Source organism: Enterococcus sp. DIV0086, from assembly GCF_050498705.1.
GTDB lineage: Bacteria > Bacillota > Bacilli > Lactobacillales > Enterococcaceae > Enterococcus > Enterococcus faecalis.
Window position 1 is genome coordinate 634,384 of the sequence record NZ_JBNIDN010000001.1, and the last position, 115,343, is coordinate 749,726.

At 37.0% G+C, this 115,343-nt stretch carries 103 protein-coding genes and 4 pseudogenes (2 of these 107 only partly in view); 21 read left to right on the forward strand and 86 right to left on the reverse strand.

All coding sequences use genetic code 11. The annotated features are described in order from the left end of the window. Nucleotides 1–1,046 carry the 3' portion of a transglycosylase domain-containing protein gene (locus IGI63_RS03030; RefSeq protein WP_429975292.1) on the forward strand. The gene continues 1,366 nt to the left of window position 1, outside the view, so only the last 1,046 of its 2,412 coding nucleotides appear in the window; its start codon lies beyond the left edge, outside the window; it ends in the stop codon at nucleotides 1,044–1,046. A 185-nt stretch (nucleotides 1,047–1,231) separates the two neighbouring features. Here the strand turns inward: IGI63_RS03030 and IGI63_RS03035 are convergent. The 3 genes and pseudogenes from IGI63_RS03035 to ccpA all read right to left on the reverse strand — a co-directional run bounded on the left by IGI63_RS03035 (nucleotide 1,232) and on the right by ccpA (nucleotide 4,206). Beyond that, nucleotides 1,232–2,330: pseudogene (locus IGI63_RS03035) on the reverse strand (ABC transporter permease). Further along, a complete protein-coding gene (locus tag IGI63_RS03040) occupies nucleotides 2,323–3,015 on the reverse strand; it encodes an ATP-binding cassette domain-containing protein (protein ID WP_033917921.1) in 693 nt (230 codons plus the stop codon). The pseudogene IGI63_RS03035 and the gene IGI63_RS03040 overlap by 8 nt, the downstream one beginning before the upstream one ends. A gap of 189 nt (nucleotides 3,016–3,204) precedes the next feature. Beyond that, nucleotides 3,205–4,206 (reverse strand): catabolite control protein A, encoded by a 1,002-nt coding sequence (gene ccpA, locus IGI63_RS03045; protein ID WP_002357319.1) that lies wholly within the window; start codon nucleotides 4,204–4,206, stop codon nucleotides 3,205–3,207. Between the two features lie 214 nt (nucleotides 4,207–4,420). Between ccpA and IGI63_RS03050 the strand changes: the two genes are divergently transcribed. Then, complete coding sequence (locus tag IGI63_RS03050) at nucleotides 4,421–5,524, forward strand: aminopeptidase P family protein (RefSeq protein WP_002366790.1); 1,104 nt, start codon at nucleotides 4,421–4,423, stop codon at nucleotides 5,522–5,524. Between the two features lie 120 nt (nucleotides 5,525–5,644). On the opposite strand, the gene IGI63_RS03055 is transcribed toward IGI63_RS03050, so the two are convergent. The 6 genes from IGI63_RS03055 to hprK form a co-directional block, all read right to left on the reverse strand. Continuing rightward, the gene (locus tag IGI63_RS03055) at nucleotides 5,645–6,232 is read right to left on the reverse strand and encodes a YtxH domain-containing protein (protein ID WP_025187047.1); all 588 of its coding nucleotides are present in this window, start codon (nucleotides 6,230–6,232) and stop codon (nucleotides 5,645–5,647) included. A 15-nt stretch (nucleotides 6,233–6,247) separates the two neighbouring features. After that, on the reverse strand, nucleotides 6,248–6,679 hold the full coding sequence (locus tag IGI63_RS03060) for a DUF948 domain-containing protein (protein WP_002357316.1): 432 nt from the start codon (nucleotides 6,677–6,679) through the stop codon (nucleotides 6,248–6,250). Nucleotides 6,680–6,856: 177 nt separating this feature from the next. Further along, on the reverse strand, nucleotides 6,857–7,753 hold the full coding sequence (galU, locus tag IGI63_RS03065; RefSeq protein WP_002357314.1) for a UTP--glucose-1-phosphate uridylyltransferase GalU: 897 nt from the start codon (nucleotides 7,751–7,753) through the stop codon (nucleotides 6,857–6,859). An 11-nt stretch (nucleotides 7,754–7,764) separates the two neighbouring features. Next, nucleotides 7,765–8,787 (reverse strand): NAD(P)H-dependent glycerol-3-phosphate dehydrogenase, encoded by a 1,023-nt coding sequence (locus IGI63_RS03070; protein ID WP_429975293.1) that lies wholly within the window; start codon nucleotides 8,785–8,787, stop codon nucleotides 7,765–7,767. Between the two features lie 68 nt (nucleotides 8,788–8,855). Next, nucleotides 8,856–9,689, reverse strand: a complete 834-nt coding sequence (gene lgt / locus IGI63_RS03075; protein WP_002381830.1) for a prolipoprotein diacylglyceryl transferase — start codon at nucleotides 9,687–9,689, stop codon at nucleotides 8,856–8,858. 17 nt (nucleotides 9,690–9,706) lie between these two features. Continuing rightward, nucleotides 9,707–10,642: an HPr(Ser) kinase/phosphatase gene (gene hprK / locus IGI63_RS03080; RefSeq protein WP_002357309.1), complete on the reverse strand. Its 936-nt coding sequence runs from the start codon at nucleotides 10,640–10,642 to the stop codon at nucleotides 9,707–9,709. 208 nt (nucleotides 10,643–10,850) lie between these two features. Here hprK and IGI63_RS03085 point away from each other — a divergent pair, with 208 nt between their 5' ends. Next, nucleotides 10,851–11,813, forward strand: a complete 963-nt coding sequence (locus IGI63_RS03085; RefSeq protein ID WP_002364069.1) for a GIY-YIG nuclease family protein — start codon at nucleotides 10,851–10,853, stop codon at nucleotides 11,811–11,813. Nucleotides 11,814–11,848: 35 nt separating this feature from the next. Here the strand turns inward: IGI63_RS03085 and IGI63_RS03090 are convergent, their stop codons facing one another. From IGI63_RS03090 to IGI63_RS03165, 16 genes are all read right to left on the reverse strand, one after another. After that, complete coding sequence (locus IGI63_RS03090) at nucleotides 11,849–12,205, reverse strand: phage holin family protein (protein WP_002357307.1); 357 nt, start codon at nucleotides 12,203–12,205, stop codon at nucleotides 11,849–11,851. Continuing rightward, the gene (locus IGI63_RS03095; RefSeq protein WP_002357306.1) at nucleotides 12,205–12,528 is read right to left on the reverse strand and encodes a PspC domain-containing protein; all 324 of its coding nucleotides are present in this window, start codon (nucleotides 12,526–12,528) and stop codon (nucleotides 12,205–12,207) included. Before IGI63_RS03095 ends, IGI63_RS03090 begins: the two co-directional genes overlap by 1 nt. Before the next feature lie 74 nt (nucleotides 12,529–12,602). Continuing rightward, nucleotides 12,603–14,204 carry a daptomycin-sensing surface protein LiaX gene (gene liaX / locus IGI63_RS03100; protein WP_078131206.1) on the reverse strand — a complete coding sequence of 534 codons (1,602 nt, stop codon included), beginning with the start codon at nucleotides 14,202–14,204 and terminating at the stop codon, nucleotides 12,603–12,605. Between the two features lie 209 nt (nucleotides 14,205–14,413). Next, nucleotides 14,414–15,091, reverse strand: a complete 678-nt coding sequence (phoU, locus tag IGI63_RS03105; RefSeq protein ID WP_002357304.1) for a phosphate signaling complex protein PhoU — start codon at nucleotides 15,089–15,091, stop codon at nucleotides 14,414–14,416. Between the two features lie 14 nt (nucleotides 15,092–15,105). Next, complete coding sequence (gene pstB / locus IGI63_RS03110; RefSeq protein ID WP_002357303.1) at nucleotides 15,106–15,864, reverse strand: phosphate ABC transporter ATP-binding protein PstB; 759 nt, start codon at nucleotides 15,862–15,864, stop codon at nucleotides 15,106–15,108. Nucleotides 15,865–15,874: 10 nt separating this feature from the next. Next, nucleotides 15,875–16,684 carry a phosphate ABC transporter ATP-binding protein PstB gene (gene pstB / locus IGI63_RS03115; protein ID WP_002357302.1) on the reverse strand — a complete coding sequence of 270 codons (810 nt, stop codon included), beginning with the start codon at nucleotides 16,682–16,684 and terminating at the stop codon, nucleotides 15,875–15,877. A gap of 16 nt (nucleotides 16,685–16,700) precedes the next feature. Next, nucleotides 16,701–17,585, reverse strand: coding sequence for a phosphate ABC transporter permease PstA (gene pstA, locus IGI63_RS03120; RefSeq protein WP_002357300.1), 885 nt, complete (start codon nucleotides 17,583–17,585; stop codon nucleotides 16,701–16,703). Continuing rightward, entirely contained in the window at nucleotides 17,585–18,505 is a 921-nt protein-coding gene (gene pstC, locus IGI63_RS03125) for a phosphate ABC transporter permease subunit PstC (RefSeq protein WP_429975294.1), read from the reverse strand. Before pstC ends, pstA begins: the two co-directional genes overlap by 1 nt. A 122-nt stretch (nucleotides 18,506–18,627) precedes the next feature. Beyond that, nucleotides 18,628–19,482 (reverse strand): phosphate ABC transporter substrate-binding protein PstS, encoded by an 855-nt coding sequence (locus tag IGI63_RS03130; protein ID WP_002357298.1) that lies wholly within the window; start codon nucleotides 19,480–19,482, stop codon nucleotides 18,628–18,630. A 175-nt stretch (nucleotides 19,483–19,657) separates the two neighbouring features. Next, entirely contained in the window at nucleotides 19,658–20,542 is an 885-nt protein-coding gene (gene ftsX / locus IGI63_RS03135) for a permease-like cell division protein FtsX (protein ID WP_002360154.1), read from the reverse strand. After that, entirely contained in the window at nucleotides 20,535–21,221 is a 687-nt protein-coding gene (ftsE, locus tag IGI63_RS03140; protein ID WP_002361935.1) for a cell division ATP-binding protein FtsE, read from the reverse strand. Before ftsE ends, ftsX begins: the two co-directional genes overlap by 8 nt. A gap of 105 nt (nucleotides 21,222–21,326) precedes the next feature. Next, a protein-coding gene (gene prfB / locus IGI63_RS03145; RefSeq protein WP_100068981.1) for a peptide chain release factor 2 occupies nucleotides 21,327–22,428 on the reverse strand; the annotation gives its coding sequence in 2 pieces (ribosomal slippage) (nucleotides 21,327–22,355 and nucleotides 22,357–22,428; 1,101 coding nt in all). 76 nt (nucleotides 22,429–22,504) lie between these two features. Further along, nucleotides 22,505–25,042 (reverse strand): preprotein translocase subunit SecA, encoded by a 2,538-nt coding sequence (gene secA / locus IGI63_RS03150; RefSeq protein WP_002381826.1) that lies wholly within the window; start codon nucleotides 25,040–25,042, stop codon nucleotides 22,505–22,507. 255 nt (nucleotides 25,043–25,297) lie between these two features. After that, nucleotides 25,298–25,849: a ribosome hibernation-promoting factor, HPF/YfiA family gene (gene hpf, locus IGI63_RS03155; RefSeq protein ID WP_002357293.1), complete on the reverse strand. Its 552-nt coding sequence runs from the start codon at nucleotides 25,847–25,849 to the stop codon at nucleotides 25,298–25,300. A gap of 138 nt (nucleotides 25,850–25,987) precedes the next feature. Continuing rightward, nucleotides 25,988–26,674 (reverse strand): ComF family protein, encoded by a 687-nt coding sequence (locus tag IGI63_RS03160; RefSeq protein ID WP_115240479.1) that lies wholly within the window; start codon nucleotides 26,672–26,674, stop codon nucleotides 25,988–25,990. Then, nucleotides 26,664–27,980, reverse strand: a complete 1,317-nt coding sequence (locus IGI63_RS03165; protein ID WP_113803277.1) for a DEAD/DEAH box helicase — start codon at nucleotides 27,978–27,980, stop codon at nucleotides 26,664–26,666. The genes IGI63_RS03160 and IGI63_RS03165 overlap by 11 nt, the downstream gene beginning before the upstream one ends. 271 nt (nucleotides 27,981–28,251) lie before the next feature. On the opposite strand from IGI63_RS03165, the gene IGI63_RS03170 reads away from it, so the two are divergent. Further along, on the forward strand, nucleotides 28,252–28,968 hold the full coding sequence (locus IGI63_RS03170) for an AAA family ATPase (protein ID WP_429975295.1): 717 nt from the start codon (nucleotides 28,252–28,254) through the stop codon (nucleotides 28,966–28,968). A gap of 324 nt (nucleotides 28,969–29,292) precedes the next feature. Here the strand turns inward: IGI63_RS03170 and IGI63_RS03175 are convergent, their stop codons facing one another. After that, nucleotides 29,293–29,628, reverse strand: coding sequence for a PTS sugar transporter subunit IIB (locus IGI63_RS03175; RefSeq protein ID WP_002360150.1), 336 nt, complete (start codon nucleotides 29,626–29,628; stop codon nucleotides 29,293–29,295). A 120-nt stretch (nucleotides 29,629–29,748) separates the two neighbouring features. After that, complete coding sequence (locus IGI63_RS03180; RefSeq protein WP_002357286.1) at nucleotides 29,749–30,036, reverse strand: DUF7662 domain-containing protein; 288 nt, start codon at nucleotides 30,034–30,036, stop codon at nucleotides 29,749–29,751. A 141-nt stretch (nucleotides 30,037–30,177) separates the two neighbouring features. Between IGI63_RS03180 and IGI63_RS03185 the strand changes: the two genes are divergently transcribed. The 4 genes from IGI63_RS03185 (at nucleotide 30,178) to IGI63_RS03200 (ending at nucleotide 32,578) form a co-directional block, all read left to right on the forward strand. Next, on the forward strand, nucleotides 30,178–30,840 hold the full coding sequence (locus IGI63_RS03185) for a YigZ family protein (protein ID WP_002357285.1): 663 nt from the start codon (nucleotides 30,178–30,180) through the stop codon (nucleotides 30,838–30,840). Next, nucleotides 30,830–31,063 carry a DUF2829 domain-containing protein gene (locus tag IGI63_RS03190; protein WP_002357284.1) on the forward strand — a complete coding sequence of 78 codons (234 nt, stop codon included), beginning with the start codon at nucleotides 30,830–30,832 and terminating at the stop codon, nucleotides 31,061–31,063. The genes IGI63_RS03185 and IGI63_RS03190 overlap by 11 nt, the downstream gene beginning before the upstream one ends. Nucleotides 31,064–31,125: 62 nt before the next feature. Further along, nucleotides 31,126–31,911, forward strand: coding sequence for a 3-oxoacyl-ACP reductase (locus tag IGI63_RS03195; protein WP_002410597.1), 786 nt, complete (start codon nucleotides 31,126–31,128; stop codon nucleotides 31,909–31,911). Between the two features lie 145 nt (nucleotides 31,912–32,056). Continuing rightward, on the forward strand, nucleotides 32,057–32,578 hold the full coding sequence (locus IGI63_RS03200) for a QueT transporter family protein (protein ID WP_202563282.1): 522 nt from the start codon (nucleotides 32,057–32,059) through the stop codon (nucleotides 32,576–32,578). A 39-nt stretch (nucleotides 32,579–32,617) separates the two neighbouring features. Here IGI63_RS03200 and IGI63_RS03205 read toward each other — a convergent pair. From IGI63_RS03205 to IGI63_RS03270, 14 genes and pseudogenes are all read right to left on the reverse strand, one after another. After that, nucleotides 32,618–33,352 (reverse strand): annotated as a pseudogene (locus IGI63_RS03205) (TIM44-like domain-containing protein). Nucleotides 33,353–33,372: 20 nt separating this feature from the next. Further along, nucleotides 33,373–33,702 carry a DUF1648 domain-containing protein gene (locus tag IGI63_RS03210; RefSeq protein ID WP_429975297.1) on the reverse strand — a complete coding sequence of 110 codons (330 nt, stop codon included), beginning with the start codon at nucleotides 33,700–33,702 and terminating at the stop codon, nucleotides 33,373–33,375. A gap of 128 nt (nucleotides 33,703–33,830) precedes the next feature. After that, on the reverse strand, nucleotides 33,831–35,078 hold the full coding sequence (gene purD, locus IGI63_RS03215; protein WP_429975299.1) for a phosphoribosylamine--glycine ligase: 1,248 nt from the start codon (nucleotides 35,076–35,078) through the stop codon (nucleotides 33,831–33,833). Nucleotides 35,079–35,096: 18 nt separating this feature from the next. After that, on the reverse strand, nucleotides 35,097–36,683 hold the full coding sequence (gene purH / locus IGI63_RS03220) for a bifunctional phosphoribosylaminoimidazolecarboxamide formyltransferase/IMP cyclohydrolase (RefSeq protein WP_429975300.1): 1,587 nt from the start codon (nucleotides 36,681–36,683) through the stop codon (nucleotides 35,097–35,099). Further along, nucleotides 36,635–37,207: a phosphoribosylglycinamide formyltransferase gene (purN, locus tag IGI63_RS03225; RefSeq protein WP_002357276.1), complete on the reverse strand. Its 573-nt coding sequence runs from the start codon at nucleotides 37,205–37,207 to the stop codon at nucleotides 36,635–36,637. The genes purH and purN overlap by 49 nt, the downstream gene beginning before the upstream one ends. Beyond that, nucleotides 37,204–38,235, reverse strand: a complete 1,032-nt coding sequence (gene purM, locus IGI63_RS03230; protein WP_429975301.1) for a phosphoribosylformylglycinamidine cyclo-ligase — start codon at nucleotides 38,233–38,235, stop codon at nucleotides 37,204–37,206. Before purM ends, purN begins: the two co-directional genes overlap by 4 nt. Nucleotide 38,236: 1 nt before the next feature. After that, nucleotides 38,237–39,676, reverse strand: coding sequence for an amidophosphoribosyltransferase (gene purF / locus IGI63_RS03235; RefSeq protein WP_429975303.1), 1,440 nt, complete (start codon nucleotides 39,674–39,676; stop codon nucleotides 38,237–38,239). Next, on the reverse strand, nucleotides 39,652–41,871 hold the full coding sequence (gene purL / locus IGI63_RS03240; protein ID WP_429975304.1) for a phosphoribosylformylglycinamidine synthase subunit PurL: 2,220 nt from the start codon (nucleotides 41,869–41,871) through the stop codon (nucleotides 39,652–39,654). Before purL ends, purF begins: the two co-directional genes overlap by 25 nt. Beyond that, nucleotides 41,868–42,542: a phosphoribosylformylglycinamidine synthase subunit PurQ gene (purQ, locus tag IGI63_RS03245; protein ID WP_002374675.1), complete on the reverse strand. Its 675-nt coding sequence runs from the start codon at nucleotides 42,540–42,542 to the stop codon at nucleotides 41,868–41,870. The genes purL and purQ overlap by 4 nt, the downstream gene beginning before the upstream one ends. Further along, entirely contained in the window at nucleotides 42,543–42,794 is a 252-nt protein-coding gene (gene purS, locus IGI63_RS03250) for a phosphoribosylformylglycinamidine synthase subunit PurS (RefSeq protein ID WP_002357271.1), read from the reverse strand. Between the two features lie 13 nt (nucleotides 42,795–42,807). Beyond that, nucleotides 42,808–43,521, reverse strand: coding sequence for a phosphoribosylaminoimidazolesuccinocarboxamide synthase (gene purC / locus IGI63_RS03255; protein WP_137208151.1), 714 nt, complete (start codon nucleotides 43,519–43,521; stop codon nucleotides 42,808–42,810). 151 nt (nucleotides 43,522–43,672) lie between these two features. Continuing rightward, nucleotides 43,673–44,797 carry a 5-(carboxyamino)imidazole ribonucleotide synthase gene (gene purK, locus IGI63_RS03260; RefSeq protein ID WP_429975305.1) on the reverse strand — a complete coding sequence of 375 codons (1,125 nt, stop codon included), beginning with the start codon at nucleotides 44,795–44,797 and terminating at the stop codon, nucleotides 43,673–43,675. Beyond that, a complete protein-coding gene (gene purE, locus IGI63_RS03265) occupies nucleotides 44,790–45,278 on the reverse strand; it encodes a 5-(carboxyamino)imidazole ribonucleotide mutase (RefSeq protein ID WP_002366817.1) in 489 nt (162 codons plus the stop codon). The genes purK and purE overlap by 8 nt, the downstream gene beginning before the upstream one ends. A 172-nt stretch (nucleotides 45,279–45,450) precedes the next feature. After that, nucleotides 45,451–46,317: an SPFH domain-containing protein gene (locus tag IGI63_RS03270; RefSeq protein WP_002357267.1), complete on the reverse strand. Its 867-nt coding sequence runs from the start codon at nucleotides 46,315–46,317 to the stop codon at nucleotides 45,451–45,453. A 149-nt stretch (nucleotides 46,318–46,466) separates the two neighbouring features. Between IGI63_RS03270 and IGI63_RS03275 the strand changes: the two genes are divergently transcribed. Next, on the forward strand, nucleotides 46,467–47,342 hold the full coding sequence (locus IGI63_RS03275) for an NAD(P)H-hydrate dehydratase (RefSeq protein ID WP_429975306.1): 876 nt from the start codon (nucleotides 46,467–46,469) through the stop codon (nucleotides 47,340–47,342). A 97-nt stretch (nucleotides 47,343–47,439) separates the two neighbouring features. Here the strand turns inward: IGI63_RS03275 and IGI63_RS03280 are convergent, their stop codons facing one another. The 4 genes from IGI63_RS03280 to IGI63_RS03295 form a co-directional block, all read right to left on the reverse strand. Continuing rightward, on the reverse strand, nucleotides 47,440–49,080 hold the full coding sequence (locus tag IGI63_RS03280) for a peptide ABC transporter substrate-binding protein (RefSeq protein ID WP_429975307.1): 1,641 nt from the start codon (nucleotides 49,078–49,080) through the stop codon (nucleotides 47,440–47,442). Between the two features lie 62 nt (nucleotides 49,081–49,142). Further along, nucleotides 49,143–49,463 (reverse strand): cupin domain-containing protein, encoded by a 321-nt coding sequence (locus IGI63_RS03285; RefSeq protein WP_429975308.1) that lies wholly within the window; start codon nucleotides 49,461–49,463, stop codon nucleotides 49,143–49,145. A gap of 134 nt (nucleotides 49,464–49,597) precedes the next feature. Continuing rightward, complete coding sequence (locus IGI63_RS03290) at nucleotides 49,598–50,617, reverse strand: branched-chain amino acid aminotransferase (protein ID WP_002366823.1); 1,020 nt, start codon at nucleotides 50,615–50,617, stop codon at nucleotides 49,598–49,600. 190 nt (nucleotides 50,618–50,807) lie between these two features. Beyond that, the gene (locus tag IGI63_RS03295; protein WP_016616305.1) at nucleotides 50,808–51,260 is read right to left on the reverse strand and encodes a DUF2188 domain-containing protein; all 453 of its coding nucleotides are present in this window, start codon (nucleotides 51,258–51,260) and stop codon (nucleotides 50,808–50,810) included. Nucleotides 51,261–51,438: 178 nt separating this feature from the next. Between IGI63_RS03295 and IGI63_RS03300 the strand changes: the two genes are divergently transcribed. Beyond that, complete coding sequence (locus tag IGI63_RS03300; RefSeq protein ID WP_002381806.1) at nucleotides 51,439–52,050, forward strand: hypothetical protein; 612 nt, start codon at nucleotides 51,439–51,441, stop codon at nucleotides 52,048–52,050. A gap of 46 nt (nucleotides 52,051–52,096) precedes the next feature. Here the strand turns inward: IGI63_RS03300 and IGI63_RS03305 are convergent, their stop codons facing one another. The 17 genes from IGI63_RS03305 to IGI63_RS03385 all read right to left on the reverse strand — a co-directional run bounded on the left by IGI63_RS03305 (nucleotide 52,097) and on the right by IGI63_RS03385 (nucleotide 74,418). Next, entirely contained in the window at nucleotides 52,097–52,741 is a 645-nt protein-coding gene (locus IGI63_RS03305) for a DUF998 domain-containing protein (protein ID WP_002369262.1), read from the reverse strand. Between the two features lie 120 nt (nucleotides 52,742–52,861). Further along, nucleotides 52,862–54,016 (reverse strand): AI-2E family transporter, encoded by a 1,155-nt coding sequence (locus tag IGI63_RS03310; RefSeq protein WP_429975309.1) that lies wholly within the window; start codon nucleotides 54,014–54,016, stop codon nucleotides 52,862–52,864. A 579-nt stretch (nucleotides 54,017–54,595) separates the two neighbouring features. Continuing rightward, nucleotides 54,596–58,570, reverse strand: coding sequence for an endo-alpha-N-acetylgalactosaminidase family protein (locus tag IGI63_RS03315; RefSeq protein WP_429975310.1), 3,975 nt, complete (start codon nucleotides 58,568–58,570; stop codon nucleotides 54,596–54,598). A gap of 149 nt (nucleotides 58,571–58,719) precedes the next feature. After that, nucleotides 58,720–59,127, reverse strand: coding sequence for a PTS sugar transporter subunit IIA (locus IGI63_RS03320; protein ID WP_131750571.1), 408 nt, complete (start codon nucleotides 59,125–59,127; stop codon nucleotides 58,720–58,722). A gap of 19 nt (nucleotides 59,128–59,146) precedes the next feature. Then, nucleotides 59,147–59,956 carry a PTS system mannose/fructose/sorbose family transporter subunit IID gene (locus tag IGI63_RS03325; protein WP_002357254.1) on the reverse strand — a complete coding sequence of 270 codons (810 nt, stop codon included), beginning with the start codon at nucleotides 59,954–59,956 and terminating at the stop codon, nucleotides 59,147–59,149. Then, complete coding sequence (locus tag IGI63_RS03330) at nucleotides 59,943–60,842, reverse strand: PTS mannose/fructose/sorbose/N-acetylgalactosamine transporter subunit IIC (protein ID WP_002357253.1); 900 nt, start codon at nucleotides 60,840–60,842, stop codon at nucleotides 59,943–59,945. The genes IGI63_RS03325 and IGI63_RS03330 overlap by 14 nt, the downstream gene beginning before the upstream one ends. Nucleotides 60,843–60,855: 13 nt before the next feature. Further along, nucleotides 60,856–61,335 (reverse strand): PTS system mannose/fructose/N-acetylgalactosamine-transporter subunit IIB, encoded by a 480-nt coding sequence (locus IGI63_RS03335; protein WP_002361968.1) that lies wholly within the window; start codon nucleotides 61,333–61,335, stop codon nucleotides 60,856–60,858. Then, on the reverse strand, nucleotides 61,332–63,146 hold the full coding sequence (locus tag IGI63_RS03340; RefSeq protein WP_429975311.1) for a glycoside hydrolase family 35 protein: 1,815 nt from the start codon (nucleotides 63,144–63,146) through the stop codon (nucleotides 61,332–61,334). Before IGI63_RS03340 ends, IGI63_RS03335 begins: the two co-directional genes overlap by 4 nt. 32 nt (nucleotides 63,147–63,178) lie before the next feature. Then, nucleotides 63,179–64,120: a hexose kinase gene (locus IGI63_RS03345; protein WP_429975312.1), complete on the reverse strand. Its 942-nt coding sequence runs from the start codon at nucleotides 64,118–64,120 to the stop codon at nucleotides 63,179–63,181. A gap of 15 nt (nucleotides 64,121–64,135) precedes the next feature. Further along, nucleotides 64,136–65,131 carry a tagatose-bisphosphate aldolase gene (gene lacD / locus IGI63_RS03350; RefSeq protein WP_002357245.1) on the reverse strand — a complete coding sequence of 332 codons (996 nt, stop codon included), beginning with the start codon at nucleotides 65,129–65,131 and terminating at the stop codon, nucleotides 64,136–64,138. 22 nt (nucleotides 65,132–65,153) lie between these two features. Continuing rightward, complete coding sequence (gene agaS / locus IGI63_RS03355; RefSeq protein WP_429975313.1) at nucleotides 65,154–66,326, reverse strand: SIS domain-containing protein; 1,173 nt, start codon at nucleotides 66,324–66,326, stop codon at nucleotides 65,154–65,156. Between the two features lie 11 nt (nucleotides 66,327–66,337). Next, nucleotides 66,338–67,069, reverse strand: a complete 732-nt coding sequence (locus tag IGI63_RS03360) for a GntR family transcriptional regulator (RefSeq protein WP_002360115.1) — start codon at nucleotides 67,067–67,069, stop codon at nucleotides 66,338–66,340. Between the two features lie 384 nt (nucleotides 67,070–67,453). Beyond that, nucleotides 67,454–68,356: a glycosyltransferase family 8 protein gene (locus tag IGI63_RS03365; RefSeq protein WP_002382420.1), complete on the reverse strand. Its 903-nt coding sequence runs from the start codon at nucleotides 68,354–68,356 to the stop codon at nucleotides 67,454–67,456. After that, entirely contained in the window at nucleotides 68,346–69,191 is an 846-nt protein-coding gene (locus tag IGI63_RS03370; protein WP_429975314.1) for a glycosyltransferase family 8 protein, read from the reverse strand. The genes IGI63_RS03365 and IGI63_RS03370 overlap by 11 nt, the downstream gene beginning before the upstream one ends. Before the next feature lie 500 nt (nucleotides 69,192–69,691). Beyond that, nucleotides 69,692–71,752, reverse strand: coding sequence for an LTA synthase family protein (locus IGI63_RS03375; RefSeq protein ID WP_010818414.1), 2,061 nt, complete (start codon nucleotides 71,750–71,752; stop codon nucleotides 69,692–69,694). Nucleotides 71,753–71,793: 41 nt separating this feature from the next. Then, on the reverse strand, nucleotides 71,794–73,182 hold the full coding sequence (locus tag IGI63_RS03380; RefSeq protein WP_010712556.1) for an MFS transporter: 1,389 nt from the start codon (nucleotides 73,180–73,182) through the stop codon (nucleotides 71,794–71,796). Nucleotides 73,183–73,563: 381 nt separating this feature from the next. Beyond that, a complete protein-coding gene (locus IGI63_RS03385; RefSeq protein ID WP_002361978.1) occupies nucleotides 73,564–74,418 on the reverse strand; it encodes a LysR family transcriptional regulator in 855 nt (284 codons plus the stop codon). A gap of 391 nt (nucleotides 74,419–74,809) precedes the next feature. Between IGI63_RS03385 and IGI63_RS03390 the strand changes: the two genes are divergently transcribed. Next, nucleotides 74,810–75,640 carry an MBL fold metallo-hydrolase gene (locus IGI63_RS03390; protein ID WP_429975315.1) on the forward strand — a complete coding sequence of 277 codons (831 nt, stop codon included), beginning with the start codon at nucleotides 74,810–74,812 and terminating at the stop codon, nucleotides 75,638–75,640. Nucleotides 75,641–75,787: 147 nt separating this feature from the next. On the opposite strand, the gene sprE is transcribed toward IGI63_RS03390, so the two are convergent. The 13 genes and pseudogenes from sprE to IGI63_RS03455 all read right to left on the reverse strand — a co-directional run bounded on the left by sprE (nucleotide 75,788) and on the right by IGI63_RS03455 (nucleotide 96,233). Beyond that, nucleotides 75,788–76,642 (reverse strand): serine proteinase SprE, encoded by an 855-nt coding sequence (gene sprE, locus IGI63_RS03395; protein ID WP_429975316.1) that lies wholly within the window; start codon nucleotides 76,640–76,642, stop codon nucleotides 75,788–75,790. Between the two features lie 48 nt (nucleotides 76,643–76,690). Further along, nucleotides 76,691–78,223 (reverse strand): M4 family metallopeptidase coccolysin, encoded by a 1,533-nt coding sequence (gelE, locus tag IGI63_RS03400; RefSeq protein WP_429975317.1) that lies wholly within the window; start codon nucleotides 78,221–78,223, stop codon nucleotides 76,691–76,693. Nucleotides 78,224–78,457: 234 nt separating this feature from the next. Continuing rightward, nucleotides 78,458–79,799, reverse strand: a pseudogene (gene fsrC, locus IGI63_RS03405) (sensor histidine kinase FsrC). Continuing rightward, nucleotides 79,796–80,524: an accessory gene regulator AgrB gene (locus IGI63_RS03410; RefSeq protein WP_002377181.1), complete on the reverse strand. Its 729-nt coding sequence runs from the start codon at nucleotides 80,522–80,524 to the stop codon at nucleotides 79,796–79,798. Before IGI63_RS03410 ends, fsrC begins: the two are co-directional and overlap by 4 nt. Before the next feature lie 88 nt (nucleotides 80,525–80,612). Further along, the gene (gene fsrA / locus IGI63_RS03415; RefSeq protein ID WP_080280341.1) at nucleotides 80,613–81,344 is read right to left on the reverse strand and encodes a response regulator FsrA; all 732 of its coding nucleotides are present in this window, start codon (nucleotides 81,342–81,344) and stop codon (nucleotides 80,613–80,615) included. A gap of 418 nt (nucleotides 81,345–81,762) precedes the next feature. Continuing rightward, complete coding sequence (locus IGI63_RS03420; protein WP_429975318.1) at nucleotides 81,763–83,721, reverse strand: amidase domain-containing protein; 1,959 nt, start codon at nucleotides 83,719–83,721, stop codon at nucleotides 81,763–81,765. An 81-nt stretch (nucleotides 83,722–83,802) separates the two neighbouring features. Then, a complete protein-coding gene (locus IGI63_RS03425; protein WP_429975319.1) occupies nucleotides 83,803–89,430 on the reverse strand; it encodes a TIM-barrel domain-containing protein in 5,628 nt (1,875 codons plus the stop codon). Nucleotides 89,431–89,934: 504 nt separating this feature from the next. After that, nucleotides 89,935–90,330, reverse strand: coding sequence for a hypothetical protein (locus IGI63_RS03430; RefSeq protein WP_429975320.1), 396 nt, complete (start codon nucleotides 90,328–90,330; stop codon nucleotides 89,935–89,937). Between the two features lie 47 nt (nucleotides 90,331–90,377). Beyond that, nucleotides 90,378–91,394, reverse strand: coding sequence for an alcohol dehydrogenase AdhP (adhP, locus tag IGI63_RS03435; protein ID WP_429975321.1), 1,017 nt, complete (start codon nucleotides 91,392–91,394; stop codon nucleotides 90,378–90,380). A gap of 208 nt (nucleotides 91,395–91,602) precedes the next feature. Further along, a complete protein-coding gene (locus tag IGI63_RS03440) occupies nucleotides 91,603–92,583 on the reverse strand; it encodes a DUF916 and DUF3324 domain-containing protein (protein ID WP_002379535.1) in 981 nt (326 codons plus the stop codon). A 98-nt stretch (nucleotides 92,584–92,681) separates the two neighbouring features. Next, the gene (locus tag IGI63_RS03445) at nucleotides 92,682–93,233 is read right to left on the reverse strand and encodes a hypothetical protein (protein WP_002357217.1); all 552 of its coding nucleotides are present in this window, start codon (nucleotides 93,231–93,233) and stop codon (nucleotides 92,682–92,684) included. Beyond that, nucleotides 93,226–93,585, reverse strand: a complete 360-nt coding sequence (locus IGI63_RS03450) for a peptidase (RefSeq protein ID WP_429975322.1) — start codon at nucleotides 93,583–93,585, stop codon at nucleotides 93,226–93,228. Before IGI63_RS03450 ends, IGI63_RS03445 begins: the two co-directional genes overlap by 8 nt. After that, nucleotides 93,561–96,233: a bacterial Ig-like domain-containing protein gene (locus IGI63_RS03455; RefSeq protein WP_429975323.1), complete on the reverse strand. Its 2,673-nt coding sequence runs from the start codon at nucleotides 96,231–96,233 to the stop codon at nucleotides 93,561–93,563. The genes IGI63_RS03450 and IGI63_RS03455 overlap by 25 nt, the downstream gene beginning before the upstream one ends. A gap of 227 nt (nucleotides 96,234–96,460) precedes the next feature. Between IGI63_RS03455 and IGI63_RS03460 the strand changes: the two genes are divergently transcribed. Both IGI63_RS03460 and IGI63_RS03465 read left to right on the forward strand, forming a co-directional pair. Further along, nucleotides 96,461–97,918, forward strand: a complete 1,458-nt coding sequence (locus IGI63_RS03460) for a helix-turn-helix domain-containing protein (protein ID WP_429975324.1) — start codon at nucleotides 96,461–96,463, stop codon at nucleotides 97,916–97,918. A gap of 108 nt (nucleotides 97,919–98,026) precedes the next feature. Beyond that, nucleotides 98,027–99,949: an FUSC family protein gene (locus IGI63_RS03465; RefSeq protein WP_429975326.1), complete on the forward strand. Its 1,923-nt coding sequence runs from the start codon at nucleotides 98,027–98,029 to the stop codon at nucleotides 99,947–99,949. Nucleotides 99,950–100,133: 184 nt separating this feature from the next. On the opposite strand, the gene larE is transcribed toward IGI63_RS03465, so the two are convergent. From larE to IGI63_RS03490, 5 genes and pseudogenes are all read right to left on the reverse strand, one after another. Further along, the gene (gene larE / locus IGI63_RS03470) at nucleotides 100,134–100,970 is read right to left on the reverse strand and encodes an ATP-dependent sacrificial sulfur transferase LarE (RefSeq protein ID WP_429975327.1); all 837 of its coding nucleotides are present in this window, start codon (nucleotides 100,968–100,970) and stop codon (nucleotides 100,134–100,136) included. 105 nt (nucleotides 100,971–101,075) lie between these two features. Beyond that, entirely contained in the window at nucleotides 101,076–101,789 is a 714-nt protein-coding gene (locus IGI63_RS03475) for an ABC transporter ATP-binding protein (RefSeq protein WP_002361995.1), read from the reverse strand. Nucleotide 101,790: 1 nt separating this feature from the next. Further along, nucleotides 101,791–102,576, reverse strand: a complete 786-nt coding sequence (locus IGI63_RS03480; RefSeq protein WP_002397408.1) for an energy-coupling factor transporter transmembrane component T family protein — start codon at nucleotides 102,574–102,576, stop codon at nucleotides 101,791–101,793. Beyond that, nucleotides 102,576–103,562 carry a cobalt transporter CbiM gene (cbiM, locus tag IGI63_RS03485; RefSeq protein ID WP_010717638.1) on the reverse strand — a complete coding sequence of 329 codons (987 nt, stop codon included), beginning with the start codon at nucleotides 103,560–103,562 and terminating at the stop codon, nucleotides 102,576–102,578. Before cbiM ends, IGI63_RS03480 begins: the two co-directional genes overlap by 1 nt. A gap of 18 nt (nucleotides 103,563–103,580) precedes the next feature. Then, nucleotides 103,581–104,236 (reverse strand): annotated as a pseudogene (locus IGI63_RS03490) (Crp/Fnr family transcriptional regulator). A 159-nt stretch (nucleotides 104,237–104,395) separates the two neighbouring features. On the opposite strand from IGI63_RS03490, the gene larA reads away from it, so the two are divergent. Genes larA through larD form a run of 4 tightly spaced genes read left to right on the forward strand, consistent with a single transcriptional unit; the run spans nucleotide 104,396 to nucleotide 108,447 of the window. Further along, nucleotides 104,396–105,670, forward strand: a complete 1,275-nt coding sequence (gene larA, locus IGI63_RS03495) for a nickel-dependent lactate racemase (RefSeq protein ID WP_002361999.1) — start codon at nucleotides 104,396–104,398, stop codon at nucleotides 105,668–105,670. 37 nt (nucleotides 105,671–105,707) lie between these two features. Beyond that, nucleotides 105,708–106,451 (forward strand): nickel pincer cofactor biosynthesis protein LarB, encoded by a 744-nt coding sequence (gene larB, locus IGI63_RS03500; protein WP_002362000.1) that lies wholly within the window; start codon nucleotides 105,708–105,710, stop codon nucleotides 106,449–106,451. Beyond that, entirely contained in the window at nucleotides 106,448–107,722 is a 1,275-nt protein-coding gene (larC, locus tag IGI63_RS03505) for a nickel pincer cofactor biosynthesis protein LarC (protein WP_429975328.1), read from the forward strand. The genes larB and larC overlap by 4 nt, the downstream gene beginning before the upstream one ends. Before the next feature lie 14 nt (nucleotides 107,723–107,736). After that, a complete protein-coding gene (gene larD, locus IGI63_RS03510; protein WP_002357197.1) occupies nucleotides 107,737–108,447 on the forward strand; it encodes a D/L-lactic acid transporter LarD in 711 nt (236 codons plus the stop codon). 203 nt (nucleotides 108,448–108,650) lie between these two features. Here larD and IGI63_RS03515 read toward each other — a convergent pair whose 3' ends face one another. Genes IGI63_RS03515 through IGI63_RS03530 form a run of 4 tightly spaced genes read right to left on the reverse strand, consistent with a single transcriptional unit; the run spans nucleotide 108,651 to nucleotide 111,323 of the window. Then, a complete protein-coding gene (locus IGI63_RS03515; protein WP_002394543.1) occupies nucleotides 108,651–109,520 on the reverse strand; it encodes a PTS system mannose/fructose/sorbose family transporter subunit IID in 870 nt (289 codons plus the stop codon). Next, nucleotides 109,495–110,346: a PTS mannose/fructose/sorbose/N-acetylgalactosamine transporter subunit IIC gene (locus IGI63_RS03520; RefSeq protein WP_002357194.1), complete on the reverse strand. Its 852-nt coding sequence runs from the start codon at nucleotides 110,344–110,346 to the stop codon at nucleotides 109,495–109,497. The genes IGI63_RS03515 and IGI63_RS03520 overlap by 26 nt, the downstream gene beginning before the upstream one ends. A gap of 33 nt (nucleotides 110,347–110,379) precedes the next feature. Then, nucleotides 110,380–110,877, reverse strand: a complete 498-nt coding sequence (locus IGI63_RS03525; protein ID WP_002357192.1) for a PTS system mannose/fructose/N-acetylgalactosamine-transporter subunit IIB — start codon at nucleotides 110,875–110,877, stop codon at nucleotides 110,380–110,382. 14 nt (nucleotides 110,878–110,891) lie between these two features. Next, nucleotides 110,892–111,323: a PTS sugar transporter subunit IIA gene (locus IGI63_RS03530; protein WP_429975329.1), complete on the reverse strand. Its 432-nt coding sequence runs from the start codon at nucleotides 111,321–111,323 to the stop codon at nucleotides 110,892–110,894. Nucleotides 111,324–111,902: 579 nt separating this feature from the next. Between IGI63_RS03530 and IGI63_RS03535 the strand changes: the two genes are divergently transcribed. Next, entirely contained in the window at nucleotides 111,903–112,190 is a 288-nt protein-coding gene (locus IGI63_RS03535) for a hypothetical protein (RefSeq protein ID WP_002357190.1), read from the forward strand. A gap of 245 nt (nucleotides 112,191–112,435) precedes the next feature. Here IGI63_RS03535 and lacB read toward each other — a convergent pair whose 3' ends face one another. Continuing rightward, a complete protein-coding gene (gene lacB, locus IGI63_RS03540; RefSeq protein WP_002410563.1) occupies nucleotides 112,436–112,951 on the reverse strand; it encodes a galactose-6-phosphate isomerase subunit LacB in 516 nt (171 codons plus the stop codon). Nucleotides 112,952–112,976: 25 nt separating this feature from the next. Further along, nucleotides 112,977–113,405 carry a galactose-6-phosphate isomerase subunit LacA gene (lacA, locus tag IGI63_RS03545; RefSeq protein ID WP_002357188.1) on the reverse strand — a complete coding sequence of 143 codons (429 nt, stop codon included), beginning with the start codon at nucleotides 113,403–113,405 and terminating at the stop codon, nucleotides 112,977–112,979. 222 nt (nucleotides 113,406–113,627) lie between these two features. On the opposite strand from lacA, the gene IGI63_RS03550 reads away from it, so the two are divergent. The 3 genes from IGI63_RS03550 to IGI63_RS03560 form a co-directional block, all read left to right on the forward strand. Then, on the forward strand, nucleotides 113,628–114,122 hold the full coding sequence (locus IGI63_RS03550) for a PTS sugar transporter subunit IIA (RefSeq protein ID WP_002397416.1): 495 nt from the start codon (nucleotides 113,628–113,630) through the stop codon (nucleotides 114,120–114,122). A gap of 1 nt (nucleotide 114,123) precedes the next feature. Then, a complete protein-coding gene (locus tag IGI63_RS03555) occupies nucleotides 114,124–114,426 on the forward strand; it encodes a PTS fructose transporter subunit IIB (protein WP_002357185.1) in 303 nt (100 codons plus the stop codon). Between the two features lie 94 nt (nucleotides 114,427–114,520). Continuing rightward, on the forward strand, nucleotides 114,521–115,343 hold the 5' portion of the coding sequence (locus IGI63_RS03560; protein WP_002357183.1) for a PTS galactitol transporter subunit IIC. It continues 581 nt past the right edge of the window; 823 of the gene's 1,404 nt are visible here — the first part of the coding sequence; its start codon is at nucleotides 114,521–114,523; the stop codon falls past the right edge of the window.

The following is a 115,343-nucleotide window of genomic DNA, read 5'->3' on the forward strand; positions in this document are numbered from 1 at the left end:
CTGTCTATGGCCCTGCGATTGATCAAGGACTCATTGGTTCTGAAAGTCGTCTGGCCAACTACACGACTACTTATTCAGATGGCACTCCTTTTGCTAACTCAACAACTGTGGATTTAAATCAATTTGTAACCGTTCGAAATGCGTTAAATTGGTCTTTTAACATCCCTGTGTATCATGTAAATGAAGAATTGAAAAAGAAAAAAGGTGATGATAATTTTTCTTACAATCACTACTTAAGTAAAATGAACTATCCAGCTTCAGATGCTTGGGCTTACGAATCTGCGCCATTGGGTCCAGTAGAAACAAATGTTGTAACTCAAACAAACGGTTTCCAAGCACTTGCTAACAAAGGTAAATATCAAAAAGCCTACATGATTGAAAAAATTACAGACAATAGCGGACATGTAGTCTACGAACACAAAGATGAAGGAACGCAAGTTTATTCACCGGCGACCGCTTCTATTATGAATGACTTGTTGCGCTCAGTGGTGGATTCTGCGAATACAACAAAATTCAAACCAACGTTAGCTGGCTTGAATCCTCATTTAGCTAGTGCTGATTGGGTCGGAAAAACTGGGACAACTGATGACTATAAAGATTCATGGCTGATTGTCTCTACCCCAACTGTGACACTAAGTTCTTGGGCAGGACATGATCTACCAGCACCAATGACGATGACCAGCGGCGACAATAATGGGAATTATATGGCGAACTTAGCCAACGCGCTGTACTATGCGAATCCAGAATTGTTTGGCATTGGTCAAAAATTTGAATTAGACCCAAGTGTTATTAAATCAAAAGTTTCTGAATTTACTGGTGAAAAACCTGGCTCAATTACCTATAATGGTGCCAAGTTCAACACACCTGGCAAAACAACGACTTCATACTATGCCAAAGATGGTGCACCACAAAGTACCTATAAATTTGGGATCGGTGGAACAGACAGCAATTACGCTTCTTACTGGGGAAATCTTGCTCCACGAGCCACTACAAATAATAACAACAACAATAACAATAAAAACAACGATAATAAAAAGAACAACTAAAGAATTTGGTAAGTTAAGCTTGTAACCAAAATTATGTAAAAAAGTAGAGACGTAATTCATCAATTGGTGGATTACGTCTCTACTTTTATTGTTTCTCTTATTCTTTACCATCGATACTAGCTCGAGCTATTCTAAAATAGCTCCTACATTTAATGAAATAATATGCATCAATCAACCTATTTTAACTAAAATAATCCCTTTCTGTTTCTCAAAACAATAGCAGATACTATTAAACTTATTAATACATAGACAACTATCATCTTTAAAGAAAAATCAAATGTGAGACCTATCTCATCCATCGGCTCATACCCATTTCCTCCATTAATAATTTTAGGAAAATTCATATAAGCTGTAAAGAAAAATTTATTGGAAAGCAGGCTAACTCCTGAAGATAATACCACACCAACAATTAGCAAGCTATGAACAATCAAATTTCCAGTAAACAGCGAAAGCAAGAAACTGAATACTGTCAATGCTAATAACAGCATACCAAACATAATTAGGCTTCTCGACAAATAGTTAGAAAGAGAAATGATTGTAACACTTTGTCCCTTATCAATAATCGCGACTGGATAATCAGGGTTTCCCAGACCATTTTTGAAAAATGCACTGATTACAGAAAGAAAGATTGACAGATAAGAAACCAATCCGACTGTAAACAAAATACTACTTATTTTAATAGAATATTTTTCCCATAATTTTAAGGGAAGTCCATTCCATAAAGAAACAGTATTTTTCTTTTTCTAAAGTTGCGAGCGCTATAATCATTAAACTAGGGATAATTAATAATAATGTATATGGAAAATCCATCGATAAAAGAAAACCTAGGTAATTCAAAGCAGGCATTTTAGCAACTTCAGAAGAATCAACTTGTTTGATCCTGTTTTCAGATAAATATTGCAATTCTTTGACTCTTTTTTGTTGCTCAATAATTGGTATACTGTACAACGTTCCTTTTAACATTGCGTTTAAATTACTTTCTTCCAATTTTTTCTCAGCTTCTAATAAAGCCCATTTATCACCAATTTTGATGGCATTAATTGCTTTCCTTAATTGCTCACTTTCATCTTCTATCTCATTTAAAGTTTCTTTTGCTGCAGGTTCATTTTTCATTTTTTCTTTCGCTTGTTCGTTATTTTTGATTCGGTTTTCATATTGCATTTCTTTAAAAGAAAGTTGTTGGGGTTGAGCTAGCAGCGGATAAATTAACATTAAAATAAAGGCTACAAACACAAACCACAGACTCTTCTCTTTCAATATTTTTATCGTTTCTATCTTAAGCATTTCTTTCTTCTCCTCTTAAATATAAGTTATCATATTGTTCACGTAAAGAAAGGTTACGTTGATCATTCTCAACCAGCTTTTTATTTTTCATAAATAAAATACGTGTACATGTGTGTTCAACATTATACAAATCATGAGAAGATAAAATAACTATTTTATCTTTGGAAACTATTTCTTTTAAGCACATTATGAATAAACTAACACTAGTAGGATCCAAGCCATTAAAAGGTTCGTCTAACAAAAGTATTGTTGCATCACTTGCTAGGTACATCGCTAATAATACATGTTGTTTCATTCCGAGAGATAATTTTTTTATTATTCTATTTTGATATTCTTTCATCTTTAATTGTTCAAAAATATGCTCTATATCGCTATTACTTTTCCAAGCGGCTTTAATATATTCAAGATGTTCTTTCGGCGTCAAATAATCATATAAATTTTTACTACTTTCAAGAAAAAATAGTTCTTTTAAATACGTTGCACTTCTACTATTGTAATCAATCTTATTTAAACTAATATTTCCATTTTTTCTAGGGATTAAACCAGATATAGCATTAAAGAACGTGGTTTTTCCAGTTCCATTAGGAGCAACTAAGCCAATTATTTCACCAAATTCAGCTTGCATAGATAAATTTTTTATAATTGTTCTATTACCATACTCGACAGTTAATTCTTTTACCTTCATAGAAACACCTCTTTTTTTAATCTAAAGATACCATAAGCAATGCTTTACCGACCGATTTTCTAATCAACTTAATCTTATTTTAATTTTCAATCTTACTGTGTATTAATCGCAGAATGCAAAAAAGTACAAGAAGAAATCATTTTCATGATTTCTCCTTGTACTTTTTTGCATTTCTAGTAGAATTTTCTCTTATTTTGTTGAACCTTTTTGATCAATTCCATAAGGTAAAACAACTGTTTTTTCTTCAATTTCTTCTTTGTTCATTAGTTTTGTTAATAAGCGCATTGACACGGCACCGATATCATATAAAGGTTGTGTAATACTTGATAGACGTGGACGAGAGACTTCTGTAAGCAATGAGTTATTGCTTGTAATGATTTCAAATTCTTCTGGAACTTTCACACCAGCATCTAGCATCCCATCTAATAAACCAATCGCTAGCTCATCGTCTGTAACAAAGGCAGCTGTTGCTCCACTGTTACGGACACGCTCAGCCAAATTAATACCTGCTTTAAATTTATATTCAGATTCAAAAACTAAGCCTTCATTATAAGACAAGCCATTTTCCGCTAAAGCTTCTTTGTAGCCTTTCATCCGGTTTTGACCATTAATTGGATCGATTAATGCACCACTAACAAAAGCAATTTTTTTGTTCCCATTTTTCGCTAAAGTCGCTGTTGCGTCTTTCGTTGCTTCTGTGTAATCAATATTAACGCTACCGACTTGTTCATCTGGATCAATTGAACCTGCTAAGACAACAGGCGTTTTTGAACGTGAAAATTCACCACGAATATCATCTGTAATGCGATGACCCATAAAGATAATCCCATCTACTTGCTTGGCAAGTAAATTGTTTAATACAGTAACTTCTTTTTGATCGTCTCCATCTGAATTAGCTAAAATGATATTGTATTTATACATTGTAGCCACGTCGTCAATGCCACGTGCTAATGAAGCAAAAAATGCATTACTAACATCTGGAATAATGACACCCACTGTTGTCGTTTTTTTACTTGCTAAACCACGTGCGACTGCGTTAGGACGGTAATCTAAGCGATCAATCACTTCTAAGACTTTTTTACGCGTTGCTGGTTTTACATTGGGATTACCATTGACAACACGAGAAACAGTAGCCATAGATACATTTGCCTCTCTAGCAACATCATAAATTGTAATTGTTTGTTTTTCCATGTTTCTTCTCCTATAAATATGAATTTGTTCTCATTTTCTGAAAACACTGTTTACATTTCTTTCCTAGCCTAGAATATCAAAATTCTTCTATTTTTGCAACCGTTTTATCGTTTTTTCATGAAAATTTACTTTCCATTTCAAAAGGAACTTTTTGTCATTTCATGTTATGATAGTACTGTGATTCACTTCAGAATAAAAGAAAGAAGGATGTTTTATGAATCAAGAAAAAATTGCCGATTTAAAAAATTGGATGCACCAAGAAAAGATTGACTTCACTTATATTAGTGATCCTGGTCATATCGCTTACTTTTCCGGTTACGAAAGCGAACCTCATGAACGCGTGTTAGCTTTGTTTATCGCTGCGGACGACCAATCATTTTTATTTACACCTGCATTGGAAGTCGAAGATGCCGAAAATAGTAGTTGGACTTATCCCGTTTATGGTTATTTAGATAGCGAAAATCCTTGGGAAAAAATTGCGGCTTTATTAAATAAACGAACACAAGGCACGCCACGCTTTGCTTTAGAAAAACAAGCTCTTTCTTTAGCTCGTTTTGATCAATTGAAAACCTATTTTCCAGCTAGCGATTTTTCGCATGATGTTACGCCTTTAATTGAAAAACTTCAATTAATTAAAACAGAACCTGAAATTCAACGTTTACTAGAAGCTGGTAGTTGGGCGGATGTCGCTTTTGAGATTGGCTTCAAAGCAATTCAAGCAGGCGTTGCGGAACAAGAAATTGTTGCAGAAATCGAGTATCAATTAAAACGTCAAGGTATTCGCTCAATGAGTTTTGATACGTTAGTCTTAACAGGAAAAAACGGAGCTAGTCCTCACGGGGTACCTGGCGAAACAAAAATTGAGCCCCATGACTTAGTGTTATTTGATTTAGGTGTCGTTCATAATGGCTATTGTAGTGATGCCACACGAACAGTCAGCTACTTGGAACCTTCTGATTTCCAAAAAGAAATTTATGGAATTGTTTTAGAAGCACAATTAGCAGCAACTGAAGCGGTGAAACCTGGTGTTACAGCAGGCGAATTAGATGATATTGCTCGAGGTGTAATCACAAAAGCTGGTTATGGTGAATACTTTAACCATCGCTTAGGCCATGGCATTGGAACTACTGTCCATGAATACCCATCGCTGGTTCATGGCAATGATTTAGTCATTGAAGAAGGTATGTGTTTCTCTATTGAGCCCGGTATTTACATTCCTGGAAAAGTAGGCGTTCGTATTGAAGATTGTTTACACGTAACAAAAACAGGCTCCGAACCATTCACTAAGACAACCAAAGAATTGCAAATTATTGAATAGCATAAAAATAAAATGAGGCCATCAGTCAACCGGACTGATGGCCTCATTTCTAAATTTTAAGGTAAGCCGCTGAACAAAAGCAACACGATCCGTTGCTAACTTTCATAAGCTAAACACTTGTTACCCTTTAAATTCTTTTTTTACGTCTTTCGCTGCATCTTTAACATCTTCTTTTGCTTCTGCAGCTTTTTCAGGAACATCTTTGGTGGTTTCTTTTGCTTCACCGACACCAGCAGAAACAGTTTCTTTGGCCGCTGCCGCAGAATCTTTAACGTCAATATAGATATCTTCTGCTGCATCTTCGGCAATTTCACCTAAATCTTCCGCGTGATCTTGAGCATCGTCAGCTGCTTTTTTAAATTGATCAGATAAATCACCTGTTTGTTTTTTAAAGTTATCAAGCATGTCGCCAGAAACACCTTGTGCTTTATCCAATGAATCTTTTGTTTTTTCTTTGACAGAACCTGCCAAATCAGAGGCTTGATCTGATAAAACGCCGGCTTTTTGTTTTGCGATTTCTGTTAATTCTGTTCCTTTTTGAACAGCATAATCTGTGTAATCTTGCGCTTTGTTTTTTAAATCATCTGTTTGATTTGATAAATCATCACGTAATTCTTTACCTGATTTTGGTGCAAGTAATAATGCGGCAACGGCTGCTGCTGTTCCACCAATTACTGCTCCTAAGAAAAATCCGCCTTTTTTAGCCATAAAAATCTCCTCCAATTAGTTATTTGTTTTTTTATTTTTTGAACGCATTGCTCTAAAAGCAGAACCGCCTACTTTACTCACTAAACCAGCTTTCGCTGTGCCTTTCCCTACGGTTCCTACCTTCGTAATCAAATGTTTACTTGAGGTGTTCAATTCAGAGACACTTTCGCTTAAATCAGCAACGGCCGTAAACAACGGATCAATCGTTGCCACTTTTTGATTCACATCTGTCAATAGTTCATTACTTTTAACAAGCAAGCCTTCCACTTGGCGACTCAATACATTCACATCGCTAGTCACGACTTTGATTGTTGTATTTGTTTCATCAATTGTATCTTCAATTTTTGAAACAACTTGAGAAACTTTATATAACACAAGTACTAAAAAGATGACTAAAACAACAAATGCTACCGCTGCAATTAAGGCAGCAATTTCCCCACCTGACATATCATTACTCCCCTCTGCAATTTTATTTATAATCTTAGGATAACACCAACTTATATTTTTCACAACTCATAAAGCTAAGAATGACAATTTATTTTATAAAATTCTCATGCCCTTTTCTTTAAGAAAATAAGCGTAAAATTTCCTTCTAACGAATTGAAATTTTACGCTTATTTTTATTTATTTTTCTTTTGGTTGCTCTTTTTTCGCTAATTGAGCACCTAAATTAATAATGTATTCTCGTAAATTATCTTTTACTTCTGGATGAGTCAAACCATATTCAATGCTTGTTTTCATAAACCCAAATTTATCGCCAACGTCGTAACGTTCTCCTTTAAACTCACGAGCAAAAACGCGTTGTGTTTTATTTAAAGTGTCAATCGCATCTGTTAACTGAATTTCGTTACCAGCGCCTGGTTTTTGATTTTCAAGTACATCAAAAATTTCAGGGGTTAATAAATAACGGCCGATAATCGCTAAATCACTTGGTGCTTCCTCGGGTTTTGGTTTTTCAACAAAATTCTCGACATTGTATAGTCCTTTTTCGATTTCTTTTTCTGGGTTGATAATACCATATTTTGAAGTATCTTCATGGGGTACTTTCATTACCGCAATTGTCGAAGCATGTGTTTGTTCGTAATCATCCATTAATTGTTTCGTTAATGGCACTTTATCTTCCATTAAATCGTCGCCTAACATCACGACAAAAGGTTCATTGCCAACAAATGCTTTCGCTTGTAAAACAGCGTGTCCTAAGCCTTTCGGATGGGATTGACGAATAAAATGTAAATTAACATCCGTTGTTTCTTCGACTAATTTCAATAAATCGGTTTTATTTTTTTCTTTTAAGTTATTTTCTAATTCAACATTTGAATCAAAATGATCTTCAATCGGACGTTTGGCTTTGCCTGTCACAATTAAAATATCTTCGATTCCTGAAGCTAGTGCTTCTTCTACAATAAATTGAATCGTTGGTTTATCAACAATCGGTAACATTTCTTTTGCCATCGCTTTGGTAGCCGGCAAGAAACGTGTTCCTAACCCAGCTGCTGGAATAACTGCCTTTTTAACTTTCATCTTTTTTCCTCCTAAAAATCAAGTGTAAATTCGTTTTCGGTTTTGCCATCGCGCAACATGATTTCTTTTGCTGCTTGTTGTACATCTTCGTCATTGTACAAGACATTGTAGATTGTTTCTGTGATTGGCATTTCAACTTCTAGTTGTTGTGCCAATTCATAGGCTGCTTTAGTTGTTGAAACACCTTCCACAATCATGCCCATGTTTTCTAAGACTTCATCTAACTTATGGCCTTTTCCTAATAAATTACCCGCACGCCAATTTCGAGAATGGACACTTGTACAAGTAACAATTAAATCCCCAACACCACTTAAACCAATAAATGTTAATGGGTTTGCTCCCATCGCAACCCCTAAACGACTAATTTCTGCTAAACCACGAGTCATAATTGCCGCTTTGGCATTATCACCAAAGCCTAAGCCATGAATCGCTCCGGCGCCCAAAGCAATAATATTTTTTAAGGCCGCCCCTGTTTCTACACCAATCACATCATCATTCGTATAAATTCTAAAGTAATCATTCATAAACAACTCTTGCACATACACAGCGTCTGCTAAATTTTCGCTTGCTGCTGTAATGGTTGTAATGTCATGAACAGCGACTTCTTCTGCATGGCTTGGACCAGATAAAACCACAATTCCTTGCCGTTTTTCTGCTGGAATCTCTTCCGCTACCACTTCTGAAATCCGCTTATGTGTACCTTGTTCGAGCCCTTTACTTGCATGAATAATAATTGGTTTTGTTTTTAAATGTTGGGCCACTTCTTGTGCTACTGAACGAATGGCTTTAGTTGGTACCACAAACAGTACCGCATCCACATCTACTAAAGCAGTGGCTAAATCAGTGGTTGCCTGAATTGAAGTAGGTAAGATTAATTCTGGTAAATAATGTTTGTTGGTATGTTTTGTATTTATTTCATCGATTTGCTCTGGTTTATTTCCCCAAATACACACCTCGTGTCCATTTTCGGCTAATACTTGAGCTAAAGCTGTCCCCCAGGAACCTGGACCTAAAACAGCGACTTTTTGTTTCATCGGTGAAACTCTCCTTTCGCTAAACAACGTTACTTCTTTAGTTTACCATATTCTTCGATCAAGTTGGATTAAGAAGTTGTTATTTTTTTCTTTTGTTTCTCCCGATTGTAAAATTTCAAATTGGGATTTCTTCTACGAACGATCACAATAACAATTGCTGCCACGAACATCACTAAAGACAACAATTGTGAGACACGAATGTTACTAAACGCATACAAACTGTCCATCCGTAAGCCTTCGATGAAGAAACGGCCGAAAGAATACCATATTATATAACCTAAAAAGACTTCGCCTTCTTTTAAAAAGTGTGGCTTTTTGCGTAATAACACTAAAACGATAAAGCCTAAAACATTCCAGACAGATTCATATAAAAATGTTGGTTGATGATACGTTCCGTTGATATTCATGTTATCAATGATAAACGTTGGTAAATGGAGATTTTCTAAAAATTGTCTGGTGGTCGCTGGCCCATAGGCTTCATGATTCATAAAGTTGCCCCAGCGACCAATTGCTTGCGCTAAAATCACACTTGGTGCGGCAATATCTAAAAAAGTCCATGTAGAAATGAAACGATGACGCGTAAAGAAAAACAGCGCCAGTCCCCCACCAATAAGACCACCATAAATCGCTAAGCCACCATTTCGAGTAAAGAAAATTTCAATCGGATTGTCTACATAATCTTGCCATTGAAAAGCGACGTAATACAAGCGCGCGCCAACAATTGCTGCAGGTAATCCCCAGAGCATAAAGTCAAAGACATCATCTTCTTTTAAACCAACACGAACGGCTTCACGACTACTTAGCCAAACAGCTAAAGCAATCCCTGAAACAATAATAATTGCATACCAATAGACGGGAATACCGAAAAGGCGAAATGCAATTGAATTTACTTGAGCTAACATCATCACATCTTCTCCTTCTATTCTCCTGAATTTTCTTCAATCAAACGGGTTAAGCGCTCTTCAAACGTTTTTGTTGCATCATAGCCCATTGTTTTCGCGCGGAAGTTCATTGCTGCTACTTCAATGATAATGGCCACATTTCGGCCGGTCTTAACAGGAATACGAATCTGAGGGACATCAACGTTAGCTATTTCAACCATTGCATCATCACTACCAAGACGATCATATTTCTTGTCTTTTTCCCATGCCTCTAAATAAACGACCAATTGAACTTGCATAAAGCCACGGACCGCACTAGCTCCAAACAGGTTCATGACGTCAATAATTCCGATACCACGAATTTCAATTAAATGTTGCAAAATTTTTGGTGGCTCTCCCACCACGGTTAATTCATCTTGCTGATAAACATCGACACGATCGTCTGCGATTAGCCGATGTCCACGTTTAATAAGCTCTAAAGCTGTTTCACTTTTACCAATACCGCTATCTCCTTGAATCAAAACACCAAGTCCATAAACATCAACTAAAACCCCATGGACACTTGTCCGAACAGCTAAACGGCCATCTAAATAACTGGATAGTTCCCCTAGTAAACGGGAAGTTGAAATCGGTGAACGCAATACAGAAACGCCATTTTCTTTTGCTGCTGTAATTAATTCTTCGGGGATTTCTAGTCCTCTGGATACTATAAAGGCTGGAGTATCTTTCGCACATAAACGGCGCATCACTAATAAACGCTCTTCAGGCATCATTCGTTCCGCAAAGGTAATTTCTTTGCTCCCAAATAATTGTAAACGGTCATGGGAATAATAATTAAAATACCCAGTTAATTCTAAACCTGGCCGGGAAATTTCACCAGTTTTAATTGTTCTATTTAAGCTTTCTTCATCTCCATATACTACTTCTAAAGAAAGATTTTCTACCAGTTGATAAATCTTTACCACTTCTGTCATATCGAATGTCAGTCCTTTCTGCTACTTGTTATATTTTATCATTTAAAAATACAAGTTTCTAGCTATTCACTAGATAATTCCTAGAATTATCATATTTCAAAAAATGAAACTATTTTTCAGTGAAATTACCTATGCTATTTCTGTTACTTGACTATTTCAGAAAACTTTGTATACTTGAAGCCGATCCTTTTAAGAAAAGAGGAAACTTATGAAAGAATATTTAAAGGAAAAAGCCCATCAATTACCGTTAACACCGGGTGTTTATTTAATGAAAGACGCAACCGACACAATTATTTATGTGGGTAAAGCCAAAAAATTAAAAAATCGCGTGTCGAGCTATTTTATTAATAGTAATCAACATTCTCGAAAGACGATGCGTTTAGTCAAACAAATTATAGACTTCGATGTTCTCCATACTGACACAGAATTGGATGCGCTCCTTCTAGAATGTCAACTGATTCAACAGTATCGGCCGCGCTACAATCGCCAAATGAATGCTTATGAACAATATTCTTATGTATCGGTAGCCGTTAATGAGCGGCAATTAGAGATTAAACTCTTAAATATTCCCACTAAAGAGAACTGTTTTGGTCCTTATTCGATTCGTCGAAAATTAAACCGTTTAAAAATAATTTTGGATAGTATCTACGATCTCGTCCCAACCAACTATTGGCATCAAACCTTTCAAAAAGAGAGTGCCATTCCGACCGAACTATTTCAACAAGAATTGTTCGACTTTTTCCATAATCAAGGACGAGAACCAATCAAACGAATTGCTCAACAAATGCAAGAAGCTGCTGAAAAACAAGCCTTCGAAAAAGCGGCAAAACTCAAAGAAGATTGGCTCTTTTTGACGCGCTTTGCAAACCAAAATCAACGAATTAGTCAAGCTAACCAACGAGATTGGCAACTGATGTGGTTACCTTGTCAGAAAAAAATCAAATACTATTTAATTTACCAAGGCTTGGTGGTAGCAACACGTGTTGTAACTAAACAAACGTTTCAAAAATATTCACCGCTTGAACTAGCAAAAAAAATCATGCCCAAAAAATCACCGAAAACAATTGAGCATTACTCGAAGCAACAAGTTGATTTTTTAAACATTTTATATGGCTATATCAGCCGCCATCCAGAATGTCACCTAGAAAATTTAACCATCGAAAAAGCCTGAAGAACGCATTTTATGCTACGTTCTTCAGGCTTTTTTTATTCATATTTAGATAAATTGTGATCCGTAACGATCGTATTGACAATTGACATAATTACAGCCATTAGCACCGCTGCCCAAAAACTTGAGAAGCCAAAGTTCATTTCCCCCACAAAAAACGAGGTCATTTGTAAAATCGCTGCATTGACAACAAAGCTAAATAGACCAAACGTTAATAAAGTAAATGGGAGCGACAAGATTGTTAAGACTGGTTTCACCAACATATTTAGGATTGAGAGAACAAAGGCGGCAATAATTGCAGGCATTATGCCTCTCACATGAATCATGCCAGGAAAAACAACTGATAAAGAAATGAATGTCAGTGTATTAACAACCAATCGCTGAAAATATGTCATTAAAAGTCACTCCATTCGTCATCATCAATTTTTTCCGCTTCTTTACGTTGCTTTTTATTGGCAGCATAAGGATTTTCATTGCGAACATTTCTATTATAAGGATTTTGATGGCCGTAGCCGCGATCGCTTCCTGTTCTTCCAGAAGGGATCAAGACTGCTAAGGCAATGTATAAGAGAATGCCTGGAAATCCTGCTGAGAAAAAGCTGAGCAAGACATAAACGACACGAATAATTGTTGGGTCAATTCCTAGCCAATCAGCAATCCCAGCTAAGCTTCCTGTTAAAACCACGTTATTCGGAGATTTTGTTAGTTTTCTTTTCATATGTTTTCACCTCGTCTACTAAATTTTACACTAGAAAGACTGATTCGTCAGCCCATCTAGCTTAAAATTATTAATTATTTATCCGTATCTTTTAGGAAAATACTTCCCGTTGTTGTAGAAGCATTAATTTGAGCCATTGATTCTTCCAGTACACGTCTAAAATGTAATTGTTGATTGCCGCGATCTTTCTTTTCACGAACAACTTCAATATCTGTTAAACGGCTGTTAATACTACCTAAATTAGTTTTCACTTGCCCTTCAACGCCTAAGTCATTTGGCAAGGCCAACTTGATATTCCCATTTGCAGAGCTTGCTTCAACACGGCGAAGCGTTTTTTCTTTAGCTGTAATGCGGATATCTCCATTAATCAGAGAGACACTTAGACTTTCTGGTGCCGCGGAAATAGACACATCGCCATTGACTGTTTCAATAATGTTATCTAAAATTGTTCCTTCTAGGACTTTAATTTCACCATTCACGCCTTCAATTTCTAACATAGTTGCATCAATTTTTTTAAACGTAATCGTCCCATTCGTTGATTTTGTGTAAACATCTTTCGCTGTTAACTCTTCTACTAAGACATTTCCGTTTAATAATTTAACAGATACATGATCGTAAGTGCGTTTTGGTAAATAGAACGTTAAATCTGCTTTCACTCGTTTGTTTGGCACTTGGAAAGAAATTGTTTCATCATCCACATCAATGTCACTTCGTTCTAAGAAAGCTTCCATTGGTGAATCTCCTGCCATTTTACCATATAATTTGATTTTTGCTTCGACTTTCACATCTTCTTGATCCCAAGTTTTGAAAACCACGGTACCATTTGCTACCTTGACATCAATTAAACTTGCTTGTGGATTTGGATAGTTAAATTCATGTTCAAACTTAGTTGTTGCCACACCAGGAACTTTCATTTTAATGTCTTTCCATTCCACATTATCATTCATGGTATCACTGAAAGAATTAAATGTTTTTTTCAAGAATTCTCCCACTTGACCGCCAACTTCGGCAACTTTGCCGCCGACTTGGTTAAAGGTGTCTGTGGCTTGATCTTTCCACTCTTCAGAGAATTGAGAAGAAACTTTTTCTTTTGTATCATTCCATTGACCTTTCCATTGTTCTTTGCGAATGTTTTTTAGTTCTTCTTCCAGTGCTGTTTTTTCAGTACTTTGAGTCGCTAATTTTTCTTCTAATTGTGCAAGTAAAACGTGCAAGTCTTTTCGTTGAACTTGTTCATCTTCTGTTAATGCATCTAACTCTTCTTTTGTATCTAATGTTCCAATTTCTTCTGCGACTTCTTTAATTTCTTCTTTGATGCCGGCAATTTCTGCGTTGACTTCGTCCAATTCAGCCGAAGCACGATTGGCTTTTGTTGCTAACTCATCAAGAATTCTTTCTAAGTTTTCACGATCTTTTTCTGCACTGTCCTGTGTATTTTCTTCAAACGGATCAACAGTAGGTCCTTCTGATTCGCCTTTTTCTAATGCATCCATTAAATCTGCGACTTGATCTTCTTTATTTGTTGTTCCAATATTTTGTGTATCGACTTTTTCAGCAGCTTTTTCGATTTGTTTTTCATCTTTTTCAGTTGCCATATTTTCTAATAAAATTAACGCTTCTTCTGACGTTAGAATACCTTTTTTCACTAATTCTAATACGCGTTCTCTTTCTTTCATGGATATTGCCTCCTTAGCAAATTTTTCACTCAATAGTGTTTTCCTTACATGCATTATTATGCCTTGTTTTTGATCATTTGTCATAGGACTTAAGAACGATTTCTTCTCATTAGTAAGGACTAGTTTTATAAAATCAGTTCATTTTACGCTAAAAAAACTAGGAATTGGTCTAAAAAAGGCCGTCTCCTAGTTTTTTTTATTTGTTTTTCTTAAAATTGTTCGTCACGATTACTATTCAATTCGGTAATTTTACCAGTTGCCAAGTAAACAATCCACTCACAAATATTTGTGACATAGTCGCCAATTCTTTCCAAGTATTGTGCCACATGTAGATAATCAGTTCCGCTAATGACCGTTTCTGGATTAGCTTTCATTGCTTCTACGGCATGTTTGTAAATACTATCGAAATATTCATTAGTACGATCATCCATTTGTGCAATCATTCGTGCATCTTTTTGATCCGTTTTAACATAGGCGATTAAAACATTATCCACCATTTTTTTCACATAATCAGACATATCTGAAATTTCTTTTTCAATTTCAGGAATACGTGTTTCTCCTTTTAAGCGAATCGTTGATTTAGCAATTGAAACGGCATGGTCCGCCATTCTTTCTAAATCCGAACTAGCTTTCATAACAGTAATAATCATACGTAAGTCTGTTGTCACTGGTTGTTGTAACGCAATCATTTCAAAACTCTTTTTCTCAAGTTTGACTTCCATATCATTAATTTCAATATCGCGATCAATCACTTCTTGAGCCAATTTTTTATCATGATTAATATATGCCTTAACAGATTTATGGACGGCACTACTAACCATCATACCCATTTCATAAAATTGATTGTGCAGATTCAATAGTTCTTCTTCAAATTGTGTCCGTAACATTCTTTTTCCCCCTTTTAACCAAATTTACCAGAAATGTAATCTTCTGTTTGTTTTTCTTTTGGATTTAAAAATACTTTTTTCGTGTCATTAAATTCAATTAAATCACCTTGTAAAAAGAAGGCCGTTTTATCAGAGATCCGTGATGCTTGTGACATATTATGTGTCACCATAATCATGGTATATTTCTCTTTTAATGTTAACAGCATGTTTTCAATTTTACCACTAGAAACTGGGTCCAAGGCGCTAGTTGGTTCATCTAATAAAATAATATCCGGTTCCACAGCTAAAACACGAGCGATACAAACCCGCTGTTGTTGTCCACCAGAAAGTGAAAGTGCACTTTTGTGAAGTTTATCTTTGACATCCTCCCAAACGGCAGCAGCTTTCAAACTGGTTTCAACTGCTTCATCTAAGACTTGCTTGTCTTTGACTCCTTTTAGGCGCAAGCCATAAATCACATTTTCATAAACTGAAAACGGAAATGGATTAGGTTGTTGGAAAACCATGCCAATTTCTTTACGTAATTCAACGTTATCTGTTTTCGGTCCATAAATATCTTTTCCTTTATAGACGACACTTCCAGTAATAGTTACGTCTGGGATTAAATCATTCATACGATTCAAGCAACGTAAATACGTTGACTTCCCGCAACCAGAAGGACCAATCATGGCAGTTAATTCTCCTTGATTAAAAGTTAAATCAATGCCTTTCAATGCTTCTTTTTTCCCGTAATATAAATGTAAATCTTTTGATGAAATAATTTCTTTGCCCATCTTGCTCCTCCTAACCAAAATGTCCTGAAACGTAGTCTTCCGTTGCTTGAATTTTTGGTCGTGTAAAGATTTTTCTTGTATGGTCGTATTCAATGACTTTACCCATATAGAAGAAAGCTGTATAGTCACTAATCCGCGCCGCTTGTTGCATGTTATGTGTCACAATGATGATCGTGTAATCATCTTTTAAATTCACTAACGTTTCTTCAACCGTTCCTGTTGAAATCGGATCTAACGCGCTTGCCGGTTCATCTAACAATAAAATATCTGGTTTCATCGCAATTGCCCGAGCGATACACAAACGTTGTTGTTGCCCACCAGACAGAGCTAAGGCGCTTTTGTTTAAGTTATCTTTCACTTGATCCCAAAGTGCGGCTTGCTTCAAACTTGTTTCAACGATTTCATCTAATTTTTTCTTATCCTTTTCACCATGCTGTTTCAATGCGAATGTGATATTTTCATAGATAGATTTACTAAATGGATTGGGCCGCTGAAAAACCATGCCAATGCGTTTTCTCATTTCGTAGACGTCAACTTCTTTCGTATTGACATCGACATCTTTATACATGATTTTTCCAGTAACACGTGAATTGGCAATGCCATCGTTCATACGATTTAGCGAACGTAAATACGTGGATTTACCGCAACCAGAAGGTCCAATTAAGGCGGTTATTTTGTTCTTTTCAAATTGCAAATCAACACCTTTGATAGCCTCATTGTCCCCGTAAAAGACATGTAAGTCTTCCGTGTGTAACGCAATCGGGTCTTTTTGGCTATCTAGTTGAAGTAAATGGGTATCATTTAAATTGTATTCTTTCATGCTAATTCCCCTAACATTAAGCTGATGTCATTCTCTTATAAAGACGGTTGCCGATAAAACGAGCGCCGAAATTGAAAAGTAAAACTACTAAAATTAACACAGCGGAGGCACCTGCTGAGACCGCAGCGCCATCTGGCATCGTTCCTTCGGTATTAATTTTCCAAATATGCACAGCCAACGTTTCCGCTTGACGGAAAATGCTAATTGGACTTGAAACGCTCAATGGATTCCAATTACTGAAATCTAAGGCAGGTGCGCTTTGTCCTGCTGTATAAATTAACGCAGCGGCTTCACCGAAAATCCGACCAGAACTCAAAATAACACCTGTCAAAATTCCTGGTAATGCTTCTGGCAAAATAACTTTTTTAACTGTTTCCCAACGTGAAAGACCTAAGGCTAACCCCGCTTCACGCTGTGTATAATGAATGGCTTTCAAAGATTCCTCAACATTTCTAGTCAATAATGGTAAGTTAAAAAATGTTAATGCTAACGCACCTGATAAGATTGAAAAGCCATATCCGATTTGTACAACGAAAATCAAGAAGCCGAACAGCCCGACAACAACGGAAGGCAATGAACTTAAAATTTCAATCGAGGTACGAATTAAATCAGTTAACCAATTCTTTTTCGCATATTCCGATAAGTAAATTCCAGCACCCAATGAAATTGGAATACTAATAATCATTGTAATCAATAGTAAATATAGTGAGTTAAACAGCTGAATACCAATCCCACCACCAACTTGATAGGCTCTGGATGGTTGTGTTAAAAATTCCCACGAAATATGTGGAATTCCTCTAGCTAAAATGTAAATCAGTAAGGCCGCCAAAATTAAAACAATGACGCCAGATACGGCATATAAGATACCTGTTGCGATTTTATCTGCTTTTTTTGCATTCATTATTTTAAGGCTCCTCTCTTACCGATAATTCGGATAACAATGTTGAATAGTAAAGACATCAACAATAGAATCAAGGCTAAAGACCAAAGAACGTTGTTTTCAACTGTTCCCATAATTGTATTCCCAATTCCCATTGTCAAAATACTTGTTAGTGTCGAAGCTGGTGTTGTCAAACTAGTTGGCATCACAGCTGCATTTCCGATTACCATTTGGATTGCTAAGGCTTCACCAAACGCACGAGCCATACCAAAGACAACCGCAGTTAAAATACCAGGCACAGCTGCCCGCAAGACAACTTTATAAATCGTTTGCCAACGCGTAGCACCAAGCGCCAACGACGCTTCACGATAATGTCGAGGCACAGCTTTTAATGCATCTACGGTCATCGTAGTAACCGTTGGTAAAATCATGACAAATAGCACAAACGTACCAGCTAAAATACCGAAGCCAGTTCCGCCAAAGATTGAACGGACAAAAGGAACAATGACAGATAAACCAATAAATCCATAAACAACAGAGGGAATCCCTACAAGTAATTCAATAACTGGTTGTAAAAATTTCGCTCCTTTTTTTGGTGAAATTTCTGTCATAAAAACAGCCGCTCCAATCGCAAATGGCGTCGCAACAATCGCTGACAAAAACGTTACAATAAAGGAACCCGCAATCATCGGTAAAGCCCCAACCATGGGTTTACCGTCTGCGCCGATATCACTTGGGTTCCAGTTTGTTCCAAATAAGAAATCAAACACATTAACCTTATCTTTAAAGAATGTAGCAAGTCCTTTACTTGCAACAAAATAGAAAATTGAAACAACCACTGCTACAATTAAGGCAATACATAGGAAACTAATAAATTTCCCTCGTTGCTCCATCTTGGCTCTTTTCGATTTTGTTAATAATTTTTTCTGTACATCTTCCAAGAATATTTCCTCCTCAAACAATCCAACTTTTACAGATAAAAATAGTGTACCTTTTTTACATCAATTTGTTTTTAATAACATGTAAATTTTATGTTAAGTTTGTAAATTTTGTGTTAAGAGAATTATTTAATGACATTTCCTTGCCAATCCCGTTCAATTTCCATTTTCGAAACAGGAATATACCCTAATTGACCAATCACACGTTCTTGGATATCATCTGACAACATAAAGTCTAAAAACTCTTTGGTTAAATCACTTGGATTTTTACGAGTATACATGTGTTCATAAGACCAAATAATCCATTTATTGTTCATTACATTTTCATCTGTTGGCTGAACACCATCAATACTTAACGTAGCTACTTCATCAGTAACATATGAAAATGCGGTATAACTAATCGCTCCTGGTGTATCAGAAACAATGGAACGAACCATGCCGCTGGAATCTTGTTCTTGCGCACGAATGGCTGTTTTATCTCCCAAGACCCATTTTTCAAAAGTAGCGCGCGTACCACTACCGGCCGCTCTGTTCAAAATAACAATTTTTTGGTCTTTCCCGCCAAGTTCTTTCCAGTTTGTTACTTCACCTAAAAAGATTTTCTTTAAATTTTCCATTGAGATATCTTTGACACCGACATTTTTGTTAACGATTGGTGTAATCCCAACGACAGCAACTTTATGATCAATTAAGTCTTCCGCTTTGATGCCCTTTTTCTCTTCTGCAAATAAATCAGAATTACCAATGTCTACCGCGCCAGATTGGACTTGACTCAGACCTGTTCCGCTTCCGCCACCTTGGACATTAATAAATCTTCCCGGATTTTGGCTTTGATATTCCTCACTCGCTGTCTCTACTAATGGTTGTAAAGCTGATGAGCCTACCGCTGTGATGGATTCACCACGATCAATCCATTTTGCACATCCTGTCAAAGTAAGTATACTTGCCAAACCAATAAATAATAGCAATCTTTTTTTCATCGATTCATTATTCCTCCAATTAATTTCAATCTATTCTATTTTACCATTATATGTAGGACTTGAAAATTATAAGTTATCAATTTGTTGGTACAACTGAGAAAACTCTTAAATTAAATAACAAGTATTTTAAAACTAAAACAAAAAAAGCTCTCCAAAATGGAGAGCTTTTTTTCGTTTAAATTTTCAAGAAACGACGCATTGAAATAACTGAACCTAGTGATCCAATAATCATTCCTGTTGCAATCATTAATAGATTGACTTTCCAGATAAAATCTTCTGGACGAATTAATGAATAATTCGAACGCAATAACTGCGGGTTGAACATGTTATAAACTTGATGGTAGCCTAACGTCATAATAATGACTGGCACGATTGCGCCAATCAACCCAATCCAAGCACCTTCTAAGAAGAACGGCCAACGAATGAAACTGTTTTTCGCTCCTACAAGACGCATAATTTGGATTTCTTTTTGACGAGATAAAATCGTAATCCGAATGGTATTGGAAATTAAGAACACTGCAACGAATAAAAGTAATGCAGCAGCTGCTAAGCCCCAAGTTCGAACGGTTTGAGCGATTTTAAAGATTTTGTCTGAGTTTACACCACCGTAATCGGCTTTAAAAACACTTGGGAATTTAGCTGCTTGTTTCGCAATATCTTTCGTGTCTTCTGGTGTTTTCGCACGGACATAATACACATCGTATAATGGGTTACTGTCGCCTTCGAAAAGATTCCAGGCATCCCCCATTTGTTCTTGGATTTTTTTCAATTGTTGATCTTTGTTTGAATAAGAAATATCTTCAACATTGTCTAATCCTTTAAGTTGTTTTTCTAATGTTTTCATTTCATTTTGTTTTGTACCAATATCGACAAAAACTGACACTGTCACGTTTTTTTCGACATCATCAGCAAGTTTCGTTGCATTAAAAATAACGCCCATAAAAATACCAACTAAAACTAATGTAATTGTAACCGCACTTGCTGAGGCAACAGTCATCCAACCGTTCCGTTTTAAACTTTTGATACTTTCAAATAAATGAGAAAAGAATGTTCTAATCATCGTAGCCGTATTCTCCTTCCACTTGGTCACGGATAATGCGACCATTTTCAATGGCAATAACACGGTGACGAATCGTATTTACAATTGTACTATTATGCGTTGCCATCACGACTGTTGTTCCTTGTGCGTTAATCCGGTCCAACAATTTCATGATTTCCCATGAATTCTCTGGATCTAAGTTCCCAGTTGGTTCATCGGCAATTAAAACTTTCGGTGTATTTACGATTGCTCGTGCAATGGATACCCGTTGCTGTTCCCCACCAGAAAGTTCGCTTGGAAAAACACGTACCTTATGTTTTAGACCGACTAAATCTAAAACTTCCATCACGCGTTTTTTGATTTCGCGAGGACGTCGTCCGATAACTTGCATCGCATAGGCCACGTTCTCATACACAGTTTTCTTTGGTAATAGTTTATAGTCTTGGAAAACGATGCCGATTTCACGACGTAAATAAGGAACTTCTTTATTTTTTATTTTCATTAAATCATGACCTGCAACTGTCAAATTACCTTTTGTTGCTTTTTCTTCACGATACATTAATCTAATAAAGGTTGATTTCCCTGCACCTGAGGGACCAACCACATAGACGAACTCGCCTTGGTCAATCTCTACTGAAATATTCCGAATCGCTGTTGTACCATTCGAATATTTCTTCATTACATCTTTCATTTCAATCATGGCGTTCTCTCCATCTCTTTTTTCTTCAATCCTACTCATTATAACATGTCAATATTGCAAACTTCTTGCATTAAGTTACATTTTTATTTCAATTTAATGAAGAGCTTAACTTAAGCGCTGTTTTAAGTAGGCATCAATGAAACCATCAAGGTCTCCATCCATCACAGCTTGTACATTGCCGGTTTCGTAATTTGTCCGATGGTCTTTGACCATTGAATACGGATGGAACACGTAAGAACGGATTTGTGAGCCCCAACCAATTTCCATTTGTTCACCACGTAAACTTGCTGCTTCTTGGGCTTTCTTTTCCATTTCCAATTGATATAATTTGGCTTTTAACATACTCATTGCTTGCTCACGGTTTTTTAATTGAGAACGCTGTGCTTGGCTTGCGACAACGGTGCCTGTTGGAATATGTGTGATTCGAACAGCCGATTCTGTTTTATTAATATGTTGACCACCGGCACCACTTGCTCGATAGGTATCAATTTTTAAGTCATCTGGATTGATCGCAATCTCTATTGTATCGTCTAATTCAGGCATTACATCAACTGAACAAAACGAAGTATGACGGCGTTTGGCGGAATCAAAGGGCGAAATCCGCACAAGACGATGGACACCTTTTTCAGATTTTAGGTAACCATAAGCATTGTAACCTTTGATTAATAAGGTGACACTTTTAATCCCTGCTTCATCTCCAGCTTGGTAATCCAACGTTTCAACTTGGAAACCGTGACTTTCTGCCCAACGTGTATACATTCGTAAAAGCATACTTCCCCAGTCTTGTGACTCAGTACCACCGGCACCAGGGTGTAATTCAATTAGGGCATTATTATGATCATATGGCTCATTTAGTAGTAAGGATAGCTCATACGTTGTTAAACGTTCTTGCAAGAGATGAATTCTTTCTTCCAATTCTTCTTGAATCTCTGTATCATATTCTTCTTGTTGTAATTCAAACATCACCGTTAATTCGTCAAGTTCCTCAGAGAGCTGATGAAATTGTTGATATTTTTCTTTCAAACTATTGGTTTCGTTAATTAGCTTTTGAGCCGTTTCTGTGTTGTCCCAAAAACCAGGTTCTCCCATCCGATTTTCCGCCTCGGCAATGTCTTCTTCTAACTGGTCTAAGTCAAAGAGACCTCCTGAAGCTAGTAATTTTTTGTGTCATTTCGTCTAATAATGTACGAATTTCTGGGTTTTCCAAAATGATTCCTTCTTTCTCTTTATTGTAAAAAGAGCAAAGGCGGGACAAATTGCCCCACCCTGCGTTTTTTCTTTAATTAAGCGTTTCTTCCATGACAATTTTTGAATTTTTTGCCACTTCCGCATGGGCATAAATCATTACGGCCCACTTTTTTATCTACACGCACAGGTTGACGCTTCGCACTTGTGTTGCTTTGTGCAGCTGCATCTTGTTCTGTTTCTGGATGTTCCGCTTGTCCTTGAGCTACTTGCTCACGTTGGACATTTTGGCGAATTTCCGATTTCATGAATAAACGTGTTACTTCATATTCGATTGAACCCACCATATTGTTATACATAGAATAACCTTCTGTTTGATATTCTACTAATGGGTTGTTTTGACCGTACGCACGTAACCCGACAGATTGGCGTAATTGATCCATTGCATCAATGTGATCTGTCCATTTAGTATCGACAACACGCAAGATGACTACTTTTTCAAATTCTAGCAATTGTTCTTGGCCATTCAATTGTTGAGATTTTTCTTCAAATACTTCTTGCGCACGTGCCACTAAGTAGTCTTTGATTTCTTCAGCTGATTTATTTTCTAAATCTTTTTTAGAAATCGTATCTTCATGGACAAGTGTTGAGGCTGCAAAATCGACAATCCCATCTAAATTCCATTCTTCTTTTTCTAATTGTGTATGGCTATCCACCACTCGGCCAATCGTCCGTTTTACCATGCCCATCAATACATCAGACAAGTCATTTTCTTCCATAATTACTTCTTGTCGTTGCGCATAAATAACTTCACGTTGCTCGCGCATCACGTCATCGTATTGTAAGACATTTTTACGTGTGTCATAGTTATTTCCTTCCACACGTTTTTGAGCAGACTCTACTTGGCGAGTAAACATTTTACTTTGAATAACTGCATCTTCTTCTTGCACATTCATTCGTTCTAAGAATGTTTTAATTCGTTCTGAACCAAAGCGTTTCATTAAGTCATCTTCTAAAGATAAATAAAATTGTGAAACCCCTGGATCCCCTTGACGTCCTGCACGTCCACGCAACTGATTATCAATACGACGTGACTCATGACGTTCTGTCCCGATAACCGCTAGACCACCTAGTTCAAGTACACCTAAACCAAGTTTAATATCCGTTCCACGACCAGCCATATTTGTTGCAATTGTAACTGCGCCTTTTTGACCGGCGTTCATAATGATTTCGGCTTCTTTAAAGTGATTTTTCGCATTCAATACTTCATGAGGAATTTTAGCTGCGTTTAATTTATCAGAAAGTAATTCTGACGTTTCTACCGCAACAGTCCCCACCAACACTGGTTGTCCTTTGTGGTAACGTTCTTTAATATCTTCCACCACTGCATTAAATTTACTTTCTAAGGTTGGATAAAGTAAATCTGGACGATCGTCACGGATAATTGGACGATTGGTTGGAATTTGAATGACTTGAATATTGTAAATTTCACGGAATTCTTCTTCTTCTGTTTTAGCAGTACCAGTCATCCCGGCTAGTTTTTTGTACATCCGGAAGTAGTTTTGGAACGTAATCGTCGCCATTGTTTTTGTTTCATCTTCAATTTCGACGCCTTCTTTTGCTTCAATCGCTTGATGCAAGCCATCAGAATAACGACGACCATCCATGATACGACCAGTAAATTGGTCAACAATTAAGACTTTATTGTCTTGAACCACGTAATCAATGTCTAATAACATGATATAGTTTGCCCGTAACGCTTGATCTAAATGGTGCGTTAATGCTGTATTTTCAATATCGTAAAGGTTATCCAATCCAAAAGTTTGTTCAGCTTTTTCAATACCTGCTTCTGTTAAACCAATTGTTTTAGACTGAATATCAATTTTGTAATCTTCGTCTTCTTTTAAGCGTTTGACAAAATTATCGGCACGCGTATAGAGTGCTGTCGATTTTTCAGCTTGTCCAGAAATAATTAATGGGGTTCTTGCTTCATCAATTAAGATTGAATCCACTTCATCGACAATTGCATAGTTTAATGGACGTTGAACCATTTGGCTGCGATAAACAACCATGTTATCACGCAAATAGTCAAATCCTAATTCGTTATTTGTACTATAAGTGATATCACAGTTATACGCTTCACGTTTTTCATCAGAAGATTTAGAGTTAATGTTTAAGCCAACGCTTAAGCCTAAGAAATTATATAATTCTCCCATTTCGTTAGAGTCACGGGTTGCTAAGTATTCATTAACTGTAACAACGTGTACTCCTTCGCCAGATAGTGCATTCAAGTATACAGGCATTGTGGCAGTCAAGGTTTTCCCTTCACCTGTTCTCATTTCAGGAATGTTCCCGTCATGAAGCACAATCCCACCCATTAATTGGACACGGTATGGGAATAAACCTAGTACACGTTTAGCAGCTTCACGGACAACCGCAAACGCTTCTGGTAATAGTTCGTCTAAGGTTTCCCCTTTTTGATAACGGGCTTTAAATTCATCTGTTTTTTCACGTAATTGTTCATCGCTTAGTTGTTCCATTGCACTTGCATGTGCATCAATTTTATCGGCGATTTTTTCTAATCGTCTTAATTCTTTTTTATCGTTTTCAATCATTTTTTTCAAAAAATTTGCCATTGGTATCTGTGTTCCTTTCAATTACCTCTTTTTATTTTTGTATCCTTTTTGTACAAGAAGCACAATCTATCCGTTTTATTTTATCATTACTTGACGAGAAAGAAAACCATTTCTCTCTATTTTACAGACATTTTCCTTTAAAAGAGGAACTTTTAAAGTTATTTTATGTATTTCTTTATTTTTTCTTTACTCCGTGCTTTAAAGATGTTTAAAGAGCTGAAATGCACGAAGGCATTTCAGCTCTTATTTTAAGCTTTAGTCTGTTTCAATCAAGCCATATTTGCCATCTTTACGACGGTAAACAATGCTTGTTCCATTTGTTTCAGCATCTTCAAAAATAAAGAAGTTGTGTCCTAACATGTTCATTTGTAAAACAGCTTCTTCACTGTCCATCGGTTTTAATGATAGACGTTTTGTACGAACGATGTCTAATTCTGAAGGTGTTTCTTCTGTTTCTTCACCAACTAAGAAGACAGCGGCTTTTGTATTGTTACGTCCTGTTTCACGAGATTTTCTGTTGATTTTTGTTTTAAATTTACGAATTTGTCGTTCTAATTTATCGACAACCAAATCAATACTTGCGTATAAATCAGGTGACGTTTCTTCAGCTCGTAAAACTAGATAAGGAAGAGGAATAGTAACCTCGACTTTGGCTGTTTTTTCAGTGTACACTTTCAAATTCACGTGAACCGTTGCTTCAGGTGAATCGCTGAAATATCTTTCTAATTTACCGACTTTTTTCTCAACATAGTCTCGAATCGCTTCGGTTACCTCGATATTTTCTCCACGTACATTATATCTAAACATAACAATTACCCCTTTCATCTACCAGTAAAGAAAAGATTAAAGGACCACTCTTTAATTCCCTTCTTCTTAATTTCATTATATCGAATAATCTGGGTTTTGCCAACAAAATAGTCATCAAATTTATGAATTCTTTTCTTTTTACCGCGCGAGAGTAAACGTATTCAAACTTTTAGGATAACAGTCATTGATAACAGCAGCTGCGTGGAAAAGAGTTCGTCCAGTGGTATAGATGTCATCCACCAAAATAACAGAACAATTTTTTAATTTTTTTTGGTTTTCTTTTTGGATGTCAAATGGTTGTTGCAACTGCATCCTTTCCTTTCTAGTTTTCTTAGATTGCGGAACATTTTCCTCTTTTCTAATTAAAAAAGGGCTGTACGGAACATCAGCCGCTTCTAGTAAGCCAATTACTTGGTTGAAGCCTCGTTCTTGCATTCGTTTTTCGGATAAGGGCACCGGAATAATATAGTCCGCAGATTGTTGCTGAAAGTAAAAGTTGATTTCCTCGTTAAAACACATTCTTAAGCGATAGTCTCCTTGAAATTTATAGCGTTCCATCCACTCTTGCATTCCTTCATCATAATGAAACAACGCTGCATTATGAAAAGAATACTCTGGATAAAGCAGCTGCCACCTTTGACAATCAAAACAATAGCGCTCTTGGCTGACGCGACTACAGCCAAAACAAGTGCCTGTCATTGGCAGTTTCTGGAACTTTGCTTGGCAGTGCTGGCAAAGTGAAGGCCTCGCCCATTTTTTAAAACGTAAGAGCATTTTTAATGTTATCTCCAAACGAATGGGGCTTGCGCAATTTTTACAATCCATCTAACATCCCTCGTTTGTTAGCCAAGCGATTCATTTGCTTTATTTGCCGAATTGCCTCTTTCATGTCTCTTGTTTCCCCATCATGTAAAAATAAAACTTCGCCGTAATTGAATTCTTGTCTTCGATCGACTCGGCCCGCAATTTGGACAAGTGTTGAAGAAGTGAAGACTCGATGATTGGCACCATAAACAATAACTGAGACTGCATCAAAAGTCACACCACGTTCTAAAATGGTTGTAGTGATCAAAATATCCGTTTTCTGCTGACGCATTGCTTGAACTTTTTCCAGGCGAAGCTCATCACTACCATAAACGGCGACAACTTCTTTGTCGGAAAATCGCTCAGCTATTAATGCATGCAATTGGTGAATTAATGAAATGCTTGGGCAAAATAGTAAAACTGAATTACGCACCAATAAACGTTTCAAATGATGTGCAATGATTTTAATATTTTTGCTAGAAAGACGTTGCCACGACTGAACCCAAAATCGGCGTGGCACAGGTAATGGCCTACGATGATATCTTGCTGGCAAAATACTGGCTGCTAACTTCTTTTGCTGTAAAAGCTTCCGTAATTCTTTCGTAGGGGTTGCTGTTAAGTACACCAAACTACTTCTTTTTTTTCGTGCGTTACGCACTCCATAATAAAGATGCTCGTTATTAACAAAAGGAAAAGAGTCTACTTCATCAACGATAAGTAAATCAAACGCTTGATGGAATTTCAATAATTGATGGGTGGTGCAAATCACTAGTTTCGTATAACGATACGCTTCTTGACTGTTTCCATGAAGTAAAGCAATTGCTTCGTGAGGAAAAACCGCTTGGATTCTGGGAAACAGTTCTAAGCAAACATCGACACGCGGCGAAGCCAGCGCAATTCGTCCCCCTTCTTGTAAGGTTTGGTGCAAAACAGCAAATAACATTTCTGTTTTGCCTGCACCTGTAACTGCCCACACTAAGCGATTCTCCCTTATTTTTACCGTCTCACAAAGTTCAACTGAGATCGCTTGCTGTCCCTTTGTTAATTGTCCAGACCACTCAAAAAAGACAGTTCTTGGGCTATTGGGCCTTTCTGGTAAATGACAAAATTTTTGACAAGAAGTCACACGGCCTAATTGAATGCACGCATGACAGTAGTATACATTTGTCGCCAGTCTGTTTTCTTTTTTGGATACGACTTCCCCGCACCGCTGACATTGAATTGTTAGGGGGGAACGCTCTAACATTGTTGGTAAATAAACCAGTTTTGTCTGTATTGAACGTTCTGTTTCTTCAATAATTATTTTACGTCCATGCAAGTCTTCCATGTTAACCACCTCAATTATAAAATACGCATTTCTCTAGCTTTTTTGCGAAAAAGGAAATCTCCCACCGTTATCTTTCTATTCTTATCTAGTCGTTACCTACTAAACAAACTCTTGATACGCTTTATTGTTTACACGAATCTTCCACTTTCGACTTACCTATATGCAGATTTTTTATAACAAATTTATCTACCTTTAAAGAAAAATTAATGTTAAAGTATATCTAGTAATTCAAGCTTTAATTTGAAAAGACTAGAGAGGAGCAAGCTTTATCATGGAAAATATTTTTTTAAAAAGACTAGAACTCAAAGCTTTTGAAGAAGATTCTGTTTTTTCAAAAATTGAAGGGCTGAATAAATTTAATTCACTAAATTTTAAAAAACCTATTACTTTTTTTTCAGGTGAAAATGGAACTGGAAAATCCACTTTATTAGAAGCAATCGCAGTCAATTGGGGATTTAATCCTGAAGGCGGTAGTATTAATTTTAATTTCTCTACAAACGATACTCACTTGGATTTACATAATTATTTAACTGTTGGAAAAAGTGTAAAGCGTGCTACGGATGGCTTCTTTTTAAGAGCTGAAAGTTTCTACAATGTTGCTACATATGCAGAAAATATAGACTTAGATTTTTCTGAATATGGCGATAAATCCCTACATCATCAATCACACGGCGAAAGTTTTTTGAATCTGGTGAACCATCGGTTTAGAGGAAATGGTCTGTACCTGTTAGATGAACCTGAAGCGGCTCTCTCACCTCAACGCCAACTAGCCTTAATGATACCTATAAAAAAACTAATTGATGAGGGGTCTCAGTTTATTATTGTCTCTCATTCACCTATATTACTTGCAATGCCTGACTCACAAATTATTTCTTTTGATAAAGATAGTCCTTTAGAAATCACGTATGAAGAAAGTATGCCTTATGAAATAACCTCATTATTTTTAAACAACAAAAACAGAATTCTCTCTCATTTATTTGCTGAATAAGTCTGTTATTCGAATTGCTTATGCCATACTGTAATGACTTGTATATAATAATATTGTTAATCATTCTTTGAATTACTACTTTCAGACTACGGAAAAAGGCGTTCATTATTCAGAAAATAGATTGTTAAGTATGTTTTTTTAGTATCTAGATTAAAGTAAAAAATTAAAGACAGTTGTCTTTCTCTAGCTCACAGGACTAATTTCGGCTCTATAATTTATGGAACTGATAAACCAGAATGACTGCTTCAGCTCAATTCCAATTAACTAAAGTCATAAAAAAAGACAAGTTGCTTTTTCGAAGATTCTCGAAAAAACAACTTGTTTTTACTCTTTTTTATCTGCTTGTGCTAACAAACCCAAGGCTTGTTCCAACACTTTTTCCCCGTTCATTAAGCCGTAATCAGACATGCTAATGACATCTGTTGGGATACCTTTTGGTGATAGACGCTTTTCAAAATCACTCTTCATATAACGAACTTGTGGACCTAACAATAACACATCGACTGGATTATTTTCTAAATTTGTTTCTGCTTCCGATGCAGAAGCCGCAAATATATGGGCATCTAAGCCTTGATTAAATGCTGCTTTTTGCATTTTTGTAACAAGTAAACTAGTACTCATTCCTGCGGAGCAAACTAACATAATTGTTTTTTTTGACATTTTAACAGCCCCTTTTACCTTTGCCTTTTTCAATTTTCAACATTATCTATTAAAAATATTATAGTGTAAAGTTAATTTTTGTCAATCATTCTTGTTTTTTAAAGCGGATACAATCCTAGTTTAAACGTACCATGCTGACTTCAGCAATTTATTAAATACCACATATTCTTTTTCCAAATTCACTTGAACTACTTGGTAACTCGCATTCAACCAACCATAAGCGCCCTTTTCTGGATGCTTATAATCGTTCGCCCACCAATCGACATCTGTCTTAGCAGTTTTTGGTAAACCAGAATGAGGGAATAACAATTCATCAAACTGAGTAAAGGTCAAAGTAACTTGGGAACCGCCATTCGTTTTCAAATAATGAGTAATTGTATCATATTTTTTCTGTCGTGTATGTACCATTTTCCAGCGCCTCCCTTTTCTCTATCATACCTTATTATAACGTTTTTTTCCAAAAATCTCACAAAAAAGATGAGAGAAAAAGTTGCTATTCAGTTGATTCTTTTTTATACTGACTTTATTACGAGAGAAAAGGATGCCCATATGTTAGAAAGCTATATTACAGTCAAACAAGATGGTTTCAGCGAGATTGAAATCAAGAAATCGCGGTTTATCTGTTCTGTAAAGCGCGTAACATCAGAAGAAGAAGCAAAAGCCTTTATCGCCGCAATAAAAAAAGAACATTGGAAAGCCAATCATAATTGTAGTGCTTTTGTGATCGGCGAAAAAAATGACATTCAGCGGAGCAGCGATGACGGCGAACCTAGTGGCACTGCTGGTGTTCCAATGCTAGAAGTCTTAAAGAAAAAAGAGTTAATCAACGTAGTCGCTGTTGTCACTCGTTATTTTGGCGGAATAAAATTAGGCACTGGTGGTTTAATCCGAGCATATAGTCATGCTCTTTCCCACACTTTAGATGAAATTGGTTTAGTCATTGGCAAATTGCAACAAGAGCTATTGATTACGATCGCCTATCCTTTATTAGGAAAAGCCCAAGCCTTTTTGGAACATAGTCCCTACACGCTTAAAGAAACTATTTACACAGAGTCTATTCAGTTAATTTGTTTAGTAGATGAACAAGCAACAGAAACATTTATAGCTGAAATGACGGATCTACTTAACGGTCAGTTGACAATTGAAAAAGGCGCAACGAGCTATCACGAACTACCATTTAACGAAAAAGGAGCACAAGCAAATGACATTTGAAGAAGTATTGCCACAGATTAAAGCAGGAAAAAAAGCCGTACGTAAAGGCTGGAGCGGTTTTGAACTTTTTATTGAATTACGTGATGAAATTGGCACCTCCGAAGGTGAATTTTTACAAGTTACCCCGTATTTTTTAATCAAAACTTCTGATGAGGGCTACAGCATGTTTTCACCAACACCTTGTGATGTCTTAGCAGAAGATTGGGTGATTGTTGAAGCATAATTACACATATAAGGTCTGGCAGATTACGGCGATTGCTCGTTCTTCCAGACCTTAATTTTTAAATGTTTAAAGGAGTTTTTCTTATGCCAAAAGAATTTGAAACAAAACGGGTGCTTGTAACCGGTGCAGCTTCAGGGATTGGCCAAGCACAAGCAATTGCCTTTGCTGAGCAAGGTGCTGAAGTTATTGGCATCGACCTAGACGAAACGGGGTTAAAGCAGACAGCCGCACTGGTTAACCCAGATTCTGCTAAGCCATTTACTTATTTTGTCGGTGATGTGTCTTCTCCCGCATTTGTGCAAGCCACGATGAAACAAATTTTGAAAGACAACGGCCAAATTGATATTTTATTAAATACGGCAGGTATTTTAGATGATTATCGTCCTTCTCTAGAAACTTCGGAAGCTTTATGGGATCAAATTTTAGCAACCAATTTAAAAAGTGTCTTTTTAGTGACCAATGCTCTATTACCTTATTTCCTCCAACAAAAAAAAGGAGTAATCGTTAATATGGCATCTATCGCTGGCTTAGTAGCTGGGGGAGGCGGCGCAGCATACACTGCCTCCAAACACGCAATCATCGGGTATACAAAACAACTTTCCTACGATTATGCCAAATTAGGCATTCGAGCAAATGCGATTGCGCCAGGTGCCATCCAAACACCCATGAACGCAGCTGATTTTGCAGGAGAAGGTGAAATGGCTACTTGGGTAGCACGTGAAACACCCGCGGGCCGTTGGGCACAGCCACAAGAGGTAGCAAAACTTTCATTATTTCTAGCTAGTGATGACGCTGATTATATCCATGGCACAGTTATGACCATTGATGGTGGTTGGACCATGAAATAAAAAGACTTTACAGAGTGTCTGTTCTTCAGTAACATGTAACACAGTGAGGCAACTCACACCATAACACTTCAGTTGGCTTTACTGCCCTTCCTTTGGTTATGGTTATCACTAAAACACGTCGTTGTTTTATAAAGGAGAATCTTAAATGAATCATTCATCAAATCCACAAACCAGTACGTGGTCAGCTACGGCTTTGGCTAAAATGGCGCTGGTTACCGCTTTGTATGTCGTTGTCACTTTACTTCTCGCTCCGCTTAGTTTTGGTCCGATACAGCTTCGTCTTGCCGAATTATTTAATTATTTAGGCGTTTTTAACAAGCGATATATCTGGTCCATTACGTTAGGGGTTGCGATTGCCAACACCGCTTCACCTCTTGGTATCATCGATATAGTTATCGGTAGCGCTGGAACGTGCGCAGTCTTATGGATTGCCTATTTTGCGACAAAAAATCAGCAAAATTTATTGATTAAACTAATGCTAACGGCCATTCTTTTTGCTTTGTCCATGTTCACTGTCGCCGGACCCTTAACGTTCTTTTATCAGTTACCTTTTTGGTACACATGGTTGACCGTTGGACTTGGTGAACTTCTTTCAATGACCGTCGGCGGTATTCTGATTTACGTATTAAATAAAAAAATACAGCTTGTAAAACGCATCGAAGAATAAAAAAGCGCTTGGGGTTTAAACCCCAAGCGCTTTTTAGCACTATCCTTTAGGTTGAATGAAGTCTGCTTGCCATTTTCCAAGAGATGGATTGTAATCAAAATACCAAAGTTGTGAAAAATATTGTTTTTGATGCTTGTATCCCGATAAAACACGACCGCTTTGAATATCTTCCTAGTAGTCAATACAAGAAAAATGAAGCATCAGTGAAAAACTGGTTTCACTAATAGGATGATAATTCGAAGCTGGCGCTACTTTCACTTTTTTTACATGATTTCTGATGCCCGCTTGTTGATTTGCTTGTAATACTGCAAGATGTTTTTGATAAAGTTTTTCTGTATAGTTATCTTTGACTACAGACAAGTTTTCTTGATCCCACGCTTGTTGTATTTCTAAAAACGTTTGTTGTATTTCTTTTAAGAGTGCCTTTTTTTCTTTTGATGTTCCAGGTAATGCTGCCCACATTTCTTGAAAAGCGCCTTCATCGACTGGTTGATTTCTACGGCGTCTTTGCCAAATCATCGCGCCCCCAAAAAGAACAAAAAACACTGTTGAAATTAAGCCTTCCAGTGGCGTTGTGTTGCTGGTCCCGGTCTCGTTATGATGAACATAACTTCTTGATCCATCACCGCTTGGCGAAAAACCATTCGAGGGATTACCTCCGCTAGGACTTTCTACACGTCCATCGCCATAGCCACCAGCTACAGCCGCCGCTTGATTAGGCCATAAACAAAAGGCCATGGCACAACCCACAAAAACCAAAATTAGCTTTCTCATTTTCTCACCTTTCGCCCCCTTCAAACCAACAAATGAATAAATAGACGCAGAATACTAAACAAAGCGCCAAGATTAACAATGATTAATAATACCTTCAGCCATCTGCCATATGGTTGTACTGATTGATAACTTAGTTGATAAATACTCAAGCCAAACAGGACCGCTGGCCACATAAATATACTAGATCTTGGGCCAAATGAATTACCCTCGCACCAAAAATTCACATGAATGGGCACACGAGCTGGTAAATCAGGATAGACCACCGCACTTAATAATAGTAAACTGACTGCTAAAATACTTGTAACAATAAATAACCGCTGACTAACTTTTTCAATCTGCTTCTCTCTCATTATTTTAGCTTTCTCCTCTAGTTTAATGATGGATATACTTTCAGTTTATGCCTCCCTATCTGAATTTGCAATAAAAAAAAGACAAGGAAACATTTGATTAAATGTCCTTGCCTCTGTTTTTGAAAATCCTAAATCAAGCCTTTCACGCCTATATCTTTTCGATAGTACATTCCAGGAAATGAGTAATTATCCAATGTTTGATAAACTTTTTTGCAGGCTTCTTCAAGAGTCGAAGCAGTTGCTTCTGCTAAAAAGATTCGTCCGCCAGCCGAAACCAGAGCCTGTTTTGAACGAGTTACCCCTGCATAATAGATGGTTTCACCAGACATTTCGGGCAATGGTAGATTTGTCTTGTATTGATTAGGATAGCCTTCTGCTGCTACAACAACACCAACACTCGCTAACTCATTCCATGCAATCGTTGGTTGCTCTTTCACCAGCAATGAAGAAATTATTTCTGAAAGGGGACTCTCTAAACGTGCCAACACAACTTGTGTTTCTGGATCCCCAAATCGAGCATTAAATTCAATAACCTTGGGGCCAGTTGCTGTTTGGATTAAACCAGCATATAAAATCCCTTGAAACGGACGTTTTTCAGCCACCATTCCTTTAGCAGTCGGTTTCAGGACTTGGCTAATGGCTTTCTGAACCGCTTCTTCTGGGATCTGAGGCACTGGTGTGTAAGCACCCATCCCCCCTGTATTCGGACCAGCATCCCCATCGAAAATCCGCTTATGATCTTGAGCAATCACCATCGGATATACCTTCTCATTAGAAACAAAAGCCATTAAGGAAAATTCTTCTCCTTGCAAAAATTCTTCGATTACAACCGTTTGACCGCTTACTCCAAATTGTTGGTCCTCCATCATCGCAACTAGCGCCCGTTTTGCGGCTTCTTTTGTTTCGGCAACTACTACTCCTTTTCCAGCTGCCAAACCATCCGCCTTAATAACAATTGGTACTCCTTGCTGTTCAATATATTCTAAGGCAGGTGCCAAACGTCGAAAGACCCGATATTCTGCCGTTGGAATCTGGTATTTTTGCATAAAATCTTTCGCAAAACTTTTTGAACCTTCAATTATTGCAGCTGCTTTTGTCGGGCCAAAAATCAGTAATCCCGCTGCTTGAAAGGCATCTACAATTCCTTCAATTAATGGCGTTTCCGGTCCGATGAATGTCCAATCAATCTGATTATCCTTCACAAATTGAATTAGTTCCGTTTGCTGCTCTTCACCGATAGGTACAGTCCGAATATTATCACCACTCATACCAGGATTACCTGGTGCACAATAAACAGTCTTGACTTTGTCTTCTTGCTGTAATTTTTTGGCGATTGCATGTTCACGACCACCACGCCCAATCACTAATATATTCATCGGTTTCTCCTTTAAAAATTAATGTTTGAAATGACGAGTCCCAGTAAAAATCATCGCAATACCATAATGATTCGCTAGATCGATTGATGCTTGGTCTTTAATGCTCCCGCCTGGTTGAATAATTGCTTGAATGCCATGTTGTGCAGCATATTCCACGCTATCTGCCATAGGGAAAAAGGCATCACTTGCTAAGACGGCCCCTTGTAATTTTCCAGCTGCTTGGGCTTGATCAACTGCAATTTTTACTGAACCAATTCGATTCATTTGACCAGCGCCAATCCCCACCGTTTGGCTTTCATTGGCTAAAACAATAGCGTTTGATTTTACATGCTTGACTGCTTTCCAAGCAAAGTTCAAGGCGTCTCTTTCAGCTGGTGTGGGTTGGCGCTCTGTAACAACTTGCCATGCTTGGTCATTTTCAACAACTGTATCTTGTTCTTGAATTAATAACCCACCCATAACAGAAACTAATTCCACCGCTTTTTTTTCTTGAGCATGAAAATCTAACGTTAACAAACGAAGATTCTTTTTCTGAGATAACAGTACCAGAGCTTCTTCCTCAAAACTAGTCGCAATAATTATCTCTAAAAAGATTTGATGCATTTCAGCCGCAGTCGCTTGGTCCACTGGACGATTCAAAACAACAATGCCACCAAAAATTGAAACTGGATCTGCTTCAAATGCCTGACGATAGGCTGCCAAAATCGTTTTTCCTGTTCCAATTCCACATGGGTTCATATGTTTAACAGCGACGACCGTTGGTTCTGTAAACTCGCTAGCAATCCGGAGTGCTGCATCAGCATCTCGAATATTGTTATATGAAAGTTCTTTGCCATGAAGTTGTCGAGCGGAAGCAATGGATAATGATACAGGTACAACGGATTGATAAAAGGTGGCCTGTTGATGGCTATTTTCACCATAGCGCAATGTTTGCTTACGTTCATAAGTAAGCGTTTGTTTCTCTGGCTCAGTTTCACCCACTTGCGTCGTTAAATAGTCAGCGATAAGCGCGTCATAAGCAGCGGTATGACGAAAGACTTTTGCTGCTAATCTTTTTCTGGTGGCTAACTGGCTAGTTCCAGTGCTGCTAATTTCACTTAATACCTGTTCATAATCACTAGGATCAACCACTGCTGTTACGTCTTGATAATTTTTTGCCGCTGAACGTAACATGCTAGGACCGCCAATATCAATCATTTCAATTGCTTCTGCTTCAGAGATTGCTGGTTTTAAAATTGTTTCTTTAAATGGATAAAGATTAACTACTACAAGGTCAATAAAGTGAATGCCTTGTTCAGTCAGTGCTTTTTGATGCGTTTGGTTTCCCCTTTTTGCCAAAAGTCCGCCATGGATATTCGGATGTAACGTTTTGACACGGCCATCTAACATTTCTGGAAAGCCAGTGATGTCGTCAATAGCAAGTGTCGGTACCCCCGCTTCTTCTAAGACACTCCTTGTACCCCCAGTGGAGATAATTTCAAAACCATTTGCAACTAAGCCTGCTGCAAATGTTGTCACTCCTGTTTTGTCTGAAACGCTAATCAATGCTCTTTTGGTCATTTCATTGTCTCCTTTACAATTTGTGAAATTATTTTTGGGTACCATTCGTGCTCAAGAGCATGAATTTTCTCTGCTAATGTGTCCAATGTATCTTCAGTATCAATCTTGGTGGTTGTTTGGAAAATAATCGGTCCTGTATCAACCCCAGAGTCAACATAATGGATAGTGATTCCTGTTATTTTCACTCCATAATGAAATGCCTCTTCAATTCCGTGAAGACCTGGAAAACTAGGTAACAGAGAAGGATGAATATTGACGATTCTCTTTGGATAAGCCTCCAGTAAAGTCTTGCCGATAATTCTCAAATAACCAGCTAACACGATTAAATCGATCTGATGCTCTTTTAAATGTTTCAATACTTGTTCTTCATACTGCCCACGAGATGGAAAATCAGATGGCGAAAAGCAAACAACGGGAATCTTGCGTTTTTTGGCACGGGTCAATACATAGGCTTCAGGCTGGTCACAAAAGACTAAGCTCAACTGCCCTGCGATTTTTTTCTGGGAAAAAGCTGCAGCAATCGCCTCAAAATTGCTACCATTGCCAGATGCAAAAACAGCTATCTTCATAAGGCTTCCTTAAAAATAACGGCTTTCGTTTTCCTAGGTACCAAACGACCAATTTCAAAAGCTTCTGGCAAAAGCTCCTTAACTTTTTCAACATGCTCTGGACTCACCGCTAAAATCATCCCTAAGCCCATATTGAAAATTTCATACATTTCTTCAGATGGAATTTCACCGTATTTTTGAATCAATTTAAAAATTGGTAGCACTGGCCAACTATTTAATTGAATCTCTGCAGCTAGTGAGGAAGAAAACATTCTTGGTAGATTTTCTAAAAACCCGCCGCCAGTAATATGCGCAGCCCCATGCACGAGTCCTGCTTTTAACAATGGCAATAATTCCTTCACATAAATTTTTGTTGGTGTTAATAATTCTTCCCCTAACGTTTTGGGTGCCAATTCTGGAAGCTTGTCCGTTGTTTTAAACGAATGTTTCTTAAAAAAAATATTTCTTACTAAAGAGTAACCATTAGAATGAAGACCACTTGAAGGAAGACCAATCAAGAAATCGCCTTCTTTTACGTTACTTGGTGTCAAGAGTTGACTTTTCTCAGCAATACCCACGGCAAAACCAGCCACGTCATAAGCATCTGCTTCATACATATCAGGCATTTCAGCTGTTTCGCCCCCAATTAAGGCTGCATTCGCCTCACAACAGCCAGCCGCAACACCCGCAACAATTGCTTCAACTTTAGCTGGATTAACGGTCCCTAACGCTAAATAATCTAAAAAATATAACGGTTCGGCGCCTTGTGCGACGACATCATTGACACACATTGCTACACAATCAATTCCGATTGTCTCGTGTTTCTGTTCTTCAATTGCCAAGAGTAACTTTGTGCCTACGCCATCCGTTCCTGATACCAAAACTGGTTCTTTAAGCTTGTAACTACTTAAATCAAAACAACCACCAAAACCACCAAGCATGCCCAACGTCCCCGTCCGTTGTGTTTTTTGGCTATGCTTTTGAATTCGTTCTACTACTTCGTATCCCGCCTCAACATTTACACCAGCTTTTGAATAGGCATTTTCCATGTCAATTCCTCCTAGTTTCTTTTTTCAAGGATGCTTGATATTGTTCTTCATAATCATACAAAGGCGTTGGATAGTCTCCATTAAAGTAAGCCATACACAGCCCAGAATAAGGAGCATCATAATTTAATTGAATCCCATCAATCAGGCCTGCTTCACTCAAAAAAGCCAGCGAATCTGCGCCAATCTGCTCTTTGATCTCTTCAATTGAATAGTTTGCCGCAATTAGTTCGTCCCGCGTCTGTATATCAATGCCATAAAAACACGGATATTTTAATGGTGGTGAAGCAATTCTGACATGAACTTCTTGCGCTTCTGCTTCTTTTAATAAATGAATAATGCGCCGAATAGTGGTCCCGCGAACAATCGAATCATCTACTAAAATGACTTTTTTTCCTTTGACCACGCCACGAACTGCCGATAGTTTCATACGGACACCTTGTTCTCTTAATTCTTGTGTCGGCTGGATGAATGTTCGAGCGACATATTGATTTTTTACTAAACCTAGTTCGTAAGGTATCTGTGCTTCTTCTGCATAGCCGCTAGCTGCAGACAATGACGAGTTCGGTACCCCAACTACCATATCAGCTGCGACTGGACTTTCGATCGCCAAGTTCTTTCCCATTCTTTTACGAGCTGTATGCACATTAACTCCAGCAATATTTGAATCTGGTCGTGCAAAATAAATATATTCCATTGCGCAAATCGCCGGTTGGACTTCCGTAGTGAAAACCTCTATTTTCAAGCCTTCATCAGAAATGATGACTACTTCACCAGGCGCCACATCTTGAATAAAGCGAGCCCCAACTGTTTCTAATGCACACGTTTCGGATGCCACAACGTACGCCCCATTGTTCATTTGTCCGATGGAGAGAGGGCGAAAGCCGTTGGGATCGAGTGCAGCAATCATCATCGTTTCTGTTAATAAAAGATAAGCAAAGCCCCCCTTAACCAAATTCAAGCTCTCTTTTAGTTTATCGAGAAACGAGGCAGCAGTGCTTTTTCGAATCAAGTGCATTAAAATTTCAGTGTCTGAATTGGAATGAAAAATAGCGCCTTCTCTTTCTAGTTGTTTTCGTAAACGCTTGGCATTTGTCAAATTGCCATTGTGTGCTAACCCAATTTGACTATCATAAAATTTAAATAAAAATGGCTGAATATTATCCACGCTACCCGTACCAGCGGTTGCATAGCGTACATGACCAATAGCCGCCGTTCCTTCTAACGCATTCAGTTGTTCTTGCTTTTGGAATACTTCTGCTAATAAACCTAAATCACGGTGGCCATCTAATTTCCCAGAATTGTTCGCCACAATTCCCGCGCCTTCTTGGCCTCGATGCTGTAAGCTGTGTAAGCCAAAATAGGTCACTTGTGCCGCATCAGGATGACCCCAAATACCAAAAATACCACACTCTTCATTTAAGCTTTTTGCTTCATAAGACATGGAATCGCATCCTCCCATAAGGCTTTGGCTTCTTTTGTTGAACAATTGATCACATCATCTAACGCATGAATGATCAAACCAGTTTCAGTCACTTTCCCAATATGTTGAGCTTTTCTTCCGATAAGTGTTTCAAATGCTTCTTGATGCTGGGGACTAACTGAAAGAATAAAACGGGATTGCGTCTCCGCAAATAGATATTCTTTTGTTAATGGCAGTGTCACCTGTAACCCCAGTTCGTTAGCAAAAGCCGACTCGGCTAAAGCAACGGCAACGCCGCCTTCAGCGCAATCATGCGCGCTAGCAACTAGGCCTGCTTGAATTGCTTTTAAAACTAATTCTTGGTTTGCTTTTTCCTCTTTTAAATCAAATGAGCGTAATTGCCCTTCAATTCGACCCAGTTGCATTTTTTGAATTTCTGAGCCGTTAAAATCTGCGTGGGTTTCACCGATGAGATAAATTAAGTCATCAACTTGTTTAAACGCTTGTGTGGTAATTTGTGAAACATCTTCAATCACTCCCACCATGCCGATCATTGGCGTTGGATAAATGGCTTGACCATCTGTTTCATTGTAAAGAGAGACGTTCCCTGAAATCACGGGTGTTCCTAGCTGACGGCAAGCTGCGGCGATTCCATCCGCCGACGTCCATAATTCCCAAAAACTTTCTGGTTTATCAGGGGAACCATAATTCAAGCAATCAGTGATAGCCAAAGGTTGTGCTCCACTTGCTACAATATTACGGGCTGCTTCTGCAACCGCAATTTGCCCACCAATTTCAGGATTTAAATACAAATAACGGCTATTACAATCTGTCGTCATCGCTAAGGCTTTATTGGTGCCCCGCACTCTTAAAACAGCTGCATCACTTCCTGGTTGCACCACTGTATTCGTTTGTACTTGACTATCATAGGTTTCGTAAACTGATTTTTTTGATGCAATCGTTGGCTGTTGCAATAGGCGTTTTAATAATTCCGTGCTATTCGTAATTTCTGGAATGAAGGGCGCTAATTTTTTAAAAGCACGCATCCGCTCTGGTTCTTGATAGGCTTTCTGGTAGACAGGGGCTTCTTCTGCCAAAGCATCTACTGGTACATCTGCGACTATTTTGCCACTGTGAAAGACACGATACTGTCCATCATCTGTTACGGAGCCAATCGCTACCGCTTCTAAGTCATACGTTTGAAACAATTCACAAACTTGCTGTTCTGCTCCTTTTTCCACACAGATTAACATCCGTTCTTGGGACTCAGACAAGAGCATTTCATAGGGGCTCATCTGCGTCTCTCTCTGTGGAACTTTATCTAGCTCTAGAATCAAGCCTGAACCTGCTTTTGATGCCATTTCAGCGCTTGAAGAAACCAAGCCAGCCGCCCCCATATCTTGGATGCCGATTAAAATATCTTGATGATTTTTGATTAAATCAAGACAAGCTTCCAATAATAATTTTTCCATAAACGGATCACCTACTTGTACCGCAGATCGTTGCTGTTCTTCACCTTCACTAAATTCTTCTGAAGCAAAGGTCGCACCATGAATTCCATCTCGTCCTGTTTTCGCACCTACGTAAAGAATGCTATTTCCGACGCCTTTTGCTTGGCCTTTTTGAATTTCATCATGACGAATCAATCCCACACACATAGCATTAACAAGTGGGTTTCCTTGATAACATGGCTCAAAAGCAATTTCGCCGCCAACGGTTGGAATACCAATACAATTTCCATAACCGCTAATCCCCGCCACAACTTCTTGAAACAAATAACGTGTTCGTGCATCCGTCAGTTCGCCAAATCTTAGCGAATCCAGTAAAGCAATCGGCCGCGCCCCCATACTGAAAATATCGCGAATAATTCCACCAACGCCTGTAGCTGCTCCTTCGTAAGGTTCTACTGCAGAAGGATGATTATGGCTCTCTGCTTTAAAAACAACAGCTAATCCGTCACCAATATCGACAATCCCAGCTCCTTCACCAGGGCCTTGAAGCACTTGTGGCCCTTCCGTCGGAAACTTTTTTAAAACGGGCTTGGAATTTTTGTAAGAGCAATGTTCACTCCACATCACGGAGAATAAGCCAGTTTCTGTATAATTAGGTTCTCTTTGTAAAATGGTCTCAATCTGATGATATTCTTCATCTGTTAGTCCCCATTCTGCATACAACCGTGTCTCCTTGATTTCTTTTGGTGTTGGTTCATTCATCATTGGCTTAATTCCTTTCCAAAGTTTTTAATGATTGAAGCAAAAAAGCTGCGTCCATCTGTTGAACCTAACAATTCTTCCATCGCTCGTTCCGGATGAGGCATCATTCCTAGAACATTGCCCTGTTCATTACAAATACCAGCAATATTCGCAAGACTACCGTTCACCTTTTCTTGATACGTAAAAACAATTTGGTTCTTTTCTTTCAGCTCTTTCAACGTTTTTTCATCACAATAGTAATTCCCTTCGCCATGTGCTACTGGTAAATGTATCAAAATATTTTCAGGATACTCGCTTGTAAACTTTGTGTGCGTATTCACTTTCAATGGGACACTTTTACAAATAAAACGAAGCGAATCATTTCTTAACAACGTACCAGGAAGCAAGCCAATTTCTGTTAAAATTTGAAAGCCATTACAAGTACCAAAAACCATTTTGCCTTCTGTAGCAAAGCGAATCACCTCATTGATAATTGGCGAAAACCGAGCAATTGCACCACAACGTAAGTAATCGCCATAAGAAAAACCACCAGGCAACAATACGCCATCAAATTTTGCTAAAGAAGTGGCATCGTGTCGGACAAATTCTGCATCGACGCCCATCACCTCTTTGACAGCCCACAATAAGTCTGCATCACAATTGGATCCTGGAAAAACAATCACTGCCAATTTCATTTAAATTTCCTCCAAAGATAAAATTTCAAAACGATAGGATTCCATATTTACATTGGCTAATAGTTGATCACAAATTTGTTCAATTTTCTCTTCAATTGCTTCTGTCTGCTGGACGTGCATTTCAAAATACTTACCGACACGGATTTCGGCTACTTCTGTAAAACCAAGCCGGTGGACTGCTTCCTTAACCGCTTCACCTTGGGGATCCAAAATTGATTCTTTATACGTAACATAGACTTTGACAAAATACATACGCGCTTCCTCCTCAAATAACTGTTAGTAAACGTTGTAAAACTTCTTCATATACAGGAACTATTTCTCCTAATTCACGGCGATAAACATCTTTATCCAGATGTTCGTTTGTGTTTAAATCCCATAGACGACAGGTGTCTGGAGAAATTTCATCTGCCAGTAACAACTGATTGGCCTTCGTCCGACCAATCTCGATTTTAAAATCGATCAAACAAATATTGAGGCGTTGAAAGAGTTGACTAAGCGCCTGATTAATTTGTAAAGCCAATGCTTTAATCTCCACAATTTCAGCAGGAGTGGCTACTTTTAGAAATTGAATATGGTCTTCGTTAATAAAAGGATCATCCAGACGATCTTCTTTGTAATAAAATTCAATAATGGGCGTCACTAATTTAGTGCCCTCTTCAATCGCTAAACGTTTTGAAAAACTTCCTGCCGCATAATTACGTACGACAACTTCCAAAGGAATCATTTCTACGGCCTGAATTAATTGTTCGTGTTCAGATACTTTTTTGATAAAATGATTGGGAATCTTCTGTTGCTGTAAATGTTCAAAAATTAGACTAGTGATTTGATTATTTAAAGCGCCTTTCCCAAGAACTTTGTCTTTTTTTTGACCATTTAAAGCTGTTGCTTGATCAAGATATTCCACAAAAAGAACCGCTGCATTTTCTGTTTGATACAACTTCTTCGCTTTTCCTGTATACACAAGTGCTTTCTTTTCCATTCTTTCCCTCTTCTCGTTAGCTTCATGAACCCTATTCTTTCTAAGTCAGCTGATTTACATCAGACAAAAACTTACATTAGTTACAAAAAAACAATAATCGTTCGTGTTTGTCGAATGTAAAAATAAAAAACTTGCTTGGAGCAAGCATTTATTAAGTTACGTTCCAAATACCAACAGTCTCAATTTCCTTTAACGTTTCTGATAAGCAAGGTGTTGTAATGGTGACGTGGCCCATTTTTCTGCCAACTTTTGATTCGGCTTTCCCATAGTAATGGACTTGCCAAGTGGGTTTTGACGTGCGTAACTGGTAGCTTTTTTCTAAGTGTTCACCTAAGAGATTCACCATAACCACTGGTTGAAGTAACTGGGGTAACCCAATGCCCCAATTGCTAATCCCTCGAATATGCGCATCAAATTGACTAAATGAGCAAGCTTCAATTGAGTAATGACCTGAGTTATGAGGCCGTGGCGCTAATTCATTGACGTACAACTCTTCTGAATCTGTTAAAAACAGTTCGATAGCTAAAACCCCAGATAAATTTAATTCCTCAGCAATGTGTTGCGCCAATTCCGCTGCTTTTTGTTGCACATTCTCAGAAATTCGAGCTGGCACAATTGATTCATGCAAGATATTCTTTCGATGAATGTTTTCAGATACAGGAAAGCTTTGGTAACCATGCTTATTCCCTGCAACGATGATTGAAAGTTCTTTAGTGAAAGGCACCCACTTTTCTAATTCACAAGTAGCGTTAGCTAATAATTCAGTCGCTTGGGAGAAATCCTCTTCGCATTTTAAGACGACCTGTCCTTTTCCATCGTATCCACCTTGAATAATTTTTAAGACACATGGAAAACCAATCTTTTCTGTTGCTTGTGGCAGCTCTTTCTGACTTTTCACTTCCGCAAAAGAAGCAATCTTACAGCCAATCGATTGAAGAAACGTTTTTTCAAGCAATCGATTTTGAGTAATTTTTAACAATTCTGTTCCTTGTGGCAGCTTTTCTAGTGGAATGGCCTTTTCTAGGGAGGCCACTTCAATATTTTCAAATTCATAGGTGATCACATCGCATAACTCTGCTAGTTCAGTTAAAGCAGATATCTGATCAAAGGCTGCCACAATTTGACGGTCAGCTACTTGACCAGCTGGACTATTGAGCGTTGGGTCCAACACAATCATTTGGAAACCCATTTTTTTACCACTCATGACTAGCATTCGCCCTAACTGTCCCCCACCTATAATGCCAATAGTTGCTCCGACTTTTAAGGGTTTATTCAAGTTGTTCCCCACTTTCCATAACCGCTTTTTCCAATGATTGTCGTCTTGCTTGGATTCTTTCTGCTAACTGTAAATCATCAATACTTAGTATTTCTGCAGCTAATAACCCAGCATTGGTAGCACCTGCTGAGCCAATCGCAGTTGTTGCTACAGGAACTCCCCCTGGCATCTGCACAATAGACAACAGTGAATCAATACCGTTTAATGTTCGTGTTTTAACTGGAACACCAATGACAGGTAAGGTTGTCTTTGCAGCTACCATCCCTGGTAAATGGGCCGCTCCACCAGCGCCAGCAATAATAACCTTCAATCCTTTTGTTCGTGATTCCTCTGCAAAACGAAACATCAAATCAGGGGTCCTATGTGCTGATATCACTCGTTTTTCATAAGGAATTTCCAACTCTTCCAACACAAGACAAGCAACTTTCATCGTTGCCCAGTCTGAGGTACTTCCCATAATCACAGCGACTAATGGTTTCATGAATGTAATAACTCCTTCCGCCTTTTTTCACTGTTATTCTAACAATGAGAAAAAGAGATGTCAAAGAAAAACCGAAATATTATAGATTAAAATCATATAATGTTCGTGTTTATCAAAAAAAGAGTCATCGGAAAGATGACTCTTTTTTGCTATTTTTAGCGTTGCTTCCTCTTTAAGAAGAAACATCGCCTGTATTAATAACTGGTTGTGTGCCTTTATCAGTAATGATTGAGACTAGTAAATTATTAATAAGTTGTACTTTTCGTTCATCGGTAAAATTAATTTCTTGCCCTTCTTCGATCTGTTCTAAGGCCATTTGTGTCATGCTTACCGCACCTTCAACAATTGTTTGTCGAGCCGCTAAGATTGCTTTTGCTTGCTGTCTTTGCAACATGGAGCTAGCTATTTCAGTTGCATAAGCTAAATGATTCAACCGTGTTTCGATAACCTCTACACCAGCCACTGCTAAGCGTTCTTGCAATTCTTTGGTTAACTCCTCGGAAATTTGTTCGGTATTTCCTCGCAGAGTTACATCATTATCTGAAAAAGTGTCATAAGGATATTGTGTTGCTACATGCCGGATTGCCGTTTCGCTTTGAATTTCCACAAAGTCTTGATAATAATCGACATTAAATAACGCCTTAGCTGTATCGACTACCCGAAAAACGATGACCGCAGAGATTTCGATTGGATTCCCGTCAGAGTCATTGACTTTTAACAGAGAACTATTGAAATTTCGTACTTTCAAAGAAATGTTCATTTTTTGCGTAAATGGAATGGTAATAAACAACCCATTTTCTTTAATCGTACCTAAGTAACGACCAAAAAATAAAATAGCTTTCGCCTGGTTGGGACTAACAATAGTTAAGGAACTTAAAAATAAAATAGCCCCAACTAACAAAATAATACCTAAAACAACAAGAACTCCATTGGTATGACTCGCTCCATAAATAAATAAACCAATTCCCGCAATTAAAATAACTAATAAGCTCGCAATTCCTACGTAGCCACTCATATAAAATGTTTTTTTCTCTTCCATCTGTTTCACTCTCCTAACTCATTTATCTGGTCCTTATTATACACCTCATTGCCTTCAATAGAGTAACTTTTAACATTAAATAAACTGATTTTTTCGGGGCTCTTGTAGTATACTGAGAACAAAGAAATCCCAAGAAAAGGAGTGATAGAATGCGCTATTTAAGCAAGGACATTTTAGAGGAAGTCATCACTCAACGCCCCTCTGACTCTTATAAAAGTAATTTTGGGCGTGTTGTATTAATCGGAGGAAACCGACAATATGGCGGAGCCATCATCATGAGTACCGAAGCGTGTATCAATAGTGGCGCTGGTCTCACCACTGTGATTACTGATGTTAAAAATCACGGGCCTTTACATGCAAGATGCCCAGAAGCCATGGTCGTGGGCTTTGAAGAAACAGTCCTTCTGACGGACGTCGTAGAGCAAGCGGAGGTTATTTTAATTGGTCCAGGTTTAGGCTTAGATGCTACTGCACAACAAATATTAAAGATGGTACTCGCCCAACATCAAAAACAACAATGGTTAATTATCGATGGCTCAGCAATTACCCTGTTTAGCCAAGGCAATTTTTCCCTTACCTATCCTGAAAAAGTTGTTTTCACACCTCATCAAATGGAATGGCAACGTTTGAGTCACTTACCTATTGAGCAACAAACACTGGCAAATAACCAGCGCCAACAAGCAAAATTAGGCAGTACGATTGTTTTAAAAAGTCATCGCACAACAATTTTCCACACAGGAGAACCTTTTCAAAATACAGGCGGCAACCCTGGGATGGCTACTGGCGGAACTGGGGATACCTTGGCTGGCATCATTGCTGGGTTTTTGGCTCAGTTTAAGCCGACAATTGAAACCATTGCTGGCGCCGTTTACTTACACAGTCTCATTGGAGATGATTTGGCCAAAACCGACTATGTTGTTTTACCAACGAAGATTAGTCAAGCCTTGCCGACATATATGAAAAAATATGCCCAGCCACACACTGCACCTGATTCTGAACTATTAGAACAGAAGCGTTCGAGATAAAACCCGAAAAGGCTAAATGGTGACAAATTTTGGGTTAAAAAGCAGGATTTAAGCCTGGGTCGAAAATCAAAAGCGATTTTCAGCCCAGGCTCTCTTTTTATTTTTCCTTATAAACATTTTTTAACGTTAATGGAGCGCCAAAGGTATGAAAATTCAAGCCTTTGACTTTATCATTTTGCAGGACTGTTTGTTCATTTTGGCTAAGTGGAATCATGCCAGCAGTCGTTTCAATCACTTCTTTTTCAGCTGCAATCAGTGTCGCCCATCTTTTTTCTGGCTCTAAGGCATAGATTGTGGCTGCTTCATCTAATAATTTGTCATAGACAGGGTTCTGATAATTGCGATCATTGCCCTTGTATAAAGTCATCAGGGTAGAAATAGGATCTTGATAGTCTGGTGTCCAGTAAATTAAGAATAAATCATAGTCACTTTCTCGCCCAAAGTTCAATGCAGCTTCGGTCGGCAATGCGGTTAGCTCTATTGTCAAACCAGGAAACAGTTCTTGTAGCGAGCCTTGCAAACTTTCACCAATTTTTTTGTAAGAACCATCATCTGTTACCATCAATTCAACGTTAACCTTTTCTCCTAATTCTGCTTGTGCTTTTTTCCAATAACTTTGCGCTTTTTCTTTGTTATAAACCATTAAATCACCTGCTTCTTGACGAAAATCGAGTCCCGTTGTGGGATTCGCCACAAAGCCTTCCGTGATTGCACCATGTAGCGCTTTAGAACCATCTGCAATAATATTATTGACTAGATTTTCTTTATCTATGCCTAAAGCCAACACTTTACGCAGGTTTTCGTTTGCAAGCGGCGTTGCTTGCCCTTTTCGTTTTTGATTTAAGCGCAAATAGTTCATTGTCGCTGTTGGGTACGAATGATACAACGTATTATTTTTATTCTGTTGCGCCAGTTCACCACTTAGTGTAGCCACATCTAATTGTCCATCTTCAAAAAGATTCAATGCGGTAGATGTTTCTTTGATAACTGTATAATTGATAATGTCTGAGCGCACGTTCTGGTGATCCCAATAGCGATTATTTTTTGCTAGTTGCCAGTCCATCTTTGTTTGCTGCCAATCTTTTACCACGAACGGACCATTATAGACGACTTTATCACTAGCAGTTCCATAGTCCGCACCAAATTGTTCGACTACTTTTTGATTTTGCGGGAAAAATGTCGGAAAAGCTAATAAGGACGTAAAGTACGGTTTTGGCTCTTTGAGCGTCACTTTTAATGTATAATCATCCACAGCTGTGACACCAAGTTCATTGGGAGCTAATTTCCCCGCTGAGATTTCTGCACCATTTTGAATTGTTTCAACGATGAGGAAGCTATAAACAAAGCCGTTTTTAGGATCAATCATTTTTTTCCAAGCATATTCAAAATCATGTGCTGTGACAGGATCATCGTTACTCCAAACCGCTTCTTTTCTCAAAGAAATCGTGTAGGTTTTTCCATCTTCTGAAATCGTCGGCAATGCTTTTGCTACGGCTGGTACCAATTGGTCTTGTTCATCTAAACTATATAACCCTTCAAACGCTGCTGTTTGGACAATAGCATCTGGAAAATCCAATAATACAGAGGTGTTGAGCGTTGTTAATTCTGAAGGTGACATCAGTTGAACGGCTTCTTTGGTATTTTTCTGTTTCTTTTTATTTTCATTTTTATTGGTACACCCAGCTAAAAATCCTACCAATAAAATACAAACCATTGTGATTTTTAAATACTTTTTCATCTTCTTTCTCCTATAACTCTTCATTTTTTTATGCTCTTACTTACAGAAAGACAGCTCCCCTTTTATTTTGTCCTTTCCACAAGCATCCAGACAACGACCGCTGGCTCCAACCCATCATTATAATTAATGTGCCCCTCACCAGCTTCAATTAATTGGGCTTGTCCAGCTTTTCCGACTAAGTCTTGACCATCTTCTAAAATCGTATGTGCTTCGCCAGAAATCACATAAGAATATTCATCCTGTTCATGGCGAGCATATCCAGCTAAAGGCCGTTTTTCACCAGGCTGTAATGTAATAATGCCCATTTGAACTTGTGCATTTGGTTGGTTTTCTTTATCAAAAAAAATCGTCATTTCGTCTGATTCTGCTGATTTAATAAGCAATAGCTTTCCCTCCTTTTTTAAATCTTGTATCTTCCATTATTCCTTTAAATAGAATCAAAGTCAATCTTTTTATAGAAAATTCTGAATATTCTACACAAAAAAAAGAGAGCATGAATTCTCTCTTTTTTGTCTCTTTAAACTTTTACAATCCAGCCTTCTGGCGCTTCTTTGTCACCAAACTGTATGCCAACCAATTCATCATATAGTTGCTTAGTCACTGGTCCAACTTCTGTTTCACTATAAAATACATGGAAATCTGTGCCGTTTTGAATCCCACCAATAGGAGAAATAATCGCCGCTGTGCCACAAGCACCCGCTTCGGAGAAGTCCGCTAATCGATCAATGTAAACGTCTCCTTCAAGCGCCGTCATCCCTAAACGTTCTTTTGCTAGCGTCAATAATGAATATTTAGTAATACTTGGTAAAATAGACGCTGATTTCGGCGTAATAAAAGTACCATCTTTGGTTATGCCAAAGAAATTGGCTGCACCAACTTCTTCAATTTTCGTATGCGTATACGGATCTAAATAAATGCAATCACTAAATTCTTTCTCATGTGCTTCTGCACCTGGTAAAAGACTAGCTGCATAATTGCCCCCCACTTTAGCGGCCCCAGTTCCTCGACCCGCCGCTCGATCATAGTCAGAAACAATAAAGTTGGTTGGTGCTAAACCATTTTTAAAATACGAACCAACCGGCACGCAAAAAATAGAAAAAATGTATTCTTTGGCAGGTGCTACGCCAATATTATCGCCGACACCAATCATATAAGGGCGGAGATACAACGTACCGCCCGTTCCATATGGCGGTAAATAAGCAAGGTTGGCTTTCACCACTTCTTGACATGCAGAAACAAAGGTTTCTACTGGTACTTGTGGCATCAGTAGACGCGCACAACTTTTTTGTAGCCGTTTGGCATTTTCATCTGGACGAAACAAATTGACAGAACCATCTGCACATTGATACGCTTTTAATCCTTCAAAACATTGTTGGCCATAATGTAGAGCAGGCGAACCTTCACTAATCGTTAACTGATTGTTATCTGTTAGCGTGCCTTCTTCCCACTTGCCATCTCGCCAATAACTAATATAACGAAAGGGCGTTTTAATGTAAGAAAATCCTAAATTATTCCAATCAAGATTGGCTTTTTCCATTGTCGTAGCACCTCAATTATTTTGATTTTTTATCTTAATTAGTGTAATTGTACCCACCAAAAACTAGAAAAGCAAGTCTTATTCTCATTCTTAACTTTTGTTATTTTTTCTTACTTGTCCATTTCTCCCTCGCAAAAAAACCTTGATAACCGTTTCTTGAATTGCAACGGAATATCAAGGTTTCGAAAAATTATTCAGTATATTCTTTGGTTTCTTGTAACGTACCATCTTGCTTATAGATTTTCAGCTTTGTTTGCTTATTCCGAGCAATTTCTTGAGCTCGTTCAACCGCCTCTTGTTTGTGGGTAAATGTATTACTTGCTTTTTCAGCGCTGTCTGAAATCACCAACCATTGGTCGTCTTTATATTTAACGTTGACAGCCGCCGTTAATAATTTTCCCGCATGTTTATCCTGTTTATGCGAATCTTGTTTCGTAGGATTTGCTTCTTGTTCGAAGGCCTTTTTGTCTGCTGCACTTGCCTCTTGATACCATTTCTCCGCTTGACTAATCGCAATTGGAATGGCGCGATCATCAGGGTAGCCATCCGCAAGCAACGCATTGCCAATATCTATCGCTTTTTTCCGAATCAAAGGTGCTAAATTTTTCATTGATGTAGGATAATCATTCATATTCCAAGGCATCAAAATCTCCTCCTAAAATTCTGTCTATTACTAGCTTACTACAGAAAAGGAACATTTGAAAAAGAAATGATTACTTTGAATATTTCCTGAACCTTCTTGAGAGAATAAGCCTAATTTCCCATTAGCCAAACTTCTCAATCTTTGAGTGTATGATTACTCATTTCCCTTTGAATCAGTTATGATAAAGGAAGAAATAAATAAATTTTTTGGAGGGATTTTCATGAAAATGTCTAAAGTACTCACCACTGTTTTGACGGCAACTGCTGCTCTTGTGTTGCTTAGTGCTTGTTCATCTGATAAAAAAACAGATAGTAGTTCTAGTAGCAAAGAAACAGCTAATTCAAGTACAGAAGTAGTCTCTGGTGCTTCAATTAGTGCCAAGCCTGAAGAGCTCGAAATGGCGTTAAGTGATAAAGGAAATTGGATTGTCGCAGCTACTGACAATGTCACTTTTGATAACGAGGTAACAGTTGCTGGTACTTTCCATGATAAGGGGAAAGATTCCAACGATGTCTATCGTAAATTAGCGCTTTATTCTCAAGATGATAATAAAAAAGTAACTGCTGAATATGAAATCACGGTTCCTAAGCTAATCGTTTCTTCTGAAAATTTCAACATCGTTCATGGGACTGTCAAAGGTGATATTGAGGTGAAAGCAAATGGCTTTACTTTAAATGGTACCAAAGTTAATGGCAATATTACTTTTGATAAACAAGAATACAAAGATTCTGCTGACTTAGAAAAAGATGGTGCCACTGTTACTGGTGAAGTCACCGTAGCCAATAATTAAGTTATTACCAGACAATTTTAACTAGTAAAAAACCAATGACAAATGTTCAATCAAATTTGTCATTGGTTTTAGTTTGTAAACACAGTGCCAGCATTGGTAGATAATTACAAAATGAACTCACTCTTTGCCATAAGCCTAAATAATTAAATGGTTTTACCTGTTGTAGCTGTGGAATCCTTGCTAAGCCATATAAGCCGGCTGCAAGCATACATAAAATAAACAAAAAGCCAAAAAGGTTTTTATTTTTTTGCGAACCGTATTTACTATAGATAATGGTTAAGACGCCTGATAACAACAAAAAGCCTGTATAACCAACTGCTGATCCTCCGTTATGAAGCGCGGCAGCAACTGTGCCAGCGCTTGAAGTGTCTACGCTGAAGAGCCCACTGAAAATACAATCAAATAAACCATAAGCGCCAATCATTGCCACTACTAACCAAGCACCTTTTTTTGTTTTTCTGGAAAAAATAGCATATATCCTAGGTAAACTTGCTAACATCAACATTCCCGCAATGATAGTTAACCGATTAAAGTTTTCCCTAACTGGACTATTCACATCACCTAATAAGCTAATTACTTCTGTCAATTGATTGTAACCTTGATCTTTGAATCCGACATAATAAGGTGTAAAAAAATCAAGTAAGACCCCTAAAACTAAAAAATAGCCGCCATATTTTTTTAAAAACTGCATCTATTCACCTCAATTTTGATTTTCTATTTACTTCAAGTATAGCATATCAAAAATTCCAAATAATTAAACTTTCTTTTCCACTAAAAAACTTTTCGTCAACGCGAGACGAAAAGTTTTACTTTAGGATTCAATAGAATCTACAATCTTATCATTTTCTTTTGATTCATTTAGCCACTCCGAGACAATAATTTTAATGATTGCAGCAACAGGAACTGCTAAAAACATCCCTAAGACGCCGAAGTACGCTCCCCCAATCGTGATTGAAACAATAATTAAAATCGGATTGACATTTAGGGCATCTCCCATAATTCGAGGACCAATAATATTACCGTCAATTTGTTGTAAAATTAATAAAACTAGTAACACCGTAATTGCTTGAGTAACACCACCTGTGAAAAGCGTAATCACACCAGCAACAATTGACGCAAAAATCGAACCAAAATAAGGAATCATATTACAAATACCTAATAAAATCCCCAAAGTCACAGCAAATTTCACATTTAAAATACTTAACAAAATCGTTGATGAAACGCCAATTATACAAGCATCAAGAAATTGGCAACTGATAAATTTATAGAAAATTTTATTCGTTGTATTTAACCAGGTTTGTGTTTGCTTGTACACTTTTTCAGACAGCAATTTGTGGGCAGCCTTTTCAAAAAATGTCAAAATAGATTGCTTAAATACCAGCGCATATATTGAGATAATCAACGTCAAAAATGCATTTAAAAAGAATGAGGAAACATTTTTAGTCAACGTTCCTAATGAAAATAACGCTTGTGTCCATTGATTTAAAAAACGTTCTGGCGACAAATCTTTAAGGACACTATTTAAATATTTTTCAATCGCGGCTGTTTTTAAAATCCCTTTATCTTCTAAACTCATCACAAACTGAACCATGTGATCATAAAAAGTAGGTAAAGAGTTTGCTAAATCTACTAAATTACTAATGAGTAGCGGAACGATATAGTTTAATGTCAAGACAAAAATAAACAAAATAATCAGGTATAAAAGGAGTACACTCAAGCCGTGTTTCGCTTTTTTAACGACTGGTAAAGGTACTCTTTCTAGTAATCCCTCGATTTTTTTCTGACTTCCACTCAATAAATAAGCAATCACAAACCCAGTAATGAATGGGGATAAGATGCCTAATAAACCCGAAACACTATGGACAAAGTGCTGATAATTCGTGATTAATAAATAGCCAACAATCAGCGCCATTACAAATAAAAAGCGGACAACCCAGTAATTCCAATCAACATTGTATTTCTTCAATCACTTCACCTCTAAATAAATTATGCCTATCATTGTAATTGTAAACGATTTGTGGCAAAAGGCAAGTTTGTCCATTCGTTCTTGATGAAATACACAAAGAAGCCTGACACTTAAAAAAATGTGTCTGTTTATTCTACAGTATAAAAATGAGGCACTAGACCTTGCTTCTTTTCATAAAAGAAGTAGAGCGTGGGACAAAAATCACTTTGGATTTTTGCTTCACGCTCAAAAACTGATAAACGGCGGGAACAGAAACAACACTACGCGTTGCTCCGATCTCAACAACTTCTAAGGTGTTTTCTCGACATGCGTCTCGTCACAGTACAGCCTTCAAAAGAGCTACAGCTCTAAGAGTTGCGATGTTTCACTGTGAAGCATGAACAGATGAAATCATCGTACCTACTTGGTGAAGGTCCTTCGGAAATAAGCCGAAATTGTTGAGAATCACGAAGAACGTAGTGATTCGATGATGAACAATACCTACTTGGTCTCCAAAAATTATAGAACAATTTCCGGAAATTCCTTCTTATTTCTCGGAGTTAAACACTTCTGTCCCGACCTCTTCTAGATAGACTAAATTTATTTTTTTGATTCCACTGTGACCGTAAAGTTATCCATAATGAAATCTTTATCGGCACCTGTTGTAAAAATACCAAACGTAGTGTTTCCTGAAGCATCCCCAATTATTTCTGCTTCATAATGCTTGGTTTGACCATCTGCTGCTGTCGAAGTTAACTCACCGACTGGCTTAAAGTCATTGTTATTTTTCAACTCCCCATTAATGGTCCCAGCAGTAAAGACATTTTCACCATCAGTTTGATAATCAAATTGGACCGTATATTTCTTGTTCGGTTCAAATTTAATATTTTGCGGAATTGTTTGAAGCATCAATCCTGCTCCTTGTTTATGGGCTTTCAAGGACCAGTTGCCTTCTAATACATCTGAAACAAGGTTTCCATTCCAACCATATTGTGTGTAAGGTTCATTTCTTTCTGATAAATGAATCCGTGGATCTTCTACACCACCAGCTGAGCCTTTAACAAACGGATATAACCCAACTGCTTGTGTGTCTTCAAAATCTTGCTTAATAACTGTTTGTTTGTCTGGGTTCATGATATCCGTTTGACGCTCAACAATTCGTAAATCATCAAATTTTGTAACGGAATTGCCTTTATCAACCGCTAATGTCACCGAGCCTTTTTTGGCATTATCTGGGATTTCAAAATCAATTCGCATATTTTGCATATACTGCGGATTTTTCCTGCTTGTATGGTTAATATCTGCCTGAATGTAGTTTTGGGCAACCGAATTATTCACTGTCCGCGTATATTTTTTACCACCAATTTTAACAGTTACTGTGGCTTTGCGATCATGTGTTTCTGTGTTTAAATACAAACTATATTTTCCTGGTTTAGGAAGATTGATGTCTTGTTTGATTTCGGTTCTTTCTTTTTCTGAACTAAAGACATAATCACCGTTAGCATCTTTTTTAACCTCTCCATCACCTCGGAAAACTTTCCAGTTATTTTTTAAGGTATTGGCTTCATTAAATCCAGGATCTTTAAATGGTGTTCCTGTTCCAAATGTCATCGGTTCAATACTGTCAGGTTCAGCAATGACATACGGTGTATTAGCCTCGGCTTGGATGGTCACTTGGTTATTTGTAGTGGCAATTGCGCCTTTGTCAATACGCCCTTGATCTGTTAATTCATATAAATGTAAATTCGTTTTTCCTTGCATTTTCTTATCCAATGACCAAGTGCTGGTACCGCCTTTTGGATTCCAGTGATATAGTTTGTCTTGACCATTGACATTCCAAGGCAGTAGATACGCATCACCTTTTAGAACTTCTGTCTCATTTAACGTAATGCTTCTTGGCGAATTAGCATCTGCTTGAGTAACGGTCACTTTTTCAGCACCGTTCGCTAATTTAATTGTGCCATAGATTTGACCATCTGCTGCTGTTGTAGTTTCCCAGTTTGTAATTTGGTAATGTTGTAAGAACTTAGTTGGGACATTAATGGCAAAAGTTTTTTGGCGATAGGTATTAAAATTGGTTTTACCCACCCAACCTTCATAGGCTTCAAATTCAGCTCCACCTAACAAAGGGTTGTCGGAAATAATCCAAGTGTCTTTTTGATGATTCCGAATAAAACGAACGATTGTACTGTTAAAGCCTTTCGTTGTTGTACCGCCGTAATCTTTTTCTGCAGACCAATGGTTCCAAACCGAGTCATACTCTAAAGCATTCGGAAATTCATTGGTTGTAAACCAACCGAGTGAATTAATTTCTTTACTTAGTTGACGACTTGCCCAACCTGATTCGCCTTGGTTGCCCCAAACATCAACATAAATATAATCTAGATTCGGTGCTTTTTGTTTTAATTCTTTAAAGCGCTCATAGCGACGACCACTCAATGCATCGGGTCTTTGTTTAATAAAATAAGACGGATCTAACCAATCCCAGCCACGCTTCGTTGGATCAACTAATTCCTCATTAAATCCTTTTGCTTCTGGGTAAGACTCGGTGTCATTAATATGCACACCGAAAACGGCATTTAATTTATGGCCTTCATCAATTAATTGATTCAACGCTTGTTCCCCACCAGGTCGCTGACCAATAGCACCGTAATCTGGATGCGCAGAATCATGTCCTTCATTTTGATACCCTTTTAGTAAATTCATTTGTCCTAATCCATCTGTTAAATTGTAAATACGTTTTGATTCGTCTAACGTCACTAAGAATGGATTTGTCGCCTGACTAGCAAAGTTAAAAGGAATCCGTTGGTTGACTAATTCAGGGACTTTTTCCGCGCCCATTGGGTTATTCATAATTGAACGGAACCCAATTGCCGCATCTTGCCAATCCACCCGATTGTCGTCGTTGCTATCTTTTGAGAATTTAACTTTCACTTCTGGTGTTTCTCCAGTTGTGTAATCTTCCGGTGCATCAAATGGTCGATAGGTCCATGCCCCACTTGACAAGGTTGTTACAAAACCAGTCGCCGCTTCTTTTGTTTGTTTATGGATTCGATTGTTGTCACTACCATCGACAGAGCCGTCTCCATAGGCGTTCGTCCAAAAACTTGCAGCATAATTCGCCGTATTTAAGAAACCATACATATATTTTTTCGTTTCTTCTTGGCTTGTTGTAGTTAAATCTTGGATAGTATCACCATTTTTATTTCCGTTATTTGCATTTGTCCCAGTATTCATCACAACGCCAGCAAAAGTCGCCCCTTCATCTGTACTATTGACAGAAATCAAGCCTTGATTTGGAATTGAAATTGTGTGTATTTTGATTCCTTCTTCACGAATATCTGAGAGTTTCATAGCTAATTCTTGGCCTTCGGAAACAGTCAATGTCGTTGTGAAACGCAGGCCAATTTCTGGGACAGCTACGTTATAAACGGCTTGATTTGCTTCACTCTTTTGTTTTTCAGCAGTTGCTTTATATGCTTTGCCATCAATCATTACTTGGTCAATTTTCTCGTGTTGGCCATTAAAAATCACTTGATTACTCTGAGGGTCTTCGTAGCGAATAATTCGTGGAAATTGTGGATCAACCACGGCTGTTAAATCTGCGGAAGAGATTTTGTCGCCTTTTTCAGCTTCATTGTCTTTAGCAACAACAATGCTGGCTTTTGCTTTGATGTTTGTATTTTCCAAAGTACCGTCGACTTCAAAAGTTCCTGGTTCTTTATATGCATCAGGATCGATTTCATTCCAACGGACTGCTTCATTGGCTTCTTTACCAGTATTATAGGTCACTTTTACTTGTTTCGGTAATTTTGGTGCGACACCAATTTTTGTAAAAACTTTGACTGGCGCAATTTGGGTCACTTCTGGCACAATTTCTGGAATGCTATCTACGGGGCCATTTTTAAAATAGTCATAATTGACAATTTTTTTGTCGTACCACAAACGGACACCCATATGTCCGGCTTCTGTTGGAATTTTGTCTCCGTTGGCCAAAACAGGTTCTCCTTCGTAAATCAACGTGGTGTTAAGCCAGATAGTAATTTTTTCACCAACATAACGTACTTTCAACAAATAATTCGTATCTTCATTTAACGTTGGCCCAGAAATTGAATCATTCCACGAATTAGGGCTTTCAACTAACCATTTGCCATTCGCGTTATAGCCTACAAAAACCCAGCTATCTTTGGTATTACCACGAATAATCACACCCGTTCGACCGCTTCCAGCAGTGTATTTAAACTTTGTTTCTACTTCACCATCAGCTAATTTAGGGGAATCTAAATTTAAAGATACGGCATTATTACCTGCTGCTGCATCTCGTGAAATCGCCAATGACTCTCCTGCTAATTCTCGATTTGTTTTACCAATCACATCTTGCCACTCACCAATTTTCCCTCCTGGAAAATCAGATTGCCACAATTTTTCTTCTGTTGCGGTAGGTTCCACCATTGATGAGCTTGTTTCAGTGCTGCTGTTTGTTGTTTCTTCTGCAGACGTACTTAATGGTACTAAAATCGTTGCGCTTGCCAATAGTGTCAATGTACTAAATCGTTTTATTTTTCCATGTTTCATCTGATAAATCAGCCCCCTAACATTTTTGAACACGCTTTCATTATTAACAATTAAAGGGGCGTTCCAAAAATAAATTCTTTTATTTTTGGAACGTCCATCTCTAAATCATTCTCTTAAAAACTTTAATTACTTACGACAACAAGTCAGAATTATTCATCCTCGTCATCTACTGCAACATTTAGCAGCAATTCGTTGACTTTCACAATACTTTCTGCTGATTCCTTAACATAGTCACCTTTGATCGCTAATAAACTTGCATTTACATAGCTGATAACCATCGGTAAATTCATCCCAGTATATAAGTCAAACGAAGCACCTTGCATAATTTTTTTGGATAAAATATTACAAGGTGTCCCCCCTAGTAGATCAGCAAAGACAACAAAATCTTCTAACGATTCCGTAATCGCTTCAAATTTTTCTAAAAAGTCAGCTTCACCTTCTTCTGGTAATAAAGCAACAGTGGAAATTGTTTCTTGCGGTCCCATAATCATCTCCGCACTTTTTTTCAATTCCTCGCAAAAACGGCCATGACTTACTAAAACTAAATGTTCACTCATCGATTTTCTCCTGTCTTACTTATTTTGAAATAACACCTAACGCAGACAATGCGACACAGACAATTAATACGATAAAAATGGCTTTAGTAGACGTCATATTCTTTTTACCTAGCATCCAATAAACGCCACCGACAATTCCTGCAGGAAGTAGACGTGGTAAAATCATATCCAAGTTATTTTGCATGTTAAGTGTTACATCCCCAATACTTGGTGCCCATGATAGTTTCACATTAACCATCGTTGCCACTAAAGCGCCAACCATGAAGACCCCTAGTAAAGTTGCAGCATCTGTTAAGGCAGTTAAGCGGTGTTGCATAGTTGTTACCAAAGAAATTCCTTCGCGATACGCAAATTCCAATTGTTTCCAACGGAAGACCATCACGGCAATTTGAGCAACAATCCAGATAAAGATACCAGTTGGGTTACCATTAATCGCCATGTTGGCAGCTAGCGCCCCAAAAATAGTTGGAATTAAAGCTGCGAAAATTGAATCCCCAATTGCTGCAAACGGTCCCATTAAACCAGTTTTCAAACCTGAAACTGTTTGTTTTCCAGCAATGCCTTCTTTTTCTTCAATGGCCAAATCGATCCCTGTAATAATTGTATTAAAGAAGTTTGAAGTATTGAAAAATTGCGTGTGTGTTTTCATTACTTCTTTTAATTCAGGCGTATCATCCCCATAAATTTTACGCAATTGTGGCAAAATCGTATACAAGTAACCTGATCCTTGCATTCTTTCGTAGTTCCAACCTAATTGGAAAGTAAACAAGCTTCTGCGATTAATTTGTTTAAAATCTTCTTTCGTCAATTTATAATTAGATTTCGTCATCTTCAATCTCTCCTTCGTCTGAATCATTCGCTGCATGTTCTTTTTTGGCTGCTGGCCCACTCGGAATCATTTGGCCATTTTTGTAGCTAATTGCGGCTAAAGCGAAACCAATTAAAGCGACTGCTAACATTGGTAGTGCGTTAAATACACCACTGAAGTCTTTCACAACGCTCGCAACAGATGTTCCTAAAAGTTGCATGTTTGTAAAGATTGTTCCTAGTAAAGCAGTTACAGTGAAACCAAGAATTAAATAAGGGAAATGTTTTTTCACTGGTAAGTAACGTAGTAAAATTGCAAAACCGACCGCTGGTAAGACCGCCCCAGCAACAGACAAGCCATCACCTAACCATTTCAAATCGCCATTTAGGACAGATACAACTTTTTGTACTAAACCACCACCAAAAGCAAGTGCTAAGAAGACTGGAATCATTCGAGAAAGAGACCAAGGTAAGGCACCCATTAAGAAGTTACGTTCAATTCCTTTGTAGTTCATATCTTCGACCATTTTATCAATCCGATGTGCAAAGTAGGTATTCGCAAAACGAGCCAAAATGTCTAATTGAATCATTAAACTAGCAACTGGTACTGCAATAGCAGCGATTGCTTGTTCAGGGTTCATTCCTAAAGACACAGAAAATGCTGTGGCAAGAATCGTACCTGAGTTAGCATCAATTTTGGAGGCACCCCCGAAAGTCCCAACTCCTAATACAGTTAATTGCATACTTCCACCAATAATAAGTCCTGCTTTAATATCCCCCATCACTAATCCTGCAAAAAGACCTGCAAACACTGGCGCACTTAATGAAGAATAAATTTGTAATTCATCTAAAATTTGGTATCCTGCGTATAATGTTAATAATAAGATCTGCCACCATAAGATATTCATTTTTTGTTCCCTCCTATTTTGTTATCAAACTCATAAAGTCTTCCGCTTTGTCACTTGGCACCATTTGAGCAATCAGATGGACACCTTTAGCATTTAACTCTTTAAAAACCTCAATATCTTGATCGACCACATTGATTGACTTAGTAATCGACCGTGTTTCGTTTGTTTGAGACATGTTCCCAACATTGATTTCTTTAATCGGCACCCCAAGTTCTACTAGTTTTAATAAACGATCTGGTTTCCGTACCACAATTAGTAAACGTTGTGAGTCGTATTTTCCTGCTAAGATATTTTGAGCAGCTTTTTCAACTGGTAACACGCTTAGTTTCACGCCAGCTGGTGTTGCTAATTTCAAGCCACTTTTTTCAATGGCATTCCCTGCAACCTCATCATCAACGACCATAATTCTGGAAATATTCAATTTTGTCGCCCATAAATTTGCCACTTGTCCATGAATCAAACGTCCATCAATTCTTACGCCAATAATACTCATTGTAATCCCTCTTTCATTTCTTTATATAGTGGTTCTTTTACTAACTGAATTTCTGGTTGGTACGTTCCTTCCGTTTCAAAAATGACGATCTCATTTTGCCCTTCTTTTAATAATCCTTTGGGAATATATAAGGAAAGCGTCGGACCAACATTCCAGAAACGACCAAGATTGGTTTGGTTAACAAAAACAATTCCTTTGCCGAATTTAGAAACATCAATAAATGTATCTTTCACTTCTGCTAACTCCATATGATACTGGTAAAAGCTTGGTTGATCAGGTTGCCATTCTCTTGAATAGTCTACCTGTTCACAGCTTGTCATAGGTAAACAATATTGTTGCCATTGTGTCATAAAATGTAAATCTGCCATGACACCCGTTCGAATCCCTTTTTTCTGAGTATCTGCAAATAGTTTGTGCCCGTAATTGACACGACCCATATTTTCCATTAAAACATCGATTTGATTATTCTCTTGCGGCAGTGTAACGTAAATATCTTCGCCAATTTCCGTTTGATATTGCGTTGCTTGATGTACCTGATTGACAAATAATTGCAGACGATCACGACCGTCAATCACTCTTAGCTTTTCTTCTGCAGCATCTTTTTCAATGCTTGTTCGGTAAAGAAGATAGCCGGTATTTTGTCCTAATTGTTCCATGGTTTGCGGATAAACGCTGACCACTGGCTGACTAATCGTTTCTAAAGTCGCAAACAAACTCACTTTGTTGGTTAAAGGAATTGCTGTTTGCGCAAAAGATTCTTTTACTAATGGCTCAGCTTGTGGTAACGCAGGGTACTCTTCGTGAAGCATTTTTTGTAACGCAAAATACTTTTCGGTTGGGTTCCCTTGTTCATCAAGTGGCGCATCATAATCATAGGAAGTGATTTGTGGTAAATCAATGGTTCCTCGTGCGGAGCAGCCATTCATAAACCCAAAATTGGTGCCGCCATGAAACATATATAAGTTGATACTGCCTAATGCTAATGCTTCTCTAACTGATTCAGCCAATTCTTGCGGATCTCGTTTAATAATTGGCTCTTTCCAACGATTAAACCAGCCATCCCAAAATTCCATACACATTAACGGCCATTTTTTACCATGTTCTTCAAAAAAGGCTTGCATCATACCGAAATTTTCTTTGGCTTTTGAGCCAAAATTCCCAGTTACTAAAATATCATCTTCAATCATGCTGCCTGCCCGCAATGTTGCGCGCCATGGCCCGTCAGAAGTAAAAAATGGTGCTGTCACGCCACGTGCAATCATCAAATCGCGAATCGCCCGTAAATACGCTTTTTCTTCGCCAAATGAACCATATTCGTTTTCGATTTGAATCATTAAAATATTGCCACCGTTAGCAAGTTGATGCGGAACAATTTTTTCCATTAAAACATCATAATATTCCGCAACATGCTTCAGATAGGTTGGATTATTCGAACGCATCCGTCCTGGTTCATTTAATAGCCAAGCTGGAAAACCGCCAAACTCCCATTCTGCACAAATATAAGGAGACGGCCGCACAATCGCATATAGTCCAAGTTCTTGTGCTAATTTTAAAAAGCGCTCCAAATCTAATATTCCCTCAAAATGAAATGTTCCTTTTTGCGGTTCATGTAAATTCCATGGTACATATGTCTCAACTGTATTGAAGCCTAAAGCTTTCAAGTTATAAAGTGAATGATGCCAATCTGAGGGATCTATACGAAAATAATGAATGGCGCCTGATAAAATTTTAAATGGTTGACCATTTAAAAGAAACTCCTCTTTAATTTCAAATCTGTCCACATTGCCACCCTTTCTAGTAAACGCTTTCAATTACTGGATAATTGCTAAATAAAGAAAGCTCTTTATTTAGCAATTTCAACTACTTGGATGTTCATAAGATGTTTCTTCACGTTCTCTACATCTACATGCCCAGTCATTCTTTCTTGGGCATTAGCCATTCCAGCCGCCATGCCCCATTTTAGCAGTTCGGCAGCTGGGGCATCCTTCGCTAGTCCATATGCAAGACCAGCAATGGTTGCATCTCCTGAACCAACAGGATTTTTAGCTTGAATCGTTGGAATTTTTACACGATAGAATTGATCGTGATGTTTGGCAATTGCACCATCTTTTCCTAAAGATACGACAATCCATTCAATTCCAGCAAACATTGGTTTTGTTAAAGCTGTTTGTACAGTTGCTAATGGATTTTCTAAAAAATCTTGCTCTAGCAATCCTTCTAGTTCCTCTAAATTAGGTTTAATTAAATACGGTTTCCATGGTCCTTGAAGAACTTGCCTTAAACTATCCCCAGAAGTATCTAGTAGCACCTTAACCTCTTGTGCGTGAGCTTTTTGAACTAATTCTTGATAAAAATTTGACGGTAATCCTTTCGCTAAACTGCCAGAAATTGTGACAATTTCTGCTTGCTTAATTAATTGATCAAAATTTTCAAAGAAGTTACTGATTTCTTCTGGGGAAACAGTCGGTCCAGCTTCTAAAATTTCAGTTTGATTCCCCTCGTGCAAAATCGCAATCGAATCACGTGTTTCTTCTTTGATTGACGTAAATGCTTGGGGGATGTTTGCTTTCTTTAACTCGTTTGCAATAAACGCCCCATGAAAACCACCAAGAACGCCGGTAGCGATAACATCTCCACCTAAATCATGAATAACGCGAGTGACATTTAGTCCTTTGCCACCAGGGGTTTTGGTCACCTGACTGGTCCGATTAACGGTATCAAGCTTTAGATGATCTAATAGGTAGGAGATGTCAATTGACGGATTCATTGTTACTGTTACTATCACAGCTATGCCTCCCAATTATCCTTCGTTTACTTGAACTTTTGCATGCCAAGAGCTGGCGGTTGCCGCGATGACTTCATTTAAACTTTCAATGTTTTCTCGGCCTTCTGTTTTTAACCAATCACAAGCCGCAGTTTCTCCTGCTTCAACGAAAGGTTTCACGCCATTTTTCCACGTAGCACGGCCACATAAAACACCATTAAATGTTGAACCAGCTTCTTTAGCGAAACGTAGTGTTTCTTGGAATAGCTCTGTTGAGACACCGGCACTTAAAAAGATAAATGGTAAATCAGTGGCTTGACTTTGTTCTAAGAAATAATTCGCGGCTTCCTCTTTTGTATACGCTGTTTCAGCCGGCGCAAAACCTTCTACAAAATTCATATTAACTGGAACTTCCACTTTCAATACATCTACTTTATATTGGGGTTTAGAAAATTCTTTCATCATTTCATTCACTTTATGCGGTTTAACTTTTGCATATTCTAAAGAAGTTGCATCTGCTATTTGTGCATCGTAAGAAACTAATTCTAAGTAAAATGGTAGGTCTTCTTCTGCACATTCACTTCCTAAGCGTTCAATGAATACATGTTTTTGATGATTGATTTCTGGATCCTCATCCACATCATAGTATAGTAAAAATTTAATCGCATCTGCGCCTTCTTCTTTCAAGCGTAAAACAGACCAATCTGCTAGTAAATCAGGCAATCGTCCCGGAGTTGTTGCATCATAGCCCGTTTTTTCATAAGCGAGTAACAATCCAGCCTCGGTATCGCGTGCTTTTGCAGCAGGCAATCCATATTCTGGATCCAATAAAATGGCGGACGCATAAGGTGTCAATTCTTTCGAGACTAATTCTTTAAACGTTTCAATTTGTGCATCAGTTGGCTCTACATCTAGCGCTTTGATCATTTTTTTCAAGGCGCCTCGTTGATCAATGGCTAATGCGCTAATGATTCCTTCTTGGGTTGACAAACGATCCATTGCCGCTTTTTTTCCAGCTGTTAACGTAAGCATAGTTCCTCCTCCAAATGTTGTATTATTTATAGTCATAAATCGTTACGCCTTTAACCACACGATTCACTGTACCTGTCGGTGAAGGGGTATCCGGTTTATTTCCAACTTTAATAGATGTTAAAAGTGCGACTGTTTGGGCTACCATGATATCTGCTAATGCTAAATAGCAATCAGGTAATAGAACAGTTTCTGCGGAATATTCAATAGTTGAACCTGAGAAATTACGTTTGCCAGGTTGAGCAATCGCAAAAACACCCGCCGCAATTTCGTCACCGTGAACTTCTTCTAAGATATCCAAGTCATAATCTCTTGTGTATGGTGTATTATTAACAAAACCAAACATTATTGTTTTTTCATTAATAAATGATTTTGGTCCATGACGGAAGCCCATAGAAGAGTCAAAAATTGTGGCAACTTTGCCGGCTGTTAGTTCTAAAATTTTCAATTGCGCTTCTCTTGTCAAACCAGCTAAACTTCCAGAACCAACATAAACAATTCGTTCAAAATCAAGGTTAACAATTTCATTTAATTCTTCTTCACGGGATAGCACTTCTTCACCTAATTTAATTAGAGCGGTTACATAATCTTGTTTTTGCTCAAAGGCTGTTTGATCAAAGAGTAGTAATGTACCCAAGGTCATGCAAGAAAAGCTACCAGTCATCGCAAAACCACCATCATTGGAACGTGTTGGCATTAAGAATAAAAAGCTGTTTTCTTCTTTTTGGCTTATTTGTGCCAGTTGTCCTTCTTCAGCACAAGTAATCGCTAAATGATGAATTGTTTCAACCACTTGATTAGCTACTTCAACTGCCGCTAAACTTTCAGGACTATTTCCACTTCTTGCAAACGAAACTAACAATGTTGGTTCGTCTTTAATCAGATAATCTTCTGGTTTGGCCACAATATCCGTTGTCCCAATACTTTCGAATGAAAAGGATTGTGTGTCGCCGTGTGCTCGGAGATAAGGTACAACCGTATCACCGACATATTGCGAAGTCCCTGCTCCTGTAAAAATTACTCTTGTGCGTTTTCCTTGCGCTTTGGCCTGGACTTCTTTTAAAAAGTTTTCCAAAGCTGTTTGATTTTCATGATAAAGTGTCACGGTTTCTTGCCAAAGCTCAGGTTGCTGACGAATTTCACGTGTCGTGATTTCCGCTCCTAGTTGTTCTAGTTCTTCTTTTTCTGCTGTAAACATACTTAACTCTCCTAACTATTCCGAATATGGCGTATCTGATAATGAAATTGATCTGCTCGCGCCACACTCAACGTAAATTCAATAATTTCATTTTTCATGTTATATGTCTGGCGTGCTAAATGAAGGACTGGCGCTCCTTCCGGAATCATCAATAATTTGGCATCTTCTTTTGACGCAATGCTAGCGTATAATTCTTCATCAGCTAAACGAACGGTTTGCTTAAAATCTTCCGAAAATAGATCATATAATGGTTTGCTACGTAGTAATTGATCCGTGAGTGATAAGAAAAATTTCACAGGCAAGTATGTGTCTTCAACCATTAATGGCTCGTTATCAGCAATCCGCAACCGACTTAATTTAAAAACTGCCTCTCCTAACGAAAGATTCAAATGCTGACAAATAAATTTATCCGCTTCCAATTTTTCGAAGGATAATATACGGGTATGTGGTTTTCGACCCAGCCCTTTCATTTGTTCTGTAAAACTATATGCGCCAGCTAAATCAGCGGCCTCTTTTTTTATATCTGAAACAAATGTTCCTTTGCCATGACGACGATAGATGGAACCTCTATTTTCTAGTTCTTGTAGCGCTAACCGGACCGTCGTCCGACTCACTCCATATTGTGCAGTCAATTCACGTTCAGAGGGCAACTTGTCATGAGGAATCATGCATGTTTCGATTCGTTCCTGCAGCAAATCAACAAGTTGATGATACAAAGCTTTGTTTTTAAAGGCATTTTCCATAACTTTCTCCTTTACCCTAACTGGTTATAACCACAAACCAATAGTACGGTGGTTTTTTTATTTTGTCAATAAAAAGTATTAATAAATATCTTCATACCGCTATAACCTTGAAATGATAACGTTTACATTTTTTTATTTTTCTTTATTGTAATATTTTTTTCCTAAAGAAATCATTTTTTTATAAAAAACCACCCTTAAATATGATACCAGTTGCTGGCTTTATTTTAAATAGACAAAAAAGAGTATGAGACAAAAATCACTTTAGATTTTTGTCTCATACTCAAAATCTGAAAAACAGTTCTATCCCGACTTCTTCGTTTCTATTGTTTGGTTCTGGCAACAACTAACAAGTAACTGATTTTACGAAATCCATGACAATATTCATTATTGAGCATATTCAATCCTTCTGCTAATTTTCGTATAAGATAAATATTGATTGAATGTGTTGACACAACGAAAGGCCGTCCTATTCGCATATTGATCATAATAACGCTTGGTATACCACTGAAATTCTTTCGTCCAAGGTTTGACATGGCCAGTAAAGTGGATAATGGATGGTGCTCTTCTCGTTTCTTCATATTGTTTTTCTCCATAAATAGTTGGATGTTTTTTCGCTTTTGACAGAATATAACCTTGGGCGTTCCACTTAGGATGCAACAGGGTCCAACGGTCGTGTAAAACCGCATTCAATGCATCTTGATCATGGAAACGTAATTTATCTGGATTTTCTTCAATAAATCTTAAGACTTTAGTGGTTACATCTAAATTCAACCATTTTTTAACATCGATTAGCAACAAGCCTGAGTTAAAATAACACATAGATTCTGCAGGAATCGCCATTTTTTCCAAACGTTGATGGAACCCTGCATCTTCAACAGCGGCGATGATATTTTCACCTAAATCAACTGTCCATAATTTTGCGACATCATCTAAGGCAATCATATCACAATCCATATACAACAGCCGTTCGATCTGGCTTCCTCTAAACAGCTCTGGAATAGCAATCCTGTAGTAAGCTGTTTTGGGAATTCGTTCACTGGTTACAACATTTTTGAAAAAATGGGGGTTGATTTTTAAAAATGTTAACTCTGCATTGATTTGGGTATGTTTAATCGTAAAATACAGTAGTTGCTTGCTTTCAAAATTGATATTGTCATCAATCACATAAAAATGAACAGCTGCCGCTGAAGGACTATTTTCTAAAATTGAAACAAACATAGCAGCAAGATGCGGTACAAAGTTGGTATTGCAACAGGAGACAATCGCTAATTCTTTTCTATTTTCCATTTCTTGCACCTACTTTCTTTAATTTGTTTAGATAAAGAGCTGTATAAGGATGATTTTCTAACGTATTCCAGGGTTTATCGTGTCCAGTAAAATGAATAATCGCTGGCTCTTGATTTCCCGCTGCATATAATTTTTGGTAAGCCTCATTAGGCGCTTCATGACGATTAAAAACTAAAGACGTCTGCATATTCCATCTTGGTTCTAGAGCTAGCCAATCTTCATAAAGAACAGCGTTTAAAGCATCTTGATCATGATAGATTATGCGGTCCCCATTTTCTTCTAGATACTGAATTGTTTTTTGCGTGATTGCTTTCTCGTTCCATCGGTCAATATCAATAATCATGACTCCTGAATTAAAATAATAATCGGAGGAACGGATGCCCAAACGTTTCAAAGCATATGCTTGACCAGGATCAATAACCGCGCCAATCGTTTGGTTCACTAATGGCGTATCATACAACTGGACAATATCATCTAAAACAAGCGTATCTGCATCTAAATAAAGAACCTTTTTATAGCTATATTTTTGTAAAAGTGACGGTAAAGAAATGCGTAAGTATGCGGTCGTTGTAATATGATCACTCACTAAAAAATTTTGATACACTTCTTTGTCTGCTGTTAGAAATTCAACAGTTGCATTTTGTGAGTTACTACTAACCGTTTCTAGGAGTGCTTTTTTGCTAGATAGCGACAGCCCATCATCAATCACATAAAAATGAACAGGTCTCTCCGCATGACAATTTTCTAAAACAGTTGTCATCATTACATTCAAATAAGGAGCATAATTTTCGTCTGAAGCTGTCACAATTGGCACAATCTTCTGATTTTTTCTCATCAAAACCACTCTCCTCTTTTATTTTTATAGCTAAGTTCCTATTCAGAATAGGCCCTGAAAAACTTATCTGCAAATCATATGCTCATTGTTTTATAATATAATTATAATAAAAATATATTTTATGGCTATAAAATAATTTTGTTTTCCGTTAACAACTATTAAAAAAACAACATTTCTCTTACTTTATCCTCAAAAATACTATTTATTTAATACTTGTTTTACTAATTTTTTTATCTAGAAATCCGCCTGTTGTATTTTCTGTTGATGGTAATTTTAAAATGTACAGCGAAACTTAATATAAATTCTAAACTGACTTCTTACTCAATAAAAGAGCGAAAGAGCCTGGGACAAAAATCACTTTGGATTTTTGTTCCAGGCTCAAAACCTGATAAATGGCGGGAACAGAACCAATTCCTTCAAAAATAAACGGTTCTGTCCTGACCTCCTTCACTTCATATATGATTCTCTTTCCCTTCCAAAAATAATCCTTCTTAAATGATCTATGGCGTAGTCGGATAATTTTGGACTGTCGTTTGATTGCCATTTTGACTAAACAAGCTGGTTGATTGTGCATTTTTTTGTTTTTCTACTTCTAAGACTTTGTTTTTTTCAAAAGCCACATCATAGTTGTAGTCCTTTGGTTGCACTTCTTGGAATCCTTGTGGTTTATAAAAACGTAAAAGGTTTTCCTGATTTAATTTGTCAGATAAACTTAACGATTTTTTCACCCAATCGTTATCTTTCGTGACTTCTGCTTTTAAATCTGCTGGAACTTGGTCTAATTTTTTCCCTTGATTATTGTAGATTTCCCCACCTAGATAAGAAAATCGAGGCGTTACAAAATCGCCATTTCTAAAAGGAACCACTTGTTTATATTGAGGAGATAAAAGGTCCGTGCCAAAATGGATATAATTTTTATCATCGACACCTAAAAGATGGTACAGTGTCGGTAAAACGTCAATTTCCCCACCATATTCGTGCATGATTTTCCCTTGCGTATAGCCTGGCATGTAAAACATCAAAGGTACTCTTTGCAATTGCGCATTGTCATAGTTTGTCCACGTTTTTGGATCGCGGTTGAAGGCTTTACATAAGTCCTTGTTGTTCGCATCTGAAATACCGAAGTGGTCACCATAAATAACAAAAATAGAATGATTGTATAAACTTGTTGTTTGCAAGTAATGGAAAAATTGTTCTAGCGATTGATCCAAATAGTGCGCTGTTCGAACATAATCATCCACAATCGAATTGCCTGTGTTCAATTTAGGAAACGGGAAGTTTTGGTCATCCGTGTAATAAGGGGTATGATTGGTCACAGTTAAAAACTTCGCATAGAATGGCTGCTGTAAATGCTCAAGCTCACTAGCTGATTCACGCAACAATTGTTTATCTAAAATACCGTAACCTAGCATTTTGTCATCTTTTGAAAAATATGACCGATCAAAAAAGTATTGATAACCTAAGTTTTTATACACATGGTCCCGATTCCAAAAACTCCCCACATTCCCATGGAAAACAGCGGTTGTATAGCCTTTTTGTCCTAAAACAGCGGGAGCCGCTTCGAAAGTATTGTCTGATCCTAATTGTGTAAAAAGAGAGCCTTGCGGGAGCCCGAATGTTCCTGTTTCTAACATGTTCTCCGCATCACTCGTTTTTCCTTGCCCTACTTCATGAAAGAAATTATCAAAACTGATTGTCGCTTTGTTTTGATAGAGCTGATTTAAAAACGGTGTAACCTCTTGGCCTTGGACTTTCATATTAATCAAAAATTGTTGAAAACTTTCTAAATGAATCACAAATACATTTTTTCCTTTGGCAATCCCGGCATACTGCGGATTAAGCGGTAAATTGTTTTGCTTGGTAAATTTCATGATTTCAGGTAATTCGTTTGAACTAGCTTCTGCTCTTACCTCATTTGACATGGCTGTTTTGACACCATCGATGGCTGTGAATGCATCCAAGCCAAGATATTTTACAATATAATTACGATCAAAAATTCTTTGAAGCAATTGAGGACGATCGGTTTCGCTTAAAAATAAGTTAACCGAAAAGAGCAAGACACTTAAACAACTAATTGAGATCGCCAATCTTCTGTTGATAGGTTTGGTCATAAAGACTTGATGATTCCGTCGCTGTTTAAAAGAGTAAAATACCAAAACGAGCAGTACTAAAGTATCTAGCCAATAAAAGACATCGTGGACTCTCATTAAAGCAAGTAAATCACCAGAAATCCCTTCTGAAACTTTTGAAAAGCCAAAAACAGATTGGATGGTAATAAAGTCAGTGAATTCACGATAAAAAATAATATTCAAATATAAAATTAATGTATTTAAAACATTTAAAAGAGTTAAGCTAAGCATAAATGTTTTATGCTTTTTAAAATACAAACTAAAGCCAAATAATAACAGCGTAGTAGCAACTGGATTGAACCATAAAATTTCTCGTTGGAGACTGCCCTTAACGCCCAATGAGAAATCTAGGTAATACGCCAGAATCGTTTTTGCCCAAAAGAGTAAAACAAAAAATAAAAAGAGTCCTAATCGGTTATTTATTTTTTTCATCTAAGTTTGTCTTCCTTTCCCTTCAAAAAAATCTTGATTTGTTAAAAATAAAACCTAACTCTGCGCAATGACTTTTTCGCTAGCGGAGAATTGGATAAATAACTTAAAAAGATAATCGCAATGGCGCAACATCCAAATAAAAGCCATACGTTTGTAAAAGGTGTTCGAGTAAGCGAACTAGTAATAGGCTTTGTAATTAAAAGACTTGGTAGCGCAACCCCTAAAGAATTGCCAATTTGCTTACATGTCACCGCAATGGCTGCTGCCGTTCCTGACTGAGAAAGTGGCATTCCTTCAATCGCTGTAATGGTAATCGGCGAATTTAACATCCCAAACCCAATGCCTAAAAAGATATAAATAACAAATAAAATAATCATAGGCGTTGTTTTAGTTACAAATAATTGTAAAAAGCTAACAGCCAACATTGAAATACCACAAAGCATAATAGGACGTTTCGTCCCTATTCTCCCTACCATTTCGCCGGCTCTCGGTGCAACAAGAAAACTAACAAAAGCCAAAGGAATGGTTGATAAGCCAGCTTCCAACGGGCTGAAGCCTCTCATTTCTTGCAAATATAGCGTGTTTAAAAATAAATAGCCGTTATATATGATAAAGCCAAAAATAGCTAAAAAAGAAGCCGATGTAAATGGAATAGATAAAAAGAAACGCGGGTTGATTAACGGATTGTCAATGTTATATTCATAAATAAAGAAAATGACAATGGCTAAACAGCCGATTATCCCAGTACTTAAAATATCTGGCGCGAAAAGCCCTTTTCTAGGTAGTCCGATAATGGAATAGATAGAACTAAATAGAAAAAGAATCATCAATGCTTGACCAACAAAATCATTTTTCGCCGTCTTCTCTACTTTTGACTCAGGTACAAATTTTTGTGTAAGGATGATTGCCGCTGCAATGATCGGTACATTTACAAAAAAGACATACCGCCAGCTAAAATAAGAAACAATTAGTCCGCCAATAATCGGGCCCATGCCTAAGGAAATCCCTGTAACAGAGCCCCACAAGCCAATTGCTTTCGCACGTTCTAACTTTTCGGTAAATACCTGTGTAATAATAGACATTGCTACCGGATTTAACATAGAACCACCAATCCCTTGCAACATGCGAAACGCGATCAATTGCCCTGGGGTTTGCGAAATCCCACATAGGAAAGACGCTAAACCAAAACAGGCTAAGCCCAATTGAAGGACTCGTTTACGGCCAATTCGATCTGCTGTAGACCCAGACAACAATAATAAGGATGCTACCATTAAAGTGTAGCCATCTGTTACCCACTGTAATGTAGACAGATTCGTGTGAAAATCACTTTGAATGGATGGTAACGCCACATTGACAACCGTAACATCCATGGTCACTACAAACAAACTCATGCAACAAGTATACAAAATAACTTTTTTTCTATCGATCATAAAAACAGTCCTTTCTAGCAACTACATAAAACAGGAAAAGCAACAATGACACTTAAACTTCTAACGACACAGTTATCGCAAGTACTCACGTATCAACAGTTCTTTATATTCCTTACCATTTAGTTATTTTATATTAAAAAAAGTAAATCTTTAGATAGCCAAACTATACACCAGAACCCCTTTAAATTGAACCGTAATAGATACGATTTATCGATTCTTAAGTTATTAAATAATTGAACATTCTGTTCAGAAATATCGAACAGCCCCATAATTGAGCATCTCTTTTAAACAATGAACAACAAAAATAGCCTTATCCGCAGCAGAAGTAAATCTAAGCGAATAAGGCTATTTTTGGTAACTATTCCAAAGTAATTTTAATGGCTAAGTCTCTAGCAACTTTTGTAAAGTTGCCTTGATTTGACCAGGTTGGACAAAAACCGAACTGGAAACATTTCGGTATAAATAAAATTTTTGTTTTCGTTCAATCGGTAAAAAGAAGAGTTTAGAATCAATTTCCTGCAGTTGTTCTTTCCGAAGAGAGATCACCGCATAAACTCCTTTACTTTTTTCAATGAGACGAGTAAGCATCAACGTATCGTAGCAACAAACAAGCGGACTTGTTAATTGCAACATTTCTAGCACACTCTTGGTAGCTTCTAAATGATCTAAGTGATGAGGCAAAAATAGAAATGGATAGTTGGTCAAACAGCTGAAGCCTTCTTCCTCAATTTCTTGTTTAATTTCTCTTGAAACACAAAGATACATTTTTAGTTCAATTAATTGTTCTTTCTTTAAAACTGGACTATTCACATCTGCAGAAGTAATCACAAAATCCAACTCATGATTCTCCAATTTATTCAATAACTCAAACGATGAACCATGGTAACATTCCCAAAAACGATTCAGTTGATCCTCATTTTCTGTCACTTTATACATCAAGGACGTATTTCCAAAACCTAAACGCATCACTGGATTCTCAATCATTTCATGCAAATTAAGTTTCATTTTCTTGGCCTCGTTTAAAATGATATATACAGATTGGACGATTTTATCACCATAGGAATTTAACGTCAAAGAATTCCCGTTACGGTCAAAAAGTAAATGGCCCAATTCACTTTCCAAATCTTTTAATGACGCACTTAAGGTTGATTTACTAACATGGAGTTCAGAGGCTGCTTTGGAAATACTATTATATTTTGCAATGGTATAAAAATATTCTAATTTTTCAATAGTCATCTTTTGTCATCCCTTTTATTCAAATTCATTTGCCCACGCAACCTGTTCAAAACACGCCTCACTCTTTATCAATAGCGTAGTTATTTTTGCTCTAATAAGCTATGTCCATCTTGTTATTTTTCTATAACTAATAGCAGATGGATATGAAAGTACCTTTGGTAAAACTTTTTCTCGGAAATAGCATGAACATTCGCAACAAATTCAGCTTATTAAAAAAGGCGTCTAGCTTTTTCTATTTTACGCAAATTTACTTAAGAAATTCCATTTCAATTCTTCTCTAAAAAAGGTAAGATGGACACAACAAATGTTTCAGTTTCCATGCCCATTTACTTTAAGGTTCAGCGTTATCTACTAAGTATGAAGAATGTCAAAGAAAGGTTAGGTACTCCCAATGAAAATCAACTATTTAGGTACGGGTGCAGCAGAACGGATTCCAGGAATTTTTTGTAATTGTAAATTATGTAAGTACGCTCGAGAGAAAAAAGGACGAGAAATTCGTACACAAACTCAATTAATTATTGATGATGTCCTGCTGATTGATTTTCCAGGAGATTCTTATTTACACTTGTTGCAGTATGACTTGTGTTTTGCAGACTTTAACTCTTTACTAATCTCTCATTGGCATTCCGATCATTTTTACGGCGAGGATTTGGCTTATCGAATGTCTGGTTATGCATTAGATATTCCCAATCGTTTAACTGTTTACGGAAATGAAGCAGTTAAGACGTTTTATCAGCGCGCCTTTGATTTAGAAGGTCGTCAAGACGATACCCGATTACATTATCAGGTTATTCAGCCCTACAAATGTTTTACTATTGCGAACTATACGATTTATCCCCTTCCTGCACAACATGGAAATTTCAGTGAAGATTGTTTTATTTTCGTTATTGACGATGGTAAAGATGCTTTTTTATCCACCCATGATACAGGTTACTTTACGTCAGAAATGTTTGAATATCTTGAAAAGAGCCACTTATTTCTTAATATTGTTTCTTTAGATTGTACTAGTCAAACAAACGAAACTGGCAATAGTCATATGAATTGGGAAGAAAATTTAAAATTAATTGCAGAATTAAAAGAAAGAAAACTCGTCACAGATAAAACGATTTACGTTGCCAACCATTTTTCTCACAATGGCGGCTTGTCTTATGCGAAGATGGCGGCTTTATCTCAAAAGCATGAAATCATTACGAGTTATGATGGGTTAGAAATACTAACTTAATCGGATTATTTGCCTTCTTTTCAGCACTATTATATGCTTTTAACCGATAATTACAAGGTACTTTTATCGCAACTTACACTATCTTAAAAAACAAAAATACTCGAGATTTCCTGTGATTCTGGAAATTCCGAGTATTTTTATGATTCTTTACGCTGCTGGCACAGCGGATAAACGTTTATTTTCTTCTTCATTCACTCGATTGACAATAAAGTTATAATTCACTTCATTTAGTCTTTGACCATGATTTCCTGTTTGCTTAATACCGCCATTGGAATGAACACCAACTACTTCAAACCGAGCATTATAGATTGGTGAACCAGATTGACCACCTGTTGTATCGATATCATAAAATAGTAATGGATTTTCTAAGTCTGTAAAGTTAGATGTAAACAAATCATTTTCATGAGACCATTGCGTGTGGTTTTTCTCACCTGGATAGCCTGATATTGTTACATGGGTATCTGAAGATTCAAACTTTTTCAAAACAAATGGCGTTAAAATTTCTCCCAACTCTGGGCCATCTGGACGATCGTTTTGTTTACCGACAGTCACTACCGCAATATCCGCATTCGGGGAAAAAGCTACATCAATCACTTTGAATTTGCCAAATGGTGTCGCACTGCCATCTCGACCTGGATAAAACCAAGCATCATCTTTGGCATTCGGATTTAATACTTTGGTATTCTTAAAACTTTCAACCACATGATTATTGGTGACAATTGTATTAGTTCCAACAACAAAGCCTGTTCCTAAAGAAATATAGCCTGGTTTACTGGCAGGGGAAATGATTCTTCCGATTGACGCAAAAGGCGCTTCGGTTGTATCTGCCACTTCTTGTCTTCTGTCTTCAGGGTCCAGTAACGATCTTTTTTGTCGTGAATGACTTTCGGCAGGAACGATATACTCTTCTGCATTTGCAGACAAGCTAAAACCGGCTATCAAAGTTACTAAAATCAGAAACAAAAAACCAGCACTAATTTTTCGTATGGAGAACTTTTTCATAAGATTATGCCACTCCTTATCCATTTTTATTTAATTGGGGAATTTTTTTCATTCATTGACCAGAACAGATTCACTTGGTTGGTTTACTTGAATATCCTCTTTAGCTCCGATTCCAGCAGAGTTAAAGGCTGCTGACACCACTGAAGCTGCTTCATCGCCATATTGAACTTTTGCAGCAGCAAGCATCGCATCACGAGCATCACTGAATTGTGCTTTAGGTGTTAAGTAATTTACTAACGAGCTGTAGAAAATAGTCTGTGCTTTTTCAATGCCTAAGTTCTGGATAATGGTGTAACCAATCCGATTAATAATTCCACTATTATAATGAACACCGCCTTGATCATAATAAGGCGTTCCTTTATACCGTGCTCGATCGTCGTATTGAGCCATGGTTTCTGGTTGTCCGTGTTTACTTGGCGTTTGTAAATTTCGAATACCTGTTTTTCGGTCAACACTCTGAGTATCCGCACCAATTTCTGGATTAGATGCACCCGAAATAATATAACCCATCAAATCAGAATAAGATTCATTCAAGGCACCTGATTGTCCTAAATATTCTAAACCGGCAGTATGTTCCGTCACACCATGTGTCATTTCATGACCAACTACATCTAAAGAGGAAGCATACGTTTTTCCTGTTGGTGTACTTGTTTCACCATAACGCATTGCTTTTCCATCCCAAAAAGCATTGTCATAAGCATCTGGATGTTGTTCATCAACAACTGACAAGATGGGCATCCCTCGATCATCAATACTGTGTCGTTGGAAATGATCTTCATAATATGTTTTCACAAATTTTCCATGCGTATAGGCGTCAACAGCATTCTGATTTAATGTCGCTAGTGATGACGCTTGAATAATAGAATAATTATTTTTGCCATCAACTACTGCATGGTAAACCCCTGTGTTATCCGTTCCGTGTAAAGCAATTCCCGTATTGCTTTTTTCAACTGGTACATTAAACGTTACTTGAAAAGAGTTTTTTAACGTTACTTCACTACCGACATGTTCCGTTAAATCTTGTTTTTCCATAATTGTTCCATCTGTAGCATTTACTTTATAAACCAATGATATGGGGTCACCAGTTGGTGAAGAAGTTACTCTGACTTTATAAAATAATTGCCCTTCATTATTTACACGTTTGTCAATAGCTAAAAAGACAAGATCTTTATTTTCCGGATTATCAGAAGCAATAATTTTTTTAACTCCTTCTTCACCGATTGCATCAACCGATTGAATTTTCACTACTTGATCAACTGGATTTCCTGTAACACTTGTTACTGCACCATTTTTATCTAAATGAATAATCACATTATCTGAATCAACAGTAACGCCTTCCGTTTGCTTTTCTAACTTAAGATGCTTCATCCCCCACGCGTCTTCTTTTCGATCTACAACCGTATATTGTTCAGCAGCTGCCTCAGAAATTGCCTCCTTTTCCAACTTCGATAAAACTGTTGAAACTTCACTTTCTGAATAAACTTGTTCTTCTGCGGCTACAAAAAGTGAAGAAAATAGACATGAACTTCCAACAAAGATGCCTGTACCTAAAATGTATAAAATTTTATTTCCCTTCATCAAACAATTAACTCCTTCCCCAGTTTCCTTTTATTTCTTTTCCCAACAAAAGTATTGCTTTATCCTCCCTAATTTTTCCCGTTAAACGACCGCCCCTTTCCCTGCGTAAATATTTGTTGCTATTTTCATTATAGACAACTACCTAACCGGCACTATCTAAATTCCTTAATCAGCCGACATTTTTCCCTGTATTGCCCCTCATAACTCAATACCATAGCAAAAAAGTTGTTAACAAATTCATTCGTTAACAACTTTTTTACTATTATGATTTTTTTCAATAATTAAATGTTGAGTAACCGATCCTTCATTGAAGGACGTTTGCAAATCAAATTGATCTGAAAAATCAACAATTTCTTTTACATATAACAATCCCCAACCGTGCTCTTCTGGGTTACTTTTAGAACTAAATTTGGTTTTCTTCATAACCTTAAAATCAAATTCGGCTTGGACACTATTTGTTATCACAAACTCTTGTGTTTCATTTTTATTGAAAATTGAGATAGCGAACATTTTCAATTCTGATTTTGCACTGTTTTCAATCGCGTTATCTAATAGAATAGCCAACAAACGAATCACAACCACTAAGTCGATTGATGTATCAAGAATAAATACTTCTGGCACATCAACAATCACTTTTAGTTTTGCTTGCTTTGCGGTATTAATTTTCATACTTATGAGTGCCTTAAGTTCCATATTTTTCAAACGATTTAACTTCATAAGTTCAAATTCTTCATTATCAATAATTTTTTTGGTTGGTGCAATCGTTTCTTCATAAATTCTTTTGATTTCCAGAATATCTTCGTATGAAATAGCAATTTGTAAACTATACAATAAATTTTTATAATCATGACGAAACATCGCTAGCTCTTCGTTAATGGATTCTATTTTTTCAGTATAAATCGTTAAATTATTCAATAATTGAGTGTTGATACGTTGTTCTTCCAAATAAGCTTCAATGACTAAGCCAATCAGAATTAAAAATAAACCTACACTTATTAATAACTCCAATTTAGAACTATTTACCGTGACAAATCCTCGCATAAAGTCAGGTGAAATCTCTGGCGAAATCAAAAACACAAAAAGTAACAACAGAATCAACAATAAAAGTAAACAACCAAAAAAATTCGGCTATTTTCTAACACACGATTTAATCTTAAAAAAACACTATTGGGAATTTTTAAAGCAATCCAGATATTTATAAGCAACAGAAGAACATTTGAGGCAATCCATAATAATTTATTTTGATAAATCTGTTGAAAAAAACACTTAAAATCGTTTGCTCCGTGTAATTGATAAACGAAACCATAAGCAATGTAAAAACGGATAAAAATATCGCTTTAAAAATTGAGAACCTCTTTTTGTGAATGAGTAAAAATCCTGTAAAAACAACGACTGTCAGCGCATAAATCAACCAAGAGTAGCCCAACATTAATGCCGCAAACGAACAAAGATTAATGACAATAAGCAATGAAAGTAACGGTATTTTACATTCAATCTTAATCAATGTTACTCGTAAAAAGACAAAAACGATAAAGCTAGATACAAGCAAAACGTTAGTAGCTAATAACGACAAAATCATTTTTCAATATTCTTTTTAGGTTTTTCAGTTTGTCCCATCCATTGTCCAAATATATTGGGCGAATTTTGATTTAATCTAGGCTTAGTTCCCACACCATCACTAACTTTTGCAACTCTTTTTTCAATAACATTTTTAATTATTTTTTTACCAAATTTCATAAAAACACTTCCTTCAATTAAATTTTTTGTTACAGGGAGTATCATCAGACCTTGGATGACGAGACCGTAGAGTATTACTGAAGCAATCTTTTCTTTGACAAACAGACTACATAAAATAAGTAAACACACCCTTATAAGGCTTTGCTTTTTGAGCACGTTTAAATCAGATGGCTGAACAGGTTCGATTGCTGTTCCTTGTGGCGCATACCAATAAAATAATACGACTAAGAGGCAAATCAATAGAATTTTATAAATAAACGGTAAGCTCACAGAAGAATTTTTCAATACAAATGGTATAGCAACATAGATAACAATGCTTTCTAGACGACAGAGCCATTTAGTTTTTGCATGCCAGCCACCTGCGACAGGCCGTAAAAAAATCAGTACGACGTATACAATAAAGGTTTCGCTTAACGTCCCAAATAAAACTGATAAAATCAGAATCATCAGAAAATTAAATAAGCCAGAAAAATAAACGGTTAGATAATACTTTGTCCATTGTGTTTTTCCTGATTGATCTTCCTGATCCATATCCATAATATTTTTTAGAATCCAATCGATTAGCATATCGCCCTCCTCTTCAAGTATTGCACTAAATTATAACGAATATAGCGACTAATAGATAGATAATTCCTTAATTAGTCATTATCCCTCCCTAAGTAAGAAATAGTGCCTTGACCTGAGTATAATATCTTCTTGAGACTGGTACTTCCGTTCCGTCTCTCATAGTTAAAAGATGCGTTTTATAATTTAATTTTGACGCATATTTTTTATTGATGATGATTGATTGATGGACTCTAATCAAATCTGGATGCAGTTGTTCAATTTTTGATAACGTTCCATAAAATTCTCTTTTAAAATTTTTACCAACCATTGACACACGATGATCGTATTCCGTTTGAAAGAAATAAATATCATTAATATCCATTTTTATAGAAGACGCTTTTAAGTTAATGATAATATATTCACTTTTTGTCTTTATATTTTCTTTTTGTTGAATATATGCGTCGACACATGTTTCAACTTCTTTTTGGAAATCTAGAAAATCCACGTTCTTTTGAATAAATTGAAGAGCTGAAACCATATATTTGTAAGAAGTTAAAACTAATTCTGTGTGAGTAGAAATAAATACAATCAGACTTTCACTGTCTGTTTTTCTGATTTCTTTGGCAACCTCAAATCCTGCCTGGATATGATTGTTCATTTGAATATCTAGGAAAAAGATATTTAGTTGGGCGTCCTGGTGTGCCACTTGTAATAATTCATCTGAACGTGAAAATAAATGGATTGTTTCATTATAAATATTTCTTGAATGTAGGATATTTGTTACCAATGCTTCTAACGCTTTTGCTTGAATAATTTGGTCTTCTAATATATAAATAGACATTTGTTCACTCATCCCTTTCTCAAGAAGATATAAAATTACACAACAAAAGACAAATGATTATAATGTTCAATCAATTTATACACCAATAAAAGAGATAAAAAATTGATTGTCTGTTAGTATATTCACATAAATTTAGTATAGCGATTTCAGTAGTTTCCTGCAAACAAAAACATAAAATAACAAAGTATCAAGAAAGAGTACTTTGGACTATTCATCTTTTTCTAACGAATCATGAGGACTATTGTCTCTTCGTTGATGAAAAACAAAGAATCAACCGCCAAACTGTTCTTGTCATTTTATACATGACAAAATCAATTCATTGGTCGATTCTGGTTAATTTAATTTGTTAGTTCACACATGGATCATTGTGCTAATTTTTTTCTTAAACATCCACACTTCTTCCTGTTGAATGAGTCGATCAAGCGCCAATGTAGGTCACGCCACTACTATATGCAATTACATTAGGTAAGACACGATACGAAATCGTTTGATCATTGATGACATTGCTTTCAGAAATAATGATTCCATCAGAAGTGACCGCTTCAACAAAAGCAACATGTCCATATTGATTATCTGCGCCAGCAACTCCTGGTTGGAAACTAATCGCACGACCAGCTTTAGGCAATGAACTAACTTGATAGCCTAATGCACGTCCTTTTCTTCCCCAGTCACTGCCATTTCCCATAAATTCATCCACAGAAGTGCCCAACTGTTTGAAACGATTATAGACATACCACGTACACTGGCCCACGGGATAGCTACCACTCCGATTATAATTGATCCCATCATAGACTGGAAAATGCATTTGTTGCTGTTCCGCTTCCGACAGCTCATTTTTAGATTGGATAATCAAACCGTCCACTGTTTTTGGTAAATCAAATTGCGTTAAGTTATAAACCGCAATTAACGAATTTAATTTATTATCGTATTGCTTGTCTGTTGCATATTTACCTGTTAAAAAACGCGTTGCTTGAAGGTAGTTTTTGGCTTCCGAACGCCACGCTGGTTTATAAAAATCTTGATTTCCGTCAATCCCTTGTCGGAGTAATTGAACATAATCTTGCAGTGAGTCATTATAGCCACCGTAATCGCGAAAACCAGCGGAAATTGTATAAAGTTGGCCCCTCTGATCAGCCTCTTTTGTTGAAAAGCTAACACTATTTCCTTGGAACGAACCTTTCACGCCAAAGAGATTATAATAAGGTTCTTTGGCTAGTTGACTTTCGCCAGAGCCACTTTCTAAAATAGCCTGAGCTATCATCACTGATGCAAAAACATCGTATTTTTCGCCAAGTTCTCTGGCTGTCTCACCAATTTTTTTAATAAACGCTGTGGTTTGTTCTGACTTCTGCATTTCAAATGACGCACCATATGTTGCTAAAACTTCTTTGCCATACTCCGTTAATGTGAACTCCTTAAAAGGATTAGTCACTACCAAGCGTTTTTCCTCTTTTGAGTCTGGTTGTTGTTTGGCAGTATAGATATTCTCTAACTGACCAATTACTTCTGGTTCCTCTTTAGAATCCGCTTCCGCTGCGGCAATTAAATATTTTCCTTGGCCAAGATAAACACCATTTTGAAGCGTTTTTCTTTCAGCTGTTTGCCAAAAAATCAGATCACCAGGTTCTGCCTCCTCTATAGAACGAACTTTACCAAATGTCATTTGTTCTTGCGGTGTACTGCCAATGTCTATTTTAAATAATTGTTGGTAAATTTTTTGGGCAAGGAAACTACTGGTTAATGCTTGCTCCGTCAAATTAAATTCTTTTTTTGTTTTCCCAACGTGTCTTAATGCTTCAGCCACCACGACTGCCCGTTTCTTTTCGCCAAAAGACGACAACAGTGGCAGTTCGTAGCCTTTTAAATTTGAAGAAGCTATTTCATCTACTTTGAGGGACGGATTTAACGATACAGCCTGATTTTCTTCAACAACGTTATTTGTGGCTTCAGGAACTTGAATAGGTTCTTGCTTGGTCACAGGAACTTGTGGTGGTTGCGATTGTTCAACAGGCTGCGTGATTTCTGATGATACCGTTGGCTCTGTAGGTTCTTTTTTTGTTTCAGAACTAGTATTTGTGGTTGTCGTTTCTGTCGTTGAATGACTCGTTGATTCGGTAGTCGTATCGGTAGAACTACTTGATTCAGATGACGAACTACTAGTGGACGTTGTCGATGTAGCAACAGTTGTTTCGGTTGTTTCGGTTGTTTCAATTACTTTTTCTTCCGAAGTAATTGTCGTTTCCGAGGACAGAGCTGTTTGTAGCGAGCTACTTGGTAATTCTGCAGCCAACGTAACAACTGGAGCGACTTCCAAACTCAGAAGAACGAGAATACTTGTTAAAACAAGTAGTTGATTCTTGATTTTCTTTCTTTTCATTCGTAAAAATCCTCTCCTATTACTTACTTGCGCATTTGCACACTGTTTTTGTACAAATGCGCCTTGTAAGTTAATGATACGCTAATTTTGCTCTTTTTTATTTTTGAAGAATAATTTTCCTAAACCAATACTTACTATCAATAGAAAACCACTAATTGACCAGATTGGCGAAACAACTTCATTTGCTTTTGGCAAAGTACCAGAAGTGATGGTTTTCGTTGTCGTTCCACCTGCTGCTGTGCCCTTTCCTGGACTGGTTACACCACCAGTCCAGCTAACCGTGCCATGATTTCCATTGTTGCCTGTAGAGTTGCTACTGATTGGCTCTTCTGCCATTGCTTCAATGGCTTGTGCTAAAATACTTAAATATTTGTCCACAGCTTCTTGCGTCGCATTTGGGTCCTCAACAAGTGCTTTTGCTTGTTTAATTGCTTCAGCTAAAGCTTCTTGCGATGCTTTTGTAAATTGTTTTCCTGCTTTAGGTTTCAAGGTTTCTGCTTTTTGAAGCAGTTCTTTCAACTTTGTTTTATCCGTTTGAAGGACTTGTTCCTCTAAACTATCCAAAGCAGTTTTTACATTTTTTTCAGCAATATCAATTTGTTCTTGCCGAGCATTTTTATCAGCTAAAATCCCTTCCGCTTGGTCAATTGCTTCAGTTAAGCGCGCTTTAGACTCGCTGGTAAATTCTTTTCCGGCAGATGGTTTGATTGCTTTTGCTTTGGCTATCATTGCCTCTAAGGCTTTTTTATCTGTAACTAACGCTTCTTCTTGTAACCCATCGATGGCACTAGTTAATTCAGCAACCGCTTCATCAATCATTTTTTGATTAGCTGCTGGGTTTTCCAATGTGTTTTTAGCTGCTAAAAGCGCTTTTTGTAAATCTTGTAACGAGGAGGCAGTAAATTGGTGCCCTTCACTTGGAGTGACTTGCTGCGCTCGTTTGACAACTTCTTGTAATTGGTCTTTATTTACAAGGGGTACTTCTTTTAATTGAGCCATTGCAGTTTCCAATGCGTTTAGAGCCGCTGAGACTTCTTCTTTTGTCGCCGTTTCTTTCGCTACGATTGCTTCAGCCGCTTGAATTGCTTCTTGCAATTGTTTTTCTGTTTCTTTTGTAAATTGGTATCCTTCTTCCGGCTTTCTTCCTCGGGCTTGAGCGATTTTCTCTTTTAAGGTTTCCTTATCAACGGCGACGGGTTGTTCTTTTAATTGTGCAATTGCTTCACGCAATGTTTTAGTCGCTTGGTCTATTTCTTCTTGGGTAACTTTTTCTTGAGCAAATACTTTTTGAGCTGCTGCTAATGAGTCTTCGAGAACTTTTTTAGTTTCTTCGGTGAATTCTTGCCCATCACTTGGTTTCTTCGCTAGCCCCTCTTGAATTGCTTTTTCTAAATCAGCTTTATTCGCTACATCAGGCATTTTTTCCAACTGACTTGCAGCCTTTTCTAGGTTTTCCGCGGCAGCAGAAACGTCTGTCTGTGTGGCTTGCTCATTGGCTAGAACAGCTACTGCCTCATCTAAGATTGGTTTAAAGATTGCCCAAGTTTCAGGCGTATATTCTTTTTCGACACGTGCTTGATTTAGCGTAATTAGCGCTTGTAATAACTCTTTATCTACTAGCTCTGTTGGCTTCACTGTTACAGAAAAATCTGAAAGTGTTGCTTGTTGGAATCCTTGGCCCACTAATAATCCTTGACTCATATCAAATTGTAATAGCTGCTCAACAGTTGTCGCACGTTTTACGCGAGTTGTTTCTTTTACTTTAACTTTAAAGGTAACTAAGTCCATTGAACCATTTAACAATTGTTTATTTCCTTGATTACTAAGAACTAAATATAGATTCTCCACATCATTTGAATGTTTCCGATATTTAGAATAATTTTCCATTTGTTTTGTATTATTCGTGGTTGCAGGCTGACCGACAAGTTCAAATTTGCTAGAATCAAAGGACATTTTTGTACTTAACGCATTAATGTTTTTTAAGTCTTGACCTTTAAGTGTAAAGGTTAATGTATCGCCAGGAAGATAAGTATCCTTGCCATTTTCATTAACCACAGCAAGGGATAAACCGCCCGCAATTTCTTCGACATCAGGTATCTCAATCCCACCATCTAATTGTCGTAAAACATAACTGATATCATAAGCATCAATTACCCCATTTTTATTTAAATCACCTTTTTCAACATAGCCATTAAAGTCACTGTCCTCCGATTCTAAGCCTGTATAGTTTCGATAACTCATTGCATCATTTTCATCAATCGTTCCATCGTTAGTAATGTCTCCATGTAAGATTCCTTCTGTCCCTGGTTGTTTGTAAAAGAGCATCTCACGACCAGAGCCAAAATTACCCACCGATTTTAATACCTTCATTTCAACAAAACGATACGCTTGGTCCTTCGTTTCAATGGTTTTTGTCAAAGCATCTTGCTTCCAGTTAATAGGTTCTGAAAACTCTGTCCAATTAGCTCCATCTTTCGACGTCCGATACTGGAGTTGCAAAATATTTCCGTTGCCGGCATTGTCTCTTGGCAAGTATTCAATTTTATCCATTTGATACTCCGCACCAAGATCAAATTTTAAAGACAAGAAATTTCCATCACTTGGATTAGCGATGCCTGTTGACCAGTTCGTATGCCAACCTGTACTCAAATCTTTATCTGTTAATTTCTTCAATTCTGCGCCTGGTTGTTCTGGTAAATTACTTGTTGCTTTGACTTGATTAATTGTTTCTTTATAGGGATCATCTTGTGTTTTTCCTTTAATCGGTTCACTCCATTCAGAGACTCCGTTTTTTCCAACAGCTCGAACTCGAAAAGTATGTTCGCTTAGGAAGGAAAATCCATCAAATGTTGCTGTATTCGTTTGAATATTTCCGAAAACAGTCCCGTCACGCTCTACTTCATAGCTTGTTGCCTCAGTTACTTGATCCCATTGAAGAGTCAAAGAAGATGGCGTTGTTTTTTCTTCATTGATTGCGACATTTGCCGGAATAGTTAACTGGTCATCGACCGTTGTATTTCCTCCGTCAACCGTTCCTTTATTAATGAAACCTTTGACAGTTATTTGAACATCTTTGGCGGTCACAGATTGTTTCGCTAGTTTTACTGATAACGCTGATTGGTTCAGTTTTTCTCCTGAAGCTTCAGAAAGATACTGATTCACTTGGAATTCTTTATCAAAATAATATAGATTTGTGCCAGCTAAAAATTCTTCTTTATTAGCTGCTTGTTTCAAGGTTACTTCTGTTCCCCCCACCATTACTGTTACGCTTTCGGGCGCTTCTGAAGCTAGCAAATCAAGCGTGGTGCTTCGTTCATCAACAAAGCCTTTGTAACTTCCTTTTGTCGGTTCGATAGTAACGGTCAGATCCCCTTTTTCGTTTGATTTAGGGCCTTGACTATTTATTTTAGTCGTAGCTGATTGCCCAGCTTCATAACTAGTTGAAATTCCGTCATCTTCATACATATTAAAAGAAGTGGCGCCATTTGGATAAATCAAGAAAGATCGTTGATCTCGTTGGATTTCCTTTGGATTGTTGTTTGGATTCGTCATTGGGATAATACTGCCATCTTTGACGAAAACGGGCACCTTCCACAGCGGTGTTTTTACTCCATTTAAGACACGGCCACCTTGATATTTTTCGCCTGTAAATAAGTCAACCCAGACTTGTTTTTCATCTGGTAAGTAGATTCCATCACGGATTGAATTTCCTGCCTCATCTTGATTGCCATTATAAATTGGGGCAACGAGTAAATTTGGTCCCCACATATATTGGTATTGAGAATCTTTTGTATATGCTGTTCCTTCATTAGGAAATTCTAAAGCCATGGCCCGTACCATTGGTAGTCCATCAACTGATTCCTTGGCAATACTGTAGTTATAAGGCATCATCATTGATTTTAATTTTAGATACGCTCGGTTCAAATCTGTGGCTTCTTGATCAAAAGCAAATGGCGTTTTTGGATTGGAGCCCCAGCCGTCCATATTTAGCTGCACTGGTGTAAAAGTTTTCCATTGGAAATCACGTATGTTGACCTCTTTATTTTTTCCACCAAAAATTCCATCCATATCTGAACCGACATTTGGTTGTCCAGACAACGAAGTCCCGATATATGTTGGGATATGGAAGCGAATATATTCCCATTGACCACCCGTTTGATCGCCTGTCCAAATACCAGCGTGCCGTTGGGTTCCGGCCCAACCATCTAATGAAACAATCATCGGACGAACTGCGCCGTCTGTTTCTTTTACAAAAACATTCGCGGCATCTTCTACACCATTTAAGCCAAAGGAATACCCATACCCGACCCACGCCACGTCAGTTTTGAGAGCTTTAACACCAGCGACACTAACTTCTTTCGCAATATCCCGTTCTCCTTTTTTAGGATTTTTAGGATCCGCTGGATGGAGATTAGATTGAGTCCACAGCCCCACTTCAACACCATTGGCTTGAGCATACTCTGTAAATTCTTTTAAGTTTTGTACATCGCCGTCCAATGAATCTGTTTGGCCATAGCCAGCACCGTAGCCGTCATTTGGCAAGAACCACCCTAACGGCATATCGTTTTTCTTATATCGATCAATAACTGCGCGTGCAGAAAATTGATAATTCTCTTTTTCTCCATTTAAAGATTCTAGCGTGCCATTTAAGTTTCCTAGATCGCCTGGTTGGTATTCTTTGTAAAAATTACCATCTTCAAACTTAACTGCTCCCGCGGTTCCTTCTGCTACTTTCACCCAATAGTCCCGATTATACGCGTTTAAATGCGCTTCATAGAACCCGTATTCTGGCATCAAAGCTGGTTTCCCGGTTAATTCATAGTAATCTTTTAAAATACCTGCTGAGGAATCATTAAAGAAATAAAAAGCATCAAAATCTGTTCCTTCGTGCGTTGTTGTGGTTGTTTGTGGATCATGACTTCCAAAATCATAGTTGCCAGGTTTCCATGTATTTCGAACAACGCCATACCCTGCAGTTGACCAATAAAATGGGTTAGGCGATGCTACTCCGCCATCTACCCAATTGTTCGTATTGACAATCTGGATAGCTGTTCCTTTATGCGTAAATCGACCATTTTGAGTTCCTCCACCAAAATAATTTTCTTGACTACTTTGTTTTAACGTTTGTGTAGCTTTATCATTTTTAAAGGATAGCGGAGCGGTTTCTTCTAAAATAACTTGATTCTTTTTCTTGTCTAGAACCTTCATTAAAGCGCTTTCTTTTTCGAACATAATTTTTAAACCATTATTTTCTAGAATAAATTGGTTTCCTGAATCTGTGATGTTCGTTTGCTCAAAGGCTTGTGTGCCATAGTCGGCCATTGTTTTAGCCGTAATTTTCGCAACATGCTTTGGATCATTTGGCGTTGGATATTCTTCAAATTTACCAGTTGGATCTAGATGATAGCGAAAAAGATGGTCGTTTAAAATACTAATTTGTGCTTTTTTTCCAGAAGCATACGTAATGACAAAGTTTTTCTCCGCTTTTTCAATCGACACAATTGCTCCGACTGACGTTGCTGAATCAGCTACGTCTTCTTTTGCTGTTTGCTCTTGCGCATCAACCACTTGAGAATCCATCGTAACAAACGAATGGAACGCCAATACAGACGAACTCACTAATAAAAATGTCAACCAGTGCTTTTTACCGTAAATTTTTTTACCCTGATACTCTTTGTTCATTTTTTCCTCCTTAAAATTGCTCCCCATAGAATAGTTCCGACACAATTACTCACAAAATCCAAAACCCAACAAGGTTTTATCCAGATGAAAAGTCATAACGATTTTCTTAGTTTACTGAGACTGTAAGCAAGTCAGTTTCAGTAAACCCTTCCTAAACACATCCTTTCAATAAATTATTAAATGAAAACAATCTATTTTCATCTTATATAAAAATTTTAGTACAGAATCACAATTTCCCAATGAATGCGTTTTCATTTATTGACTACCAATTTTTCACTTTTTTAATAACATAATTATCGTATGATGGTTTTTTTGTGTTTGTCAACGGTTAATTATAGCAGCCACCATTAACAAGTATTAACCCTTGATAAACCTGTTAATTCACTTATAATGATGATTTTATTGCAAAAATATCTACATCAGAAAAAGAAAGCCTTTTTTCAAAAATCTAATACCTGTTGCTCAACTTTAGTCTATTTAAAAATAATCAACACCCTCCTGCTCAGCAAGAGGGTGTTGATTACTCGTTTTTTAGTGATTGATTTGGGTTGCTGGTGTGAAAAGCAAACTAATGATGATGCCAACTATCAGTACCGCTAGCAATATAAAAATTAACTTTCCAAACCGGTGATAGGGATTGATCGAAAGCCCAATCCCATAAACTTTCGGAACCCACAAAGGAGGCGTTGGATTATCTTTTTGATCTTTATAGGCTATCTTTAAAATCTGCCACGCAAAATACAACAATGGTAAAACCATAATTACCCCAACTATACCTAGCCATTTTGCTAATAAATCACTGGTATGCAAAAGACTGATTGTCAGAATTGGTACAAACAAAAGAATAAAGCTAATTGTGGCTCCCACTTGTGCTTGCTTAAGCAGTCGTCTCTCACGGAGAGTAAGATTCGCAAACATTCCATCCATCCTTTCATGGTTTTCAGATTAAATCAACGAATCACTAAAAAACTAAATTAACTGCGAAAATCAATGACCATTCGCCCGCGAATTTTTCCTTGTTCCATTTCTTCAAAAATATCATTAATTTCTTCTGGTTGACGTGTTTGACAAACAGGAACAACTTTTCCTTCTGCACCGAATTGGAAAGCTTCGCTTAAATCTTGACGGGTTCCAACTAACGATCCGACTACGTGAATGCCATCAAGAACAAGACGTGGAATAGATAAATCCATTGTCTCAACAGGCAATCCAACGGCGACAACCGTTCCTCCCGCACGGACTGCATCGACTGCGCCATTAAATGCTGATTTAGCTACCGCAGTAACTACTGCTGCATGGACACCACCAATTTCTTTTTGAAGTTGTGCAGCAAAATCAGGATCTTTAACTGGATTAATTAAAAGATCAGCACCCATTTCTTTCGCAAAAGCTAACTGATCATCATTCACATCAACAGCTACTACTTTGGCATTAAAGACATGCTTGGCATATTGTAAAGCTAGATTACCTAGCCCACCTAATCCTGAAATCATTAGCCATTGACCTGGACGAATCCCAGATTCTTTTATCGCTTTGTAGGTTGTTACCCCTGCACAAGTAATAGAGGAAGCTGGCTCTGATGCTAAATTTTCTGGCACTTTCACTGCATAACCGTCTGTGACGATGCATTCTTCGGCCATGGCACCATCAACTGTATATCCAGCATTTTTTACTGAACGACAAAGCGTTTCTCGACCAGAAGTACAATATTCGCAATGCCCGCAGCCTTCATAAAACCATGCAACAGATGCACGATCACCAATTTTTAAACTAGTAACGTCTTTTCCAACCTCCGTCACAATCCCAATTCCTTCGTGACCTAAGGTACAACCGCTAACATCGCCAAAATCTGCATTCTTAACGTGTAAATCCGTATGACAGACACCACAGACTTCCATTTTCAACCGCGCTTCATTATCTTTCAATGGACACGATTCTTTTTCAACAATTTTTGTTGTTTTTCCTTTTGCTGCGACAATTGCTTTATACATGGTTCTTTCCTCCTTGCTTCTATTGTGAATCATTGAACAATAATAGTATAATACTACTTTCCAAAATAAGGAACACCAATGACTTGCGTAAATTAACGCTAATTTGACAATTTATCCTTGCTAGACAGCTATTCTTCCCTTATGTTATAGATAATTCATACTGGCATGATTTTTTCTGCATAATTGTCAACTATTTTAAAGGCAGGTTTTACAACCTCATTTTTCCCTTCTTTTTTCCCAAGATATAGCAGACGGTGCCTAAAATAACTAGAATTAAAAAGGCCATGAGGTACTTAAGCCAGTGAAGGTTTTTGACTTTATGATCAACAGAACGCTTATTATACTGATCAGCTTGCTTTTTGTTTATCGTGAAATCTTTTGAGAACGTCCAGCTCCCCTCATGGTTTTTCAACTTAATGGTATAGGTATAGTCTCCAGGTTTAAACGAATCTTTCAGTAAAATAGGCAGATCAAACCTTGTGTTTGGTGCAAAACTCAGATTATTTTTCTTTTCGTGAATGATCGTTTTGTTTGTTCCTTTTTCTTTAACAAAAAAATCTCCTTCGACTTTTGACAATAACTTCCGCTGTGGATTTTTAATTTCCATCGAAACAGTATTGTGGCGGTTAATTTGCCCAATTTTAACAGAACCACTTTCTAATTTTGCAGGTATGGTCTCTGCTGTTTCATTCACCCGAATAGCAATCGTATGCATATAAACATTTTGAATCCCACCCTTGCTTTGGTCCCCAGCTATCTCTACAGGTCGAATCGTCACTCCACCTAATAAAATTCCTGAGAATAACTTTTCTGGCATCGTTATTTGAAAATCAATCGTTTGTGATTGTTTACCGGGGACACTAATGTCTTTCCTATTGGGACTAATCAAATCACTAAGTACCAAACTCATCGATGGATCTTTTTCAAAGCTACTTTTTGTATAGTCAACTATCCCATTACTATTTGTTGTTGCTGTATTTACCTGAACTTTAAATTTTTGAGGGTTCGGCGTAGTATTGGTTATCGTTAATTTGAATGTATCTTTTTGTTTTGGAGTTAATGTCATATCAAAAAAATTACTGGTTTTGTTATTTTGAGTTGCTCCGAAAACGGGTGTGACTGTATACGCATTCGCATTGTCAATTGTTGCTGAACTATTGGTATTAGACGGATCTGCCCAGGCACGCATCGCTCCACCTAAACAGAGAATAGTCAATATAAAAAGTATCTTTAAAATTCTTTTCAATTTATCTGCCTCGTTTTCTTACATCGTTTTATGTTAAATTCTTAGGCGGGTGCTCCATCGATGGCATTCCAGACGATGGTCCCAGAGTAGGTATTTGCAGCAATACTTTTAGGTATATTTAACGTTGCATTTAAATCGGCTGTCGTGACAGTGTCTGATAAACGGATATCACTTTTATCTAGCGAAATAATGGTTGAAGCATCTGTGGTTAAATCAACGCCCGTAAAGGTACCTTTTTCAGAAGATCCGTCAGGTTTTTTAGTGTCTAAATGAAGTGTCATTCCGTCTAAGCCAGTGACACCTTTTCCTTTATCTTCTAAATTCGCTGTCAGATACCAACCTGTATTCGTTGTCCCACGATTATCATTAATGATAAGTTGCGACTTGCTTTGATCTGGTTGCGTATGATCTTGGCCGTCTTTTGTCACCGTCCCAAAGTTAATTTGTGCTAATGGTGTAATGGTTAATCCGCCACCCAAAACCGACACATTCGCTGTGGTATTGGTATTATCAGCCGCATTCACAGTTTGTTGTCCAATTAAAAAAATCCCCGTTCCTAAAGTGACAGTTAAACCAATTATTTTTTTATTCATTATTTTTCCTCTTTTCTTTATAAAGTCCAACGATTAATGTACTTCCGAGTACCACGATTCCTAAAAGCGTCTCTTGAGACGTAATCTCGTTTGTTTTTGGTAAAAAATTAGGTTGTCCTCGTGAAGTTGGCATATCGTTAGTCTGCGGTATAAGCTCATTGGGATGCGGAACAATATCCTCACTCTCTTTCACTATTACCATGGCTTTTGTGCCAGCTTGTGCGTCAGTTGTCTTGTCTTCAGCTTGTGCTTGAATTGGCAAACCGAGAATAAAGGCAACAAACAATAAATCATAGATAAACCATTTCACAGTTATTCCCTCTTCCCTTACGGTGTTGCTTCTAAGTTCCAAATTAACTGAGCTTCATATTTATCAGCAGGTGTGACTTTTGAAATAGTTAATGTGGGCAATAATTGTAATTTCGTCAAAACTTTTTTATTTTTGATAGATTGGTTACTTACGCCAGCTACTAATTGTTGCTCATCGTTAACCATGATATTTTGCTCAGTTGTTACATAATCGACTGACTTTGGATTTAGCGTGAGATCAAGCCCTGCGTCTTTCCACGCTTGTGTTTTCTGATCATTTAAATTATAGGCTACTTCAAGCTGCCAGCCAGTTGTCCGATTAGGATCCCCCGTATCTTCAATGTTCATCTCACAACTTTTTAATGTCTGTGTTTGATCTTGGCCATTAAATTTTACGTTCTCAAAAGGCATTAGTTGTTCAGATAAGTGATAAAAGTCTAGACGATTAGAGTAATAGTAGGTCCAATCAACAGTAATACTTTTACTAAAACCTACTATTTTAGAGATATCATAAGTAATTTTATAGACACCCGCTACTTCATCGTTTACCTGATCAGGCGTATAGCGAATCGTTATCTTACTATAAGGAATGGACTGTCCATCATTATCTGTTGCACTATCAAAAAGACGTTTTGGATCGAAGGGCGTCCCCACAGAAAAGCTGTCGTTATGTGCACCAATATGAGCTGAAGAGGGAATGACTTCTAGTGCAGTCTGCGCCTCTAATCCTAGGTATTTATAATCAATTTCATATTTACCAACCACTTTTGTATCCACCGCATCTACTGGGACCTTTTGCTCTCCGTCCAGTTTATATATGGTGACACTTACGTCTCGAAAATCACCTTTTTTACCATCTGGTGTTTGTAGGCTAGTCACTTCACTTTCTGGTTGCCATTGAGTATATTGATAAATCGTATCTTGAGATTTAACTTTAATTTGCGCTTGATCAATGTGTACAGTTAAACTTTTCTCATTTGAGTAGCTTTTAGATGTATCATCAACATCAAGAATTCTAAATGTTAATGTGTAATCTCCTGAAGTTGGTAAAGCATCTGCTAAACAGTTAAAACTAACGCAATCATCTGTGACTGGTAAATTTTTTAAATCTTGCTCCCCAATTTTATGAAAATCAGTTTGGGCAGCACCTGAAATTTTTTCTTCAATCTGAACTTTTCTAGTTGTCGGAGCCTTAACGGTTAGTTCTACTGGTATCTTTTGTTGCGGGTGAAATGTTGTTTGACCTTTAACAAAAGCTGCCCTTTCTAAACTTGGCACTTGGTATGGATCTATTGTGACGCGCATATATGTTTTATCTGTGGGCTCTGAAGAATCCGTTCCTGGCGGATTGACTAACGGCAGCCCACAACCATCTTTGCCACTAAACAAATAAGTTGTTAACCCGTTTTGCTGTTGTGAAGAGACATTCACATTGGCCTTAGGATCAACTGTGTGAGTATGAAAATTAACTACGCGCGCAAACCGTTGAGCAACATACCCATCTGTCCAATTAAGCGGATTGTCTTGTCTTTGGTTCATCGTAAACTTTGGTGATAAAAACTCCCCTGGTAACATCGTTGTGCTTTCAGGTATTTCAGGATATTTAGAGGCATCTTGGGTATTGTAATTGGATAATGGATTGTCTTTATCACCGCTGTCCCATGGCGAGATATAAGAAGACCAAGTAGCCACTTTCCCGGTGATTCCAGTAATAATTTGATGATTCAAATTATTTGGATCTTGCTTTGCTGCTGCCGCTAAACTTGTCGCACGTAACCACATGTCTGCACTAGCCGTTACCATATTATGATTAACTGTATTCGTTGTATCTGAAAATCTACCCAATTCATACGTCCGGCCAAAAAAATCTGCCGATAACAAAAATTGATCACTCTCATTACCATCCGACAAAACATTTGATACAGGTAAGCGATGTTTCGTTAAACTTTTATTGAGGGAATAATCCTTCGAATCGCCATCTTTCATCAAAGTTGCCACATCTAAATCAAAATGAAGCTCAAATGTTATTTTAGTTTTATCAGGTTCATTACTCCAAATGTCATAAATTTTCCCAAGAGACAAATCAATAGAATCTCCACGTTCACAAAACATCACCTGATGCTCAGTATCAACCCCACTATAGTCTTGTTCGGGATCACCCCACCCTGGTGAACCATCTTCTGAAAAACCGTTAAACGTCCGCATTCCTTTTGTGTTGATGATTGATATTCGTGTATTTTTTTGTCCACTAATTGAATAAAAATTTTCTGGATTATCCGCATAAGCCTTGTCATAAGCCGCTTTAAAATTATCTGCACTTATATTTTCTGGTAAATGAAACATCAGACCATATTGCATCCCATCGGTATCGAAAGCAAGAGCAGTAATTTTTTGTGTATGAGAAGTGTCCACTGTTCCGGATAATTTTACGTGTAATTTTCCTCCAAATGATCCATCAGGACCACCACCATCGTCATGGCTTATCTCCATTCCATAAGGTAAATCAGTTCTCAAATCAATGGCTATCCCTCCCGCTTGATAGAGTGAAGCTGCCTCACATTCTTGAAAATGCACGCTCAAAAAACAAGAAATCGTTACCAATAGTAGACAAGAGTAAAAGAAATAAGCAATGCTTTTTTTTCTTTTGTAGGTTGGCATTTTAATTTTTAATTGTTCGTTGATTTTTTTCATTGCTTACTCACCTTGACCTTTTTTGGAATTAGAAACTAAATAATAATTATTCTAACTACTGCTAGCTTATCAACATTGAAATTGCTTTGCCACACACAATTAATGTATAAGGCTGTACATTAATTGTGATGGCCGCTTCTTATTGCGCTTGTGTTAACATATCAATACAAAAATTTAAAGAAAGTAGACTACAATGAACCTAAATTTTACTTTTGGAGGTCCATAACATGTTTCCATCCTACCTAACGAATGAGCTAGAAATTTTATTTTATATAGTGAAGCGAGCTCATACGTCATTAAATGAAATTTCTTCCAATTTAAAAATTTCAAAAAGAACGGTCAAGGAAAATCTGATAAAAATAAATCAAGAATTCGAGGATACTTATCAAATCCAACATTTTATTGTCTCTAACAATAATGGCATTGTTTGTGTAAATCCAGCGTACCGAAAAAGCGCGGTCGAATACGCCTACACGTTAAAACTCAATCTTTTAAAAAACAATGTACAATTTAATTATTGCGTACAATTAGTCACACATTCTTCCATTGATAAAAACGAATTAATTAAAGTTTTATATATTTCTGAACATTATCTGGTAAAAATCACGAAACAACTGAATAACTTTTTTAAAATTTTTGATATAGTAATCGTTAGTATTAAGGGTATTTATCAATTAACTGGCAATGAATTATCGATTCGAGTGTTTTCTTTCATTTTCCTACAAGATTCCTTTCAAGAATTGGCTTGGCCTTTTTCTAAAATAAGTCTTGAAGAAATAAAAAAAAGTCTACCCGATGAACTTCTTGAACGATCCTATAAAAATGTCCGAATGAAGAAAAGAGCGTTTTATATTTTATATGCGATATTTAAAACTAGAACAAGTGCACAAAACTTCTTAAAGATGCCGCACTCTAAAAAACTGCATTCTTTTTTTATTCTGATCAATCAATACAGTCATGTGACTTTATTTTTTCTTGAACACTCTTTCGCTGACATTCAATGCGAAACAAGAAAAACTGAAATTTTATACTTTAATTTTTTATCTCGCATTTTTATCCCTTATATCTTTTCGGAAAAGCAAACGAAACAAATAGAAAAATTATTTATAGAATCTAACCATCCTTATTGTGTCTTATCAAAAAAATTATTTAAGCAAGTAGCCTACTTACTGACAAATCAGCATGATTATCAATACGTTTACTATCTTTCTATTTTTAATGCTTGGTACTTTTTAACGGAGGGCAATTATTATACTTTTTTAACACTTTATTTACCGCAGCCAGAAATTTGTACTCCGTCAGATGTGGCATACTTTAATCGAATAAAAGGAACGGTGGCAAAATTAGTTCACCAAGAAACGCATTTAGAGTTACTCAGTCAACTGCTTTACACATTGTCTGTGTCCGAAAAAAAAGTACAAGTGAGAATCTATTTACAAATTATCAAAGATTTTTATGCAAGTTATTTTATTAAAACACGGTTATCCTCCTTATATAATACAAACGCAATCTCTATTACCGAAGACTTCACAAATGCGGATATCATCATCACAGATTCCTTCGAAAAAGCTACTTCTAATCAAGATATTTTCTACTTAGATTCCATTGAAAATGAAGAAAGTTGGCATGAGCTTACAGAATTTATTCAACAAAAATATATGGCTAAACTTAATGTTGGACTATAATTGTGAGTTTTCTTAAAAAGAGCAAATTTGAAAAAAAAAATTAGAGGTGTATACTAGCAGAGGAATAATTTTTTAGCTTCTAATAAATTTTTAAAGAAGGAATGTTTTGTGAAATTATCTATCAAAAAATTTTTTGAGGTCTTCTTAGAATCGTCTTGGGCGTATAGTCGTCCTATACTAACTTTTGATACAAGACAGAACTGGTTTGCTCTTGTTCTTAGTATCATTATTGCAAATGCTGTTGGTGCTGTTCTAACAATAGTCTTTCCTTTCGCTTTTGTTTTAGTAAATGTTGGTAGCTTTTTGGGCACTGTAATTTGTGTCTTACCACGACATAGCTCTCCACAAAGAAGTGCCATAAATGGTATTTTAATGATTTTTATTGGTGCCAGTCTGGGGATACTTTTACAGTCGTCAAGTATATTCATTATTTTATTATTCGTCCTTGGTTTGTATTTTTCAGGGATTGTGAGAAACTTTAGTATTGGTCTGTATATTCGATGTCTCTTTGGGACCATTTCTTTACTAGCTGGTGCGCAATTAAAAGGCAATTTGTCTATTGGTCAAACTTTTGAAGGTCTGGGTGCAATAATTTTAGGTATGTCCATCCTTTGTTTGTTCTATTGTCTTTATTCTAAGCCGCAAAATAATGAAGCACGAAAATTAGTAGCCGATTTATATGAACAATTATATTTATTAGCACAAGGAAAACCCGCACGCTATGTCCATTTCAGAATAAAAGTACGCGAATCTGTTGAAACAATGCCCTGGGTCAATCATCAAAAAACACCATGGATTTATCCCTTGGTTTCACAAGCAGATGCAATTGCAGGCTCGTTAGATTCAACCAATGCAGCTGAAAATCTTCCTGCTTTAAAAGCAATTCTACTCTTTTTAAAAGGAGAACAATTAACCCTGCCTCTTCAAGAATTTGCTTCAGCAAACACCGAAATAAAATCAGCAATCCTTTTGATACAAAACAAACAATCCTCTAAAAAAATCTCATTTAAATCTTTCTTACCCACAAAAGAAGGACTTGCAGAAGCCAAAGAGATCCTTCATTCTTACAAAGGCAGCTCTGCTAGATTCGCAATTCGTTTAGCTTTAACAGGTTTAGTGTGTCATTTTTGTTCGCTTATACTTAATTACATGTACCCTTTGCCTTTAGCTAATCACGAATTCTGGGTAGTTATTTCTGGTTGTTTGATGGTTATGCCAGGGTATCATGGTACACTCGGCAAAATCACTTCAAGAACTATTGGTTCTATTTTAGGTGGTTGTTTAGGCATCTTTTTGTCTCAATTAATTGCTAACTTAACAAACCTAAATCCTTTATGGCCAATGCTATTGTCTTGTTTGCTAGTTATATTGTATGAAACCGTCCGTAAATTAAGTCAAGCATTTCTAATGCTAAGTGTGACCACTTGGTTAACTTTCACATTAGGTGGTAGTTCTGCAGGCTATACAAGAGTTTTTGATGTAATTATTGGTGCGCTTATTGCTTTTGTTATGTTTTTTATTTTCCCAACATGGCATAGTCAAGTATTACGTAAAAATATCAATAGTTGGTCAAAAACGATCAGGTCTATTTTGCTAGCGTTAATCAATGAAGAGACCACGTTACCAAGTGATGCTTGGGTACTAGCTTATCGAGTACAACGTAGAGTAAACTATTCTATTCAAGAAATTGTTCTTGAATCTCCTATTTATAGTAACGATGCCTCTGCTGAAAGCTTAATGCAACAAAAACAACTAAATGATCAACTGTTGGAAATGCAAACTGCTATGGAAGAGCTTCTTTTAGAACTTATGAAAACACAACACTACTTAAAAAAATTAACGCCAGTTAGGCCAGACACACTAAACACTGAGTTATTTAACTATTCACAGCAAATACTTTCACTCACGAATCCCCAAAATAATCGACTAATCAACCAGTCCAAACAATCCATTTATTTTCCTCAAATTGAACAATCACTGGTAATCTTAAAAAATTCTACAGCTAATTTCTTTTTAGCAAATATCAAATGATTAAATAGACAATAAGCCTAGGAAAAATCCAAAGGGAATTTTTCCTAGGCTTAAAAGTTGATAAACTACTGGCATAGTAATCAATGAAAACAACCGACCTAATCGAGCAGAAAACTTGGTTTTTGTAACGGAATACCCCTGTCCTGACTCCGTTACACCGACTCAATTTTATAAACTTATCTGTCTAACATTCACAAAAAACTTTTTTTTCAGTTTCTGTGAGGATATCATTCATTCGACCAGATTTAAATCCTTCTAAGTCAAAAGTTACATAATTAAATCCTTGTTTTTTAAGATAATCTGCAATTTTTTCTCTGTTTTCTAATAACAGAGAAAGTTTGTCTTCTGGAATTTCAATCCGTGCTAAATCATGATGTGCTCTGACACGGACAATTGGAAAACCTATTTCCCGTAAATATTTTTCACTAGCAAATACTTGATCAATAGCTGAGCGTGTTAACTTAATGCCATAAGGAATTCTTGAAGCAATGCTACATGAGGCAACTTTACTCCAATTGGAAATACCTGCTTCTTTAGCAAGTTGACGTATTTCAATTTTATATAATTTAACTTGTTGTAACGGACTGATGACCCCTTCTTGATCTCTTGCTCTTAATCCAGGACGAAAGTCATTATTATCATCCATAATCATCCCATCGGCCAGAACATCAAATCCCTCTTTCTGAATAGCCGAACGAATAGTTTTATATAATAATTTTTTACTGTAGAACCAGCTATTAGGGTTATTTGCAACAATTCTATCATCCGCTAATTCGCTCATTTCAAGGCCTAACACATTTGCTCCCAATCCATTAGCTAAATCGACCGCTTTATCAAACTCATCATCAGAAAATAATTCTGAATTTACAACAACCGCAAGTACATTTTCAGCACCTAAAGTGTCCAAAGCTTTTTTTAGCAAGTAAGAGCTATCAATTCCACCTGAATATGCAACAGCCAACTTATCCATTTTTTGTAATTCGCGAACTAAATTTTGTTCTTTCGTTTTCATGACAGACATTTAAACCATCTCCTATTGATTTTCTTTTACATAATTAATTATAGACATCTCCACATTAGAAAAAATCACGATTCATAGTATCAATTATTGTCAATATTTGTACACTTAATACCGTTTTAAATGTTGTAACAAGTTAGCATTGGCTTCTATCTCTTCTTTTGAGTACCTTGTAACAGCCGAATCAAACAATAAAATGGAATCAGCTTCCTCGCAAATACTCAAATAGTCATGGGTGGAAAGGATAATTGTTTTACCAAGTTGATGCAGATTTTTTATTATCTTTTTAAATAATTTTTCCGATTCTTTTGTCAACCCAGCAAACGGCTCATCTAATAAATACACGTCTGGATTCATTACTAACAGACTAGCAAAAGCCACTTTTTTCTTTTCTCCTCCCGATAATTGATAAGGCACTTGATTGCTTAAATGGGTAATTTTTAATAAATTCAAACAATCATTAATTCTTTTTGCTGTTTCATGCTCGGATAGTTGGAGCTGTCTAGGGCCAAATGCCAATTCGTCATAAACTGTAGCATTAAATAATTGTGTGTCCGTCTCTTGAAATAATATACCCAAATGAGCATAATACTTTTTTTTATGAATAGGGTCTTTTTTCCAGGCCGTTAATGATTGTTCCATAAAATAAATCGTTCCCTCGGAAGGTTTTAAAAAACCTGCGAGCAAATTTAAAAAAGTGGATTTTCCACTGCCGTTATCTCCCATCAAAACCAGATATTCTCCTCTGGCTATTTCCAAATTACAAGGCGAAAAAACAGGCTTCGTTTGATAGCGATAAACCAAATGATTTACTCGATACATATTAGTTCCTCCCTAAATAAAGCAACCCCCCGAAAAATAAAAGATAGGCAATACTAACCAAAAAATCTTTCGTTTTTAATGGTTGCTTTACTCGATAATATTGACCAGTATATCCTCTTGCTTCCATCACCATGTCCAACTTTTTCCCATACGTAAAAGATTTTAAAGAGATAAGACTGATTAAATTACTACCCGTACTCAACTGGATATTCCCACCAACTGCTCTAGCTTCTACAGCGGCAAGCAGTTGGATTAAGAGATTTCCAAAGAAAAAGATATATTTAATCGTAATATCTAATTGTAAAAGTATTATATTCGGAAAATGAAAGATTTTTAATGCTGCTATAAATTGATTCATGTTGGTTGTTTCCATATATTGACTAATCACTATGGCTAAAAAAAACAAATGAACAATAAATAATAAACTAAATTGACCTAAAAAAAAGATCGGTAAATAGATAATCAGCGGCATCAAAATGAGGATACTAGCTTTTTTGACAATGTTTCGTAGAATAGTTGGTTTTTCAACTAAAAGTAACATGCCTAGGTAGATGCCTAAGAGCCACAAAACAAGAACTTTTTGTGTTGTGCTGATTAAAACAATTAGTAAAAAAGTACTGATCAGTTGAATTGCTGGGTGTATATCACTGAGAATAGTCTTATTGCGTTTCCCACTCACCTGAAATTTATTTAATAAAAAAAGGATTCCTTTTCGATTTTTAAGCATAAAGGTTTCTTTTTTATTAGGTTCAAAGGACGTGGAAGATTCTTTCATCCATTCAGGCATCAACTTTTCCTTCTTCCATTAAATAAACGAAAAATGAGTAAAAAAACGATTATGGCTGTTACGCCACTTAAAATATACCCAAGTGCTAATGGCAGTCCTGGAATAAAGTAATCACTGAAAAGTGCATGAAATGAAAAACCATTCACCATACCTTTTGGTTGTACCGCAGGCAAATGATTCTGTTTTAAATTCTTAACTAATTCAGATAAATCCCATTCACCCCAAGCGGTGGCATGATCAATCAAACCTAATGGACATAAAATTACCATGACCAATAACAGTCTCTTTAATCGCAACAACGGAGTCCTTTTCTTCTTTTCTTCGATAAAAATTGCATCTTTTGACACACTTTTTACAAAATTATAGACACACACGGTGAAGAGACCTTCAACAATTCCTATTACTAAAAGATGAACACTCATCATTGCTGGTATAGTTATAGAAAGACCATATGGGTTATAAAGTGGCGTACCATTCGCTTCATGGAATAGTAAGGGTTGGATACCTAGTAATACAGAAGTAGAAAATGCCGCCACATTTACACCAAGATACCCAGCTAAGAAAAGACCCATTGTTTCAAATTTTTTTACACGCGTAACTAGCTTATAAACTCCATATCCCACGAATGGCATCACAAACGCCATAGAAAAGGCGTTTGCACCAAAAGCTAATATACCACCATCACCAAATAAACAAGCCTGTAATAGTAAAGCCACCGAAACAGACAGCGTCGCGGCCCAAGGTCCCATCAATAATGCGATGAGAACAGCCCCAACAGCGTGCGCAGTTGTTCCACCAGGTACTGGCAAATTAAACATCATTATTAAAAATGACAAGGAGGAGGAAATCCCTAACATGGTCCCTGTATCTTTTTTTAATTTAATTTGAACGTCAACTTTTTTTACCGCGCGGTACCAGACAGGTACCATAATCGCGCCCATCACTGCGCAAGTTTGTGGGCTTAAATAATTTTCTGGAATATGCATGTTCGTCAGACTCCTATCTTATCGATCAATATAATCAGCTAAATAACTTTGATCGTAAATCACAATTTTTTGTTTTTTGATATCGATGACTTTTTCCTCTTTTAAATCATGGATAATTCGGTTTACGCTATTTCTCGTTGAAATCCCGCAAAACCCCGCAATATCCTCATTAGTTACTTGAAAATCAATTAATATTCCTTCCTCTGTCTGTACACCAAACAAATCAATTAATTGGTAAATAAAAGTACAAACAGCCCCTTTCTTACCATTCATTGTCATATTCTGTAAGGAACTAATACTCTCCGATAATTTTGCTCGGTAGTAATCCCGTACATAATCTTGAAGAACAGCATCTTCTCTAACATATTCCCAAAATACAGTCCTTGGTATCCGATAAAAGCTAGCCTCTTCCGACTCAATGCGGATATTAAAAGGAGCAGATGTATAATTTGATACTTCATCACGTAACAATGAAATAATGTCAGGAGACACAATATACGACAGATTAAATTCTCGTCCATCCTTTAAAATAATACTCGTCTTAACGACCCCTTTCTTTAATACATAGGTGTACGCTTCCTCCAATCCATGATAAGCGAGATAAGTATGGCGTTTTTTTTGATAATCGGCGTCTTCTTTCTATCTAAGAAAGCTGTAAGATAATCTGACTCCATAATTGTCACTCCTTTGACTAAGTTTCTGTTTGATTCGTTAACTATTATAAACACTCTCACCAACCTTTTGTTAGCAAATGTTACCCACAATAAGGACTGTGTGATTTCTAAATTTCATTATACTTAGTCTCGTAAAATATTACTTAGGAGATGATTGCTATGGTAGAAATTAACCTACCTTATGACAAGAAAATGATTACTGCAAGAATTCCCGATAAAAATTTTATTGGGCTTCTCGAATCAAAAGCTGAACATTTTTCAAATCCATATACTGAGAAAGAAACAGTCGAAAAATCGCTGGACAATCCTATTGGAAGCCTTCCATTAGAAGAATTAGCTAAGGGTAAAAAAGACATTGTCCTCATTAGTTCCGATCACACACGTCCCGTTCCTTCACATATTATCACCCCAATTATTTTGCGTAGAATTCGTTCAGTGAACAAAACAGCTAGAATCCGGATTTTAGTTGCTACAGGCTTTCATCGCCCTTCTACACGAGAAGAACTGATTAGCAAATATGGTAAAGCGATTGTAGAGAATGAAGAAATCGTTATGCATATCTCTACTGATGATTCCTCAATGGTCAAAATCGGTCAACTACCTTCAGGGGGCGATTGTATCATTAATCGCATTGCAGCAGAAGCAGATTTACTGCTGGCCGAAGGGTTTATTGAATCACACTTTTTTGCAGGATTTTCTGGTGGACGTAAATCTGTTTTACCTGGAATTGCTTCTTATAAAACCATCATGGCTAACCATTCTGGAGAATTTATTGATTCCTCCAACTCACGGACAGGAAATTTAACGGATAATCCGATTCATAATGATATGGTCTACGCTGCCGCTAAAGCGAATCTAGCTTTTATTGTTAATGTCGTTTTAGATGGTGACAAAAAAATTATTGGTTCCTTCGCAGGTGATATGGTTGAAGCGCATAAAGTTGGTTGTAACTTTGTAAAAGAAATTGCCCGTGTCAAAAAAATACCTTGCGACATTGCGGTTTCAACGAATGGCGGATTTCCACTTGATCAAAACATTTATCAAGCAGTTAAAGGGATGACCGCTGCAGAAGCAACCAATAAAGACGGCGGTGTCATTATTATGGTCGCTGGTTGTCGTGATGGTCACGGTGGTGAAGGTTTTTATGAAAATATTGCCAATGTTAAAAATCCAAACGAATTTTTAGAAGCAGCCATCCATACACCACGATTAGAAACCGTGCCAGATCAATGGACTTCGCAAATTTTAGCGCGAATTTTAGTTCATCATCATATAATTTTTGTTTCAGATCTTGTTGATCCTGAGCTTATCACTTCGATGCATATGGAAATAGCAAAAACGTTTGATGAAGCGTTAGAGCGAGCATTTGAAAGAGAAGGTCTAAATGCAAAAGTGACTGTGATTCGAGATGGCTTGTCTGTCATTGTAGAATAATGATCCTTGAGAAATCAGGAATAAGGAGCGTTGTATTATGCAACCGAAAGAAATTTTAGGAGCTTTTAAAGAGGGAAAATTATCTTTAGAAGAAGCAACAAACAAATTAAATGGCTTTTGCGAATTAGACTTTGCAAAAATTGATACGCAGCGTAAAGAAAGAACTGGTTATCCAGAAGTCGTTTATGGGGAAGGGAAAACAATTGAGCAACTCATCAAAATTATCAATAGCTTAAGAAAAGAAAACAATACAATTTTAGTTACTCGCGTTTCACAACAAAAAGCCCAGCCTTTAGAGTCGAACTTTCCTCATGGAACCTACTATGAACTTGCACGTTGTTTCGTTATCAACCAAATGGAGACTACAACAAAAAACTATATTGCGATAGTTACTGCTGGAACGTCAGACATGTCCGTTGCTGAAGAAGCAGCAATCACTGCAGAAACTTTCGGGAATCAAATAAAACGTATCTATGATGTAGGCGTTTCTGGCATTCATCGTTTGTTCGCTCACCTAGATGAGATTCAACAGGCTTCGGCGGTTATTGTGATTGCAGGCATGGAAGGCGCACTGGTGTCCGTGCTAGGCGGACTAGTTAGCGTGCCAGTGATTGCCGTCCCTACTAGCATAGGCTACGGCAGCAATTTCCAAGGACTGACTGCTCTTTTAGGAATGCTAAATAGTTGTTCCTCTGGCGTTAGTGTAGTCAACATAGATAACGGGTTTGGTGCCGCTTATAATGCAAGTATGATTAATCAAATAAAGGAGTCTTCACTATGAAAAGCTTATTTTTAGAACCATTTTCTGGTCTTAGTGGTGATATGTTAAATGGATTGTTGCTTGACTTAGGCGGGGATTTAAACAAACTGTTAATCGAATTAAAAAAACTTCCCATCGATGGGTTCACCATTCAAGCCCAACGAATTGCTAAAAGTTGTATTTACGGAACAGATTTCGATGTTCTCCTACAACATGGAAAAAAGGATTACGGTATAAAACACAGTCTCTCTCCTGACCACGAAAATGAACATCATGAAACGAAAGAACATGCACATCATCATAATCATTCTAGAAATTTAAAAGATATTTATACATTAATTGAAAAAAGCGACTTGTCCAATTTTGTAAAAAAACATAGTAAAAATGTTTTCTATGACATTGCAAAAGCTGAAGCTGCTGTTCATCAACAAACAATTGACACTATTCATTTTCATGAAGTCGGAGCAATTGATTCAATTGTTGACATCGTTGGCTTTTTTATCTTATGGGAACAGTTAGAGATTGAACAAGTCTATTCAACGCCAATTACAGATGGAAGTGGCACTATCACAATTGCCCATGGAGTCATGCCAATACCAGTTCCTGCGGTGATGGAATTACGTAAAGAAACAAATTTAATCATTCAACAAGACTTTGAGATAAAAACTGAACTTGTCACACCGACTGGCTTAGCTATTTTTAAAGAACTTAGTCCTCTATTTGTCGCACCAGAACAACGATTAATTGAAAAAATAGGTTACGGATTTGGCAAACGGGAAACAGGCAAGTTCAATGCCCTCAGAGGATCAATCTTTACTGAAACACATAGTAAAAAAAAGAGTACAGAACACCATGACCAAGTTTTAAAAATTGAAACAAATATAGACAATCAAACACCTGAACAGTTAGGTTACGTAATGGATCTATTATTGGAGCATGGTGCTCTAGATGTTTTTTTCACGCCCATTCATATGAAAAAAAACCGAAGTGCCATTCTATTAACGGTTTTAACAACAACAGAGGAAAAAGAATATTTTACAGAACTACTCTTTAAACATACTTCTACAATTGGTATGCGTTTTCAAGCAATGGAACGTAGTGTGATGGACCGTTCTTTCAAAATCTTGGAAACACCTTTTGGTAAGGTCCATATTAAAAAAAATCATTATCATGGCCTATTGAACGAGTCTATTGAATACCAAGATTGTGAACGAATTGCTAAACAATATAATTTTACAATTGAGGAAGTCTATCGCCTCGTCCAAACATTAAATAACAAAACTATTGATTAAAGGAGCTTTATCTTATGTTTCATCATATCTTATCAGAATTTATGGGAACTGCATTAATGATCGTATTTGGGGTAGGTGTTCACTGCGACGATGTCCTAAAACGAACAAAATACGCTGGTTCTGGTCACATGTTTGCAATCACTACTTGGGCTTTTGGAATCTCTGTTGTTCTGTTCGTCTTTGGCGGAGTCTGTATTAATCCAGCAATGGCCCTCGCTCAAGCTATTTTAGGAATGATTCCATGGTCTTACTTCATTCCCTATGTCATCGCTGAAATGTTAGGCGGCATTTGTGGCGCCGTCATTGTTTATATTATGTATGCTGATCATTTCAAGCTATCCGCCGATAGTGTCGATCCGATCGCCATTCGTAATATTTTTTCTACAAATCCGAACCAACGAAATTTACCAAGAAACTATTTTGTTGAAACTTTTGCAACATTCATTTTTTTAACATCTATTTTAGCGATTGCACATTCCTACGAAACACAACTACCCATTGCTGTTGGCTTGCTTGTTTGGGCAATCGGCATGGGGCTAGGTGGTACTACAGGATTCGCAATGAATCAAGCACGTGATTTAGGTCCTCGTATCGCCTATCAACTTTTACCAATCAAAAATAAAACCAATAATGATTGGCAATATGGGTTGATTGTTCCCGGAACTGCACCGTTTTTAGGAGCCATTTTTGCGACACTTTTCGTAAAATTTTTCCTAAAATTCTAATAAACCAACTAAATTTCTAAAACAAAAAAATATATAAAATAGAAGCTAGTCTCTAAATTTCTTCTATTTTATATATTTTTATTTTAATCACAAGATTCTTTCTGTGTCTTAGAGAGTAAGAATTTAATTTATTAGCTTTTTCGTCATCGATTTTCTACAAAAGCCAGTTTGCTCTAACAGTTAGAGTCCTTTTTGGTGATTGTTCAGTAAGTTAATCCTGGATTGAAAACACCTAATAAAACGCCAACGAGAGAAATAACAACTAAAATAAGCATCGTCCAAATAGCGGAAACATGTTTTTTGGACATTAACCACCAACAAAACAAGGTAACAAGTATCGTTAATAATCCTGGATAAATACTGTCAATTTTATCTTGCAGTTTAAGGAAAACTTTTCCGTCAGCACCTATTAATTTAAGAGAAGTAGTTACATTTACCCAAGATGCAAGGACCCCACCAACAACCATACTACCGATAACTCCGATAGCAACTCTAACGGCGGCTCCTTCTTTCCCAACTAAGAAACTTACTGCTTTATCGCCAAAATGATAGCCTCTAAAATACAAAAAGCGTTGGCCAAAATAGGAAATTAACGTCCAAACAATAATATAAAATATGGCACCAATTGGCGAACCGCCCGTGGACATTCCTAAGGAAATTCCTAACAAGATAGGAATCAAGGTACCATCAACTAATGAATCGCCAATCCCTGCAATTGGTCCCATTAATCCTGCCCTCATATCATTAATGGTTTCTCCATCAATTTCATTCTTACTTGCTCTAGCCTCTTCCATACTAGCAGTCACACCAACAATGACCGTTCCAAGCATTGGATTTGTGTTAAAAAAAGCTGTATATGCTTGAATGGCTTTCACTTGGTCTTCATGTTTTGGATAAAGTTTTTTGATAATAGGAAGCATTGAAGAAAGATAGCCGAAGGTTTGCATATGCTGTTGTGAAAAACAAGTTAACGCTCCCCAAAACCATAAATGAAAAGAATGCTTTAACGTTTTTTGATCTAATTTATTTGCTTTCAACTCTTCCATCTCATATGTCCTCCTCTTCATCATCATTCGTCAGACTTCCTGTTGAATCAACCAGTTTAGTATTGTTTTTAATCAAAGCAATTTTATAAAAAATTACAGCAAAAAGAAGCGCAATAATCGTTATTGAGACTAAATTGAGTTTTAATGAAGCAGCTAATGTGAACCCTACAAAAAAAGGTACAAAATCAATGTTCTTATTAACAATTTGACGTAACAAAATTGCAATTCCCACACACGGAAGCATGCCACCTACAGTAAAAAGCGTTTTCATTGCAAGACCATCCATAGGTAATGCATCTCTCATTGCTGTAACAGCCGTAGCCCCAAAATAGGTTAAAATCACGGTTGGCAAAAAGGAAAAAAGTAGATGAGAAATCCACGGCCAACCAAAATTAATGGCATATAAATGATCAAGCTTGCCTTTTTTTATATCTTTCCAACCAAACGATTGCCAAACTAAATTTAACGCGGCAACAGAATAAAATAATACCGTTCCGATCGTTCCAACTAATGTGCCGACCGATTTAGCCAGGTCGGCTGCAGAGCCGCCAAGTGGATCTAACCCTTTGGTCGAAATCGCCACCATCGCCAAAGGAATCCCGATATATGAAATTGCCCGCACGTCAGCAGACACTGTTCCTCCAGGTGTGACTAAAGCAATGTAAACTAATTGCATCGCTACGCCACAAGCGATTCCTAATTTTAAATCTCCTAAAATAATGCCACAAACTAATCCGCCGACTAAAGGACGCCCAATCGTATAATTTCCCACCGCTTGTCCAGCCATACAAGAATTTGAACACAGACAAGCAAATAGGCCTAAAATAGCCGCTTGTATCCAGTTGATTGTCATAATACTACTCTCCTCTTTTCAAAACTTCTAGAATCAGTAACCAAATTTAGCTTTAAAATGCGCCCAAGAACCAATTCGTTGATCAGGTAACAAGGCAAAATCCACTTTGTAACCAGCCTTTTCAATTTCTTCAAAAGCCGCTGCTTCTTCTGCTGTAAAGGATTGGTTATCCCCTAATTTAATTGTCCCTTCGCGATCATTCCCCGGTCCAACATTAATCATTTTTACTTCACTTGGAACAAAATGCCAATCCACCAAAATTTTTTTCATATCCAAAGGGCTCTTTGTAATCAAAAAGTATTTTGACTTAGACGCTAATACTTTATCCTTTACATCAAAAAAATGCGCCATTGTCCAAATAAAGGTTTTTTTATCTTGTGCAGCTGCTTTATATGCTTCCTTTAAAATGGGGTTACTTGCTGCTTTGTCATTCACAGCTATAATGCCATCACATGGCATTTCTTTAGTCCAACGTAAAGTAATTAAGCCATGAATCATTCGATCATCGATTCGAACAAAAGAAATTGACATGTTCATCTTCTCCTTTAGATATCCTCTTCAGTTACACCGTCCTCAGTTATAGTTAACTCTCTAATGCCATGACAAGCATCCGCTACTATCATTTTTTTCAAATCAGATAATTCACTAGTTTCTTTCAATAAAAGCGCATTTAAAGCCATTGGAAAATTCACTCCTCCAACAATCAGAGAATTTTCTAGCATTTTTTGCTTATCTAATACTTTACAAATAGTAGCAAGTGGACTCCCGCCTACAATATCAGCCAAAACGATTAGCCTCGTTTCCTGCGGTAATTTTTCAACTTCACAAAGAAACCGCTTACCAAAATTATCGGTAGATTCACCAGGTTGTAAGCCAAACACTCTGACTGTCTCTATCTCCTCGCCAGCAAACATCCCTAATGAATTTTTTAACCCTCTAGCAAAATCGCCATGACTGACCAGAACTAAATAAGTCATTTTCTCTCTCCTTTCTTAACATTTCCACTTCAAAATTTTTTAAATCACCTCTTTTTAAGAGTCCATAATACAGCTTTTATAAAATGAGAATACTTGCTTCGTTCGCCTCACACTCCTTTGATAGCATGAATGTTTAACAACAGTACCTTTCTAAAATTAAAGTCATTCACTAAAAAGTTCTAATGAATTTGGCTGTTGTAGCTTGATGACAAGGAACAATGACTTTCTTTATCCATAAAAACATTTAGTTGATTACGCTTAAAAAAATAAATAATATAGCAATTCCCAAAAAAGTTGCTTTTGAATAGTCCCTTTTCTAAATTTATTGATTCATTTTTTCAACTATTAGGTTAGCAAAGTCCCAACACACATTCCACCCACAATAGGTGTACATAGTTGTACATTATTCGGAGTTAATCAACTCATTTAAGCTATGGTAAAATAACTATATATCACTCCAATTTTCTAATTATATAGGTCATTCCAGGTCATGCTCTTTTGGATACAACAAAATGAACTTATATCGAATCTATGGTTTTATGCTCTTAATAAATTAAAAAGTAAAGTAGGGATATTTATATGTCAGCAAAAGAAAAAACGATGAAATATGGATTGGTAGGCCTCTTTTTGGGGATATTGTTATTAGCTCATCTAGATTTATTAGCTGAAAATCTTAGTTATCTTCTCTTAGGATTATTACTTTTACTTGTTGCATATCTAATCTTGGTAAAAAAATTTTATTTTTTCTCAAACTTGATTCCTAAAAATACTACTGATATACATCTAAGTAAAAAATATGGTACGGCTTCTGGCATCGGCAGTTTAGTTATCGGGATTATTTTAATAATTCTGGGACTATTTTTATAGAAAAATAATTACTAAAATAAAACAAGCAGTGAAACCATAAAAAGTACACGAGAAAAGAACTCGTGTACTTTTTATGGTTACCTGTATAGCCTTCAATTTGTTCCTTTGTTACTACTTTTTATTAATAATGCTCTTTACAGTGCTACGTTAAAACAGCAATAAAAATTAATGAAGGGGAATTTAACTCAAATACCAATGATTATTATTTAAGACCGCTTTCTTAAGTAACCCTCATTGATTACGTACTAATCATGATAGGCTCCTCGTTGCCATTTATCTAAAAATTCATCGAAAAAGTGCGCATCTTGTTGTTCTGGATGTTGTTTTTCAACTTGATTAATTTTTTCAATTAGTTGTTCGTTGTCTTCTGTTGGATGATAGTGTGCTTCAATAAAGGCAGCAGCGATATCACAGATCAAGAATTCTCCTGTTATTTTCCCACCGAAACCAATAACATTTGCGTTCAATTCCTCTTTCGCATACAACGCTGTAGTCATATCGCGAACTAAAGCAGAACGGATACCCGGCACTTTGTTAACCGCATTGTTAATTCCAACGCCTGTTCCGCAAATACATATACCCAAATCAGCCTGATTGCTCATTACGGCTTCTCCCACTTTTTTTCCGAAAATAGGATAGTGAGTTCGAGTAAAATCATACGTGCCTACATCTAAAATTTCATATCCCTTTGCTTTCAAAAAATCAGAAACTGCTATTTTGGTATCCGTCACAATATGATCACAACCAATGGCAATTTTCATAAAAACACTTCCTTTCTATTATTTGTTAAGCCATTTTATTTAACATATCTACACGTATTTGATGACGCCCGCCTGCATAATGACCTGTTAAGAATTCTTTTATTATGTTTTTGGCTAGTTCCGTTCCAACAATTTTTGCGCCCACCGTGATCATCCGAGCATTGTTGTGTTCTCGCGCCATATATGCAGAACGCTCATCTGACAACTCAGCGACAATCATTCCTTTAATTTTAGCAGCAGTCATAAAACTACCTGCCCCATAACCATCAAAAACGATTCCTAAACTTTCAGTATCCTTTAAAACTTCATGAGCAACAGCAAGCGTTGCTTCTATAAAGTCTTCCGAAGCACTTTCACTTTTATCGATTACCTCAACTTTTTCTTGCAATAAGTATTGTTTCATTTCTGCTTTTAATTTTATTCCATCTAAATCTGAACCAAGTATGACACGCATTTTGTTTTCCTCCTTACCTCGTGTATCTACTATTAAAATTCTGTCCCTTTCTTTAAACTCAAATCCCCTTCTCGAAAACATAATAAAACAATATCGAACTTTATTCAACATTTATTTTCTTTTTTGTTTATTATTGTTTAATATTGTGTTGACATCTTTTTGAAAGCGTTTTATATTATACTTGTAAATAAATAATAATATATTAAAGAAACGAGGGGTTCTATGGTTATTAAAACATCGATTTTTTCATTAGATACTACCTATATTTCAAACAAAAAAACACAAGAAGAAGTTTTTGAAGAAGTTTATTTAGACTTGTTAAAAAAGAAATTAGTTACACCTGATTTTCTAACTAATTTATTGGAACGAGAACACAACTATCCGACTGGTTTAAGTTTAACACCGATTGATCCTGCACTACCGAATATCGCCATTCCGCATACCGAAAGTACCTTTGTACGGACGACAAGAATTATCCCGATTAAATTGAAACAATCCTTATCATTTCATAACATGATTATCCCAGATGAAACGCTCTCTGTTTCCTTTCTTTTCATGATTTTAAATGAAAACGGTATTGAACAAACGGGTCTTTTAGCGACTATCATGGATTTTATTAACACGACAGACCGTTCATCACTATTGGCTTTTTTTCAATATGAAGATAAAGAAGAAGTTTATCGTTTTTTACAAAAAAATTTTAAAGGAGAGATTTAACATGATCAAAATTTTAGCTGCATGTGGGGCTGGGGTAAACTCTAGCCATCAAATCAAATCTGCATTAGAAACAGAATTATCTAAAAGAGGCTACCAAGTTTCTTGCGATGCCGTAATGATTAAAGATATTAATCAAGAGATGCTATCCCACTATGATATTTTCGCCCAAATCGCCAAAACAGATTTGGGTTTCCCAATCACGATTCCTGTAGTTGATGCAGGCGCAATTCTTTATCGAATTCCAGCAATGGCTGAACCTGTTTATCAACAAATGGAAAGTATCATTCACTCTTTAAACAAATGATTTCCTTTTCAGACTAATTACTTACGCTTCACTGTCAACAATAACAAAACTAAGATAAAAATTTTGTTATCTTAGCTTATGAAGGAGAAAATAAATGAATACGATTATTGACCTAGCAAATACAATTTTTAAACCTTTAATTGATTTAGGTGCTGCTCCTTTAATGACTATTGTTTTAACACTGATTGCCCTTTGTTTTAAGGTAAAACCCACTCGCGCATTAGAAGGTGGTCTTAAACTAGGAATCGCTTTAACTGGTATCAGTGCTATTATAGGAATTTTAACTACTGCTTTCTCAGATGCAATGGCCTCTTTCGTAGAACGTACAGGAATTTCTTTAAATATTACCGATGTTGGTTGGGCACCTTTGGCCACCATCACTTGGGGATCTCCTTACACCCTTTACTTTCTTTTAATTATGGTGATTGTCAATGTCATTATGTTAATTCTAAATAAAACAAACACATTAGATGTGGATATTTTCGACATTTGGCATCTATCGATTGTTGGTTTATTTGCTATTTTTTGTGGCGCAAACTTAATAATTGCAACAATCTTAGTTATTTTCATAGGTGTTTTAAAAATTATCAATTCTGACTTAATGAAACCAACGTTTAACGATTTACTTAACGCCCCAGATACCAATCCTATGACTACCACACATATGAACTATATGATGAACCCAATCATTATGGTTTTTGATAAAATTTTTGATAAGCTTTTTCCTTGGTTAGACAAATACGATTTTGACGCTGCCAAATTGAATAGTAAAATTGGCTTTTGGGGATCAAAATTTGCCATCGGGATTTACTTAGGGATTTTTGTGGGTCTTTTAGCTGGCCAAACACCCACGCAAATTTTTTCTCTATCCTTTACGGCTGCAGTCTGTTTGGAACTATTCTCTTTAATTGGAACTT

Excerpts from the sequence above, each read along its gene's own strand:
- IGI63_RS03040 (WP_033917921.1), bottom strand. The coding sequence starts at position 3,015 with ATGAAGGTAAAAGAATTAACTGTCGAGTATGGTAATAGAACAATTATA.
- ccpA (WP_002357319.1), bottom strand. The coding sequence starts at position 4,206 with ATGGAAAAACAAACAATTACAATTTATGATGTTGCTAGAGAGGCAAAT.
- IGI63_RS03050 (WP_002366790.1), top strand. The coding sequence starts at position 4,421 with ATGAATCAAGAAAAAATTGCCGATTTAAAAAATTGGATGCACCAAGAA.
- IGI63_RS03055 (WP_025187047.1), bottom strand. The coding sequence starts at position 6,232 with ATGGCTAAAAAAGGCGGATTTTTCTTAGGAGCAGTAATTGGTGGAACA.
- IGI63_RS03060 (WP_002357316.1), bottom strand. The coding sequence starts at position 6,679 with ATGTCAGGTGGGGAAATTGCTGCCTTAATTGCAGCGGTAGCATTTGTT.
- galU (WP_002357314.1), bottom strand. The coding sequence starts at position 7,753 with ATGAAAGTTAAAAAGGCAGTTATTCCAGCAGCTGGGTTAGGAACACGT.
- IGI63_RS03070 (WP_429975293.1), bottom strand. The coding sequence starts at position 8,787 with ATGAAACAAAAAGTCGCTGTTTTAGGTCCAGGTTCCTGGGGGACAGCT.
- lgt (WP_002381830.1), bottom strand. The coding sequence starts at position 9,689 with ATGTTAGCTCAAGTAAATTCAATTGCATTTCGCCTTTTCGGTATTCCC.
- hprK (WP_002357309.1), bottom strand. The coding sequence starts at position 10,642 with ATGACAGAAGTGGTAAAGATTTATCAACTGGTAGAAAATCTTTCTTTA.
- IGI63_RS03085 (WP_002364069.1), top strand. The coding sequence starts at position 10,851 with ATGAAAGAATATTTAAAGGAAAAAGCCCATCAATTACCGTTAACACCG.
- IGI63_RS03090 (WP_002357307.1), bottom strand. The coding sequence starts at position 12,205 with ATGACATATTTTCAGCGATTGGTTGTTAATACACTGACATTCATTTCT.
- IGI63_RS03095 (WP_002357306.1), bottom strand. The coding sequence starts at position 12,528 with ATGAAAAGAAAACTAACAAAATCTCCGAATAACGTGGTTTTAACAGGA.
- liaX (WP_078131206.1), bottom strand. The coding sequence starts at position 14,204 with ATGAAAGAAAGAGAACGCGTATTAGAATTAGTGAAAAAAGGTATTCTA.
- phoU (WP_002357304.1), bottom strand. The coding sequence starts at position 15,091 with ATGTTACGGACACAATTTGAAGAAGAACTATTGAATCTGCACAATCAA.
- pstB (WP_002357303.1), bottom strand. The coding sequence starts at position 15,864 with ATGGGCAAAGAAATTATTTCATCAAAAGATTTACATTTATATTACGGG.
- pstB (WP_002357302.1), bottom strand. The coding sequence starts at position 16,684 with ATGAAAGAATACAATTTAAATGATACCCATTTACTTCAACTAGATAGC.
- pstA (WP_002357300.1), bottom strand. The coding sequence starts at position 17,585 with ATGAATGCAAAAAAAGCAGATAAAATCGCAACAGGTATCTTATATGCC.
- IGI63_RS03130 (WP_002357298.1), bottom strand. The coding sequence starts at position 19,482 with ATGAAAAAAAGATTGCTATTATTTATTGGTTTGGCAAGTATACTTACT.
- ftsX (WP_002360154.1), bottom strand. The coding sequence starts at position 20,542 with ATGATTAGAACATTCTTTTCTCATTTATTTGAAAGTATCAAAAGTTTA.
- ftsE (WP_002361935.1), bottom strand. The coding sequence starts at position 21,221 with ATGATTGAAATGAAAGATGTAATGAAGAAATATTCGAATGGTACAACA.
- secA (WP_002381826.1), bottom strand. The coding sequence starts at position 25,042 with ATGGCAAATTTTTTGAAAAAAATGATTGAAAACGATAAAAAAGAATTA.
- hpf (WP_002357293.1), bottom strand. The coding sequence starts at position 25,849 with ATGTTTAGATATAATGTACGTGGAGAAAATATCGAGGTAACCGAAGCG.
- IGI63_RS03160 (WP_115240479.1), bottom strand. The coding sequence starts at position 26,674 with ATGGATTGTAAAAATTGCGCAAGCCCCATTCGTTTGGAGATAACATTA.
- IGI63_RS03165 (WP_113803277.1), bottom strand. The coding sequence starts at position 27,980 with ATGGAAGACTTGCATGGACGTAAAATAATTATTGAAGAAACAGAACGT.
- IGI63_RS03170 (WP_429975295.1), top strand. The coding sequence starts at position 28,252 with ATGGAAAATATTTTTTTAAAAAGACTAGAACTCAAAGCTTTTGAAGAA.
- IGI63_RS03175 (WP_002360150.1), bottom strand. The coding sequence starts at position 29,628 with ATGTCAAAAAAAACAATTATGTTAGTTTGCTCCGCAGGAATGAGTACT.
- IGI63_RS03180 (WP_002357286.1), bottom strand. The coding sequence starts at position 30,036 with ATGGTACATACACGACAGAAAAAATATGATACAATTACTCATTATTTG.
- IGI63_RS03185 (WP_002357285.1), top strand. The coding sequence starts at position 30,178 with ATGTTAGAAAGCTATATTACAGTCAAACAAGATGGTTTCAGCGAGATT.
- IGI63_RS03190 (WP_002357284.1), top strand. The coding sequence starts at position 30,830 with ATGACATTTGAAGAAGTATTGCCACAGATTAAAGCAGGAAAAAAAGCC.
- IGI63_RS03195 (WP_002410597.1), top strand. The coding sequence starts at position 31,126 with ATGTTTAAAGGAGTTTTTCTTATGCCAAAAGAATTTGAAACAAAACGG.
- IGI63_RS03200 (WP_202563282.1), top strand. The coding sequence starts at position 32,057 with ATGAATCATTCATCAAATCCACAAACCAGTACGTGGTCAGCTACGGCT.
- IGI63_RS03210 (WP_429975297.1), bottom strand. The coding sequence starts at position 33,702 with ATGAGAGAGAAGCAGATTGAAAAAGTTAGTCAGCGGTTATTTATTGTT.
- purD (WP_429975299.1), bottom strand. The coding sequence starts at position 35,078 with ATGAATATATTAGTGATTGGGCGTGGTGGTCGTGAACATGCAATCGCC.
- purH (WP_429975300.1), bottom strand. The coding sequence starts at position 36,683 with ATGGTACCCAAAAATAATTTCACAAATTGTAAAGGAGACAATGAAATG.
- purN (WP_002357276.1), bottom strand. The coding sequence starts at position 37,207 with ATGAAGATAGCTGTTTTTGCATCTGGCAATGGTAGCAATTTTGAGGCG.
- purM (WP_429975301.1), bottom strand. The coding sequence starts at position 38,235 with ATGGAAAATGCCTATTCAAAAGCTGGTGTAAATGTTGAGGCGGGATAC.
- purF (WP_429975303.1), bottom strand. The coding sequence starts at position 39,676 with ATGTCTTATGAAGCAAAAAGCTTAAATGAAGAGTGTGGTATTTTTGGT.
- purL (WP_429975304.1), bottom strand. The coding sequence starts at position 41,871 with ATGATGAATGAACCAACACCAAAAGAAATCAAGGAGACACGGTTGTAT.
- purQ (WP_002374675.1), bottom strand. The coding sequence starts at position 42,542 with ATGAAATTGGCAGTGATTGTTTTTCCAGGATCCAATTGTGATGCAGAC.
- purS (WP_002357271.1), bottom strand. The coding sequence starts at position 42,794 with ATGTATTTTGTCAAAGTCTATGTTACGTATAAAGAATCAATTTTGGAT.
- purC (WP_137208151.1), bottom strand. The coding sequence starts at position 43,521 with ATGGAAAAGAAAGCACTTGTGTATACAGGAAAAGCGAAGAAGTTGTAT.
- purE (WP_002366817.1), bottom strand. The coding sequence starts at position 45,278 with ATGAAACCATTAGTCGCTGTGATTATGGGAAGTACCTCAGACTGGGCA.
- IGI63_RS03270 (WP_002357267.1), bottom strand. The coding sequence starts at position 46,317 with ATGGAAGAGAAAAAAACATTTTATATGAGTGGCTACGTAGGAATTGCG.
- IGI63_RS03275 (WP_429975306.1), top strand. The coding sequence starts at position 46,467 with ATGCGCTATTTAAGCAAGGACATTTTAGAGGAAGTCATCACTCAACGC.
- IGI63_RS03280 (WP_429975307.1), bottom strand. The coding sequence starts at position 49,080 with ATGAAAAAGTATTTAAAAATCACAATGGTTTGTATTTTATTGGTAGGA.
- IGI63_RS03290 (WP_002366823.1), bottom strand. The coding sequence starts at position 50,617 with ATGGAAAAAGCCAATCTTGATTGGAATAATTTAGGATTTTCTTACATT.
- IGI63_RS03295 (WP_016616305.1), bottom strand. The coding sequence starts at position 51,260 with ATGCCTTGGAATATGAATGATTATCCTACATCAATGAAAAATTTAGCA.
- IGI63_RS03300 (WP_002381806.1), top strand. The coding sequence starts at position 51,439 with ATGATAAAGGAAGAAATAAATAAATTTTTTGGAGGGATTTTCATGAAA.
- IGI63_RS03305 (WP_002369262.1), bottom strand. The coding sequence starts at position 52,741 with ATGCAGTTTTTAAAAAAATATGGCGGCTATTTTTTAGTTTTAGGGGTC.
- IGI63_RS03315 (WP_429975310.1), bottom strand. The coding sequence starts at position 58,570 with ATGAAACATGGAAAAATAAAACGATTTAGTACATTGACACTATTGGCA.
- IGI63_RS03320 (WP_131750571.1), bottom strand. The coding sequence starts at position 59,127 with ATGAGTGAACATTTAGTTTTAGTAAGTCATGGCCGTTTTTGCGAGGAA.
- IGI63_RS03325 (WP_002357254.1), bottom strand. The coding sequence starts at position 59,956 with ATGACGAAATCTAATTATAAATTGACGAAAGAAGATTTTAAACAAATT.
- IGI63_RS03330 (WP_002357253.1), bottom strand. The coding sequence starts at position 60,842 with ATGAATATCTTATGGTGGCAGATCTTATTATTAACATTATACGCAGGA.
- IGI63_RS03335 (WP_002361968.1), bottom strand. The coding sequence starts at position 61,335 with ATGAGTATTATTGGCGTAAGAATTGATGGACGTTTGATTCATGGACAA.
- lacD (WP_002357245.1), bottom strand. The coding sequence starts at position 65,131 with ATGCTTACGTTAACAGCTGGAAAAAAAGCGGCAATGGATCGTTTGTCA.
- agaS (WP_429975313.1), bottom strand. The coding sequence starts at position 66,326 with ATGTTTACAGCAGAAAAAGAAGAACTAGAACAACTAGGAGCGGAAATC.
- IGI63_RS03360 (WP_002360115.1), bottom strand. The coding sequence starts at position 67,069 with ATGGAAAATGCCTTTAAAAACAAAGCTTTGTATCATCAACTTGTTGAT.
- IGI63_RS03365 (WP_002382420.1), bottom strand. The coding sequence starts at position 68,356 with ATGGAAAATAGAAAAGAATTAGCGATTGTCTCCTGTTGCAATACCAAC.
- IGI63_RS03370 (WP_429975314.1), bottom strand. The coding sequence starts at position 69,191 with ATGAGAAAAAATCAGAAGATTGTGCCAATTGTGACAGCTTCAGACGAA.
- IGI63_RS03375 (WP_010818414.1), bottom strand. The coding sequence starts at position 71,752 with ATGAAAAAAATAAATAACCGATTAGGACTCTTTTTATTTTTTGTTTTA.
- IGI63_RS03380 (WP_010712556.1), bottom strand. The coding sequence starts at position 73,182 with ATGATCGATAGAAAAAAAGTTATTTTGTATACTTGTTGCATGAGTTTG.
- IGI63_RS03385 (WP_002361978.1), bottom strand. The coding sequence starts at position 74,418 with ATGACTATTGAAAAATTAGAATATTTTTATACCATTGCAAAATATAAT.
- IGI63_RS03390 (WP_429975315.1), top strand. The coding sequence starts at position 74,810 with ATGAAAATCAACTATTTAGGTACGGGTGCAGCAGAACGGATTCCAGGA.
- sprE (WP_429975316.1), bottom strand. The coding sequence starts at position 76,642 with ATGAAAAAGTTCTCCATACGAAAAATTAGTGCTGGTTTTTTGTTTCTG.
- IGI63_RS03410 (WP_002377181.1), bottom strand. The coding sequence starts at position 80,524 with ATGCTAATCGATTGGATTCTAAAAAATATTATGGATATGGATCAGGAA.
- fsrA (WP_080280341.1), bottom strand. The coding sequence starts at position 81,344 with ATGTCTATTTATATATTAGAAGACCAAATTATTCAAGCAAAAGCGTTA.
- IGI63_RS03420 (WP_429975318.1), bottom strand. The coding sequence starts at position 83,721 with ATGAAAAGAAAGAAAATCAAGAATCAACTACTTGTTTTAACAAGTATT.
- IGI63_RS03425 (WP_429975319.1), bottom strand. The coding sequence starts at position 89,430 with ATGGGGAGCAATTTTAAGGAGGAAAAAATGAACAAAGAGTATCAGGGT.
- IGI63_RS03430 (WP_429975320.1), bottom strand. The coding sequence starts at position 90,330 with ATGGATGGAATGTTTGCGAATCTTACTCTCCGTGAGAGACGACTGCTT.
- adhP (WP_429975321.1), bottom strand. The coding sequence starts at position 91,394 with ATGTATAAAGCAATTGTCGCAGCAAAAGGAAAAACAACAAAAATTGTT.
- IGI63_RS03440 (WP_002379535.1), bottom strand. The coding sequence starts at position 92,583 with ATGCGTGCCTGGGCAGATCCGTCTAATACCAATAGTTCAGCAACAATT.
- IGI63_RS03445 (WP_002357217.1), bottom strand. The coding sequence starts at position 93,233 with ATGAATAAAAAAATAATTGGTTTAACTGTCACTTTAGGAACGGGGATT.
- IGI63_RS03455 (WP_429975323.1), bottom strand. The coding sequence starts at position 96,233 with ATGAAAAAAATCAACGAACAATTAAAAATTAAAATGCCAACCTACAAA.
- IGI63_RS03460 (WP_429975324.1), top strand. The coding sequence starts at position 96,461 with ATGTTTCCATCCTACCTAACGAATGAGCTAGAAATTTTATTTTATATA.
- larE (WP_429975327.1), bottom strand. The coding sequence starts at position 100,970 with ATGTCTGTCATGAAAACGAAAGAACAAAATTTAGTTCGCGAATTACAA.
- IGI63_RS03475 (WP_002361995.1), bottom strand. The coding sequence starts at position 101,789 with ATGTATCGAGTAAATCATTTGGTTTATCGCTATCAAACGAAGCCTGTT.
- IGI63_RS03480 (WP_002397408.1), bottom strand. The coding sequence starts at position 102,576 with ATGCCTGAATGGATGAAAGAATCTTCCACGTCCTTTGAACCTAATAAA.
- cbiM (WP_010717638.1), bottom strand. The coding sequence starts at position 103,562 with ATGCATATTCCAGAAAATTATTTAAGCCCACAAACTTGCGCAGTGATG.
- larA (WP_002361999.1), top strand. The coding sequence starts at position 104,396 with ATGGTAGAAATTAACCTACCTTATGACAAGAAAATGATTACTGCAAGA.
- larB (WP_002362000.1), top strand. The coding sequence starts at position 105,708 with ATGCAACCGAAAGAAATTTTAGGAGCTTTTAAAGAGGGAAAATTATCT.
- larC (WP_429975328.1), top strand. The coding sequence starts at position 106,448 with ATGAAAAGCTTATTTTTAGAACCATTTTCTGGTCTTAGTGGTGATATG.
- larD (WP_002357197.1), top strand. The coding sequence starts at position 107,737 with ATGTTTCATCATATCTTATCAGAATTTATGGGAACTGCATTAATGATC.
- IGI63_RS03515 (WP_002394543.1), bottom strand. The coding sequence starts at position 109,520 with ATGATGATGAAGAGGAGGACATATGAGATGGAAGAGTTGAAAGCAAAT.
- IGI63_RS03520 (WP_002357194.1), bottom strand. The coding sequence starts at position 110,346 with ATGACAATCAACTGGATACAAGCGGCTATTTTAGGCCTATTTGCTTGT.
- IGI63_RS03525 (WP_002357192.1), bottom strand. The coding sequence starts at position 110,877 with ATGTCAATTTCTTTTGTTCGAATCGATGATCGAATGATTCATGGCTTA.
- IGI63_RS03530 (WP_429975329.1), bottom strand. The coding sequence starts at position 111,323 with ATGACTTATTTAGTTCTGGTCAGTCATGGCGATTTTGCTAGAGGGTTA.
- IGI63_RS03535 (WP_002357190.1), top strand. The coding sequence starts at position 111,903 with ATGTCAGCAAAAGAAAAAACGATGAAATATGGATTGGTAGGCCTCTTT.
- lacB (WP_002410563.1), bottom strand. The coding sequence starts at position 112,951 with ATGAAAATTGCCATTGGTTGTGATCATATTGTGACGGATACCAAAATA.
- lacA (WP_002357188.1), bottom strand. The coding sequence starts at position 113,405 with ATGCGTGTCATACTTGGTTCAGATTTAGATGGAATAAAATTAAAAGCA.
- IGI63_RS03550 (WP_002397416.1), top strand. The coding sequence starts at position 113,628 with ATGGTTATTAAAACATCGATTTTTTCATTAGATACTACCTATATTTCA.
- IGI63_RS03555 (WP_002357185.1), top strand. The coding sequence starts at position 114,124 with ATGATCAAAATTTTAGCTGCATGTGGGGCTGGGGTAAACTCTAGCCAT.